Consider the following 115343-nt stretch of genomic DNA (forward strand, 5'->3'; position numbering starts at 1 on the left):
ACTTATCATGAAGAAAGCAAAACTTAAGTCGGCCACCGCTTCCCATTACAAAGAGTAAGGGAGTAAGAGCACAAAAAATGGTGCTCTTACTCCCTTACATATTTCAACAAAAACAGAGGGCTTTAATCAACTGTTAACACCACTTTGCCTCGCGTTTTTCTGGTTTCAACCTGCTTATGCGCCTTTGCCATTTCTTCGAAAGGAAAAACGTGCTCAATATGTGCCTTCAGTTCTCCTGCTTCCATTAAGTCTGCTATTTTTGCCTGATCCTCTCCACTGGAATGTACCAAATAAGTTAGAGCTTTGATGTTACGCTTTTTCGCTTGCTCCTGAACGGCTTCGGTGGCTCCACCAAGTATAGAAACAATTTGGCCTCCGTCTTTCAGCGTAGCTAACGACTTAAGCGTATTTTCTTCACCTAACGAATCTAGCACGATATCTACATCTTTTACTACCTCCTCTACTTTTTGGCTTTTGTAGTCGATGTGTTCATCCACACCAAGTTCTTTTAGGAAATCAGCATTTTCGGCAGATGCAGTACCTATAACATACGCCTGAAAATATTTCGCGATTTGCACAGCATAATGCCCTACTCCTCCAGCCGCAGCATGTACTAACACACGCTGTCCAGGCTGTATATCCGCTTGGTGCACTAATACCTGCCAGGCAGTTAGAGCAGCCAAGGTAGTGGCTGCAGCCTCTTCATAAGTCACATCAGCTGGCTTATGTGCTAAATGCCCTTCTGGTGCCGCCACATATTCTGCGTAAGCTTTTCCATTGCCAGGAAAATTAACCATTCCGAATACCGCGTCTCCTTCTTTAAAGTACTCAACACCTTCGCCTACTGCTGCTACTTCTCCAGCAATGTCCCAACCAACAAGTACATGTTCGCTTTCTTTTATTGAATTGTAGAAGGCTTTTCCATCACGGGTTTTTGTATCAACAGGATTTATGCTGATGGCCTTCACTTTTACAAGCACCTCCCCTTTCTGAGGTGTTGGTTTTTCTATGTCTTTTAGCTGGAAGTTCTCAGCAGGTCCTGGTTCAGGTAATATTATTGCTTTCATATCGAATTTAAATCTTTACATACATTTCTAATACTGTTATAAAACTTAGCTCAGTTTAAAAAGTTATGATAACTTAAGAATATGCAAAACCTACACGCACCACCAGCACACTAAAAGGCTATAGTTTGAGATTAGAAACTAATTGAAAGTTACGTGCAAAAAGTTGCTTCCGCTTAATGTATGGCTAAACGATACATAAATTACCTTGCCTAATCTCTAGAAGGGGCTGGGTTAGAAATACCTGTTGTGCCACTGCTGGATGTGGTTACACCTGTGGTGCCTGTTGTTGTACCTGGGTTTATAGTGCCCGTTGTTGTGCCGATGGTATCGCCTGCCGTAGATTGCATATCGGTACCACCTGTTGTGGTGTCTTCTCTGTCTTCACCTGCATCAGTACTATCTCCGCAGGAGCTAAGCATAAGGCAAGATGCAAGTAAAGCACCCGAAAAAATAAAACCGATGTTCTTTTTCATAGTTCTTGAAAAGTATGTTATCACCTACTTTACGGGCACCTCTCTCTTCTGTTTGAGGTTAACCTTGCGCGGAACCCAAACAGCACTATTTAGAAGTAACGAAGAATTTTTAATCAAAATTTTCGACCTTTACATTTCCATCGCTGATTTATGATATCCATACGCATGACTTTTAAATCTTTGAAAAAACTACTGCTTCTCGGCCTGTTTCTTTACCTCCCTTTTCAGTCTATGGCTTGGGGAATGTTGGGCCACCGCATTGTGGGCGAAATAGCAGAACGACACCTCAGCAAGAAAGCCAAAAAGCGAGTACAGGCTATACTTGGCACAGAATCATTAGCGATTGCGAGTAACTGGGCCGATTTTATTAAATCTGATCCATCTTATGATTACCTTGGCCCGTGGCACTACATTAACTTTGATGCAGGTCTTACTTACGATGCTTTTGGTGCTTACCTGATGCAGGACACTGTAACAGACTCTTACACCAAACTGAACATGATGGCCAACGAGTTGAAAACAGGAAACCTGTCGCAGGACCAGAAACAACTGTACCTGCGCCTGATCGTTCACATTGTGGGGGATATGCACCAGCCGATGCACACGGGTCGCCCAGAAGATTTGGGAGGCAACAGAATCAGGGTGACCTGGTTTAACCAGCCGTCTAACCTACACCGCTTATGGGACGAACAGCTTATAGAGTATCAGCAACTTAGCTATACAGAGTATGCTACCGCTTTAAATTTTGTATCAAAAGACCAAATAAAAGGGTGGCAACAGCAGCCTGTAAGCGATTGGCTGTACGAGTCTTACCAGATTAGCGAGAAGCTTTACAATGAAATAGAAGGAACTGATGCCAAGTTAAGCTACAAGTATAATTTCGATCATGTACAAACGCTAAATGCGCAACTGCTAAAAGGCGGTGTACGTTTAGCAGGATTGCTGAATGAAATTTTGGGGTAGCTAACCTCTCAGAATACACAAGCTTATATCAAGCAGTTTTTCTTCATAGATTCTAAATTCAGAAACTTCGAAAGAAGCAAAAAAGGATAATATTGGTAAAATTGGAGAAAAGAGACTTTGATGCGGTTGTTGTAGGTTCGGGGCCGAATGGTTTGGCGGCTGCCATTGCCATGCAGCAAGTAGGGCTTTCGGTATTGCTTCTGGAGTCTAAAGATACTGTTGGCGGAGGTCTACGATCTGCAGAATTAACGCTACCTGGCTTTATACATGACATTTGCTCCGCTATTCACCCCTTAGCCGCAGATTCTCCATTCTTTAAGACGCTCCCTCTGCATCAGCACGGCTTAGAGTTTCTTGCTCCCAAAGTTGCAGCCGCTCATCCTTTTGACAATGGAACAGCTGCCAAGCTGAGCATATCAATAGAAGAAACAGCCAAGTTACTCGGTGCAGATGAATCTTCTTACAAAAAACTAATTAAGCCGCTGGTGCACCATTGGGAACAGCTAGCACCAGATGCACTAGGGCCTTTAACTATACCCAGCAACCCAATTGCCATGGGCCGTTTTGGTATGAGTGCTTTATTGCCAGCCACCACATTGGCTAACCTGCATTTAAAGTCGACAGAGGCACGAGGATTATGGGCAGGTATGGCGGCACACTCTATCCAGCCTTTGTCTAACATGGCAACTTCTGCCATTGGCCTGGTGCTGATGGCGATGGGCCACATAAACGGATGGCCAGTGCCCAAAGGAGGCTCGCATAGCATAGCAAATGCACTTGCTTCCTATTTTGTTTCTTTAGGCGGAAAAATAGAAACAGGCTTTCACGTCAGCTCACTTAAACAGCTTCCTTCTGCACACGCCGTGCTTTTAGATGTTACACCTAAGCAACTGCTACAGATTGCAGGACACACGTTTTCTCCTTTATATAAATGGCAGCTGGAACGGTACCGTTATGGCATGGGTGTTTTTAAGATCGATTGGGCTTTGGATGGCCCTATCCCTTTTACAGCAGCCGAATGCAGACAAGCAGGCACGGTACATCTCGGTAACACGCTAGAAGAGATAATCCAAAATGAGCTTCTAACTTCGCAGGGTAAACATCCAGAACGGCCATTTGTACTGCTGGCCCAGCAAAGCCTTGTTGATGGTACAAGGGCACCTGAGGGAAAGCACACTGCTTGGGCTTATTGCCATGTACCCAATGGTTCAGAGGTAGACATGACTGCTGCCATAGAAAATCAGGTAGAGCGCTTCGCTCCAGGCTTTCGAGACCTTATTCTGGGCAGGCACACCATGCATACTTCACAAATGGAAGCCTATAATCCTAACTATATTGGTGGCGACATCAATGGTGGCATCATCGATATTGGGCAGCTTTTTACAAGACCAGTTCTACGCCTCTCCCCTTATCGCACCTCTACAAAAGGTATTTACATTTGCTCTTCCTCTACCCCTCCAGGTGGCGGCGTACACGGCATGTGCGGTTATCATGCTGCAAGCCGAGCCTTGAAAGATATCTTCAAGCTGAAGCCACCACCGCTCGCGTAATGTTTTGAAAAAGTTAAAGCTAAGTATAAAAGAGAAGGCCCTGCAAGTGCAGGGCCTTCTCTTTTATACTTAGCTTTTCTCTGGATTCAGAATTTTATCTATTCTTACAATCGCATCATCTATATGATACCTTGTAAGATCGTTGGAGTGACGGCTCCTGGCGCTTCTTAATTGGCGCTGCAGGCTCACCAGTTCTCCTCTTACAATAGATCGGATATCAGACTGGCTCAGATCTACAGGCGTACCGAAACGAGAGGATCTGCTCTGTTCTTCATTTAGCAAGAAACCCATTCTATCAAGGTAGGCTTTCTGTAAGTTTCTGCGGTAGATATCAATTTTAGAACCGCTGTAAACTTCGCTCCACACACCGCGCTGTAGCTGACGCACCATATCCAATGCATTGTACTTCACACCGTTGACCTCATTCTCCATCAGGCGGGCCAATCTATCAGCAGACAGCAGGCTATTGAGGTGGCGTGCTTGTAGGCTACGGATATTATCTACATGGTTAGCGTGATGTATATTTTTGCTGATTTTAGACTGATGCAGCCACTCAGGTGACGACAATGCATTTTTAAGCACCCAATCCAAAGAAGCGGCTTGTTCTTTAGCACTTACGGCTGTATAAATATCGCCTTCCTGATTAGGCTTCAAACGCTCTTCATGAACACCACCTACATTTGTAACTACATGGCCAATGTAGCGGCTCCAAACACCTAACAACTCACCATATAGCTCTTCTAGGTCGTTGTAATCATTTGTTTGAGCTGCGGTCCAATCATAAAGCTGCGGTGCCACCTTTTTCAGGTTTCTCAAACCGAATGTGCTCGACTTGATGACATCGTTACCTATACCCTCCGTCTGACTTTCGGGATCGTAGCCACCGCTACCGCTTCCGAAGCGGAACATGGGGTTACCTGTTTTCTCTTCTATCAATTTATTTAAGGTTGGAACCTCTTCTTCAGGGCTGTCGGCTTCAGGTATGTACCGATAGCCCCAGTTGATGACATAGTGATCGTATGGCCCTAACTGGCGTACAAAGCGGATATCTTTATCGCCTGGCTGCGCCACATAGTTATAGCGGGCATAATCCATGATAGTGGCGGCAATACCGTACTCTTGTGTAAATTTACCAGAACGCAACGAATCTGTTGGGTAAGCAGCACTGGCTTTCATGTTGTGTGGCAATCCAAGCGCATGGCCTACTTCATGCGTAATTACCTCCAGCATCATCTCTCCCAGGTCGTCCATAGGCGTAGTAAGCGTACGGGCACTTGGGTTAGCGGCACCAGTCTCCAGCAAATACCTGTTTCTGTAAGAGCGCAGGTGATTGTGGTACCAAATGATATCACTTTCTATAATTTCTCCTGAACGAGGGTCAGAAACACTTGGCCCAACAGCATTACGGGTAGTGCTGGCTACATAACGGATAACGGAGTAACGAGCATCTTCTGGGCTGAAGTCGGGGTCTTCTTCTGGAGAAGGCGGGTCTTTGGCAATAATAGCATTTTTAAAACCAGCTGTTTCGAAAGCTTTCTGCCACTGCTCAACACCCGCTTTAATGTAAGGGCGCAGCTTGTCTGGTGTAGCAGGGTCAAGGTAGTATACAATTGGTTTTACTGGCTCTACCAGTTCACCTCGCTTATAAGCTTCTACATCTTTAGGCTCTAATCGCCATCTGCGGATGTACGATTTTTCGTCTGCTTTCAAAGCTTCAGAACCGTAGTCAATCTGGTTCACATTAAAATACCCCACACGGTAATCATTCAGGCGGGGCTGCATCGGTTCTTTCGGCAGCAGCACCATCGACTGGTTCATCAGCAAGCTAATAGCACCAGTTGCAGAGTTAGATGGAGGGTTACCAGCATCGTAGGTAAAATCCTGCTTCACCTCAATGTTTAGCGGAAAACTTTTGGCGCTATAGATAAAGCTGCGGCTTTCGTCGAGGCGATTTACCTTGTAAGTCTGGCGCATGCTGGAGCTAAGGCCGCTAAACGTTTTCACATCGCTTTGCAGAAACTTGGTTACATCAATTACATAACCAGCAGAATCTCTGACCATCGCTGCAATGTCGAAAGCATAGATTGTAGGCTGGTAATTATTTACCTGTACCGATAAGTTGATTGGCAGCGATTCGTCTGCTACGGCATCATAAGACTTTGTTTTGAGCAGAATCTTGTTGTCGAATTTCTGCCAAACCACCATCTGCTCGTTCACCGAAGAACCCGCGTTTACATAACCGCCTCCAAGACCAGAAGGCAGGCCAGCAAAACGGCTAATCCATAAGAAGTCACGGTTCAGAAGCGAATCTGGAATCTCGTAAAAATACTTGTCTCCTACTTTATGAATGGTGAAAACACCAGCATCAGAAACAGCATCGCGGGTAATTACTTCGTTATAGCTTTTAATTCCGCCTCTGGCAGCAGGTTTCGGCCTTTCAGCATTCTCTGTTTTGGCTGCTGCTGCTGCTGCTGCTGCTGTAGGAGCGCTTTTTGAGGCTTTTGAAGTTGAACAGGATGTTTGGGTGAGTGCCACGAGCAAAAGCAAACTCATGGCCTTGTAAAGTTTTGGCATTGGCTACTTACTTAAACTTTAAGAGGTTGAAACAAAATTCGTTTGTATGCCAGCAGGCATCACAATCTTAAAGTTAAGCTAATTTCACAAAACTTTGGCTATAAGATTAACTTACATGTTAAAACAAAGACTTAGATTTTGACATTTTGCTAATCAGAACTTTCTAGTTAAAGTTTTGTAACTCTTTGTAACACCACCCAGCAGCAGCACCCAATTGTTGCCTACATCGCTGAATGGTAGCATAAAGGAGGATGTTAAACTTACCTATACTTGTCGTGGCGCTCTAACGTGCTTTCTTATCCTGTACTGTTCGTTATACATAAGTTAATCTGCCCCCTTACAGTGATCTGTTCCGAACTGCACATCTTTAAAAGCAACACAAACTTTAAAGTATATAATTCTAATAAAAATTTAAACGTTTTATATAACAATATCATAATTCACCTAGTATATAGAAATATAGACGCAAAAACACTCCCTTATCAAAATATTTAAATAAAGAGCAGGCCAGTACCAAAAAAAGGAGGTTAGAATGTTGTTTAACTCTATTGAATTTGCTGTATTCTTACCTATAGCTTTTATCATATACTGGTTTGTTATAGGTAAATCATTGCGTGTACAGAATCTGTTTTTGCTCGTCATAAGCTATATATTCTATGGTTGGTGGGACTGGCGGTTTCTAATTCTGATCGTATTTAGTTCTTTTGTTGACTATTTTGTTAGCTTGGCAGTTGCTTCACAACAAGATAAGCTAAAGCGGAAACTGCTTATGTTAATTAGCCTGGTAACCAACCTTGGTCTGCTGGGCTATTTTAAATATTGCAACTTTTTTATTACCTCCTTCATCAATGCTTTTACCCTGTTGGGCCAACCATTACAGGCATCAACCATAAACATCATTCTACCAGTAGGTATAAGCTTTTATACTTTTCAAACACTTAGCTATTCTATAGATGTTTACAACAGAAAACTAGAGCCTACTCCAAACTTAATAGCGTTTCTATCTTTTGTAACTTACTTTCCTCAATTAGTAGCAGGCCCTATAGAAAGAGCCGCTAACTTGCTGCCACAGTTCCACCAAAAGAGAAAGTTTCAATATATCGAAGCTGTAAATGGCTTGCAGCAGATTTTGTGGGGGCTTTTCAAGAAGATTGTCATTGCAGACAACTGTGCCCAATTTGCTAATGATATTTTCACAAATTATGCTAGTTACCATGGTTCTACGCTGCTGCTTGGAGGCGTTTTGTTTGCCTTTCAAATCTATGGAGACTTTTCTGGCTATTCTGATGTGGCAATAGGTACCTCAAGGCTTTTTGGCATAAAGCTTATGCGTAACTTCGCTTTTCCTTACTTCTCCCGCGATATTGCTGAATTTTGGCGACGTTGGCACATTTCCCTCAGCACCTGGTTCAGAGACTATGTGTACATTCCGCTAGGTGGAAGCAAAGGGAATCAATGGTTCAAGGTTCGAAATACTTTTATAATATTTTTACTAAGCGGCTTCTGGCATGGCGCCAACTGGACCTTTCTGGTGTGGGGTTTAATAAATGTCTGCTATTTTCTGCCACTCTTGCTTCTGAAGCAGAACAGGAATAACGTGGATATAATTGCTCAGGGCAAGCTAATTCCAACAGTAAGAGAGTTGGTCCAAGTAAGTGTTACCTTCTTTATGACGGTTATTGCCTGGATTTTTTTTCGGGCTGAGAACATTCAGCATGCTTTTTCTTACTTAAACCACATGTTCTCTTCCTCGCTCTTCAGCATACCCGATGTTTTACCCAAAAAGATTTTATTGCTGCTCATACTATTCTTACTAGTAGAGTGGCTGCAGCGGGACAAAGAACATGCGTTGCAACTATCCCATATTTCCATTCCCAGACCAGTACGGTGGGTTATGTATTATACAATTGCTTTTATGATATTCTGGCTTGGTGGCCTGCAACAACAATTCATTTACTTCCAATTCTAACCTAGTCTACTATGAAAACATTTCTGGTAAAATTCAGCGCCTGCCTGATGAGCTTCTTTTTTATGATATGCCTTGTTTATTACAGCAACCTGTATACTTACTTGCTCCCTAACAGAGGAGTGTACAAGGCTCTTACAGACAGTAAAAAAAAGAATAATAAGGCAAGAGCCTTGATCATTGGTGACAGTGTAGGTGGTCAGTTGTTCGACCCGATGAATAATGACTCCAGTTCAGTGGTGTCATTAGCCTGCAACCAAGCCATTGACTTGGTTGGCCACTATATATTATTAGCAAATTCTCTGCAAGAAAATGAACAGATAGAGAAGGTATACTTTGTTTATAACCCTTTTTCGTTTAGGAACAACCTAGACCATGAGTTCACCTATAACTACTTTTTAAAACCATTCAATATCCCTGAATACAGAAATCTCTTTACTCCAAATACATTAAAGCAAATTGAAAGTGTTCCCTTTCACAAGTTTTCGAACTTACCGCCTGTTGCCATCACTTTCTGGACTCCCGAAATAAAAAAAGAAACAGAAACACAGGTTTTTATGTCTCAGATATCCTCAGAATATCTTCAGAAAATGATTAATCTTACAAGCTCTAAAGGCATTGAGTTCAAAGTAATATCTCCTCCCATCAGAACATCGCGAAAGAAAGAGGTAGAACACCTATATAGGGTTGCGATGGCTGAAAAAACAACAGAAAGATTCTCCCAACTGTTCGATAACTATTTTAAAGACATGTTGTTTTTGCCAGATGCCGAATATATAGATCCGATTCACTTAAACTATCCTCAAAAACATGTTGCTATCATGTTAGAAACATATTTCGATGCAGACAAACAAATAGCTGTCTCTAATTAATTCTTTTCAATTGGAACATTAGAAGTAATCTGGAGCAGCACTTATTCCTGAAGATAGCACAACAGTTCATATTAACTCTTTCTTCCATAACTTTGCAGCACACGCGCCGTCACCAGCAGTTGCCCCACGTGGCGTGTGGTATGTTCGGCGGCATGAGTTAACAAGCCTATTACTGTTGATGGAATTTGCGACCTTCCTACGCCTCGTACTTCTGTTAGAGTGTTTTCATCAGTTGCACTGAGTTGTTCCAGCGCCAGTTCTACCTGCTGGTTAAATTTTTCTACCAGTTGCTCTACTGTTACGCCATCCTGCTTCTTGCCTTCGGCAGCAAGTGCCTGTAGTTGCGACTCGGTAAGCGCCTCTCCCCTGGCGTACGTTAGCAGCCTATCCAGCACGCCTTGCAGGTGCTGCAAGTGGAAAGCCACAGTGGCCACGCCAGCAGGCCTCTCCCAAAGTAACCCATCGGGGAAATCTGCCATATATACATTTATTTCTTCTCGGACCTGCAGCAAGGCATGCGCCACGGGTTGCAGCAAAGGAGGCATATCAGGCAAAGGTCCCCGAAGCCATACTTCTAGTTTCTCTGGTGTAGTCATTGTATTTTTAGTATTTGAACCAACATTTTGTTGCGTCTTACCCTTTACTAGCCCCTAAGGGATTGACAAAATACAACAGAAATAGTGAACTCCTTTTGGGTATACACGAATATAACGGTGAACGTACAATTATTTTATACTTACTTTTGAGGTGTATTTTCTTAGCCAGATGTAACGGCACTGGCGGCAATTATATTTTCTGATGGAAGAACAAAAGAATAACCCTTTACACGGCAAAACACTGGAGCGTATTCTGGTAGAATTAGTGGACTATTACGGTTGGGAGCACTTGGGCTACAAAATTAACATCAACAGTTTTAACAATAACCCTAGTATAAATTCCAGCCTTAAGTTTCTGCGCAAAACGCCCTGGGCACGGCAGAAAGTAGAAGATCTCTACATCCATACTTTTTATAAGAACAAATAAGCAACATGAAAGACTTCAAGAAATACTACATTATACCTGCGGAGCCTGAAGAAGTGTATGTAGCACTTACCAACCCCAATACCTTACAACTTTGGACAGGTGAGGCAGCCGAAATGTCGACAGAGCCAGGCTCTGAGTTCTCGCTTTGGGAAGGCAGCATTGTGGGCAAAAACCTTGAGTTTGAAGAGGGAAAGAAAATAGTACAGCAATGGTATTTCGGCGAGCAGGCAGAAATGTCTGTTGTTACCATTAAACTGCACCCGCACAAGTATGGCACCTCGGCAGAGCTAAGGCATTTAAATATACCTGACGAAGATTATGACGACATAGTGGAAGGCTGGAACGAAGCATACTTCGCTGCTTTGATTGATTTTTATGAGGGAAACTAATGCTAGCCAGCATGGCTAAGGCTTATGGCACAGATACTCACAAGTTAGAAAGATACTGTGAGTATTTGTGCCAAGTTAGTTCTGCAGCAACCTATAAATTAAGAATCAAGCCCTCATCTTAAAGTTCACCTCTGTCGCGCTTGTTTAGGTATTCGAGCACTTCTGCTACAGAGGCCAAGTCGCCTTTAGCATGATATTTTTTGATGCGCTCCATTTCTCCTGCAATCAGTCCTGCTCTGGTGCCCTGAACTTTCCCCTGTGAATGCTTTACCTCTTCACTCCACGACATTGCTTTGCCTGCCAAGCTATAAAGCTGTAGCTGTGGGTATAGTTTCTGGGTTGCCGTTACTGCTGCCATAAAAGCACGTGTCTGTTGGAAAGGTGATGCCACTACAATAAGCTTTCTATAACCTTCAGCTTTGGCAAAACTCACTACCGACTCTGCCTCTATGCGGGTGTGCAGAAGGTCTGTATCTGATGGCACAGGTGGTATGGCAGTTATAGCCGTTTCTTTTAAACCAGCTCCTTTTAAAGCACGTTTCCAGTTCTCGAAGCCAGGGTAGCCGCTCATAGGCTTTGTGCCCAAAAACATAACTTTATCTGTCAGCTTCTGCTCCACCAGCTCCTTTGCCATCTCAAAAACCGCCTCCTGGTTATCAGCGGTCTGGCCGAAAAGGAAAACACCATCTGCCGACGAAGGCAAAGTATCGCATAAGGTGCGGATGATCAGTTCTTCTATCATAGCAGGCTTATACGCTATCCTTTTGCAGGGGATGCTTATCATTAAATTCTACCTCCTAAAATTTTATAACAGACGTAAGTCTTTAAATTTGCGAATCCTTCACTTCTAAAACTTCTGGTTATGAAATTAAAATTGTCTGTTCTTACAGTACTCACGTTGCTGTTCTGCCAAACAGCTTGGGCACAGCTAAAGCCTGTACCAGCAGCAGGCATTGAGGCTCCTGCTGTGCTGCAATTACGAGGCTACAATAACCGCGATATAGAGACTTTTTTAAAAGCTTACAGCGATACTGTTAAAGTATACAACCAGCCAGGGCAGTTCGCGTACCAGGGCAAAAATGAGATGCGAAAAAGATACGCCAGCATGTTCGCCAACACACCAGATTTGCATTGTGAACTGGTGAACAGGATAATTTCAGGCAATGTAGTGATTGACCATGAGCGGGTGCAGTTCAGCAAAAATAACTCTCGTCGCGAAGCCATCGCCATTTACCGCATTAAGGATAACCTGATTTATGAGGTAACTTTTATTTCTCCTCAGTAAAAATAGACACAGGACATAAGACACAAGATGCAGGACTTTCTCTTTTTTATACACTCTTTAGCTGCGCTACAGTGTGTAGTGCTTGAGCTTGAGTAAAACCAGAACTTTACTACGGTTTTTAAAAAGTCTTACATCCTGTGCCTTATGTACTACGTCCTTTAAGAGATACTATGATCCAGGAAGCGGAGCCAGAAGATATTGATGACCTGTTTGAGCTGTGGCAGGAACTAATGCGTTTTCACCAGGGCCACCATACTGTTTTTAAATATAAGCCAACTGCCGAGCAAATTTTAAAAGTAGAACTCCTCAGCCGTCTAAAGGACAAGGACACAAAGTTCCTCGGCTTTGTAAGTGGCAACGAATGGCAGGGCATGATTGTGGTTTTCATGCGGAAGGCATCACCAGGCTTTAAACTCTCCCGAAAAGGCTATATCGGCGAAACCATTGTGAAGAAAAAGTATCGTGGCACAGGCGTAGGTAAGGAGCTTTTTGAGGCGGCAAAAAAATGGCTACAAGACAAAGGTGCCGACCACGTGGAACTACAGGTATCGGTAAAAAATGCGGCTGGTATAAAATTTTGGGAAGCGCTGGGCTTTACGCCTTCTACTTACCATATGGTGCTGGAGCTACCTGAGGAGAAATAAAATAAATAGAGAAGCAGGTACAAGACGCAACTGAACAAGCAGTTTACAAAAAGCTTAATTTGATGTTCAGATCTAAGGCTATGTAAGTGTACTACTCTAGTATACAGGCTGTGCTGCGTGCACAAAAAAAGCACCTGCCAAAAATTTGGCAGGTGCTTCAGATATAGCAGTACTTATACTTCAGTCATTATTCAGCCGTCCAGAGTACGCGCTCCTGATCTGAAAGGATAAGCAGAATACGCGGCGGGTTAGCTACCAGCACCAGGCGCATCTCTACCCCTGGGAAAGAATCAGACTCTACCCACACCCCTTCCAACTCTTCGCTTTGTTCTAAAGCAGCTGGGTCTAGTGTGCTAGCCAGGTAAGCGGTTGGTAGCAGAATGTCTGCGTCAGACTTTATCTTCTCGTGCACATCTTCCAGCACATCCTCTAGTTCATCTCCAAACTCTTCGTTAAAGTCGTCCTCCAAGTCGTGCAACTCCTCTTCCAGGTCGTCATAACGCTCATCGTTATAGTCCATGGCGTTTAGTTGCTGCTTCTTCTCCAGTATGGCAACTATAGAATTGTTCAGGGCATTTACGTTCATAGCGTCTCTAATTTTTTACAAATTTGAAAACATGCCCCAGCAATTGCAAGTAATCCCGTGATAATTTACCTAAAGAACCATACACAGGATAAACAAAGCAGGCAATTATATCATGAGAACCACATACTTAGGCTGGCAAAAAGCTAAGAAGGTTTCGATTCCAAATTTTATAAGGCAGCAGCGGGAGCATGTTAGCAATTTCTTGAACAGTATAGCACGTAAGTAAAAGGCATATTTTACATCTATAAGTACAAAATAAGAAGGGTAGACGCAACCTTTGAGCTCTAAAATAAGTATAGCGGCGTGTGTTTGTTGGTTAAATTAATTTATCTAGTTATTCCTATATTTCACACCAGTTCTTACCTTGCGTCATAGTGCGGCTAGAACTGGTGTGATTTTTTATGCTAAGCTGCCAAGGTAGTATAAACCGCAGAGAGTATGCGTTGAGCAGCTTTAAAAACAATTACACTGTAAGAGAACATTGATACTTGTATCACTAAAACATAACCTTTTTGAACATGATTGAACCCGCTATACAGCAAAAGATTGACCAGTGGCTTTCTGGCAACTACGACGAGGCCACCAAAGCAGAGATTAAAGATTTACAGCAGCGCAACGAAAACGATGCCTTAGCTGATGCTTTCTACAAAGACCTGGAGTTCGGAACGGGTGGTCTGCGTGGCATAATGGGTGTGGGCAGCAACCGCATGAACCGCTACACGCTAGGCATGGCAACACAGGGCCTAAGCAATTACCTGAAGCAGAACTTTCCTGGAGAACAGATAAAGGTGGCCATAGCCCACGACAGCCGCAACAACTCTGATAAGTTTGCCCGCATTATAGCAGACATATTCTCTGCCAACGACATCAAAGTGTACCTGTTCGAGGCACTACGTCCAACGCCAGAACTATCGTTTGCTATCCGTCATCTGCAGTGCCACAGCGGTGTCGTAATTACAGCATCTCACAACCCGAAAGAGTATAACGGCTACAAAGCCTACTGGAACGACGGCGGCCAGGTAGTGGCTCCGCATGACAAGAACATTATAGCAGAGGTAAATAAAATCACTTCTGTAGATGATATCAAGTTTGAAGGCAAGCCTGAGAATATTGAAATGATTGGCGCTGACGTGGATGAGGCTTACATCGAGCGTGTACTAGGCCTTTCTATCTCGCAGGAGGCCATTAAGCGCCAGCACGACTTAAAAATAGTTTATACGCCTATTCACGGCACAGGCATCACCTTGGTACCGACCATACTGGAGCGTTTCGGTTTTACGAACGTGCACGTAGTAGAAGAGCAGGCAGAACCAAACGGCAACGGTAACTTCCCGACAGTTGTTTACCCGAACCCTGAGGAGAAAGAAGCGATGACGTTGGCCATGCAAAAAGCTGCCGAAATAGATGCAGATTTAGTACTGGCTACTGACCCTGACGCTGACCGTGTAGGTATAGCCGTGAAAAACCTAAAAGGTGAATTTGTGCTGCTAAACGGCAACCAAACAGGTTCTTTATTAATCAACTACCTACTGCAGGCTTGGCAAAAAGCGGATAAGCTAGCGGGCAAAGAGTTTGTGGTGAAAACCATTGTTACCACAGACTTAATCAAGAAAATTGCCGACAGCTATAACGTAACCATGTACGAAACCCTGACAGGCTTCAAGTACATTGCCGAAGTTATTCGTGAACTGGAAGGCAAGGAAACCTACATTGGTGGCGGCGAAGAAAGCTACGGCTACCTGGCTGGCGATTTCGTACGCGATAAAGATGCTATCTCTTCCTGCGCCCTTATTGCTGAAATGGCCGCAGTTGCTAAAGATAACGGACAGAGCCTGTTCGAGATGATGGTGGAAATGTATACCAAATACGGCTTCTACAAAGAAGAACTAATTTCCATCACCAAAAAGGGTATGCGCGGTGCCGAAGAGATTCAGCAGATGATGGCCGATATGCGCAACAATCCGCCTCAGACCTTGGCTGGTTCCAAAATAGCAGCAATTAGCGACTATAAACTGGGCACCCGCAAAACAGTGGCAACTGGCGAAGAACAAAAATTGACGTTTGAAAGCTCTAATGTGCTGCAGTACCTGACCGAAGACGGCAGCAAGATCTCTGCCCGTCCGTCTGGTACTGAGCCGAAGATTAAATTTTACTTCAGTGTAAATGAGCCTTTGGCCTCTGCAGCAGATTTCGATGCAACGGAACAGAAATTAAACCAGAAGATTGAGCAGATTCAGAAAGATTTGAAGCTGAAATAGTACAGCTTGCTTCTTAAATAAGAAAGCCTGAAGTGAGATTCTCATTTCAGGCTTTCTTATTTGCTTCAAGTTTGAATTGGAGAGCTAGCCCACTCCTATCTTTTTATCTAACTTCCCGAGTAGGTCCAAGAACTGCTCTGATCTTCTTTCTACCTCTTTCAGCCCATCATGTGCCTGGTCTATCTTTCCGCTGCTGTAGAGCTGATAGAGCTGCTTGGTATATTTATTAAGTTCCTGGTGCAGTGCAGCAAGTGCTATTAGCTCCATTTCAGCAGCATAGCGCACCATCCCCACCGTACTGAACCATACATCTACAGGCCCAGCATCAGAGAAGAAAGTACTATCAAAAGTACCGCCATACAAGAAAGAGCGAACTTTCGATTTGTACAGGATATGCTTTATCCTGAGCTGCTGAAAATCTATTTGGGTTATATCCATCTACCGAGCACAACACGCTGTATGTACTAACTGCTGCTTTTAGAATTTTAAGTTGATTAGGACCTGCTTAGTTCCTGCAGCTTTTTCTTGAACAGCACCTCGTTTGTGATATCATAACCGAAGGCAAGAATGCCTGTAATTTTATCAGCTTCGTAAGTAGGCTGGTAAGAGAAATTAAAATAATGTTCCTCTAACGGGCCTATGCCATCCTTAGGCAGCATTATTAATACTTCCTCGGCAACATAGGTTTCACCAGTGTTGTACACATTGTCAAGCAGCTTTATAAACCCTTGTGCTTTTATGTCGGGTAGCGCCTCGCCCAAAGGCTGGCCAATCAGATTTCGGCCAGGGTAAAGTTGCTGGTATTTATCATTTAGCAACTTAAACCTGTGGTCTGGCCCGCTAAGTACAACAAACATGGCGGGGGCCTTCATCATCAGTATCTCCATGTTTTTACGCTCCGACTCCGCTTTCTCATAAGCCTGCTGCACCTGGTCCGACAGTAGTGCCATCTGCTCATTTGTTTCTAGCAGTTCCTGCACCATTTTGCGGGTATCGTGTATATCAGTAGAGGACCCCACCCACATGGTAATATTTCCGCTTTCGTCCTTCATCGGAAGCGAACGACAGATATGCCAACGGTAATCACCGTCCTTATCTCTTTTGCGCAGTTTTACCTGCATTTCGGTGCCCGAGCTAAATGCCTGCTCCCACTTGGCTTTTGTATTTTCTACATCCTCTGGGTGGACAACTTCGTGCCAGTTGTCTTGTAGCAGTTCTTCTAAAGTTAAGCCAGTATAGTTTTCCCACCTTTTGTTGAAGTAGGTAACTTTTCCAGCTGAATCTGTCGTAAAGATAAGTTGTGGCATAGCATCTGCTATAAACCTGAATTTTTCTTCGCCCTCAGTCACAGCTAATTTTGCTAATTCACGCTCCGTTACATCTATAGCAGTTTGCATCAGGTAATCTACTTCACCTGCCTCGTCTAACACTGGTATACAAGCTATTTCCCAATAGCGCACATCGTAGCCTCTTTCCTCCTGCTCAGGTATGGTAATATCGTAGCGTACAATGCCAAGATTTACTTCTTCCTTTGTTTCTACCGCTTTGTCAAAACCAAGCTTGACGGGGTTTTCTTCGTAAGGAAGAGTTTTATCAGGAAATGCCTCTAGAAGCAGATGTTGTCCCAGTATTTGCTCCCGCTTACGCAAGCTCACTTTCTGATAGGCATCTGTTGCTGCAATAATCTTATAGTCTCGGGAGACAACCACTATTGCCCCAGGAACGCTATTAAAAAGTCTATTTATATCCATTATATGATGAGCCCAGGTGTTGAAGCTAAAGAACGTGTAAAGGTACAGCTTCCAATTGTAGATACACAACGGCACCGTTCACTTTCTGTTTGTGCTGGCATTAGTACAGTTTGCTAAGTCAGAAATAAGCAGGTGTGCTGTTATATACCCCATTGATTTCTATTTTTGCAACTGCATCGGAAATATAAAATCCCCCACACTAAAACCATGAACGAGCAATTCGCAACCATACAAGATATAATTCAGAAAAGAAGAACAGTAAAACCGCCACAGATGAACGGTCAGCGCGTTCCCGACGAGCAAGTGCAACAGCTGTTGGCTCTGGCTGACTGGGCTCCGACACATGCCAACACCGAGCCTTGGCGCTTTAAAGTATACGCAGGCGACAAGGTGCAGGAATTCTGCCTCTCCCACGCTAAACTATACAAGCAGCAAACGGATACTGAAAAGTATTTGGAGTTCAACTACGAAAAGCTACTGCACATGGGCGACAGCGCCTCCCACCTTATTGTTACCTACATGCGCCGTGGCGATTTACCTAAAATACCACCGTTGGAAGAAATTGCTGCTACTTCCTGCGCTATTCAGAATCTACTGTTAGGCGCTACGGCCCTTGGTATCGCTAGTTACTGGGGCTCTGGCGGCATGGCATACCACCCAGCTATGAAAGAAATGCTGCAGCTGCGCGAAGAAGATGTGGTACTCGGGATTTTATACCTGGGTTACACCGATAAAGAAGTTCCTGCAGGAAAAAGAATCGTGCCGCTGGAAGAGAAAGTTGAGTGGCACGCTTAGTTAATTATGAATGAAGAATTATGAATGGGAGAAGGTGAAGTATCATCTTCTCCTTTTTCTTTTAGCTATAAAACAATAATGCCTCTAATAAACCTAACCACAAAAGGGATAAAAAAGAAAAGCCGCTGGCTTTCGGCTCAGCGGCTAATCTACCTTTGGCTTATCTTTAGCCTCAGGGGCATATCTTTTGGTTTCTTGTCTAACGTTTAAAACCTAGTATCTATTGTTTACTTAAAACGGAGGTTCTTCGTCAAAGTTTGATGTTGGGAAACCTCCCCCACCGTTACCGCCATCGTTCATGCGGCTGCCCAAACGTATAGATCCAGGTGTTTCTGCATCAAACGTACTATTCGGCAAAGCATTAAATCCAGCCATACCGTCTCCGCCGAAGTCGTTATCCAGGTTCGTAAATTTAGTGTACTTACCGATAAATTTCAGCTGCACGTTTTCCAGGGAACCGTTACGGTGTTTAGCAATAATTACCTCTCCTACTCCAGCTGTCGGGTTGCCCATTTCATCTTCGGTGATACCATAATATTCTGGGCGGTACAGGAAAAGCACCATATCGGCATCCTGCTCTATGGAACCAGATTCGCGAAGGTCGGAAAGCTGCGGACGCTTATCGCCACCACGTGTTTCCACGGCACGGCTTAGCTGCGACAGCGCAATTACAGGCACGTTCAGTTCCTTCGCCAGCATTTTCATGGCTCTGGAAATAGACGCAATTTCCTGTTCACGGTTACCACCACCCTTGCCATCTGCGTTACCGCTCATTAGCTGCAGGTAGTCAATAATGACCATCTGTATGTCGTACTGCGCCTTTAAACGGCGACACTTTGTACGCAACTCACGAATCGACAGACCTGGCGTATCATCAATAAAAATAGGCGCTTCGGTCAGTTTTGAGATTTTATGGTTTAGCTGTGCCCACTCGTAATCTTCCAAACTACCTTTCTTTATCTTCTCAGAATCTAGTTCAGCTTCCGAAGAAATAAGACGGTTTACCAACTGCAGCGACGACATCTCGAGTGAGAAGATAGCAACTCCTTTTTTAAAATCCACTGCCGCGTTACGCAGGCAGGAAAGTACGAAGGCCGTTTTACCCATCGCAGGACGGGCAGCAAGAATAATTAAGTCGGATGGCTGCCAGCCTGAAGTTACACGGTCTAGCGCCGTCATGCCACTTGGCACACCTGTCAGACCGTCGGTTTGCTTTCGCTTCTCCTCCAGCTCCTTAATAGCCTGGTGCATGAGCGAACGCATGTCGTCGAAGTTCTTACGAATGTTCGATTCCGACACCTCGTATAGTTTGGCCTCGGTGCTATCTAGTAGGTCAAACACGTCGGTGGTATCCTCGAAAGCTCTGGTTAGTACCTCTGAAGAAATAGAGATCAAGTCGCGCTTAATCGAGTTTTCCGTGATGATACGGGCGTGGTACTCGATGTTGGCGGCCGAGTTCACACGGGTAGTCAGCTGTGTTACATAGTAAGCGCCTCCTGCCAGTTCCAGCTCTCCCTGCTCCCGCAGCTCATGCGTTACTGTCAGAATATCAATTGGTTCAGACTTATCGAAGAGGGCCAGTATGGCTTTGAAAATGCGCTGATGCGCCTCCTTGTAAAAGCTTTGTGGCCTTAAAATATCGATCACAGTTGTCAGGGCATCTTTTTCCAACATCAATGCTCCTAGCACAGCTTCCTCCAGATCCAGTGCCTGCGGTGGCTTTTTGCCTAACTCCGAAACAGCGGGAGCTTTTTTGCTCCACCCGTTACGGTTTGTCGCTGGCCGCACGTTCATTTTCATCTCCTCCATAGGTACAAATATAAACTCTAATACATGCGCTTTCCGTATTTTACCCCAAAAGTTTCTAACCCAGCTATCAACAGGCTGTCTTACAGATACAAACAAGTTATCCACATAACAACATAGTTATCCTACAAAGTATCCACATATTAGGGTATAGCTATTTTATTTTAGGGAAGGAATTATAACTTTGCTCGTATTGCAAACAATTGGCCAATGGACAAGAAGGATTTTCAGCACATACATTTAATTGCCGTAGGCGGGAGCATTATGCACAACATGGCCTTGGCACTGCACGATAAAGGCCTGAAAGTAACAGGCTCTGACGACGAGATTTTTGAACCTGCCAAGAGCAGACTCGCCGCCGCAGGCTTACTGCCAGAGCAAGAAGGCTGGTTCCCCAAGAAGCTCGACTCTAAACCTGATGCCGTTATATTGGGTATGCATGCACGTCCTGACAACCCAGAGCTGCAGCGTGCACAGGAGCTGAATATACCGATTTACTCATTCCCTGAGTTTATCTACGAACAAAGCAAAGACAAACAGCGCATCGTAATTGGCGGCAGCCACGGCAAAACCACCATCACGTCTATCATCCTGCACGTGCTCCAGCACCTGGGCCGCAAGTTCGATTATGCCGTTGGTGCACAGCTTGAAGGTTTCGACCGTATGGTAATGCTGACCGATGACGCCCCTGTTATCATCATTGAAGGCGACGAGTACCTCTCCGACCCTATCAAGCGCGTCCCTAAATTCCACCTGTACCACCACCACATCGGGGTAATCAGTGGTATCAACTGGGATCATATCAACGTATTCCCAGACCCGAAGATGTACCGCGACCAGTTCCGCCTTTTTGCTGAAATGACGCCAAAAGCTGGAACGCTTATTTATGATCAAGATGATGAGCAGGTGCAGTTGGTAAGCGTACCACGTAACCCAGCCGACATTGCTTACATCGGTTATTCGGTGCACGAACATTCCATCAAAAACGGCAAAACCATACTGCACACCAAGAAAGACGGTGATGTGGAAATACAATTATTCGGAGAGCACAACCTGCGCAATATAAGCGCAGCAAAAGAAGTATGTAAGAAGATTGGCGTGAAGGCGCACGATTTTTATGAAGCCCTGAGAACGTTTAAAGGCGCAGCCAAGCGGCTCGAGAAACTTGGTGAGAACGGCAACACTTCTCTTTTCCGCGACTTTGCCCATGCCCCATCTAAAGTAAAGGCTACGACAGAAGCCGTGAAAAAGCAGTTTCCGCAGCGACAACTGGTGGCGGTGCTGGAGCTGCATACTTTCAGCAGCCTAAACAAGAGTTTTATACCCCAGTATGCTGGCGCACTTGATTTGGCCGATGAACCGATTGTATACTTCAGCCCTAAAACCATAGAGCACAAGCGCATGGAGATGCTGACAGAAGAGGAACTGAAAGCTGCTTTCAAAAATCCGCACCTGCAAGTCTTCACCGATTCAGAAGCATTGCAACAGCATTTAACCAGCCGCAGCTGGCAAAACAGCAGCCTGCTGCTCATGAGCTCTGGCACTTACAATAACATGAACCTGGAGGCGCTAAAACAGGCGGTTCTTTAACCCATACCCTACTTTTATGAAATTGAACCTAAAACGCCCCATCGTATTTTTCGACTTGGAAACCACAGGCACCGACATCTGCAAAGACCGTGTGGTGGAGATAAGCGTGCTGAAGATAAAACCTGACGGGGAAGAGATTCTAAAAACTCGCCGCATCAATCCTACTATACCTATACCGTTGGAGTCGAGCCTGATTCATAAGATTTATGATGAGGATGTGGTGGATTGCCCTACTTTCCAGCAGATAGCCAAAGACCTGGACCAGTTCCTGAAAGGCTGCGACCTGGGCGGCTACAACTTAGTGAGGTTTGATATTCCTGTACTGGCCGAAGAATTTTTGCGTGCAGGTATAGACTTCGACATCGATAACCGCCACGTGGTGGATGTATGCCGTTTGTTCCATATGATGGAGCAACGTACTTTATCGGCTGCCTATAAATTTTATTGCGATAAAAAACTGGAAAATGCCCACAGCGCTGAGGCAGATACCTTGGCAACCTATCACATACTAATGGCACAGCTAGACCGCTACCAAAGCACACCAGTTGAGATTACGGAAGGTATAGAAGAAATTCCAGTTCAGAACGACATGTCGCTGCTGCACAAATTCACCTTCCAAAAAACCGCAGACCTGGCTGGGCGCATCGCCTACAACAACGCTGGCCAAGAGGTTTTCAACTTCGGCAAGTATAAGAATGTTTCGGTAGAGGAGATTCTTACAAAAGAGCCTTCTTACTACGACTGGATGATGAAGGGAGACTTTCCGCTTTACACGAAAAAAATTCTGACACGCATCAGGCTGCGAAACATGCAAAGCAGCGTTTCTTAAGAAACGACAAAGACTTTTAAACAAGAAAGGCGGGTAAAATTACCCGCCTTTCTTGTTTTATTAACTCAATTTGATTCAGCTATTTCTAATCTTATAATTGACGCAGCCCTAATCCCTCCTGGTATTGCTCAGCTGCACCCCTTTCAGCAGTCCGTTTGTCTGGCTGAACTTGTGCTGGCAATTATACCCAGGGGCTCTAGTAGAACACTCACAGCCAGTTATTTTATTTCCTGAATAGGTAAAGTAACAGAAATCACAGCCTGATGCAGCGTTACAGATATGCTTTGCCGAATTACTGCTCAGAAACAAGCTGTTATCAGACGCAACATCTAGCTCTAAAGCCATGGCTCTGTAAGCGCCGTTTCGTATACCCATGCCCACCAGGTAATAACCAGGCTTATCATCCTTTGTTTCCTGCACCTTTCTTATCATGACCTTATCTACCACAGTGCCATCGCCAAACTCACTTATGAACGGCTGTAGTAGCTCCTGCCTCGGCACTATATAATCCACGCTGTCGAATACTACTTGTGCCAATAATCGGCCAGGGTAAGATTCCTCGCCTGGCATTCTTTCCTCAGAAGCTGGGTTGTAACTCTCTTCTGGTAAAGACTCACGGCGGGTACAGGATGAACTCCAGAGAAGCATCAGCAAAAGCACTAAGCTAACCAAGTAGTTTTTCTGCTGGTTAAAAAGGGTGAATCTGGTCATATAAAGATGTAAGCTTTAGTTATTTGCTCTATAATACTGCATGGCTTCTGGCATCCACTTCTGCAGATTGCTTTGGCGGGTTCCTGCACTAGGGTGCGTTGAAAGAAACTCTGGCGTACCTGCTCCTCCTGCCTGCTCTTCCATTCGCTTCCAAAAAGATACAGCTTCCTGCGGGTTATAGCCAGCCATTGCCATAAAAATAAGCCCTAGCTTATCCGCCTCCGACTCCTGGTTCCGGCCATACTTCAAAAGGCCCAACTGTGAACCTACACCGTAAACAGTCATCATAAGGTTTTGGGCAGTGCCAGGCTGAGAACCTGCCAAGGCTTGCAATGATGCGCCACCAAACTGCTGAGCCAGTTGCTGGCTAGCACGTTCGTTGCTGTGCTTGGCGATAGCATGCGCTATTTCGTGCCCCATCACTACAGCAAGGCCTGTTTCATTTTGAGCAACAGGCAATATACCCGTATAAACAGCTGTTTTACCACCAGCCATTGCCCAAGCGTTTATCTGCTCATCATCTATCAGGTTAAATTCCCAAGCATAGCCCTCTAACTCACTAGAAAGGTTATTTTGAGCCATATACTGTTCCACGGCACGCTGTATGCGCTGCCCTGCCCGTTTTACCATTGCTGTGGCCTGTGCATCTCTCGATATTTTGCTCTCGGCTATTACTTGGTTATAAGCAGCATAACTCTGTTGCTGCATCGCAGCATCAGAAACAAGATTCAACTGGCGCCTTCCCGTAATTGGTACAGTGGTACAGGCTACCATCATTACGACGGCTATTGTAAATGCAATTATCTTCTTGTACATAGTTTGTTAATTTTAAGGGTATGGATTAAGTGGTTCAAATTTTGGACCATTTTTCCAAAAACCCAACATTCATGAAAAAGAATATTAAAAAACACAAATATAAAAACATGGCCAACTGCACCCATATTATCTAAATAAATCGGTACAGCATTACCAAACGTTTGGACTAATTATACGTCAGGAACTCTAAAAAATGTTATAATTAACAACACAACACATTGGCTTGCTGCATTGGGTATAGTAGCAGTTTTATAAATGAGAGGCAAAACTGCCTGTTTAAATTTATTCTGTTAAAAATGCGCACTTTTTAATGTACAAAACGATAGAAAGCCTATTTTTGAAAAACAGAAAGAACAACCTAACCACACATGAAAATATTAGCCATTGGCCGCAACTATGCGGAGCACATTGCAGAGCTTAAAAACGAAGTACCCGATGAACCAGTAATCTTTTTTAAACCAGACACAGCCGTACTTCGCAACAACGAGCCATTCTACTACCCAGAATACAGCCAGGATATTCACCATGAGGTAGAACTTATTTTGCGCATCAGCAGAGAAGGCAAGAATATCGACAAGAAATTTGCCCAAAAATATTACGACTCCATTGGCTTAGGCATAGATTTTACCGCCCGGGACATTCAATCTAAAGCCAAGGCAAAAGGCCTACCTTGGACGCTCGCCAAGGGTTTCAATGGCTCTGCCCCTATTTCAGAGTTTCTGCCGTTAGACCAGTTTCCTGACCTGCACAACATAAATTTTAGGTTGGATGTAAATGGCGAGACCAAGCAAAAAGGCAACTCAAAAATGATGATGAACACCTTTGATGACATCATCGCTTATATATCACGCTTTATAACACTAAAAACAGGAGACATTATTTTTACAGGCACGCCAGAAGGAGTTGGTCCAGTACAGATAGGAGACAGATTAGAAGGGTATGTTGAGGATAAAAAACTTTTGGACTTTGAAGTTAAATAAGAAACTTTCGTTACTAACATTTATATTATTTTATTCCTGGGCGGCAATTGCGCAACACTCAGCCCAACCAGGTTATTTTCTTTTCCCGATAAAGCCTGGCGTAAGGAATTATCTGTCGGGCACAATGGGCGAAATACGTTCAAACCACTTTCATGGTGGCTTGGATATCAAAACCGATCAGCGGGAAGGCTTAGAGGTACACGCTGCTGCAGACGGATACATTTCGCGGATTAAAATGTCGACTTATGGGTACGGCAACATTATTTACATTACTCACCCAAATGGCCTTACCACCACTTATGCGCACCTGCAGTCTTATTACAAGCCACTAGGCGATTATGTGCTACAGCAGCAGTATGCCAAGCAAACTTTTGAGATAGAGCTTTTTCCCCAGCAAGGTCAGTTTCCTGTTAAGAAGGGCGACGTAATCGGGCTTTCAGGAAATACAGGTGGTTCTGGTGGTCCGCACCTGCATTTCGAGATACGCGACGACAAAGACCGTTTATACAACCCGCTGTTGTATAAGTTTTCGGAAGTACTCGATACAACGCCTCCTGAAATTTACAACCTGGGCATTCACACGCTTAACATCTACTCCAGGGTAAACCAGGAGTTTGGTCGAGCCGAATTCAACCCAGTAAAAAAAGGCAACAACTATGTTATAGCTGATACGGTTTATGCACACGGCCTGCTGGGATTAGAACTTCAAACGAATGACCGACTGGATGGTGCTGCTAACAAGAATGGCACACAGGAGGTAACACTCTTTGTAAACAACAAACCTATTTATAACCATTACATAGACCAGGTGCCGTTTGAGTTGTCGAGGCAAGTGTCGCAGCATATTAACTACGACCTTTACAAACGCCACGGCCGCACTTTCCAAAAATCTTTTATAGATTATGGCAACGATCTTCCGCTTTACAAAGCCGATGCCCGACAAGGCAGATTGATGGTGCAGCCAGACTCAGTTTACCAAGTAAAGATTGTAGCCAAAGACTCTTACAACAATTCCTCTACGTTAAGCTTTGTGGTAAAGGGGCAAGCACCAAGCTTTACCAAAACACTTTCTAAACAGGTAAAAAAGCCTAGCGTAGATTATCAGATTGTTGGTAACGTACTAAAGATAAGTGCAACAGACACTTCTAGTACGCCGCTAAACGTAGAGCTATTTATGGGAGACAAACAGTTTATGCTCATCCCGAGCTATACTAAAAACTCTACGTCCGTAAGCCTTTATGATCTGCGTGCTGGTTTACCAGATTCTATACTTTTCTGTGGCATATTGCAGAGCCTGAACCTGCAGCAGGCGGTTCCTCCTCAGCAAGAAGTAACGGTAAAAAATGATTATCTCAAAGTTGAATTTGGAAAGGAATCTTTGTACGACACACTCTATCTGCAAACCCAGAAAGAGGGTGATGTGTATACGATAGGCGACTATTTCACACCTCTACATCAAGCCATCAAAGTAACCATTACCCCTGAGACACCTATAACTGACAAATCAAAAGCTGCGGTTTACTTTTTGGGTTTAGGGCGTGGCAGAGGCTTTACTGGCGGCAAATGGGATGGCAACTCCATTACTTTCTCTACGCGCAATATGGGCAAGTTTAAAGTATTGGAAGATGTGCGCCCACCAAGCATAAAGCTTTTAAGTAAAACTCCTGTGCAGATTAGGTTTAAAATTGCCGACGATCTTTCGGGTATTAACTCCTTTAGAGCGGAGCTGAACGGAGAGTGGCTTCTGATGAAGTATGAGCATAAAACCGCTACCATTTACTCCGAAAAGCTAGATAAAAGCATACCTTTGTCTGGTAAAGTAGTTTTGAAGGTGAAAGATGTTGCTGGAAACGAAGCGACTTTCACCACAACCATTTAACAACTTATGGAACTTAAAACAGGCGACAAGGCTCCACTCTTTGAGGGCAAAGACCAAAACGGAAATACTATTAAGCTAAGCGATTACCAGGGCAAAAAGGTAATTCTTTATTTTTACCCGAAAGACAATACCTCTGGCTGCACTGCCCAAGCTTGCAACCTGCGCGACAATTACAGCCACTTGCAAAAAGAGGGCTATGAAGTAATTGGCGTAAGCACAGACAGCGAAAAATCGCATCAGAACTTTATCAGCAAGTATGAATTGCCATTCACGCTGATAGCGGATACAGATAAACAGATTGTGGAGCAGTACGGTGTTTGGCAAGAAAAATCTATGTATGGCCGCAAGTACATGGGCACCATGCGCTATACTTTCGTAATTGATGAGAACGGAATTATCCAAGACATTATCACGAAAGTAAAAACAAAAGAACACGCAGAACAGTTACTAAAATAGAAAAAAGAAGGGCAACTACTTAGGTAACCGTTACTTTTTTTGCCTATATTTGAAGGAGGCAGCATTTTTTAGTTAAATAATGTCGCCTCACTTTAGATAAATTGTATATTTGACAATTATTCTTGCCTTATTATTTTGAATTTCTAATCTATAACATTTTACGAAGTGAACCCACACAACAAGAGCATCGACGAGTTAAAGCAAGTAGCGGCACAGGTGCGTCGCGACATCGTACGTATGGTGCATGGCGTTAGCTCTGGTCACCCAGGCGGCTCCTTAGGCTGTACAGATTATTTGGTTTCGCTATATTTCAAAGTGATGAACTATAGCACCGATTTCGATATGGATGGAAAAAACGAAGATATGTTCTTCCTATCAAACGGACACATTTCTCCTGTATGGTATAGCACATTGGCTCGCGCAGGATTCTTCGATCCGAAAGAACTTACAACCTTCCGTAAGCTAAACTCAAGACTACAAGGTCACCCTGCCACAGAAGAAGGTTTACCAGGAATACGTATTGCATCTGGCTCTTTAGGCCAAGGTTTGTCAGTAGCTGTTGGCGCTGCTCAAACTAAAAAGCTGAACAACGACCCTAGCCTTGTTTATGTATTGATGGGTGACGGCGAGTTAGAAGAAGGACAGCTATGGGAAGCATCTATGTATGCGCCTCACCATAAAGTAGACAACCTGATTGCCACCGTAGACAGAAACGGACAGCAGATAGACGGATCTACCGAAGAAGTAATGTCTTTAGGAGACCTGCGCGCCAAGTTTGAGGCTTTCGGATGGCATGTACTGGAAGCTAACGGTAATAGCTTTGAAACCTTGCTACCTGCCCTTGACGAAGCTAAGGCCGCTACAGGCAAAGGTAAACCTGTTATGATCTTGATGGATACTGAAATGGGCTTTGGTGTAGACTTTATGATGGGCTCTCATAAGTGGCACGGTGTAGCTCCTAACGATGAGCAATTAGAAATTGCCTTACAGCAGTTAGCCGTAAACGTATCATCAGATTATTAAGCTATTAGCGTAGTAAATTGGCACAAGTAGGTGCAACCCTGGTAAAGCAGCTTGTTAGTCTCGTGCTGCTTTTTGTACTGATAGTAGTAGCAACAAGCGCAAATGTTTACGGGCAGGCTGCAAAGCCTAAACCCAAAACACGCATACTTTTTTTATTGGATGCCTCTGGCAGTATGCTGGCCAAATGGGAAGACAGTGACCGCATGCAGATTGCAAAAAAGATGCTTGCTAACCTGGCTGACTCTTTAAATGGCTATGATAACCTAGAGATTGCTCTCAGGGTGTACGGCCATCAGTTTGGGCGTGAAAGCAACAACTGTAAAGACACCAAACTAGAGGTACCCTTTGCAGCTAAAAATGCAGGTGCCATTAAAAAGAAACTGCAGCAGATAATACCACGGGGAAACACCCCAATTACGTACTCGCTTCAGCAGACGGCTGGCGATTTTCCTGTCGACCCAGATGCACGAAATGTTGTAATGCTTATTACAGACGGGTTGGATTCGTGTGGTGGAGACCCTTGTGAAACATCGTTGGCGCTACAGAAGAAAGGCATTTTTTTGCGGCCGTTTATAATTGGGATTGGTATTGCTAAAGAGTATGAAAACCAACTCAGTTGTATAGGCCAATATTTTGATGCCACCAATGTCGAGACGTTTGAGCATGTGCTGTCGGACATAGTAAATCTGGCACTGGCACCTACAACGGTAAGTGTAGCCTTAGAGAACATGAAAGGGCAAGCCACGGTTAGTAACGTGAACATGACTTTTCTAAACTCCTTGACAGGCAAGGCTGAATATAACTTTGTGCATTACCTTGATGCCCAAGGAAAGCCTGATCAACTGAATATAGATGCACTAGTGAGTTATAACCTGGTTATCAATACGACACCGCCCGTTATAAAAAAGGATGTGACGTTTGAGCCAGGAAAGCATAATGTGATAAGAGTGTTTGCTCCACAAGGCGAGTTATTCTTAAGCCATGGTAGCACCTCCCCTTACGGGCAACTGGCAACGATAGTAAGGTTGGCAGGCTCAGACCAAACACTTTGTGTGCAGCGGTTTGGAGAGAGGCAGAAGTACCTTGTGGGAAAATACGACCTGGAGCTGCTTACGCTGCCCCGCATCGTAATGAAAGGTGTTGACATAATAGACGGCCAGACAAGCACGATTAAATATCCTGCGCCAGGCCAGCTAAATGTTTCATCGCAGTTACAAGGCTATGGTAGTTTATATTTACTGCATGAAGATGGTGCGCAGGAATGGATTTACAACCTGCCTGAACAGAATAGCAGAGTGGTACTTGCCATGCAACCAGGTAAGTATAGAATAGTTTACCGCTTAAAATCGGCTCTTGGAAGTGAGTTTACCGACGTACAGGACTTTACTATTTCCTCGAGCACAACTACAACCGTAAAAATTTTTAACAGATAGATGAAAGAGTACACATATTCAGAGAAAAAAGACACACGTTCTGGCTTTGGCGCTGGTCTACTGGAACTTGGCCGAACTAACCCAAATGTAGTTGCCCTTTGCGCTGATTTGGTTGGCTCACTTAAAATGGGAGATTTCATCAAGGAAAATCCTGAGCGTTTCTACCAAGTAGGTATTGCAGAGGCCAACATGATGAGCTTGGCGGCAGGCATGACAATAGGTGGCAAAATTCCTTTCACAGGTACTTTCGCTAACTTTTCTACTGGCCGTGTGTACGATCAGATTCGCCAGTCTATTGCCTATTCTGGAAAGAACGTAAAAATCTGTGCTTCGCATGCTGGCCTAACACTTGGCGAAGACGGAGCTACACACCAGATACTGGAAGACATCGGTATGATGAAAATGCTGCCACACATGACAGTAATCAACCCTTGCGATTATAACCAGACAAAAGCTGCCACAATAGCCATTGCTGAACACGTCGGCCCAGTTTACCTGCGTTTTGGCCGTCCAGTAATTCCAATTTTCACACCAGCTGATCAAAAGTTTGTGATCGGCAAAGCCGTTATGTTAAATGAAGGTACCGACGTAAGTATCTTCGCAACAGGCCACTTGGTTTGGAAAGCGATATTGGCAGGCAAGATTCTGGAGGAAAAAGGAATCAGCGCAGAAATCATCAATATCCACACCATCAAACCTTTAGATGAAGAGGCTATTCTAGCTTCAGTTGCTAAAACGAAGTGTGTGGTAAGTTGCGAAGAGCATAACCGCCTTGGTGGCCTAGGAGACAGCATTGCCCAGGTATTGGTTAAAAATACGCCGATGCCTATGGAATATGTTGCCGTAAACGATACTTTCGGTGAAAGCGGAACGCCAGACGAGCTAATGGAGAAGTACGGTTTAACCGAAAACGACATTGTTGCTGCAGCTGAACGTGCTATTGCAAGAAAAAACGCCTAATCTATTTCATAGCCTATAGCTACCAAAAGAGGCTGCACTAACTCTAGTGCAGCCTCTTTTTTTATTTAAACTGTCCAAAAAAGCAACTTTTTTGCTTTCATAACTATAGCCATTCCTGAACAAGCCGTTGCTAGTTAAATGTTGTACCACAGATTCTATTATCTATACTTTAATTAGCATATTTGTAGTTAGGCAGTCCGCTTTCCAGAGAAGCAAATGTTAAGTAGATATTCAGCAGTGGTAACTGTTTATAGCATTCTTTATAATCAAGATAAGTAGTTCTAAGTGTGGCAGCAACCATACTGTTTTAAGTCAGCAACAGCAAGTTGCTGTATTACAATATTGAGTCATCTGGGTGAATAATACATACTTGTGCTTCACCTATTTACAACTAGAATTAGGTAGCAACAAATCTTTAATCACATCTAAATCTATGTTACATAATTTTTTAATATGCCGCAGCACAATACACCAGCTTACAATTTGACTACCAGCTGCTATTATACAAAGTGGAAGATAAAGAGCTTTTAGAGAAATTTGCACAACCAGAAAGTCGGAATCTGGCTTTTAACCAACTTGTTCGGAAGTATCAGCAAAAAATTTACTGGCACATCCGCAAGATGGTTATTGACCATGATGACGCCGATGACCTTACGCAGGAAGTTTTTGTTAAGGTTTGGAAAAACCTGGAGAACTTCCGTAAGGATGCGCAGCTCTATACCTGGATCTACCGTATTGCCACCAACGAATGCCTTTCCTTCTTATCAAGTAAAAAAAGAAAATTTTTCTTACCTATAAATGATGTAGCTGCGGAGCTTGCAGAAAAAATTGATACTTCGCCAGACATTTCGGGAGACGAGATACAATTAAAACTACAGAAAGCACTCCTGCGCCTTCCTGATAAACAACGCATCGTATTTAACATGAAATACTACGATGACCTGAAATATGAAGAAATTTCTGAAATTTTAGGCACCTCTGTAGGCGCTTTAAAGGCCTCTTATCACATAGCTGTAAAAAAAATTGAAGAATTTATCAAGCAGGATTAAACTTTATCTTGTAACTTATATCTAACAGGTACGAATATGGCAGATATGAAAAAAGAATTTGAGTTGGAAGGCATGCCTAGGCAAAATGTGTATCAGGTACCTGATGGTTATTTCGACCGTTTGCCGATGCACATTATGGAACGTACTGCTGCTAAACAGGCTCCCGAAAGTGTGTTACAGCCGCACCTATGGAAAATGATGCGCCCATTATTTGCGCCTTTGGTTTTACTGCTGGTTTTTGCTGGGGTCTACTTTTTTAATGTAGCGTCTGAGCCACAACCTCCTGTTGCCAACTTCGCAAGTTTGCACGAAGCTGAAATCATGGACTACCTTGATGATCATGCTAAGTTAGAAACTGCCGACTTCGCTGAACTTACCTCTTTTGCTGGACCAGAATTAGCCGCTGAATTTTTAAATGTGAGCTCAATTGCTGCCGAGGAAGAGTTGGAGTATTATAGGCTAGATGATCTTACTTATTAATTCACCCATGAAACAATTAACATTATTGTTGCTTCTTTTCGCATTTACCTTTGCAGGAAATTCGGCTATGGCCCAGGATTCACGCAGGGAAAATGTGGAGGCAGCGAAAATTGCTTTTCTTACCGATAAAATGGGGTTAACTCCAGACCAATCGCAGAAGTTTTGGCCTATGTACAAAGAGTACGATGCTAAACGAAGAGAATTACACATGGCGTACCGAAAGGGCTACCACCACAATGTAAATGAACTCAGCGACCAGCAAGCCAAAGCTAGAGTGGACGAAATGTTTGCTATGCGCGAAAAAGAACTGAGCCTTGAAAAAGAGTATGCTACTAAATATCAGCGTGTAATCAGCACCAAGCAGTTGATTACTTTGTACCGTGCAGAAAGGGAATTCACAAAACTACTGCTTAAGAGACTGGATGATAGAAGAGGTAGAGCAACCCAGGAGTAATAGCTCTTTGTTCTAATACACGTTAACAAGAAAGGGACTGCTAAAATAAGCAGTCCCTTTCTTGTGTTAGCAGCTTTCGTAAAAGCTACACTGCCTCCATCAGGAAAGCAATATCGTCGCCTGCCTTAAACTCCATCGGCTTTTGCCCCTGCAAAAAGATACGGGCAGAAAGGCTTCCTAATAACGAAATTTTATCTCCCGTAATACGCAGCATACTGCCCTCGCGCAAACCTACTACAGGCTGCCTGTTATGTATATGAAACTCATTAATCCTGGTTTCACGGGTCTCTCCCATATGCGTAGAGTTAGGTTCAGGGTCCTGGTAGTGTGGGTTAATGTTAAACGGGACCAGTTGCAGTGCATCGAAGGTCTTAGGAAACACGATGGGCATATCGTTGGTGGTGCCAATGGTCTTGCCTGCTACATTTGTACCAGCACTGGTACCCATATAAGGCATTCCCTTTTCAACACGCTCCTGCAGCGGCTTAACTAGCTTGTTGGCATACAACTGCCTTAACAGCAGAAAAGTATTTCCTCCACCTATAAACACTGCTTCGGCATCGTTTACGGCTGCAACAGCGTCTTTAGCTTCGTGTACGCCTGTTACAGAAATCCCCCATTTTGCGAAAGCTTCATTTACCTTGGCTGTATAAGCTGCATGCGAAATACCGCTGGGGCGAGCGTATGGTATAAATAAAATACTTGTCTTTCCCTGCAATAGCGCCTGTACCTCCTGCGCTGCATGCTCTAGGTAGCCTGTGCCATGCGTAGTAGAGGTGCTGATTAAAAGTAAATTCCTGCTCATAATTTTATTCTTTCCTCAAAAGTATAGAATAAAGCCGTGAGAGTAAAAATATACTTCAGCTAGTAGAAAATAAGAGAAACTTTGATGAAGGGTAAATAAAACCTGTACCGCTACTTTTCTTTGTTGATAGACAGTTTTAGTTTGATTGTCTCTGCATAAGGGTCTAACCCATTGTAGGAGGTAAGGGCGCGTATGAGGCCAATAGATTTCAAATCGTACAAAAACCAGATCTCTACATAATAGTCGTGGAGCCAGTAGAGGTCAATTTTACACCAGCCCTTGATCCGATGGTGCAGATAATGGCCTTCATTCAAGGCTAGTTCGGCCTGTAGTTTAGGCGGTAAATTATTGAAGTCCTCAGCACTAATCATTCTCATCGGGTACTACGCAAACCAACATATTATAAAAAAGGCTGCCGAAGCAGCCTTTTTAGTTTAACGGAAATACTTTGCTAAAGATTTTAATTCAAGTGTAAAGTATACATTTCGAAACGATGGGAGGCAAAACTCCAATGCGATGACGACGGGTGTATTTCTACACCATCTTCATCCACTATCGTTATGGCAAAACCATCGCCCTGATTAAGTGGTTCGGTAAAATGCTTCACAGGGTATACTCTGCCTTCCTCAATCCATTCTTCTGGGCTGAAGGCTGGCATAGAAGCGTCTATGCACTTTGCATACACAGCCATATAACTTGGGGGTACAAATAAGTTAACCATGCTATTCAACGTTTTTTTAAATATAAAAAATTCCTGACAACGAAAAAACATCCTGAACACTTTTTTGTGTCCAAAAAGAAAAAGTTATAGTTATTTCAGGTGCTACATGGCTAAAAAAGACGCTCCAAAAAAATGCTTTCCTCTTCTCTCCTGCTACTGTTATGGTATTAGGCTTAGCCACACAAGACCTAATTTGCTGCTTTAGAATGTTTTTCACTAATGCCTCAGCCACAATGCCTCGGTGTCCGTAATAAATAATTCAATTAGTTCGAACTCTAACTATAGCAAAAGCTATGGATGCAAGCACAAGTAACACCAAAAACAAACACATTTTTATTGCCGGCCCAGGTGTCTGGGGTATCAAAACCATTTTCGTAAACCTGTTCTTTGTAAGTGAGCCCGACGGATCATGGGTCTTGGTAGACGCAGGTGTGTATGGCTACAAGTCCAGGATTAAAGAGGCTGCGGCCGATTTATTTGGGGAAGACAGCCGACCTAAAGCAATTATTCTTACACATGGCCACTTCGATCATATTGGTTCTGTAAAGGAGCTGGCAAGTGAATGGGATGTCCCTGTATATGCTCACCCATTGGAGCTACCGTACTTAACAGGCAAATCTAGCTATCCGCCACCAGATCCTACTGTAGGAGGAGGCGGTATGTCATACATGGCTTTTATGTACCCAAAGAAGCCAATAGATATTACGAACTATGTAGAACTGCTTCCGCCTGACGGGAGCGTACCTGGTTTGCCAAACTGGCGATGGCTGCATACGCCAGGCCATACAGCAGGGCACGTCTCCCTATTCAGAGAAAGCGACCGCACTTTGATAGCTGGCGATGCTTTTATTACCCGCAAAGGCGAATCTGCCACGGCAGTTCTGTCTCAGAAAAAATCAGTACATGGCCCTCCAAGCTATTTCACAACAGACTGGGCCGCCGCACACCACTCCGTAGAGAACCTGTATAACCTAAACCCACAGATTGCGGCTACAGGGCACGGATTGCCGATGAGTGGGCCTGAACTGAAGGAGCAGTTGGAAGACCTGGTGCATAACTTCTGGAAAGAGGCTGTACCGTCTACTGGCAGGTATATACATGAACCAGCTGTAACTGACGAACAAGGCGTGATTGCGGTACCACCTCCTGTTGAAACTCCTATTCCGAAAGTAATGGCTGTTGTGGGCGTCGCAGCCTTAGCAGGAGCCGCCTTACTGGCTTTGTCTAAGCGCAGCAACCCTAAAGACAAGCTAAGGTACAAGAAAGACTACAGAGGCCCTGGTTACTCTCATAACAGGCCTATGGCAGGCTTTCCGCCAACCGTAGACCCTGACCATGATGACCCGCACACCCACACAAATAATTATCCATGATAAAAAGAGAGAGGGCAGTAACTGACGCTACTGCCCTCTCTCTTTTTTAAACTCTTCTTTTTAATCATTCTTGTAGTTCGATCTGCCAGAGCCGCTTTTATTACCGCCTCCGTCCTGTTTGTTTACGGTGGCCCAAGCTCGCTTTTCTGCTTCTTCGTGGCTAACGCCGCGGTCTTCGTAACTATCTTCTATATGCTGCGCTTTACGCTTTTGCTTATCTGTGTAAGCAGATTTATCTCCTTGTGACATTATATTCTACTTTATAGTTGAACATCTATTCTGAGCTACAACAGCTTTAAGCTCTCTTAATTTTACGATTCAAAGCAGCTTTGTGTACAAGTTTTCTTACTTCTTGCCCTGTCTCATTCTCATAATGCGTTCTACTTAATACTATCCTTGTTACATTTGCCGCATAAGCTCTTGTTCAGTCGTAAAAATGTTAAGCCAATGAAATCTGTCTTTAACTGGAGTGGTGGTAAGGATTCTGCCCTGTGCCTGCACAAGGTATTGCAAGAGGGTACTTATAAAATAGAAACACTTCTCACTACACTTAGCCAAACCCACCACCGCATAACGATGCATGGGGTTAGGCAGGATTTACTCGAGCAACAGGCGAAGAGTATTGGTATTCCCCTCCAAAAACTGTATATGCCTGAGGGAGCCAGTATGGCGGCTTATAACCAGCTGATGCAGGCTGCCTTTGAAATGCATCGTACCCAAGGCGTAACACACGCCATATTCGGAGACATTAACCTGGAGGACCTACGACAGTACCGCGAAAAGGAGTTGCAAAAAGTAAGTATAGAAGCCGTTTTTCCGTTGTGGGGCAAACCTACGCCAGAGCTTGTAAGGGAGTTTATACAGCTTGGCTACAAAGCAGTAGTAGTAGCGGTTAACGCGCGGCTTTTAGATAGCTCTTTTACAGGACGAGAGTTGGATGAGCAGTTTATACTTGACTTACCCGAAAATGTAGATCCGTGCGGAGAAAATGGAGAGTTTCACACATTTGTGTACGACGGGCCGATTTTTAAAGAGCCTATTAAGTTTGAACTGGGCGAACGTGTGCTAAAGACCTATGGCGCCACAGCCAATGAAAACGATAATTGCTTTGATAAAGAAGCAAAGCCAAACTATGACACAGGTTTCTGGTTTTGTGATTTGCTTCCTGCCTAGGCCTTGTTACATAGACTACTTTAGATAAGCTGGCACTTTGAAAGTAATTGTAAAAGTAGATCCTACACCTAATTCACTATCTACCTTTATACTGTCTCCAGAGTTCTCCAAAATTCTTTTAACAAGGTATAAGCCTAGCCCAGAACCTTCTACATGAGAATGAGCACGCTTGAACATACCGAAAATCTTTTGTTTATGCCGTTTCTCTATACCAAGGCCGTTATCGGTTACAGACACAATATAAGTATCGGCTCCTGATTTTTCTGTTTTTATAGAAACAACAGGCCTTCTGTCTGGTGAAGCATATTTGATGGCATTAGAGATCAGGTTTAAGAAAATACTTCGCAGGTTCTTTCTGATATACTTTAAATTATCAAAACCAGAAAAATCGGTTTGCACCACCGCATCTTTACTGGTGATCAGGTTGGCCAAATCACTTTTTATTTCTGCAATTAGCGTTGGCAAGTTTACGTTTTCGGCCTCCAGTATTTCGTTCTGAGTTCTAGATATCTCCGTTAGGTCGGAAATAACGGTACCTAACCTGGAGATGGACGAATCTACTCGTTGCAGAATCTCTGCGTACTTTTGCTGATCCGATCCCATTTCAAACTTGAGCATGTCCACAAGCCCCTCAAGGTTGGCAATAGGCGATTTAAGATCGTGCGAAGCCGTGTAAATGAAGTTGTCAAGATCGGCGTTTATCTTTTGAAGCTCTTTATTTTTTAACGTTAGTTCTTCGTTTCGCCTTCTTTCTGATAAGTCTCTGGTTACTTTCGTAAACCCAACATGTGTGCCATACGAATTAAAAAGCGCTGTAATTACCACATTTGCCCATATGCGCTTCTTATCACTTCTAATTCGCCAACCCTCGTCCTCAAAACGACCATCTTTAACGGCCTTTGCCAATTCATATTGCGGAAACTCCCGTTGAATATCTTCCTCTGGATAAAATATAGAAAAATGCTTACCGATGATCTCCTCCGCTTTATATCCTTTTATATGCTCAGCGCCTTTGTTCCAGGTTTGAATATAACCCTCTGTATCGAGCATGAAGATGGCATAATCTTTTACGCCTTCTATTAATAACTTAAATTTCTCTTCACTTTCAACTAACCTGCCGCTCGCATTGTGGAGTCTATCCTCCAGACTTTTGCGCTCCGTCAGGTCTCGGGTTACTTTTGAGAAACCGATTATATTTTGGAATTCATCATAAATAGCTGTGATGATGACAAAGGCCCAGAAGGCAGAGCCATCTTTCTTGATACGCCAGCCTTCGTCTTCGAACCGCCCGTGTAATTTTGCCTGCTCCAGTTCATAAGCAGGATAATCTATTTTTAGTGCTTCTTCAGGATAGAAAAGAGAAAAGTGCTTTCCTTTTATCTCTTCGGCTGTATATCCTTTCATTCTTTCGGCACCAGCATTCCAGGTTAGCACATAGCCCTCGGGGCTTAGCATAATAATGGCGTAATCCCGCACACCATCTACTAATAACTTATACTGATCTTCAGTTTTAGAAAAATTTTCATTCCCTCCAATCAAATTTTCCTCTATGTTCATCCGAAATAGCTATCTATAAAGAAACCTAAAAATGCTATATGCCCCTAACGTTATAGGAGAATATATGTTATGGCTTATTCACAAAGTTAACCTTTATAATTTAAAGCTATAGGCTTGCTCCTTTCAACGGGGTTAATCCTGCTTAGTTCTGCTCTATTTGCTACCTTTGCAGTATGATTTCGACAAGGCAATTATTTCTGCAGCACCAGGCGCAGACATCAGACTTCCCGCTGATGATAGAAATAGAGAAGGCAGAAGGAGTTTATATGTATGGTAGTGAAGGCCACCGCTATCTCGACCTTATTTCAGGAATAGGTGTTAGCAACGTTGGGCACAGGCACCCACGTGTGGTACGCGCTATACAAGAGCAATTGGATAAATATATGCACCTGATGGTGTACGGAGAGTTTGTGCAGGGGCCACAGGCAAAGCTCGCCCATGCCCTTTGCAGCACTTTGCCAGCTAGGCTGAATAATGTGTATTTGCTAAACTCTGGCACAGAGGCAGTAGAGGGTGCTTTAAAACTGGCTAAACGCTATACAGGCAGGACTGAGCTTATTTCGTGCCGCAACGCTTACCACGGCTCTACACAAGGAGCTCTTTCTGTAAATGGAAGCGAAAGCTTTAAAAATGCTTTCCGCCCGCTGTTGCCTGACACGCGTCTTATCAATCATGGTGTTGTAGAAGATTTGCAGCACATAACTACCCGTACGGCAGCTGTTATAATAGAAACAGTTCAGGGCGAGGCTGGCATACGTGTACCCAATAAAGCCTATATGCAACAGCTACGTGCCCGCTGCACTGAGGTAGGCGCTTTGTTGATGCTAGACGAGATACAGACAGGCTTTGGGCGTACAGGTACTTTCTGGGCTTTCGAACAATTTGGAATAGAGCCAGATGTATTGCTATGTGCCAAAGGTATGGGTGGTGGCATGCCCATAGGTGCTTTTATAGCACCACAAGAGATAATGAGTGTTTTCAAGAACGATCCAATCCTGGGCCACCTCACCACCTTTGGAGGCCATCCTGTTTCTTGTGCCGCATCTTTGGCTACTTTACAAACCATACTAGAAGAAAACCTGTTGGCCGATGTAGAGAAAAAGGCAGAACTGTTTAAACAATTGCTGGTGCACCCGAGCATAAAAAACATTCGCAACTGCGGCCTTATGATGGCAGCCGAGTTTGAGTCTTTTGATGTTTTGAAACTTGTTATCGATAAAGCTATCTTGAATGGCGTACTCACCGACTGGTTCCTTTTCTGTGACAACTCCATGCGCATTGCACCTCCGCTAACCATTACAGAAAATCAGATTCTTGAAGCTTGCGAAATTATATTGCGTTCTATAGATGAGGTATTAGGATAAAAGAATAAAAAATTCAGGTAAAGCACGAACGGGCATTCACCAGGTACGTAAAAGCCGACGTTACCCCTCCAAGAAAAAGGCATAACAAAAACTTTTATGGAAATAGCCCTGGTGCTGTCGCTGCTCGTGATAGCAGTGATTCTTTTTGCCACCGAAAAAATATCCATTGAAATCGTGACGTTGCTGATGCTTATTATCCTGGCATCAGCTCGCATCATCACTCCTGAAGAAGCGTTTGCTGGCTTCAGCAGTGACTTTATCATTATCATCGCTTCTATTTTTATCTTAAGTGCGGCCCTGCAAGAAACGCGCATTTTAGATTTTGTTGTTGTGCGTCTTAGCCAGCTGGCAAGGCACAGCACCAGCCTGATGTTATTTATTGTGATGCTGATAACGGGTATTGCATCGGCCTTTATGAATAACACCACCGTTACAGCTATGTTTGTAACTCCGTTAGTAGGTCTATCTAAACGCATCAACAAAAACCCTTCTAAACTGCTAATGCCTCTGGCTTTTGCTGCTATTTTAGGCGGCACCTGTACCCTTATCGGCACTTCTACAAACGTGGCTGTAAGTGGCTACATTGCCAAGGCTGGTATGGAGCCAATAGGGCTATTCGAAGTATCGGCTTTGGGTTTGATTATTTTCTTTGTCGGGACAGTTTATATGGTAACGGTGGGACAGCATATGCTGCCAAACAGAGAAGACCAGCAGCTAGCCGAGGAGTATAAGTTACAAAGATATCTGACAGAAGTCGTTGTGATGGAAGACTCTCCTCTTGTCGATCAGCTCGTATTCGCTTCCGACCTGACAAGCCTCAACTTCCGTGTACTGAATATTATCAGGGGTAAAGAAAACTTTCTGCCCGATTTCCGCACCCGAATTAAAGCAAATGACATTTTATTGGTAGAAGGAGACTTAGACAACCTGATAAAGGTGAAAGAGACGGGCGGCATAGAGATTATGGCCGATGTTATTCTGGAAAAGGACCTTGTTACAGAAGATATCCGATTGGCTGAACTACTCATTGTGCGACAATCGAACCTGATAAACAGAACTATAAAAGAGGTTAATTTTCTGCAGCGTTATGGCTTAGTTGTAATTGCTGTCTCGCGTTATGGAGAGACTTTACGCACAAAAATAGGAAGTATAACGCTGCAGCTAGGTGATCTGCTTTTGGTACAGGGTGCCTCAGCACGTTTAGAGCAGCTTCGCAACTCCTCTAACGTAGCAGTGTTAGACCAATTTGAAGCTGTCCTGTTTAAGACAAGAAAAGGTGTTTTAACTGTTGGCTGTTTTATTGGTGCTATAGTGCTGGGTACGATTGGTATACTACCTCTGTCTATCGCCTTTCTCTTGGCTGCCATCAGCACGATACTGCTTCGGTGCATCAGCTCCGAAAAAGCCTATGCTGCCATAGATTGGCGCCTGCTCATACTTATTGGAGGTATGACGGCTTTTGGAACAGCTATGGAAAACTCTGGCGCAGCTGATTTCTTGGCAGAAGGCATTGTGGACCTTGTTGGTCCATTTGGCAAACTTGCTGTGTTGGCAGGCTTTGTGGTGTTAACTGTTCTTTTAACCCAACCTATGTCTAATGCTGCAGCTGCACTTGTAGTAGTACCTATTGCCCTACGTAGTGCCATGGACATGAACGCTGATCCTAGATCTTTCGCGATAGCGATCATGGTGGCTGCCTCCGTTTCTTTGATCACTCCCTTCGAGCCTGCCTGTATCTTAGTATACAGCCCTGGCAAATACCGCTTCTGGGACTTTACCAGAATTGGCGCCCCTCTTACGCTCCTACTCGTGTTGGTTATTCTGATAATGGTGCCTGTGTTTTGGCCTTTGTAACTGCATTTGCAAATATCTAGTAAAGAAGCATAAGACTGTTTATCATCAAAATGAAAAAGATCTTACACAAATGCTTTTTGGCTATACTTGTTCTTAGCTTTGGCTGCGGCCCAAAAAACGAAGAAATTCAGGAAGAAAACATTGAAGCACCTTCCACTGCAAGTATAAAAGATTCTATTACCACTGTTAGGCAAGATGCTGTTGAAACCGACGACTACCAGACGCCTCCTGTTGTACTACCACTTCCTCAGCCAGTTTTGGCCATCATTCAGGATAAGTATCCAAATTGGGAACAGCCCAGCTTAACAGAAGAAGCAGAGCGCCGTGCTGAGAACCATGAACAAGGCCCGTTTATAGTACGCGGAGATTTTAACGGCGATGGTTTACAAGATTGTGCTGTTCAGGTTCAGGCTGGTAACGATTTGGTTATCTTAGGTTTTATACAAGAAGAAGGAAACTGGCAAATGCATGAGCTAAGAAGAGACATCTTGTTTAACAGTCGTGGTAACTTGCAAAGCCTCTATTATCTGTATAACGTGGACCCAGGTACTGAACTGTCTGCCCAGAATGAGCAGCAACAGATAGAAACCGAACACGATGCAGTGGCTGTAGGCATCACAGGAAACACGACAGTCTATGCTTATGAAAACGGAAATTTCTCAGCTTATAACTTTGCAGATTAGTGGCTTTAAAAGATTAGTAGGTAAAACCGCATCTAAAATAGCTTCATCGTAAAAAATAAAATGGAGAAGGTAGCCCCCATTACCACACCTAATGCCAAAAGCAACTTGCAAACGCGCAACGAAACAATTTTGTCGTTAAGAGGCAAACCAATGTAGTTGTAGTTAAGGTTGCACAAGAATACACAGAGGGTTAATATAAAGCTCAGAAACCAAAAGAAGGCAAACCTTACCATAAAGGTGTTAGGTAGCTGGCCCTGCAGCCTGTTAAACAAACTTGTGTCTACCATCAGGAACAGGCAAGCCAGCAACACCAAAAAACCAGTGTAGGATAGAATCACAATTCTATTTAACACTCGCACATTCTTCATTTACAGAATTAATAATTAAGAAAAGTTTGTGTTTCTTTTCTGATGTTCTCCCGCGATAGACCGTCTTTAACACCCATCAGAATTTTGCGGACCAGTACGCCTACGATAGACGTATCAAAGCCAAGTTTTGTAGCCATAGTGACACAAAACGCCATCTCGTTCTCGTCCACAATGCCATCTGCCAGCATCATCTCAACCAGGTCATATATTTGGTCGAAACGCTCCATATCATTTGCAGGCATCTGAGGTTCAATCGTTTCTGAATTAGCCAGTAAACTTTGCACATCGGATTTCTTCATTCCATGCTTCTGCCCTATTGCTACAATAAACTCCATCTCCTGCTGGTCTACATGACCATCTACTTTCGCTAGAGCTCCAAGGTTAGTAATGTGGCTCTTCAACCTCTTTGTTTCTTCACTTTCAAAAAAACCAAACATAAGTTGCCTGTATTTATAATTATAATTTAATTCTTATGGTATAACCATTAAATTTGCAGCAATAACGGCATCTTTATATGCTCTTGCGTTCACATAAAGGTACAACAGATTACCCTGAACCTAGGAAGCATATTACGGTGTTTGTACATACGGGTTTTCCTATTTAAGGAGATAATGTTTTATGTTTTTTATTTAATATTTGTTAGAGTAAATGTAACGCAACATCTCATGTTAGGCTCCCAAAGGAAAACCGTAACTTTAGGCTTAATTTACAAAACCACACTATAAATGAAAAGAATTGGTGTATTTACTTCTGGTGGTGACTCCCCAGGCATGAACGCTTGTATCAGAGCGGTTGTTCGCGCCTCTATTTACCATAATGTTGAAATTTTTGGTATCAAGAGAGGTTACAACGGCATGATAAACGGAGAGATCTTCCAGATGGAATCAACCTCAGTTAGCAATATCATCCAGAAGGGCGGAACCATCCTTAAATCGGCCCGCAGCAAAGAATTCTTAACAAAAGAAGGTAGAAAAAAAGCATACGAGCAGCTTCAGAAGCATGGCATAGAAGGTTTGGTAGCTATTGGCGGTAACGGAACGTTTACGGGTGCCAGCATCTTTTACGAAGAGTATGGCATTCCTATTCTTGGCGCACCAGGCACCATTGATAACGACCTTTACGGCACTGACTATACCATTGGCTATGATACAGCCGTAAACACGGCGCTAGATGCCATTGATAAAATTCGTGACACAGCCGACAGCCATGAGCGCCTTTTCTTTGTAGAGGTGATGGGCCGTGACTCTGGCTACATAGCTATACCTTGTGCCATTGGCGGTGGTGCTGAAGTAGCCATGATTCCAGAACAGCTAACTTCTATAGAATCAGTGATAGAAAGTCTTTCTGTTGGGCGTAACCGCTTTAAAACATCGTTTGTAATTGTGATTGCAGAAGGTGAAAAAGAAGGTAACTCCACCATTATAGCACGCAAAGTGGCTGAGGCCTTACCAAACATGGATATGCGCGTTACTATTCTGGGGCACGTACAGCGTGGTGGCTCTCCAACTGCCTCCGACCGTATGCTAGCTAGCCAACTAGGTATTGCTTGTGTTGAAGGCTTGATAAACGGCAGGGCAAACGAAATGGCGGGTATTATTAATTCTGAGCTAACATTCACGCCATTCATAGATACCATCACCAAGAAAAAGGTTATTAACCCGACATACACCCGAATGGTATCTATCCTATCGGTATAAATTGGTCTTAAACTGCTGGTTGTTGAGAGGTTAACTCCCAATAGCCAGCAGTTAATTAACTGCACTGATTTTACCGTTTATAAACTGTACTATCTCCTGCCATTGGTTAGGGTGAAACCAAGTATAATCGGGATATTTGTGAAACCAGGTAAGCTGCCTTTTGGCATAGCGTCGGCTGTTGCGTTTCAGTAGCCGTACAGCTTCCTCCCAATCGTATTTCCCATCCAAGAAATCATAAATCTCTTTGTAACCAACCGTTTGCAGGGCATTTTTATCTCGGTAGGGATAGAGATCTTTGGCCTCCTGTAAAAGCCCTTGGTCCAGCATCTGGTCCATGCGCTTATCAATTCTGTCGTACAGCTCCTGACGATCTCTGTTTAGCCCGATTTTGATTATATCGAACGGCCGCTCCTGCTGCGCACTTTTGCGAAAAGAAGAGTAAGGTTGGCCGCTTGAAAGAGACACTTCCAAAGCCCTGATCACACGCTGTGGATTAGCCTGATCGACCTGTGCATAATAAGCGGGATCTAGTTCTTGAAGTTGTGTGAGCAAGGGAGCTAAACCATCTTTTTCATAACTAGTAACCAAGCTTTCTCTTATGGCAGGATCCGTTTCTGGCATTTCATCCATTCCCTCGCATACAGCTCTAATATACAAACCAGAACCACCCGTCATTATCACTGCATCCTTCTCCTGAAACTGCTGCTCCAGCAGGTTTAGTACATCCTGCTCATAAGCCCCTGCACTGTATTCCTCAGCAATACTATGCGAGTCGACAAAAAAATGCCGTACCCCCTGCTGTTCTTTCAGTGTAGGTTTAGCCGTACCAATTTGCATTTCCTTATAAATCTGCCTCGAATCTGCCGAGATGATTTCGGTACCATAGTGCTTTGCAAACTTTACACACAGTTCTGTTTTACCTACGGCCGTAGGTCCTGCAATCACTATTAAACACTTCCTGTTCTTACTCATTATGTTTTATCACAGGTTTACATTCTTATACTGTAGCTCTATTAATACTACAGCCACAACACTATTTAGACTGTAGCAATGTTATATTAAAAGAAATTAGCCATTGCACTAATTATTTCTTTATTTCTAGTTAAATTTTGATCTTTGTAAAAGAGCCAAAACCTGTTAGTTACAGGTCAATACTCTAATACCTTAGCATAAAATAATATAATGCCGCATATTACTAACGGGCAGATAGACTCTTCTTTGCAACAACAGGCATTGTCTCTTTTGCAACTTCTTTTACAATTATCAGATCCTGAAAGCGGGCTATTAGTTGCCTTGCCAAATGGTCAGGTTCTAGCCTACAGCGAGCAAGTTAATAATTTCTTGCCCACCACAGCAGAAAGTAACACACCGCTCACGCTCGCCTCTATTCTAAAATCAGAGACAAAAGAAGATTATACATGGTTTGTCGAGGAGCTTCAAGACAAAAAGAAGCTTAAAGGTTATATGCCAGCTCCTGCCTCTAAAGGCTTTAGCTATACCTGTAAGCTGCTACAGTACCAGAACGAAACATTTGTTGTAGTTGAGCTAACCCAGGTGCAGCATCATTATGTTGATGAAAGCTACCACAATGTTTTCGAAAACAGCACAGAAGCCTTGTTCATACTCGATCAGGAAGGCAACTTTATAGATGTTAACCATACGGCTTTGGGCTTAATTGAACAGCAAAAGCCAAAGCTGATCGGGAAATCCATTTTCAGGAACTTTGATTTAACGCTGTTCGAACGTGTAGCCCTTAAAGGCCAGTTGCAACAGGCCATGGCAGGCGCTGTACAAAAGTTTGAATGGTGGCTTCATGAAAAGAATCAGGACCTTCTGCCAGTAGAAATCACTTTACAAAAAGGCTTCTTCAATAACACAGAAGTTATTTTCGGCTCAGCCCGAAACCTATACGAAATCATTGGCAACGAGCAGAATGTTCGTTTTAGAAACCATCAGCTAGAGTTTGTTAACAACCTCATCACCAACCTCTCTACAAGCGGAAGCCAGCAGGATATTTTAAAATACACCTTGGATGAACTTCTGGATAAAAGTGACATAGTTGGTGGTAGCGTTTATACCTATACAACCGGTGATGGCAAAGCCTCTTTGGCCTATTCTGCTGGAGAAACTTCTGGCACTTTGCTACCCACAGAAATTGCTATCGCCAGCAATCTAGCCCAACTTTTACTTACAATAGACAGAAGAAGGGCATTGGCAGATATCTGTGACGTTTTTGAAAAAAAGGTTAGTCGCCAACTAACTACCTTACCCATTACTACCGAGCAAGACGTAAAGGCTTTCATTATACTTTGGCCAGAAAGAAAGTCAAAAATATCCCAATCTTTCTTATCGCTGCTTGATTTTATAGGTAACGCGCTGGGCAACTACATTGCGCGGCACGAGTTGCTACTACAGTTATCTACCACTCAAGATAAGTACAAGCTTTTGTTCGAAGCTTCTTACGATGCCATTCTGCTCTTTAAAGATGGTGTCGTGGTGGAATGTAATGAAAAAGCTCTGCAGTTTTTCCGCTGCAAAAGAGAAGATTTGATTGGACACTCCCCTACAGATTTCTCTCCTGAGTTTCAGCCAGACGGTATGCGTTCTGATGTAAAAACTGCCCAACTCGTGGAAAGAGTTTTGGAAACAGGTGAATCATTTACATTTGAGTGGCGAAATAGGCGCAAAGACGGAACCTTGTTTGACTCTGAGATAAATATAAACCGCCTGCTGATAGACGGAAAGTATCATATACAGGCTTTCAAGCGCGACGTTACGCAGCGCAAGCTGATACAATCTGCCAAGCGCAGAGAAGAGGTAGTACAAGAGTCTATGGAGCAGTTCCGCAACTTCATGGATAAGGTAAATCTGATTTACTATAGCCTTGACACTAAGGGAAGAGTAGTTTATTGCAACAATTATTTTTTAAAGTATATTGAGTATAGCCAGGAGGAAGTTCTAGGCAAGAATTACTTTGACCTACTTGTACCATCACAGGATAGAGAACAACGCCGCCAAGATTTTATCAGGTTACTGGAATCCAAGCACGTTAACAGCCATTACGAACGTGATATATTGACCAAGACTGGCCAAACACGGACCTTGCGCTGGAACACGATGTTTGACTATGGTCCTTTAGGAGAACTGAAAGGCATAACGAATGTCGGTAAGGACATGACCGATAAGCGAATTGCAATGGAAGCGCTTAAGGATAACAAAATACGCCTGCAGGACCTCTTCGATAATGGGCACGACCTTATCATGAATATCTCTGTTGACAACAAATTCATTTTTGTCAACAGAGCCTGGAAAGAACGTCTCGGCTATACCGATGAAGATATTGAGTCGCTTACGCTAAACGATATTGTGCACCCCTACTACAAGGCAAAGCTCATTTACCAGCTTCGCAACTTGTACAAAGGTGAGAATGTAAACAAAATTGAGACGGTGTTTCTTACCAAAGCTGGTAAGCCTGTACACCTAATCGGTAGTATAAACTGCAGTTGGCAAGACGGACAACCAGTGGCCACCCGTGTTATTCTGCACGATATAACAGACCGTATAAAAGCGGAGCGCCTTCAAAAGGTATATTATAGTATTGCCAACCTTGCCATCAGCAGTAAAGACTTAAACTCGCTTTACAGTGCCATACATCGTGAGCTAAGCAAGATAATCGAGACGCGAAACATATATATTGCGCTGTGCGACCGGGAACACAACTTCCTGCATTTTGTGTATCTGGTAGATCAGTTCATTGACAAAACTTCCCGAACTCAAATAAGAAGGCAATTCTCAGCAGGTCTTTCAGAGTATATTATAAAAACAGGCAAGCCTCTTTACATGCAGAAGAGAGAGCTTAAAGAGCTTGCCAAAAGTGAAAACTTTGTTATTAATGGTGCCATACCAGAGGTTATACTTTGTTCACCGCTGGCCATTGGCGATCGGATAATTGGGGTTATTACGCTCCAGGATTACCAAAACCCAGATGCCTATGTACATACAGATATCGAGATTCTGCACTTTATATCGAATCAGGTAGCCTTAGCCATAGAGCGTAAGCTAAATGAGGAGCAGATAAACAATCAAAATGCTAGGTTAAACGCCATATTCGAAAGTGGTACGCACCACATGTGGTCTATAAACCGCAACTACGAGCTAACATCGTTTAACAGGAATTTCTCCAATACCTTTGTCCGAAGAACAGGCCAGCCACTTGAAATTTATAACAAACTGGATGACACCAGCCTGATTTCGGCACATGAGTTTTCGTTTGATTTTTGGAAGGAGAAATACGAGAAAGCCTTTGCTGGTAATCCGCAGCATTTCGAAGTACATTTCGAAGGAACAGACGGTTGGCGTGAGGTATACCTAAACCCGATTTACTTAGAAGACGGCTCCTTTGAGGAAATTTCAGGTATTGCTTTAGACATTACGGATAAGAAAAAATCTCAGTTGGACCTGGCAGAAAGCGAAGAAAAATTCCGACACATTTTCGAATCGTTTCAGGATGTATACTACCGCTCTTCTGTAAAGGGAGTAGTGGAATTAGCCAGCCCATCTGTATATAACTTATTAGGTTATACCGAAGAAGAAATTACTGGCTTGCAAACAAGCAAACTTTATGTAAGCCCCGAAGACAGGGAACACCTCGTCAACAAAGTTTTTGAAGAAGGCAGCATCCGTGACTACGAATTAAAGATGGTCTGCAAAGACGGAAGCCATAAAACCGTTATTATTGACTCACAGATTGTAAATGATACTGAGGGCACTCCTGTAGCCTTGGAAGGGGTGATAAGAGATGTTTCGGAGTTAAAACGTACCCAAAAAGCTTTACTTCAGGCCAAAGAAGAAGCTGAGAACCTGCTGAAGGTGAAAACACAGTTCCTAGCCAACATGAGCCATGAGCTTCGTACGCCAATGAATGGCATTATAGGTATGATCGATTTGCTAAGCCAGATAAACACCGATGAGGAGCAGCGAGAATATATTGACACGCTTCGTAAATCGTCGGACGCTTTGCTTGCAATACTAAACGACATACTTGATTTGTCTAAAATGCAGGCTGGTAAACTTGCCATAAACGAAGGTGGCATAGATTTACACGACACTCTTGGCAAGATTCACTCTTTATTCGCTAATCGGGCGCAGCAAAAGGATTTGACATTTACCTACACCATTACGCCTGATACGCCGCGCTACATTTCAACAGATGAAACGCGCTTGCTACAAGTGCTTTCTAACTTAACTTCTAACGCCATCAAGTTTACAAATGCAGGTGAAGTGAGTATTTGGGTACACGGAGAGCAGCTAAAAAATACTGAAGAATATCTTTTACATGTTCGCGTAAAAGATTCTGGTATTGGTATAACGCCAGAAGACCAGCAACTACTGTTCAACGATTTTACGCAGCTTGACAACTCCTCTACCAAAACATTTGGAGGCACTGGCTTGGGTCTGGCTATCTCAAAACAGCTTACTAGTTTGCTTGGTGGCGATATAGGTGTTGAATCTAACTCTGGTTCTGGCAGTACCTTCTGGTTCAACATTAGAGTAAAACAAGCCGATGCTCGAAAAGTGGAGGAACAGCTACAGCGTGAAAACTTGCAGAAAACTGAAATTGAGGTGTTGGAGGGCAACCCGTATGTATTGCTTGTTGATGATAACCAGATAAACCAGAAAGTAGCTCAAAAGCAGTTAGAGCGCCTCGGCTGCCGTATAGATATTGCTTCAAATGGCCTAGAGGCAATTGACTATGCCGTGTCGCATAACTACAGCATCATCTTTATGGACATACAGATGCCTGAGATGGATGGTGTTACAGCAACAAAGCATATCAAAGAAAAACTGCAGCAGAAGTGTCCTCCTATAGTGGCCATGACGGCCTACTCTATGCGCGAAGATGCCGACAGATTTATAAGCCAAGGCATGGATGATTACGTATCGAAACCTATAAAAGGCATTGACTTACATACTGTTATTACTAAGTGGCAACTTGAACGAGGCATAGCAGAAGTGGTATTAGAGGAACAAGAAGCAGAAGCAACAGCGGATATTGAGATTATAGATACAAATGTAGTGGAACAACTGAAGCAGATAGGTGGCGACGACTTTACAAAGCAACTTTACGAGGAGTTTGAGCAGGAAGCAGCAGAGCTCTTAGAAGAGGCCAAAAAAGAGTTGGAGGCACAACATTACAAAAGTATTTTGAGTACATTGCATCAACTAAAGGGTACTGGCTTTACATTAGGCATTAACATAATGGCTGAGCTTGCCAAAACACTTGAGCATGATATTAAAAGCGATAAGCTGGAAAATATAGACAAAACTTTTTCAAAGCTTCTCGATGAATATGAACATTACAGAAAAGCTTACAAAGAAATAATTATCTAATTATTAATTCTTATGGCAGATAAAACCATCCTGATTGCAGAAGATAGTTCTGTGATACTTAACCTGACGAAAAAGATACTGGAGCTACAGCGCTACAAAATTCTTACCGCTAAAAATGGCAACGAGGTAATCAAGCAAGTTGGAAACAACAAGATTGATGCTATCCTGATGGACCTCAACATTCCTGGAAAAGATGGAATGCAGTGCACGCGTGAAATTCGTGCGAATGAGAACAAAGAAATTTCCAGCATTCCTATTATTGCGGTTACAGGTAATGCAAACAACTATACTATGGAAGATTTCAAGGACGCTGGCATTAATGCATACCTACCAAAGCCGTTAGATTTCGATATGTTGGTTCAAACAGTAAAGCAGTATACAGCAGAGTAAATGGAGTTAAAGTATACGCGGCCATTCTTAAACAAGCTGGAGGATATTTTTGCAGAGTCGGACTTTGTGCTGCGCTACGAAAAGGGGAATTTTAAGGCAGGCTACTGTTTGCTTAAAGACATGAAAGTGGCCGTAGTAAACAAGTATTATAGTCTGGAAGGTAAAATTAATTGCCTTTATGATATTCTGCGCACCATTTCAGTAGACGAAACCCGCCTCAGCGAAAAAAACAGGCAACTCTATCTTGACATTTGTAATCAGGAAAAAGCTAATTGAAAATAACGTTTTTAGGCACGGGAACCTCGCAGGGCGTACCAGTTATCGGATGCACCTGCGAGGTTTGCCGTTCAGTAGACTATCGGGATAAAAGACTGCGTGTATCGGTGCACCTGCAGGTAAACGGTAAGAGCATTATCATAGACTCTGGACCTGATTTCAGGCAGCAGGTGCTGCGCGAGCGCATAAAGTCTTTGGATGCCTTGGTGTTTACACACGAGCATAAAGACCATACGGCTGGCCTGGACGATATCCGTGCCTATAACTTTCTTCAGAAAAAAGACATGCCGCTGTATGGCGAAGAGCGGGTGCTAAACCAATTAAAGAAAGAGTTTTCTTACATTTTTGCTGATTTTAAATACCCAGGTATTCCACAGGTAGAGCTCTGCCCGATTACAAATGAGCCGTTCGAGGTAGAGGGTGTGCCGTTTATACCTATTAGGGTAAAGCACTATAAATTGCCTGTTTTCGGCTTCCGCATTGGCGACTTTACTTATATAACTGATGCCAATTTTATAGCCGAAGAAGAGAAAGAAAAAATAAAAGGCTCTAAAGTCATTGTGATGGATGCGCTTAGAAGAGAGCCGCATATTTCCCACTTTTCTTTGCAAGAAGCCCTGGATTTGCTGCAAGAGTTTGAGCCAGAAGTAGCTTATCTCACACACATTAGCCACCTGATGGGATTGCACCGTGAAGTTGAGCAGGAGTTGCCACCCAATGTGCATCTTGCCTACGACGGCCTTCAAATTGAGGTATAAATTATTCAGTTCTTAGTCTGAGTAAAAGCATACTAAGGTCAAGATTCTCTTTACTGTTGCTTATGGCGAAAATTCGTAATTCGTAATTCGTAATTCGTAATTCGTAATTCGTAATTCTAAAAAAGTGCACCAGAACTACTACTTTTTACGCCAGCTAACCAAAGCACTGGAGCAAAGGCTACAGGGCATGCAGGTGCATACTGCTTTTAGCCAAAACAAAGACGAATTGGTAATTGGCTTTGCCGCTGCCGATTCAGAGCTATACTTACGGGCACTGCTTACCTCCCACTTCTCCTCCCTCTCCTTCCCGGCAGAATTCCGACGAGCGCGTGCCAACAGTGTAGAACTGATGGAGCCGATGCTGGGGCAGACAGTGCAACAAGTAATTCAGCATGAGAATGAACGTAGCTTTTACCTGCGGTTGAGTAACAATATGCTCCTGCTGTTTAAGCTTTTTGGCAACCGTTCTAACCTTATACTTTACCAGGACGAGGCACCGCTGGAGCTGTTCCACAACAAGTTCGGCAACGACTTAGAACTGGAGCCGCTGCACATGCACAGGCAGTTGGAGCAGAACAAAGCAGCTTTTGAAGCGGCAAATGGAAACCTACGCAAACTATATCCCACCTTCGGCGACATTCCTGCTTTATACCTGGAAGAGCGCGGCTATAGTTCGGCATCTCTCGACCAGAAGTGGGAACTGGTACAGGACATGCTCGATACTTTAGAATCGCCAGAAGCATACTACCTCATTCGCCTAGACGGGAGGTTGCGGTTGTCGCTGCTGCCGATTGGGGAGATAGTGCAAACTATTACCGATCCGCTGGAAGCCAGCAACACCTACACCCGCACCTACCTCTCCGAAACGGGTTTTGAGCGACAATATGAGCAGGCAAAGCAGCAACTGACGAAGAAACTCAACGGTACCCAAACTGTATTGGCACAGGCCGAAGCCAAGCTAAACGAACTCCGCCACGACCGCTCCTACTCCCAGACAGCCGATGTGATCATGGCCAACCTGACCAATATTCCGCCCCGCGCCACGGAGGTAGAACTATACGACTTCTACACTGACCAGAACCGCACCTACAAGCTAAAGCAAGACGAAACGCCGCAAAAGTTTGCCGAGCGCCTTTACCGCAAAGCAAAAAACCAACATGTAGAAGTGCAGCAACTGGAGGAAAAAACGGAGCGGAAACTGGAAGAGGCCATTATTTTGGAAGATGCTTTACAGGCTTTGGAGGAGGTGAAAGACTATAAGCAACTGAAAAGTTTTCTGAAGGAATACGCCCACCTACTCACCAGCAAACAACAACAGCAGCAGGAAAGCCCTTTTAGGGTTTTTGAGACAGAAGGTTATAAAATATTGGTTGGGAAAAGTGCCCATAACAACGACCTGCTCACCCAGCGCCACACCTTTAAGGATGACCTGTGGCTACACGCAAAGGATGTATCAGGCTCTCATGTGGTCATAAAACAGCAGGCAGGCAAAACCATACCCAATACCGTACTAGAAAAAGCTGCACAGCTAGCAGCTTACTACAGCAAACGCAAAAGCGACTCTCTTTGCCCCGTACTTTACACACCAAAAAAATGGGTGCGCAAACCAAAAGGCGCAGCGCCTGGAGCCGTGGTAGTAGAGCGCGAGAAAGTACTGCTGGTAAAGCCAGAAAACCCTTTTGAGCGAAAGATTTAGGAAAAGGACACTAGTATCAAGACGTAAGACGAAGGACTTTTGTGTTTCTATAACAGACACTGCTACCTTGAAAGACTTCCTGTGCACCATTAAAAAAATAGGCTTTACAGAACATCAAACCTTTGCCAAGTGCACAATTTGGCGCTCCACTGTTTGAGCCTTCAGCGAGTGGGGACAGGGCCCCACGATTTGGAGCGTCTTGATTTTTTTGGACTTCCCTCCTTTTTTCAAGGAGGGGTGCCGCAGGCGGGGTGGTTACTTGTATCAAGACAAAAAGAACAGAGACTTAAACTATAAAACATGCTCATTTGCAATCAAACACATAATTTGATATGCGAACTTAAACATCCACACCAGTAGCGCGTACTTAACCTCCCTTCAAACAAAACCCCTACGGGATAACAGTCAAGGCTAAACATTATTGATAAAGAAACAGGCAAATGTTTATTGTAATGAAGCTAGTCTTTATACTTTACAACCTACCAAAACTAAAGCTATCACTTTGTAATAACCTTTTTTATGCCTACTTTAATAAGCCCATAAGCAGAAGCTACTAATGCTAAAACGGTTTACAAAGAATTATTATTTATAAATTTAGTTTGATTATCCTTTCCGCCTACATAAAATGAAGAGACCGCTTTTATTCACGCTAGCCTTAGCAGTACCTTTCCTGGCTTTGTCGCAGAAAGGTGCTCAACAGGATCTGGTACAGTATGTCAACCCGATGATCGGTACTGCCAAAATGGGCCACACCTACCCTGGTGCCACCGTACCCTTCGGCATGGTGCAGCTGAGTCCTGATACGGATACCATTCCTTATGCCACCAATGGCAAGTATAACAAAGACGTGTACAAGTACTGTGCAGGATATCAGCACGACGATAACACCATTGTAGGTTTCAGCCACACGCACTTCAGCGGCACAGGCCACTCCGACCTTGGCGACTTCCTTATTGCGCCTACCACAGGTGAACTTCAGCTGAACCCTGGTACCGAAGACAGACCACAAAGCGGCTACCGTTCTGCCTTCTCACACGACAATGAAGTAGCGGAAGCAGCCTACTATAAAGTAAAACTCGACGACCATAACATCACAGCTGAACTCACGGCAACTAACCGTGTGGGCATGCACCAGTATACTTTCCCGAAATCCGATAGCGCGCACATCATCCTCGACCTGATGGCTGGGATTTATAACTACGATGAGAAAAACGTGTGGACTTTTGTACGGGTGGAGAGCGATACGCTGGTAACGGGCTATCGCCAGACGAACGGCTGGGCCAGAACCCGCACAGTATACTTTGCCATGTCGTTCAGCAAACCAATTAAAACTTATGGCAGCAAAAATTACCAGAAAACAGTGTACAACGGCTTTTGGAGAAAGTTTGATCAGGAACATAACTTCCCCGAGATAGCTGGCGAGAAAATTAAAATGCACTTTGATTTTGACACGCAGGAAGGGGAGAAAATTAAGATCAAGTTTGCGCTGTCACCTGTGAGTACTGAAGGTGCGTTGGCCAACATGCGAGCCGAAGTGCCGCATTGGGATTTTGAACATGTGAAGCGTGAAAGCCAGGCGGCCTGGAACAAGGAACTGAACAAAGTAGTGGTAGACGCTGGCACCAAAGGCGATATGGTGAATTTCTATACCGCTATGTACCACGCCTTCCTCGGCCCGACTACTTATATGGATGTGGACGGATCTTACCGTGGCCTCGACATGAACGTACACCAGGCAAAGGATTTCACGAACTACACCAGCTTCTCTTTGTGGGATACGTACCGCACGCTGCACCCACTCTTTAATATTGTGCAGCCTGAGCGAAACGCCAACATGGTAAAATCGATGCTGGCACATTACGACCAGAGCGTACATAAGATGCTGCCTGTTTGGTCGCACCACGCAAACGAGAACTGGTGCATGATCGGTTACCACAGTGTACCTGTTATTGCGGATGCTGTTATAAAAGGCAATGCCAATTTCGATGTAAACAGAGCATTGGATGCCTGCGTAACCACCGCCCGCAACAACTACTACGACGGCCTGAACTACTACATGGAAATGGGTTATGTGCCCGAAGACAAAAACGGTTCATCTGTCTCTAAAACGCTGGAGTATGCCTACGATGATTGGTGCATTGCCCAAATGGCGAAGAAGCTGAACCGCATGGATATCTACAACGAGTTCATCAAGCGCAGCGAGAACTATAAAAATGTGTTCGATGCCAATTCTGGCTACATGCGTCCAAAGCTGAGCGACGGTACCTTCAAAAAAGAGTTCGACCCGCTGGATACGCACGGGCAAGGCTTTATTGAGGGTAACTCCTGGAACTATAGCCTCTACGTACCCCACGACCCGGCGCAGATGATCAGCATGATGGGCGGCAAAACACGCTTCGCCACGCACCTGGATTCGTTGTTTACCATGGACCTGCCAGACAAGTATTTTGAGAACACAGAAGATATCTCTCGTGATGGCATCATCGGCAACTATGTGCACGGCAACGAGCCTTCGCACCACGTGGCTTACCTCTACAACTGGACCGACCAGCCCTGGAAAACCCAAGACAAGATCCGCATGGTACTGAAGGCAATGTATAAGCCAACGGTAGACGGCCTTGGTGGCAACGATGATTTCGGCCAGATGAGCGCCTGGTATATTTTCAGCTCACTTGGCTTCTACCCAGTAGCGCCTGCCTCTGACCAGTATGCCATCGGTAGCCCTGCCATTAAATCAGCAACTTTAAACCTTGATAATGGGAAGACTTTTGTGGTGGATGTTAAAAATCAGAAGGATAAGAACGTTTATGTGCAGAAGATTGAGCTGAACGGCCAAACTATAAACCGCAGCTACATCACCCATGCCGAAATTATGAACGGCGGAAAGATTACTTTCCTCATGGGCTCTAAGCCTAACAAAAAGCAGGTATCAATCGCCCAGAAATAACCTTTTATAAAAGCTGGAGAAAAGCCTTTCTCCAGCTTTTTGCATTTAGTACAGTTTTGATCTTATCGCAGCAATTCCTGAATAAAAGCGCTAACTATTGTACCCTTAAACAAAATGAACAGAAGATCTTTTATACAAAGCTCCGCCCTTTTGGGTGCCGGTGTTTACCTCAGCCCTCTCAGTAGCCTGGCCTCCCCTGCCGATTTTCCCACGGTGCGTGTGCCTGCTGCCAAACGTAATTTCCAGAGCAAAGCCGTAGAGAAAGCCATCGCAGCGTTTAAAAAGAATGTAAAAGACAAGGAGCTGACCTGGCTATTCGAAAACTGTTTCCCCAATACACTTGATACCACCGTTACCCACACCACCAAAAATGGCAAGCCTGACACCTATGTTATTACAGGAGACATCGATGCCATGTGGCTGCGCGATAGTTCAGCTCAAGTATAGCCCTATCTCAAGTTTATAAAGAAAGACGAGCCGCTTCGCCAGATTGTTGCAGGAGTTATTAATCGCCAAAGCTATTGCATTCTGCGCGACCCATACGCCAACGCATTCTACGACCATGACACTAAAGTAGGGCATTGGAAAGACGACATTACGGACATGAAGCCTGGCATACACGAGCGTAAGTGGGAAATAGATTCACTGTGCTACCCTATCCGTTTGGCGCATGCTTACTGGAAAGAAACAGGCGATACCAAACCGTTTGATGCGCAGTGGCTTTGGCTGGTGCCTTTTTAGGGGCGGGCTTTGCAGCAACGGTTGTTTTTGCCGTAGACTTTGCCGCAGTAGGTTTCGGACTAGCTTTAGCAACAGTAGCCTTAGGTGCTGTAGCAGAATTCGTTGAACTTAACTCGTTTATCGAAAGCTTCTGCCCTGTTGGAATGTTGTTCAAAGTATAGTAGGCCGTAGGATGTATCAACGAGTAGGAATTGTCCTCTGAGCGTACACCGTTTAAGGTAATGTTGTGTATATAGTATCTGCGCAGGTTGTCTACCACAATGCGTGCTTTCATACCGTCAGCCGATACTTTCACACCTTTAATTGGGTTCTCCTCTGTATTAACAGGCGGGCTGCCATATACTGGATGGTACTTGTAAATAAAGCTGGAAACGGAGTAAGAGGCGATATCCTCGGCAGACTTTTTATCTACGGGTTGTGTAAACTCTATTTCAAAACCATCTGGCATGGCTCGCACAGCACGCATTTCGAAGGGCACTACATTGTTCCAAACCAAGCGCTGTAACCCTTGATTTTCGTCACCTGCAGATCCCCAGCCACGGTTTGTCTCTCCCACGAATAAAGAGCCATCAGGCGCCCAGGCCATACGCAAGACACCCGACTGGAAACCAGTCCTGAAAAGGAAGGACGCCCCTTGGTACTCACCGTTCACCTGTTCGAGAAAAACACGGGAAATAAGGCTCATGCCTTGATCACCCACTAGTACCTGCCCACCAAAAGGGCCAAAGTTTCCCTCTGGTATTTTTATAGGCTCTGAGTTTGAAATGCCTAAAATACCATGCGGCAGCCACACGGCAGGCAACTTAAGTTCAGGAATCTTCTCTTTCGCTTCGAATAGCGTTACAAAATTCTCATCTACAACATTCTCTGGTTTGATGTAGCGTCCTTCCGCGTTCTTTATCTCACGACCATCAACCACCGCATTCTGCTGGTCTTTAGTTAGCTTCAGCGGCGAGTTAGGCATGCCCGTCCATCGCAATCCTGCGGGATGGCCAATAAAAGCTCCCTTAGTTACGTGCCACAGCCCTCCTGACCCGATCCAGTCTCCTTGGTTATCGGTGTAGAAAAGCTGACCGTCTATAACGCCCAAACCAGCAGGAGAGCGAACACCTGTAGCCCAAGGCTGCATCTTTCCGTTCTCGCTGATATTCATAATCCAACCCCTCCATGGTACCCGGCTCTCTCCGCGGTACCACTGCTCATCGCCAAAGGCCACGTTACCCGAAACGAAGAAAGTACCGTCTGGCGCTATTTTAGGGCCAAAGCTATACTCGTGGTAGTGCCCGGAAAGAGGCCAGTTATATACCGTCTCGTAAGTATCAGCCTTCCCATCCATATTTTTGTCCACCAATTTTGTCAGTTCGCCCCGCTGCGCAGCATATAATGCACCGTCTTTGTAGGCTAAGCCCAGTATCTCGTGCAAGCCCGATGCAAACCTTCTGAAATATGGTCGTGCACTTGTTGGATTTTCCACAATAAACACCTCACCGCGCCGGGTAGAAATACCAAGGTCTCCGTTCGGAAGCACAGTTAGCCCTCCTACCTCCAGTAGCACATCTTCTGGGGTACTTATACCTGTAATCCTGAAAAAGTCTTCTTCTTTAGGTGATTCCTGCGCTTGTGCCGTGGTACCCAACACGGTTACCGCAGTAGCAGAGAGGAACAGGCGAAGCGCAAAGTTTCTAAATTTTCTTTTACTCGTATATTTCATGGTATAGAAAAGTCTAGGTTAGAAAAGAACAGAGTAGCTCAGTTTTCCTTTTACAGGGACAAGCAGCTCTTTACGTCCGTTGGAGTCTCGTAAAATAGGCTTAGCACCGCCAGCATCATCCAGGCGCAGATAATAAGACTTGCCATCAACCAAGTAAGTATCTTTTGAAATAGCCTCTATAGAACTTCCGTGCGCCATCCTTGCATACAGGTTGGCTGTCGGGTTCTGAACCGTAAGCTGGCGGTTTATACCTTCTCCGTTTGGAAGAACCGTGATCTGGTCCTGTACAGTAGAGCCATACGTCTGGTAAATAAAAGTTGGCCTGTCCTGCTCGTCCAGCACATAGCCCTTAGGCCTGAAACTAGTGCCAGCTGAGTCAGCTACCCAAGCTGTTTGTTCAGAGGCTAGTTTTGCTACACTAAACGCTGGATCACCAAAATACTGTACCGCACCAACTGGTCTGGAAGAACCGTTACCCCTGCTGTACCACATAGGAGTAGCATCCAGGAAACCACCACGCCATACTTGCACAATATTCCCGTTATCCATGTCGTAAGTATAGTGCACCTGGTCGGCGCTGCCTACGTTCACAGAATGCACAACCCTGGTGCCACGGCCTTCGCCATTCTGAGAAGGTATATCCATAAAGCTGCGCAGAATAGTATTTGTTGGGGCTTCGACCAGAATCGGACCTGCTGGCTGGTTGTTACGAACATCAGTAGAAGCCGCAGGATCGCCTAAAAGGCATTCTCTTATTCCAGGGCCTGCCACAGCGATACCCACTGCAGGTTTGCTCCAGTCTACCACTTTTGTATATAGAAGTTCGAAAGGCACACTGCCAGCTGGTAAGCTCATGCTTGCCCGCTGGTTTCTTTCGTTACCAGCTATCAGTACTTTATTGTTTATACGCATTAACCCTCTTCCACCTGCAGTGTTCAAACTGAAGGAATAATTGCCAGCCTCTTTTACATCCAGATTACCCGTATAGCGGATTAGAAAGTTTTTAGGCAATGGGTTTATGTCTGAAGTAAGCAAAACAGAAGTGCCTTCTGCCTCTGGTGGAAGGTTATTAAGATCAGGCTCTTTATCAAATTTACCCTTATAAATGGTGTATTTCAGATTTTTAAGCTCTGGCTTTGGCTTGCTATAATCTGTTACCTTTATGTTTTTTAAAGCAATTGCTCCATGATCGCCTTGGATACGAAGAGGACCTGTGGCAACCTCGTTATTTCCCATGGCACCACGGGTTGGGCCGAACAGTTCCAGGTTCTCGTGCAAGGTTACACCGTTAAGCTCCATGCGTAAAATCTTCGCATTCTCTATTTTGCGTCCATTGGCATCAAAGCACGGAGCTTGAAAAGATATCTTCAGGCGCTGCCACAGACCTGGAGCACGGCTCACGTTTTGCCTGGGTGCATGCCCCTCGAACCCTTTTCGGCCTTTCTCGTCCCAGCGCTCATATATACCGCCGTTATCTGACGATGTCGCTGTTTTTGTGCCCCAGCTATCATTCAGTTGCACCTCGTACCTACCCTGCAGGTAAATACCCGAGTTAGACTCTTTTGCCAGCATATAATCCAGCTCCAGGTCCAGATCTCCATGTTCGAAGTTCGTTAACAGGTCAGCGCCTTTATTTCTTTTACTCGGCAGGTTTACAAGTATACCTGTTCCGTTACTAAGCACCAGCGCATTCGCCTTCTTTAGATTGGCCGTAACATCACCCGCTATTTCCCAACTCTTGCCAGGGCTTTGGAAGGATGACAGATCGTTAAGAGGAAGTGTTGTAGTTAAGTTGGTCGCTGACTGTGCCAATACAGAACCAGTACAGCTCAATAGCGCTAAGCTCGCCACAATCAAGTTTCTTGACGATTTAAAAAGTTCGGTCATAAGTTATGAATAGAATGAAAGGTAATTTTCCTGATACTTTATATAAAGACAAAACATCCAAAGCAATCTCATCAATTACTTAATTATTCTTTCTTACAAACAGGCAAGATGTGCTTATCAGACTTTGCTTATAGCTTAGGGTTCTTTGTGTAATCCTGCCACAATTCATCTACTGTTTTACCAGTAAGTTTCACCCACGTTTCAGGGGTGTAAGCCTTACTGCGCAGAGCAGCATCTAAGCTATCTACAATCTTAGCATTTACATTATTCTCTAACCATGCTAAAAAACGGCCTGTAATCCTGTAGCTGTTGGTGTAGCTGTGTTCTGGTTTCAGATCAGGTAAACTCCAGTTTCCTGCTGCGTTGGCTACGCCATACTTGTAACGGACATAGTCTGTTATACCTTCTGTTAGCCAACCTGGCCCTGCTCCGCCTTCATAAGCCTGCACAATATGAAAAGCTTCGTGTGTCACTACATCTATGTCGTTGGGGTTCCTAAGCATCCAAAGCGGGCTATAACGGATGATGCCATTACTAGCAGCTGCTACCCCATTGTAGTTGGGGTCTATAATGAAAGTAACCTTTCTAGCTGTGTTTGGATTGAATCTCTTTGCTTCCTGTGGGTATACCGTAAAGAAAGCAAGAAGTGAGGCTATTATTACCCGATTCATCCTTATAATCTTTTAAGTTTATTTAATAAGGTAAAAGTCATTTCTGCTCCTTTTACAAGCTTTAAATCTAGGCTTAACAGTTAGAAAAGCATCTCCTTAGGAGGGAAATGCTTTAATTTAAAGCAAACTAATCTTACTCATGTCAATTTAAAACTTTACTTAATCTTTAGTAAGGGGAAGCTTATTTATTGCACAGCCTACAGCATGTTTGAACACTCAATTACCACAGAATCAGTTAGTAATACATATATTTACACAATTAACTAAAAGCATTTAGCAAAGTAATTCATCAAACAAAAAATTCAGATTCTACTCCTCCAGAAAAATATCAGGTTACAGGAGCATAATTCAAATGTTTGTCATATCCCACTTCTTAAGCTACCTGAACCTGATTATGATTTCAAAGCTAAAACCTTCAAAATTTCGGCTTTAGGCCTTCCTTCTACAGAAATAGGTAAGAGCAAACAGCTAAAGGTATAACCCGATCAATCTTAACCCGACTACTCCCGACAACATCAAACCAGGCAAAACAAAGCAGGCTTTTATTTAAATTGTCACATTGCTTTCACTCCAGCAACTTACTGCCCCTATCAGAGCGGCCTCCTCCCCTAACTCTGCTAATTTAATTGTGACTTGTACTGCAGAACTATCAAGGTAATTGATTAAGCTAGGAAGAAACAAAGGATGTGACTTGGCAATGTTTCCACCCAATATGACTGCCTCTGGTTTATCCAATTGAATGAAATAAGCCAAAAACTGACCTAAGTTTTCGCCAAACTCTTCAAAAATACTTTTTGCTACAGGAAGTTTTTCCACTAAATCGACAAGTTCTTTAACTCCTTCAACCATACGGCCATATAAATCATAGCAGCGATTAACAAACCAACGTGTCGACAAGTAGTCTTCCGCTATTCCATCTTTAAAAGGAGTGTTCCACAGGTCAGCATCTTGCGCTACTCCATTCATGTATCTTGAGGAACCCAAGCCTGTTCCAAGCGTTAGGCCAATGGCACTACTGTAAGTTCTAGCTGCACCGCAAAACGCCTCCCCTTGTAAGAAGCATCCAGCATCATTCATAAACCGGATGTTTTCGTTTTTTATCAGGAGCTCTTTTCCAAGCAGCTCTCTTATGTTAAGCTTGTATAGCAGATCAAACTTATTCTGGTTCTTAATCAAAGAAATACCATCTTCATAATTGAAAGGCCCAGGCATAGCAATACCTAACCTTAAAGATGAATCGGAACAATCTTTTACCACATCCTTAACAACCTGGCTCCACTCTGCGATTATTTCCTCTGCTGTTCCGCTTGAGTTTACCTCTTTACGTGTGTAGCTATTAGGAAGAAGCATTCTGTCTTCTAGGTTAACTAATGCAGCAGCTATATGAGAACCTCCAATATCAATCCCCACTACTATATTATCATTCATATTATTCCACTCTAAAATTTAATTTGGCTCGAATGGATTTCTTACATCCATTGAACTTCACCTCCTTTTACTTTTCCTCATTTGACATTGAATAAGGAAAGCTTTCCTCCTGCGTTCCTCGCTGTTTGTTTGGAGTAGAAGACATATCAAAACCAATCTTTGCTCCTTTAATTAACTCGCTGTGGCTAAACCAGTTTTTATTATACTTCTTACCATTCAGCTTTATACTATCTACATATTTGTTTTCTGAGCTGTTATTAGGTGCATTTATCACTATTTTGTTCCCATTCTGCAGGTTAAGTGTTACTTTTTTAAATAAAGGAGTACCTATTACATACTGGTCTATACCTGGTGTAACAGGATAAAATCCTAAAGCCGAAAAAACATACCAGGCAGACGTCTGGCCGTTATCTTCATCTCCAATATAACCATCGGGTGTAGGCTTATACATGCGGTCCATAGTTTCGCGTATCCAGTACTGTGCTTTCCAAGGCTCACCAGCATAGTTGTACAGGTAAATCATGTGCTGTATAGGTTGGTTACCATGCGCATACTGCCCCATATTGGCGATCTGCATTTCTCTGATTTCATGTATAACACCACCGTAGTAGCTATCGTCAAAAACAGGCGGCATCGAAAAAACAGAATCAAGTTTGGCCACAAAGTTTTTTCTACCCCCCATTAGCTCAACCAAACCTTGCACATCATGAAAAACAGACCACGTGTAGTGCCAGCTGTTTCCTTCTGTAAAAGCATCTCCCCACTTAAACGGGTTGAAGGGAGACTGAAACGTACCGTCCTGGTTTTTACCGCGCATCAGGCCAGTTGAAGGATCAAAGAGGTTGCGGTAGTTCTGGCTACGCTTCTTATACAACTCAATCTCACTTTGAGGCCTATTCAGCGCCTTTGCTAATTGGTAAATTGCAAAGTCATCGTAGGCATATTCCAGTGTGCGTGCGGCATTTTCATTAATTTTAACATCGTATGGCACGTACCCCAATTTGTTATAGTACTCCACACCAGCACGACCAACAGCGGTTATAGGACCTGCATTGTTTGCTCCGTGCACAAGCGCCTCGTATAGGGTGTTAATGTCATAGCCTCTAAGTCCTTTCATGTAGGCATCCGAAACAACAGAAGCTGAATTGTTACCAACCATGATGTTGGCATAACCTGGGCTAGACCATTCTGGTAACCAGCCTCCTTCTTTGTAGTCGTTTATCAAGCCCTCCTGCATTTCTTTATTTATAGAAGGATATGCAAGGTTCAAGAACGGGTACAAAGCTCTAAAAGTATCCCAGAAGCCTGTGCCAGCAAACATGTAGCCAGGCAACGTTTCTCCAGTGTATGGGCTGTAGTGCACAATGTTACCGCTTGCATTTATCTCATACATCTTATGCGGGAAGAACAGAGTGCGGTAAAGGCACGAGTAAAAAGTCTTCATCTGCTCGGCAGTAGCACCCTCTACCTCTATTGCATTCAGTGTTTTGTTCCAGATGTCTTTGGCCTTTTGCTTCGTTACATCAAAGCTGTCATTCGCCAACTCACTTTTTAAATTTAGTTCCGCCTGATCAAAGCTAATGAAAGAAGAAGCTACCCTAAGATTTACCTGTTTCCCTTTTTTCGTTTTAAAACCCACTACAGCACCCGAGTGGTTCGACTTCATCTCTAAGGCATCTTTCACAAATTTGTTATCGCGCGCTGTAAAGGATACCGTAAAAGGTTTATCTATGTATATAACAAAGTAGTTTTTAAAATTCTTAGGGTTACTGCGGGCATACTTGGTGCTGTAACCGATAATCTTGTTCTGTTCTGGAATAACTTTTATGTAAGACCCTTTATCCAGGGCATCCACTACAATAAAGGAGCTATCGTTCTGAGGGAAAGTGAAGCGAAATTGTGCTGCACGCTCAGTTGGTGTTATTTCTGCTGTAACATCGGTATCGGCAAGATATACACTATAATAATAAGGCTTTACAACCTCCGATTTATGAGAGAACCAACTAGCTCTTTCATCTTCATGAAACTTTGCTTTACCTGTTACAGGCATAATGGCAAACTGCCCGTAATCATTCATCCAGGGCGATGGTTGGTGGGTCTGCTTAAAGCCTCTTATTTTATCTGCAGCATAAGTATAAGCCCATCCGTTTCCCATATTTCCAGTCTGAGGTGTCCAAAAATTCATGCCCCAGGGCACAGCAATAGTTGGGTACGTATTACCGTTCGAGAGACTAGGCTTGGAGTCAGTTCCCATTAGTGGGTTTATCCACTCTACAGGATCTGTCACCTTTTCTACCATTACATCTTGGGCGGATACAGAGAAAGATACTAGCGATAGAATATAAATTAATGTTCTTTTCATGCTTGATAATAAGGATCTAAACAAACTTTAACTTGTACCACAATTGCAGAGGCACATCAACTGCCAACTAAAACTTAAATAACCACTTAATGCACTTCCAACGGTTAACCTTTAAGTAAAAATACAAACTTATAGCCACAGAACAAGATGCTAAACGGTTTTAATAAAAGACCAATAGAGTATTTTACTTAACCTCTTTGGTAGCATAATGCTACACAATTAGACACAGTTTATTCCAGAAAATTTATTTGTGAAAGCAATATGCTATTGCTTTAAAAGACTTTGCTTCGGAAGGAAAGGAGAAGGCTTGCACCTGAAGATAAGAACGGGCCTTAGGTATAATGTAAATTTTATGACCAAGCCACTAAACTAAAGCGCTGGAAAGGTGATAAGAAATCAGCACAGTAATCTTCAAGTAAAAATGGAAGTTTACATTGTTGCATGCCACTAGCCATAAAAGACTAATATAAAAAGGCAGCTGATTTATACTGGGTACGTTACGACACCAACAGCTTCACCTCCACTTATTTCTTTGGAACAGAAGATTTACGCACAATTAAATTTGTGGGTAGAACAAACTGTTTTTTGGCGGTATCGGTGCTTGTTCCATCTAAACCATCCAGCATAATCTGAATAACCTGCTTTGATATTTCTTCGATGGGCTGGGCAATGGCGGTAATGGAAGGGTTGTAAAGCTGGAAAGTATCGTGGTCATCGAATGCAACAACACCAAGGTCGGTAGGTATGGTTAAGCCTAACCTGTTAATAGCTTCTAGTCCTCTAATGGCAAAATAGTTGGTGGAAAAAAACACTGCATCCAATTCCTTATTCTTTTTCAGAAAAGACGCTATTTGCATTATAATCTTTTCATTTGACTTATCAAATGATATCTTTTTTATGCAAGGTGTTAGCCCATGCTCTGCCAATGCGCCCTCATATCCCATACGCCTATCTATCATCTGAGACATGCTCGAGTCAAGAGTCACAAAACCAATGTTTTTATAACCCTGTTCTATTAGGTGGGTCACGCCCTTATAAGTACTGTCGTAATTATCAATTACGACATAGCTAGCATCTATCGCAGGCATGTATCTATCAAATAAAACAACAGGGCGATCTTCATTTATAAGCGACTGAATTTCTTCTTCTATACCTTCTGTTGGCGTAATGATAGAACCATCTATTTGCCAATCCTTAAACATGCTTATTAATTCGCGTGCTTTATCAGCTTTGCCTTCTGTACTACAGTATAAAATTTTGTACCCTCTCTCATAGGCATTACCTTCTATCAGGCGCGCAACACTGGCGAAGAAAGGGTTAGAGATATCCTCCACCATTAGCCCAATAATCTTCGACTTACCGGTTCTAAGACTCTGCGCAATCTGGTTTGGTTTGTAATTTACCTCCTCTACCAGTTTCAGCACCTTGTTAGTTAGCTCATCACTTATACGCTTTTCTTTTGCTTTCCCATTCATTATAAAGGAAACAGTTGTGATAGAGATGTCCAGTTGTTTTGCTATGTCTCGGATTGAGAGCTTTTTCTTCATTCTTATTTTTCTAAGTTGTGCTATAGCATGTTGGTACCCCTACATGCACTATGTTTAAGCTTAAGCCTTATAAAGAGGCTTTCCTGCTTAGACAAGGATCGAAGTACACCAATTGAATTGTGTCAATCGAATAAGTAAATACAGATTAGGTGCTTTATAGCTTTAAATACACCTAGCTGCTTTGCCCGATGTACAATAAAGTTAATGTTTTAAATTTTATTGTATGCTTTATCCAGTTATATCTGAGCAGCCTAATTCAACCTCTAAAACTTGTAAAAGCAATTTTAAACTTAAAGCTAAAATATTCTGAAGAAAGAGAAACAATCTTCAAGGCGCAAGAAGAGAAAGCAACGCTGCTTAGAACATGTTTAGATAACTTACGCTAAAGGCAACAAAAAAAGCCTTGTCGAGGGACAAGGCTTTGAAGTGCGCGCGGGGAGATTCGAACTCCCACACCCGAAGGCACCACCCCCTCAAGATGGCGTGTCTACCAATTTCACCACGTGCGCAGGTGTAAAGTGTGGCAAAAGTAAGGAGCCAAATCGACATAAACAACACACACCTGCCCCTTCTTTTAAAGAAAAAATATCAAGTTTACTATTCCAGAATGTCCATACCGTTTTTTGTATTGCGACTTAAACTCTACAAAACAATTCCATCCAAGTTACACGAAAATAAAAAGTATAAATATTCCTAACTACATCAGAAACCTTATTTGCTCCGCATGATGTTGTATTAGCAGATCGAAAATAAAAAGGTGCTAAATCAAGCAAAGATTGCATCCAATAATGCTCTTTTGGCTAGGACTTTGTTAGGCTAATGTATAAATTTATACTTGTGCAGCCTCAAATTTGGTTAGCGGCACGTTTCAATAAAAAGTGTACAATTCATTTATATGAGTATAGAGATTAGCGGATTATCGAAGGCTTATGGAAAGAAGCCAGTGCTGCAGGAGCTTAATCTAACCATAGAACAAGGTCAATGCTATTGCCTGTTGGGGAAAAATGGTGTTGGCAAAAGTACATTCCTAAATTGTATCTTGGATTTTATACAACCTGATACAGGATCTGTGTCGCTTTTTGGCAAAGATTACAAACAGCATAGTATAGAGATAAAGCAAAATTTAGGTGCCCTATGCGAGGACAATCCGCTTATTGAGGAGTTTACAGGTATAGAATACTTAAACTTTGTGGCTAGGCTGTACAATCTCTCCCCTACTGAAACAGAAGAGCGCATTACCAGCCTAACCAATTACTTTTTCAACGATAGAGAATCGCTGCATAAGAACATAGCAGGCTATTCTACTGGCATGAAAAAGAAAATAGGTATTGCCGCCGCTATTTTGCACAAGCCAAGCATTTTGCTATTGGATGAGCCTTTTACTGGCCTTGACCCAATTGCAGCCCAACTGTTGGTACAATTAATACGAAGCTACAGAAACCCAAACCGTGTTGTGTTAATCTCTTCTCATGACCTAAACTACGTGGAACGGGTGGCTACTCACATTGGTGTACTGAATGATGGGCAGTTGATGTACAATGGCTCCGTAGAAGAATTCACCAAGAATGGAAATCACCTCATCGACCAGGCGCTTTTCCAGCTGTTGCTGCCGCACCATAACCCAGACACCAATATAGATTGGATGCTAAATTAGCCTATCTATGAATTTAATCTTATTTTCTTGTAAAGCCAGGCTCAACAGTTACTTCCGACAGAAAAAGGCCTTGCGCCTATTCCTGTTGGCTATAGGCGTTGTTTTGTCGGCTATGTACAGTTGGATTTTTGCAGAGCTACTTCAAAAAACAGCACAAGGTGCCTTAGAACTTACCGTCGAAAAGACTATAAGTTATACCAATCTGCTCCTGTTGGCGGTCATTATACTTCGTGGCTTTTTTCCAGCTTACATTCCCAGGGCTGAGTTCATTAGCAGGCTTTACCCCATAAAACCGATCAAGCGCTTTTGGCTAGAGCTGGTGGTGGAGTTGGCTTCGCCTTTTTACTTTATCCTGTTCAACTTCCTGATGATGCTGTTCCTGCTATCACCTATTTATGGCTTCGCATTTTTTATGCAAAGCATTATGGTTATGGTGGCAGCTCATGTTACACGCCGTTCGTTGCAGCTATTTGTAGAACGCAGAATGCGCTGGGGCCACAGCACCTTTATAAGTGCTGCTGTGATGGGTGCGGCATTTTTGGCGCTGCAGGCAAAAGCCCCTATGTTTGAACCCAATGACTCTCTACCAATGCTATTGGTGCACATTGCCTCTCTAGCGTCTTTTGTTGTTTCTAACTTTTTGCTTGAGCAAGCCGCAGTAGAGCCTCGTTTAAAAGTTGTGAGCCATACCAGCAACTCCAGGCGAAGTTTAGGATGGCGTTTGTTTAAAAACAACAAAACAGCAAAACAACTCCTTTTCTTCGCGATTGGGTTCAAGTTGCTTATGCTAGCTGTAGATGCTACTGTTTTTACGAACAAAGGATTTCATGTATTCGACAAGAACATGTCTATGTGGCTTTTTGTGGGTCCGTTAGTGCTGTATTCTTATGTGTTTAATAACCTGTGGGGCTTTTACAAGAACATGTGGTTAACCATAGAGCGAACTACAGGCAACTACAAAGATTTTTTGAAAACATGCCTGCTGGCCCTTCGCATTCCTTTGATGATAGATGCAGGATTGATGATTGCCTATGTAGCCATCTTCAACCATGAGCATGCCATGTTTATACTACTCATGTACGCCACTGCTATTTTGGTTCTTACGCCAATTAGTATTGTAGCTTCTATTGTGAGCCCAGTAGTTGTAAAGGGTGGCGCCATGAGCTTCAGTGCAAAAACATCTTACCTGTTTAACTTCATTTCTATACTCTTGATGGGAATGCTTTTTCTGCCACTCATCCACCCATTGCTGTACCTGATTTACCCCTTGCTAATTGGTATAGCCTTCTTTGCGTTGGTAGCAGTACTGAAGGAATATAAAAGTTATAAATACAAGCTGTTCGAAACGTTTTTCAAGGCTTAATAGAGCGAGTAAACTTCCAAATAAAAAGCGCCCTGAACCAGCTGGTTCAGGGCGCTTTTTATTTGGAAAAGAATTAAATCTGGAAATTACTTCTTTGCTACCTCACCGTTGTTAACAGAAAACTTATAGGTAGTGGTTGTGCTATAAGTATCGCCTGGCTTCAAAGTAGTAGACGGGAAAGAAGGCTGATTAGGTGAATCTGGAAAGTGCTGTGTTTCCAGGCATAGCGCCGTACGGAATTCATCTTTACCGCCTTTCACAGTGTTTTGCCCAGCCATAAAGTTCCCGCTGTAAAACTGCAGACCTGGCTCCTCCGTGTAAACATCCATTTTAATACCAGTTTCAGTACCTACTACAGTTGCAGCATGAGTCATTTCACCACCTTGGTTTGTTTTAAGCACATAGTTGTGGTCATAACCTTTGCCATACTTTAGCTGTGTATCATCGGCTTCTATTCTTTCACCTACAGGTGTTGGCTTACGGAAATCGAATGGAGTACCTTCCACAGAAGCGAGCTCACCAGTTGGAATAAGCGTAGAGTCTACTGGCGTATACTTATCAGCATTAATCTGCAGAATGTGGTCTGCAATTGAGCCGCTGCCAACACCATTCATGTTAAAGAAGGCATGGTTGGTTAAGTTTACCACCGTTTTCTTATCGGTAGTAGCTTCATAATCAATTTTCAGTTCGTTATCGTTTGTAAGGGTGTAGGTAACTTTAACGTTTAGGTTGCCTGGGTATCCTTCTTCGCCGTCTTTAGACAAGTAAGTTAACTCCAACGTCTGGTCATTTACCTGGTTCGCATCCCAAACCACACGCGAAAAACCTTTGTCGCCACCATGCAAGTGGTTTGGATTGTTGTTGGTGGCCAAAGTATACTCCTGTCCGTCTAATTTGAATTTACCATTGGCGATACGGTTGCCATAACGTCCGATAGTAGCTCCGAAGAAAGTATCAGAACCTTCAGTAAAAGAAGCTACATCGTCAAAGCCAACAATAACGTCTGTCATGTTACCGTCCTTGTCTGGCACCAACATACTTATTACACGACCGCCGTAGTTTGTAATAGCAGCTTGTACATTGTTGCTGTTCTTCAGTATAAACAGATCGGTTTCTTTTCCATCTATCGTTTGTTGAAAATCCGACCTTTGCGGCAATTGCGCCTGCACTGCGTTTGCAGTTGTGCTAGTGGTTTCTTCGGTGTTAGACGTTTGATTGCAGGCTCCTAAGGTAACCATACAAGCACAGGTAATGAGTGCTAATTTTGAGCGAATGTTCATGTTTAGTTTATCGTGTCTGTTAAATAATCAAGTGAATAAATTATGTTTTAAGGGTTCCTACTGAAGCGATGCCACCACAGGCCATCCGTCTTTCGTCCAGCTCAATGGCTCTATTCTCAACTTCGATTTTCCTTCATCTTTAGCATCATAGCCATGGAAAATAAGATAGTCCTTACCGTCAAAAGTTTCCACTGCGTTATGTCCTACACCGTGCCAGTTCTCATCTCCTGCCAGTATAATGGTTCCTCCTGCGCTATCTAATCGGTTTCCTTCTTTATCTAAGTATGGTCCTTTTAGATCTTTCGATCTTCCCACAATCATTTTATAAGTGCTGTTTACGCCCTTACAGCAATAATCTATAGAAGCGAAAAGATAATAATATTTTCCCTTCTTAAAGATAAACGGCGCCTCAATTGCATTTCCGCCTGCGTCTTTAGGGTTATCATCTACTGAAGGAGGATTAGGTGCCGATAAATTTCTTTTACGGCTGGCGATAATCTGTAAATTGTCAGGGCTCTCAGCAATTTTAGTTCTGTCTTTCGTAAGCTTTACAATTGGTAAGCCATTCCAGAAGGAGCCGAAGGCAAGGTATGCGTTTCCTTTCTTATCAGTGATAAGATTTGGGTCAATAGCATTCCAGTTGGTTTTGCCAGGATAAGACTGGATTACTTTGCCGTGGTCAGTCCACTTATAGTTCGGATCGGCTGTATCGAGTGTAGGAGTGGTGGCCACACCTATAGCAGAAGTATTTTTCCCGAATGCAGAAACAGAATAGTAGATATAATATTTGCCATCGTAATAACAAATGTCTGGAGCCCAGATGTGTCCTTTAAAACCAGGAACAGCCTCAACAGCCCATTGCGGAGGAGCATCGAAAACAGGTTTCTCACGCTTCCAGTTTTCCATGTCTTTAGATGACCACATAGATATCCCAAAGCCCGTGCTAAATAAATAATAGTTATCGCCCTGCTTAATCATTACAGGATCGTGCACGCTAATGTTTTTGCGCAGCTCCTGCGCTTGCGCACTTACCACCAGGCAAAGAAGGAAGCACGCTATAAGAAAAATACTTTGCTTAATCTGTTTCATATAATTAAATAATAGTTAGTTGCTATGGCAAGTCAGAGAGACTTTATTTCTGATTTCTATCCTTTTAATAGAGAGAGCTTTACTCCCCTCTTTGTACCCGTTATGAGCTTATCTAAATTAAAACACCATTACAAAACCACCGTTCGGCTTCATAACCAGCTGCTGCGTCTGTCCTTGTGCTAAATTTAGCTGCTTTTTCGAAAAAGAATTCCATTCCGTTCCATCGGTTATCAGCTCGCCGCTCTTCTGCCCGATAAACGACAGATCGACTTGTACTGTCTTCTCCTGGTTTTCTCCATTTATACCTGCCACATACCAGCGGTTGCCTGTTCTGCGGGCTATTATAGCCAACTTTCCTGGGTAGCCATCAATAAATATTGTTTCGTCCCAGGCTGCAGGAACCTGGCGAAGGTAGTCTTTTACATAGGTTGGCACATGTGCCATGCCTCTGGGCGTTTCGGCAAAATGCTGTACACCAGATAGAAAGATAACAGGTAGTGCCACTTCGTAGCCTGTGGTGGTTCTTCTCTTGATATTGGGAATCTCGTGTAGGCTCAAGGGAGTGAAATCCATTGGGTCGAAAGCATTGCGGGTATAAGGCAGCATGGCCATGTGTGCAGGCGCCACATCTGCTACATTCTGTTCAAAGGTAATCATCTCAAAACCTTTCACGGCCTCCACCGTCATCAGATGCGGATACGTTCTCTGCCAGCCTCTAGGTAAAGTTGCGCCATGGAAGTTTACCAGTAGTTGGTAATCGGCTGCATCTTTCAGAATATCCAAGTAGTATTGTATAACGGATTGTCCGTCGCCGCCAAAGAAGTCAATCTTCACGCCTTTGATCCCCATGTCCCGGAGCCTGCTGAACTCCTTTACACGAACCTCATGTGTGAGCAAAGCACTTTTTGGAGAGTATTCAGTGCTGTTCCAGCTACCTGAAGAATTGTACCAAAGCAGTAGTCCTACGTTCTTCTTTTTCCCATAGTCAGCAAGTTCCTTTATTTTATCATAGCCTATTTTTCTGTCCCAGTTCACGTCAACTAAGCAGTAGCTCCAGTTCATATCTGCAGCATAGTCTATAAAGCGCTTTTGAACATTATATACAATAGAGTCATCTTTTAGAAGCGCCCAACTCCAAGTTGCATTTCCTGGTTTTATAAAAGATTTATCTATGTTGATAGCTGGCTTGGCAACATCCGTACCTAATGTAGATTCTACTATCGTTTTTAAACTACCTACCGTTACCACACGCCAAGGCGAGTACCACGGAAAAGTAGACTCAGGCTTTAGTGCACCACCTGGCATAACCTCCTGCTCCTGCGGAAAAGCCACCGCGTATTCACCACCAGAAGACTGCGGATGCAATCGTGTAGCACAATAGCTTCCGTCTAAGGCAGCTTCTGTCACTAGTACCCAGCTGTTGCCACTCTTGAACAAGGCAGGATATACCCAGCCTGCTTTTATAGGTGAAGGTGTTCCGACAGCGGATTCCTGTATATAAGGCTCCTCGTAAGATGGATTCGTTTCGCTCCAACCTGACTTGGCGTCCGACATTGGCTGTAGCCAAGCTTTAGCCGATTCAGGAAAATTGTAAGAAGTCAGTTCCTGTGTAATCTGCTTCCTTCCTCCTGCCTCACCAGGGAAGTAATAACGGAAAGCAACACCATCATCAGACACGTTGAAGATCACATCCATAGGAGTGCCTTTTGGGTTCTTCAAATGGAATACCTGCTGCTTCGCGTTGTAGGTAACTTTACTGCGCTTCCCATGCACAAGTTCGTAAGAGTCCTGCACCGTTTCTACCTCAGAAACCGATTCCAGTGTTAAACTAGTCGAAAAATCTTCATCTGCCATCACCACTCCTAACTTTGATTCCTCTAGCACCAGTTCACCACCTTTATTTATAGCATAAACAGGCTTTGAGTTCTTAAGCTCAAACGCAACGGTTATACTTTTATCGGGACTAGCAAGAGTGTACTCCTTTTGTGAAAGTGCTTGCTGACTAGACTCTGTGGCTCTGGGCGAACAACTATAAGCAAAGGTTAGAGATAAGGCTATATGTGCAGTAAACACCCTGCGCACAAGAGAGTTAGAGAGGTTTTTCATAGAAAAATAGTTAGTGACTACATGTAAATCAAAAGCTTTAAACCTAAGATTAGATGCAGTTGGGGTAGTAAGACTTATTTTAAATGTATATATTACGCATATAAATATAAAATTAAATAAGTGTTAATAAAAGCTTTCCTATATTTTCTTTTATGCTGCTTTTAGGCAGCTACAGAAATAAGCATATGGAACGCACTTACCCTTCACTCAACAAAAGTTAATTAATAACATTAGTCATGACAAAGACAGCTTTAGGCCTTAAATCAGGCAAAACTTTACGGAGAGCCGCCTCCCTTATTCTATCGAGTATGTTGCTTGCCTCTTGTGCAACCACTACTCAAAACACTACAGTAGCCACAACTGAGAACGCTGTTGGCAACCCGATCATTACGCACAAATATACTGCTGACCCTGCCGCTCTTGTTTACGATGATAAAGTTTACCTGTATGCGGGCCATGACGAAGCGCCTCCCCGCCACGAAGGCTACGTAATGAACGAATGGTTAGTGTTTTCTTCTCCTGATATGAAGAACTGGACGGAGCATGCCGTACCACTGGATGTTAAAGAATTTAAGTGGGCGAAATCTGATGCCTGGGCTTCGCATGTGGTAGAACGTAACGGCAAGTTTTACTGGTATTCTACTGTAGAGCACGCCACCATTCCTGGCAAATCTATTGGTGTAGCTGTATCCGACAGTCCTATAGGTCCTTTCAAAGATGCTATAGGTTCAGCCCTCATAACCAACGACATGACGAAGCATACCCAAATTTTCTGGGACGATATTGATCCTGCCGTTTTTATAGACGACAACGGACAGGCTTATATTTTCTGGGGTAACACCGTGTGCCATTACGCAAAGCTGAAGGACAACATGATTGAACTGGATGGGCCTATCAAAACTATTCAGCTTCCAAACTTCACAGAAGCACCGTGGGTACATAAGAACAAAGATTGGTACTATTTGTCTTACGCCTACCAGTTTCCAGAGAAGACAGCCTATGCTATGAGCCGCAACATCGAAGGACCATGGGAATATAAAGGTATCTTGAACGAGGTAGCTGGTAACTCGAACACCAATCACCAAGCCATCATAGATTTTAAGGGACAATCATACTTCATTTACCATAACGGCAGCATTCCTACAGATGGAGGTAGCTTCCGTCGTTCTGTCTGTATAGATTATTTATACTACAATGAAGATGGCACGATGAAACGTGTGGTTATGACAACAGAAGGGATCAACCCTGTCGCTGTAAAGGCACAATAAGCACGTCAAATTTAAAGCCAAACTGGAAGAAGTTTCTTCTTTTCAGTTTGGCTTTGTTTATATCCTTACATCATTATTAATCCATACCTACACATTTATTAACCCGTGTAGCTTCACTAAACGTGTTTTGTCCCTCTCTCGAGTGAGCTGAGGGTAAGGTAAAGCTAGAATGTAGCAATGGGCAAATCTAGTGTCGATAACTAAATAAGCTAAACTTTAACAAAAAAAGAGAGGCCACCAAAGTGACCTCTCTTTTTTGTTTAACGTTTAGCTTATATACTAAGATATTTTAACTCTGATCACGTTTACAGAATACGGCTGCAGTTTTAACTGCACTTTGTTGTTCTTTACCTGAATCTGCTTCTGAACTGGGCTAACTGCTTTCGGATTTTCAAAAGAGTTTTCCTGGTTTAGGTTATCGCTTCTCAATTCAGTATGTGTTCCTCTGTTCTGCAATTTCTTCACACCATCAATCACGAACTCATTGTTCATTTCTTTATCTGATGTGTTCACTACTTTCAAAATAACTTCGTTCGTCTTTTTATCGATAGAAGCAGAGGCAAATGTATTGTTCTGACCAGTTACTGCTATACCATCTAAAAGAACAGGTACTACTTGGGTTCCGCTGTTCGTAGAGAATAACTTCTGCACCTGATAGTTTGGAGTTCCGAAAGAGCGAAGGTTATCTACCCAAATCATATCTGGAGTCCACTGCCAGCCCTCTACGTGAGCAAACAAAGGAGCATAAGAAGCCATTACTACCACATCAGCATTACGCTCCAAGCCAGTCATAAAGGCTGCTTCAGATAGCGCTGCATTCCAGTTGTTCCTGTTATCTGGGCTTGCTATGGCTACGGTTTGTGAGGCATACTCTCCTGCGAAAATCTTAGGTCCTTTACGGTCGTAGCTGTCGTAGCGTGTTGCGTTTTCTTTAAACCACTCTGGTGCACGGTAATAATGCTCGTCAATAATATCTACACGAGTATCTTTCATGCCTCTAAGCGTGGTATTCAGGTAATCAAACTCTTCACCGTCAGGAAATGGACCTGTCGTCGTGATAAGCTTGATTTCTGGGTGCTTCTCAGAAAGTACTTTAGCGAATATTTTATAGCGCTCAATGTACTGCTCTCCCCACTGCTCGTTACCTACACCTAAGAACTTCATATTGAAAGGCTCAGGATGCCCCATATCAGCACGTTTTTTACCCCAGGTAGTATTTACACCGCCATTTGCAAACTCGATCAGGTCAAGTGCATCCTGGATGTATGTGTCTAGTTGATCCAAAGGCACAACCTCTCCTGTGTTAAACTGGCAAGCCATACCACAGTTCAGAATAGGAAGCGGTTCTGCTCCTATGTCTTCTGACAACTGGAAGTACTCAAAAAAGCCAAGTCCGAAAGACTGATAATAGTCAGGTGTAAGGCGGTGGCCAAATTCTGTGTTCCAACGGTTTACAGTTAGCTCTCTGTTTTCAATTGGCCCAATCGTTTTTTTCCACTCAAAGCGCTCGTCCAGTGTACGGCCTTCTACTATACAACCACCAGGGAACCTGAAGAAGCCAGGCTTCATGTCTGCCAGCAACTGCACCATATCGGCACGTAAACCATTCGGACGCTGCTTCCAGGTATCCTGCGGGAACAGCGAAATCATGTCCATGTCTACCGTGCCCTTACCTTTTGCCCACACGTTCAAATAAGCTTTCGGTTCGGTTTCAGTAGCAGTAAAGCTCACGTTATACTTCTTCCACTGTTTGCCCTGCGGTGTTACAGTGGCTGATCCAATAGACTTACCATCTGGGTTTACAAGTTCCACCACAACGGCTACATTATCGCCCTGAGGCTGTCGTGCTAGTACAGAAAAGTTGTATTGGTTCCCTTTTTTAATGCCCATGCCACGGAAGCCTTCGTTAGACAAGCCAAAACCTTCGTCAGAACCAGATTCTACTCTGATAAAACGACGGTTCGAAGGGTTGATAGCTTCCTGATTATGCACTAATGCTTTACCAGTAGTTCCGTTTTTCTTCTGCTCTTTCCACCCCATCATAGGAGTAGCAAACTCAAAAGAACGGTTTTTTACCAGCTCCGCATAAATACCGCCATCAGCACCAAGGTTAATGTCTTCGAAAAAGATTCCCCACATAGTAGGTTGAATCTCAGCCGTAGGTTGGTTTGCTTTTACGACAAAAGAAGTAGCTTTCTGTGCTGCCACGTTAGCCGACATCATACAGGCCACAGCAAGCGCACCAAGCGAAAAATATTTATTTTTCATGTTCGTCATTTAAATTTACAGATAAGGCGAAGCACCTACATCACTTGTTATTCTTGACAAGAAACAGATTACTTCAACTCAAGAACAACTACAGAGAAAGGAGGCAATTCTACATTCAGGTTATTACCTCTCAGTTTTGCTCCTTTAAAGTTTGCTGGCTTAATCTTGTTCGGGTTGTCGAAGCTGTTGTAATCCTGGATGCTTTTGGAAGCAAGTATGCGTCCAGAAACAGACTTAAACTTTGAACCCTGTACATCTATGCTGATTTGGTTAGACTTCTTAGGGTCGATGTTTGTAAGTGTAATATGTGTTACACCTTGCTGATCGCGTGAAGCAGATCCTGATACAGCTGGAAGTTTTTCGTTCCCGAAAGTAAAGTCAGCACTTTTCAACTCAAGCGGAAGGAAAGTAGCATCTTGGTGCACGTTATACATTTCCATTACATGGTATGTAGGCGTCAACAGCATTTTCTCATCCTCTGTTAAAATTACAGCTTGCAGCACGTTTATGGCCTGTGCTAGGTTAGCCATTTTCACGCGGTCGCAGTGATTATTGAAAATATTCAAAGTTGCTCCAGCAATCATCGCATCACGCATCGTGTTCTGCTGATATAGGAAACCAGGGTTAGTTCCTGGCTCTACATCATACCATCCACCCCACTCATCTACTACAAGCGCAACTTTGTGCTGCGGATCATATTTTTCCATGATGGCAGTGTGTTTGTTTATCAACTCCTCCATAAACAAGGCACTCTTCATTGTCTTGAAATACTGCTCCTCCGAGAATCCTCTTGTTGGTCCTTTTTTGTTCCAGTCAATTACAGAGTAATGGTGCAGTGCAACACCTTCTATAAGGTTCTTAGGGATGTTTTTCATCAACACTTCAGTCCAGTTGTAGTCTGCAGAGTTAGCACCAGAGGCAATACGGAAAAGGCCACCAGAGTTATCCCAGTCGGCTACGAAGGTAGCATACTTGCGGTATTCATTAGCATAGTAGTCAGGTGCCATGTTACCACCACAACCCCAAGCTTCGTTACCTATACCCCAGAACTTCACATTCCAAGGCTTATCTCTACCGTTTTCACGACGAAGCTTTGACATAGGGCTATCGCCTGCGAAGTTAACATACTGTACCCAATCAGACAGTTCCTGCACAAGGCCTGTTGCCATGTTACCTGCCAAGTAAGGTTCGGCACCTAACAGCTCGCACATGTTCAGGAAGTCGTGTGTACCAAAACTATTGTTTTCAGTAACACCTCCCCACCAGCTGTTTACAATTGTTGGTCGCTGATCTTTTGGCCCGATACCATCTTTCCAATGGTAAGTATCGGCAAAACATCCACCTGGCCAACGCAGGTTAGGAACCTTCAGCGTTTTTAAAGCCTCTACAACATCGTTTCTTACACCGTTCGTGTTCGGGATTTTTGTATTGTCCTCACCTACATAAAAGCCACCATAAATACTGCGGCCCAAATGCTCAGCAAAATGGCCATATATATGTCTGCTGATTTTAAGGTTAGGATCACTGGGTGCATTTAATTTGCCTGTATTCTGTGCATAGCCTGTAAGGCTACAAAAAAGCACCATTAAGCTTAAAAGTTTCTTTTTCATTCCTTTGATTTATTGTTTTAAAGAAGTGGTATTTATAAATGTAAAATTAACGCTTATAAATATAGCGGATTAATAAGCTTAAAAACAAGTAAAATTTGATTGTTCATTTACTAACTTCAACTTAATCGTTGGTTATGAGTGATTAATACCTTACCAACTATCTGTAGCTTTTATTCTTTAAGCTTTCACAGCAATCTATTTTTCGTACTTCTACCTTAGATTTGGAGCTTATAGCTCACATATTAATAGTTATCTGAAAAGGTTGTTTGTACCTAGATAACTAATGATCACTGCACTTTCTTCCCCCAAACAGGTAAACCACCTGAGGTTAGACCCGAAAAAGTAAGCGTAACTTTTCTTGGGGAAGCTTCCCAATCCCAAGCATTTGTAACTAAGTAATCTTTTCCATTTATCATCAGTACACCTCTGTTACTATCGAATGCCCATGTTCCTGATGCAGACCCACTTACTCTTTTATCAGCTGAAAGTGTTATTTTAGATGATTTTTGTATTGTTCTGTACTGATACTGCATTGTAATCTGCTCCCACGTACCTACTAAAGCTTCTTCAGTTATACTTGTTTCTGGTACTCCAGCATATCTTTCAGGCATAACTACTGGCCAGCCATCGCTTGTCCATTTAAGTTGCCTCACCTGCCCCATCATAACGGCATTAGACACATTGATACCAGCTAAACCTTCAGGTAAACGACCTTGAGAAGAGAAATACCACTCACCCGTGGAAGGATCTTGGAAAACAGCACAATGAGAAATACCTACCCAGCCTGGATGTCCATTAAAAGCATATGGGTGTGTTAACATAGGCCATGACTCTGCGCCATTTGTTACATTTCCGCCGTCTATACCAATGTATGGTCCCGCTATGTTTCTGGAACGTGCTACACGTGTGTTGTAGGCAACAGAAAGCTCATCGTAAGCCAAAAACAGATAATAATATCCTGTAACCTCATTATAAACAATTTCAGGAGCTTCTAATCCTTGCCAGCGATTGGTATTGACATTGCCACGTCCAGCAATACGAACACCATGATCGTCGATGGTTTCGAGTTTATCTGGTTTACCTGTTATTGGGTTAAGTTTTAATGCAGCAATACCACTATGCCAGGAGCCATAAATCAACCAATGCTCTCCTTCTGGTGTCTCAATAAAACTTGGATCAATAGCATTGAATTTATAGTATCCGTTCCAGTCATTCCCTCCACCTCTGTGATAATCTACAACACCATCAGGTTCTGAGCTTACAACCATACCTTTATCAGTCCAGACATTACTGGCCAAATCATCTGTTTCTGCAAGACCAATGAAAGCACGCTCTGACCAAGATGTATTAGGATCTGAACCTACAATGGGATTATCGACTACTATACTGTAGTACAACCTAAATTTATTACCGACTTTCCGTATGTTGGGTGCCCAGAACCCATAGTTAGGATTAGCTATTGGAGGGAGATTGATACGTGCTCTTTTATTATTCAGGCTATCTTTTACCCATGCAGGAGGGCTAGAAAAAGCCATTCCCATGAACTCCCAGTTCACTAAATCTTTTGAACGCCTATATGGGTAGTGTCCTTTTCCAGCATGTGCATTCCCATAAGACGCATCAGTTTGATACATGTAGTAGTACTCCCCGCTTTTGGCGACAGTTGGGTCATGTACATTCGCTAAATTCCACTGAGAACGATTAGCCCATGATGCAATTGGTGTGTAATTATCTGGATAAGTAGGTCCGTCAAACTCTTCAACCTCAGGTTTTGGTACATCTGGTTCTGTAGAGCTTTTTTCGCAGCCCATAATGCTAAACAACAGGCATGCGGCAATTATAGTTGTTAGACTTTTCATTCGCTAGTATTCTTTCCCTCAATCTTTATTGAAACCCGTTTTAAGCAGACCAATTAAAACTCCAACCTTACAACTGTTGCCACTATGTAAATCAGAGCCTACCTATTGAACCCGTTTTACGCCCACTTTCTATATTAGATAGACATAGGAGAACTTCTAGCAAAGTAGTCTATTATGGTCATCATTTAGATATAAATGGGCAAAAAAAAATTCGGCTGCCAAGTTTGTAGAATTTACAGTTTGGCAGCCGAATAGAATTTAAATTTAGTTTAACTCAACCCTATGAACAGGTGTATAGAGCATTTCCTCAATGCCTGCTATTTTCAAACCTACTCGGGCAAACACATAACCCTTGCTCACAAGATTTGCAGGAACAGTTAAACTCATCGTCTTGGTCTCTTCAAGTGTAGCTGGGTCTGGCCACCAAATATCTGTAACAGCCGCCCAGTTTTGTGCATCTACAATTGTAGTACCGCTTAAATAATAAGTTATTCTTTCCAGTTCTCTTCCAGCGGTTACTTGGTTCACATCAACTGTAGTTGTGATCACATTTCCGCTTAGTTGGAACGTCTCATTCTGGATGTTAAAATAAGGCTGAACTGGCACATCAATTGTTGTCGAGCCATTTACCTGAACATTAAGGCTATCTGTGTTGTTAACCCAAGGTCCATTTCCAGGAAGTAAAACCAGTTTATAATTCCCATCAAACAAAGTAGCCGAGTATGTTCCGTCTTGGGCTACATATACTGGTATCTTTTCAAAATTTTGATATCCTCTCTGCCACAGTTCTAATTGCACTCCATTACTTCTTAGGTTTACAGGCTCTCCATTATAAACAACACGGCCTGTTAGTGTTGATGTAGGTGGCTCATAATTATCTTTCTCACAACCTGTCAACACCACGACTAAGGCTGCTATTAAGTACGATATTGCTCTAATTTTCATATCTACTATTAATGAAATGGATTTCTAACAATTTTAGGATTATTATTAATTACTACTTGATCGATAGATGAGTAGTAATTACCAAGTCGGAAAAGATGCGGAGAAACAAACCTCGGAGCCACCATCTTCATAAATATGTATTTATTGTGTTGCGGCGTACCAGGGCGTATTACACGATAAGGGTACAAAGCATACACACTCGCATCAGGGTTACTGGCACTACCGTCCCAGATTTCATGCGCAATTCTCCAGCGCTTAACATCCCACACACGATGATCTTCAAAAGCAAGTTCTACTCTACGCTCGTTTCTTAGCCTCTCTATAGTTAATGAGGAAAGACTATTTGCACCAAATCCTGCTCTTTCCCTAACTTGGTTTACATAGCCTACTGCCTCATCTTCCAATTCCAGTTCAAGGGCCGCCTCAGCTGCGTTTAATAACACCTCAGCGTAACGGAACCTTACCCACCACATAGTACTCAACTGGCTTCTAGATCCAGCACCAGCCTGTGCATCCAAATATTTTCTTAGATAGAATCCTGTGTTGGTAGTTTCTAGTTGAGAGCGTCGTGGGCCATCGGCACCTGTAAGCAATCCGCCATCGGTATAAGTAGACCCTAGTGGGCCTTCAACTACTTCATAGCTACTACCGTTCCATACCACTACACCTGCTTGTATCTCAGCTTCTATACCTCTAAAAGAGCTTCCTGGATAAATAACAGTTCCATACAAGCGTGCATCTTTATTTGCAAAGATATCTTCAGGATTTTCGTAATAAATATAATCACTGTTATCAGCTGTTCTGGTTTGCAGTGTCCCCTCAGACCCATCTAAATACTCATAGCTTTCTACTAAATTTAGTGAAGGAGTAATAGCACTTGGGCTAAGGTTATCCTCTCTTGCAGAGAAGAAGATGTTGTCGAAAGTAAAGAAGTGTGTTTTACCTACTGCAAAATCCTGTGCCCAGATTACTTCAGGATTAGCTGACTTTTTAGCTATAGCCTCATAGAAGTTTTCGCCTAGATCTGGATTACCTTGATATAAACTATAGGCACCAGAGTTAATAATTTCTTTTGATGCTTCCAGCGATTCTTGAAAATAACCTTCTGCTCTAGCTGCTGGAATTCCAACCTCACCACCAGGGGTAGTTATGGGAGCCGCCAACTGATTATTATACTTAGCAAGCGAACCTGCATAAAGCATAGCTCTTGATTTGAGCGCCAAAGCCGTGAACTTATTGGCTCTTGTATTACTGCCAGTATTTCCAAGTTGGTCTTTTATCGCCTCAACTTCGCTTGAAATAAAGTCATAAACCTCTTCCTCTTTGCTTCTTGGAATTTGTAATGGAGTAGGATCACCACTGAAATCATATATAAGCTGAGTAGTAACCAAGGGTACTCCACCCATTCTTTTTACCAATTCAAAATAATTGTAGGCTCTTAAGAACCGTAACTCTGCCACAAACTCACTTTTTTGAGTTTCTGTAAGAGATGTGGAAGCAGTGATGTTTTCAATTGCCAAATTTATGTCTCTGATAAGGCCGTAATCCCATAGCCTCCATCTGTCATAACCATAGTTTGGCAAATTGTTTCTCCACTCATCAACACCAAAACCAGACCACAAGGCATCATCATATTCTGCAAAAGCCTGCCAGCCTACAGTTAGAGATTGGTGTGCTGGTAACCTGTTGTAGAAGTTAGCCAGCACAGCTGTAATTATTTGAGGGTCATTCCAGGTCTGCTCATCTGTTATGATTGTTTGTGGTTCTCGATCCAACCAGTCCTCTTCACAAGAAGTAGCAGAAAACAAGGTAGCGCCCAAAAGAATGCACTTAAATATATTTTTCATCTGAAAATCAATTAAAAGGATAAATTAAAGCCAAAATTATAAACCCTCTGTTGTGGGTAAACCAGGCCATTGCCTGAAGAAACCTCTGGGTCTATACCAAACTCTTTTGTATTGTCTAATGAAAAGAGGTTTGAGCCATTGGCATAAACTCTTAGAGCAGACATTCCAAATTTGCTAATCAATGCTTCTGGAAAGTTGTAGCCAAGCTCTAAATTACGAAGTCGGAGGTATCTCACATTCGTTAACCAAAACGTGCTGTGGCGGTAGTTAGAATGGTTATTAAAATCTTTTCTTAAGGCAGGATATGTACCTGGAACCCAAGCGCTTGTATTGTCAAACGGATCTTCACGGTGCCAGCGGTCTTCCAGCATATAATCTGGTGAGTTACCGTTATTCTGGAACGGATATCTTAGTTCCCACTCACGCAGATAGCTTTGCATACCAGCTCCAGTTAAGTCAAACTGCAAGGTAAAATTCTTATATGAGACGCTTCCGTTAATACCGTAGGCAAAGTATGGAAGAGCCCCTTGAGCATAACCAATAGGTCTTTCATCCATCCCGTTAATTATGCCATCATCATTAACATCCTTGTAAATTAAATCGCCTGGCAAAAGCGTTCTGTTACCCTGACCATCGATATTCACAGGATAGTTATCGATCTCTTCCTGCGACTGGAACTGACCTATGTGCTCATACCCCCAGTTAATACTTGCCCATCTGTCTTCAATTGAAGAACGATATTCGTTCCAAGAGTTTCCAAATCTAGGCTTATAAGTATTTAAGTGGAATAATCTAGCCAAAGTGGCATTCACGCCTATAGAATATCCAACTTGGCCAATTGAGTTTCTATGAATAATAGCACCCTCTATACCTCTATGCGCATCAGAGTTCAGGTTCTCATTTGGCAAACCATATCCTACCTCGCTAGGTAGCAATACATCATACCTTGGCGCAGGCCAACCAGAACGCTTACGTTCAAACACATCAAACTGCGCTGTAATTTTGTTAGAAAGTAAACCGATATCAAAACCAACGTTTTTAGAGATACTAGTTACCCAAGACAAGTTAGTAACTGGCAAGCCCCTTGGCTGCACACCTGATATAAGATTACCATTGAACACAGCACTTCCCACACCAAATGTAGTACCACTTAAATAATCAAATGCATTTATACCCTGCTCTAAACCAGTCTCTCCGTAAGAAGCTCTTAACTTTAAGTCAGTAAGCCAGTTTCCTGCAATTTCCTGCATAAATGGCTCTTCAGCAATACGCCAGCCTAAAGAAACCCCAGGAAAAAAGCCCCAGCGCTTATCTGTCGCATATAAAGAAGATCCATCATAGCGACCTAACACTTCAACCAGATACTTTTCTTTATAGTTGTAATTAACACGCCCAATATAACCAGCTCTCGCTACTACTCCCCAAGTATCTTCAAGTCCTATTTGATCATTGAAGGATATTTGGGGGATGTAGTTGTTCGGGGGATTGCTAGCTATCTGCAAAAATGTGTCTTCTCTATCTTGAATTTCATAACCTAAAAGGCCCGCAATATTGTGGTCTCCTATTGTTTTCTTATAGTTCAACTGGATCTGACCAACGTTCTCTGTAATAGTCGATCTCCTTTTCTGTCTCCATGGGTTAGGATTTCCACCCCATACTTCATAAGAATCAGTCTGAGGCACATACCTGTATGCATCATAAGTATATTCAAAGCCTTCGAAGTTACCAAGGGTATAAGTATAAGAATAAGTTGCTCTGGCTGTTAATCCAAACCCGAAATCATACTCACCAAAGAAATTACCTCTGAACGCACGCCAAGTCTCATCTACATATCCTGCTATATTCTCGTCATAGGTAGCGGGGTTTACATTTACATTATGCACTTCGCCATTTATATAATTAGGATTGTCGTTGGCATAAGGCCGCTCAGTTGGCCACATTGTAAATATGCTGAGGAAAGGGTTAAAATAGTCATCCATACCTGGTACACCAGTTTGGTGACGATCCTCTATTCTTCCGCTTATTTGAGCACCTACTTTCAAGCCTTTGCCTAAACCAGCTTCTATGTTTGCCTGAATGTTAGTTCTGTTAAAGTTAAAATCTTCAATCATTGCCTCCTGGTTCAGGTGACCAACAGATAAGTAATACCTAATATTTTCAGAACCTCCAGACGCATTTGCGTTTATGTAAGACTGCGGCACATTAGGCTTTATCACAAAATCATAGTAATCAAAGCTCTGGTAGCCTGGCTCTGTACCTACTCTCCAACTTTCTAATTGTTCTGGAGTCCATCCTGTAGCGAAACCTCTGTTCTGATCCGATTCAATAAGACCACGCACATATTGGTAAGCATTAGCTGGTTTTGGATAGCGGGTAAAGTTTTGCAATCCGTAATAACCTGACAGATTAATACGTGTCTTCTCTCCTGCTTTACCTTTTTTAGTTGTAACCAAAACAACCCCGTTCGACGCTCTTAAACCATAAATAGAGGCAGATGCATCTTTCAACAGGGAAATACTTTCAATATCGTTTATACCTAAGTTGTTAAAGCTTCCTTCATCAGATGGGATACCATCAATAACATATAAAGGAGTACCCATGTTACGAATCTGAAGGGCAGTACTTGCTCCAGGTCTTGCATCCGCCTGACGAGCTGTAATACCTGGCACTTTACCTACCAAGGCACCTGAGGTTGTAACGGCAGTAGTTCTTGTTATGTCTTCAGACTGGATGTCACTAACGGCACCCGTCACAGTTTGCCTTTTCTGCGTACCGTAACCTACCACTACTACTTCCTCCAAAGCTTTTGAATCAGGCTTGAGAGAAACTGTCAGTGTTGCTCGTCCGTTAATCGGCACTTCCTGTGGCTGATAGCCAACAAAAGAAAATACTAATGTACCATCTTCAGGTGCTACTATAGTAAAGTTACCATCTACATCTGTAGACATCCCTTTAGTGGTACCTTTTACTACGACAGTTACACCTGGCAACCCTACGCCGTTTTCATCAGTCACTTTACCTGACACAGTAATGTCCGCAAATAATTTGCCAGACAGTCCTGATACAGCAGAAACTGAAAATTCTGGATGTGCGGGGTTTGCATAAACCCCTATACCACTCTTCTTAGATCCATGGCCGAACAAAGGCTCACCCTTTACAGCCGTAGCATTGGCACCTATTACCGAAAATAACACGAAGCATGCGGTAAGGGCCAAACTACATTTACTAATGGTAAAGTTATTTCTCATATGTGAAATGTTTATTGTAATAACTTTTATTTTAGACGTTTATCAAAAACCTGAACTATACATTGTCATTTATACACTTTTTGAAAGGAGCAAAAAAATACACCCTCTTAACTTGAATCACCTTGTACCTTTAAAAGGACTAAAACGAAAAGATGCAATAACATATAACCTCATTGTAAAAATTCAACCAAAACTATAAAGAGGGGACTCTACTAAGTAATCACTTAAATTAAAATTGCAATTATCACTAAGACGCATCCATAAATTTGTAGCCACTGCTCTTCTTCTGCCCTCGGATATGACCTCTTCTAGTAATAAAATGTAATATTGACACAATTATAAAATTAACTTCAGAGAAAAACAAATAATTACAAATATAAAAGTAAGTAATCGCTCATTATAACCCGTACAGATCCGAACTTATTTTCCCTTGAATTAAAACTTGATAAGTAATCTTAAAATAACGGCTGTAAACACCAATACACAGGAAAAGAATGCTAGCCTGTACGTAAAGCATCAATAAAAGTGTTGCTTTAACATTTATTTTCCTAGTGAGTATACACTTGAAAATAAAAAGTATATATTTGCTCAATACTTCCTAAATTTTGCTATGAAATATTCTGGACAGATAAGGACGCTGGTAGCCGTTGACTGTATAATACTAGGTTTTGACGGAGAAGAGTATAAACTCCTACTGATCCAGAGGGGTTTTGCTCCTGAAAAGAAAAAATGGAGTTTGATGGGCGGTTTTATCCAGCCTACCGAAACGCTAGAGGAAGCCGCAATCAGAATTCTGAAGCAGTTGACGGGGCTAGAAAATGTTTACATGGAGCAACTCCACACATTTAGCGACCCCAACCGTGACCCAGTGGAGAGAACAATAGCTGTAGCCTATTTTGCCTTAGTTGATATTCAGAAGTATGAAAAGCAGATTAGCAAGGAATTTCATGCTGAGTGGTTTTCATTGAAGGATACCCCCGAGTTAATCTTTGACCACAACCAAATGATAGAAATGGCTAAGAATAGATTACGCTATAAAGCAGCCTTTCATCCTATCCTGTTTGAGCTTTTACCAGACAAATTCACCCTTCCGCAATTACAAGCCTTATACGAAGGCTTATATGACACCCTTTTCGACCGTAGGAATTTCAGCAGAAAGCTTCTTTCCACAGGACTTTTTATCAAACAGAAAGAAAAAGAAAAAGAAACGTCAAAGAAAGGGGCCTTTTATTACAAGCTCGACCAAGACAGATATCTAAGTGATTTTCAAGCTTTTCTAAAGTTTATCCCTAACCCAGATAAACTCATGTATCAAGAAGCTTAGGCATTTCGTCAAGTCTACCCTTTAAAGGTTGTAACCTTTTCTACCTGATAGTGAGTAATCAGTAGCTGCGATATTGCTACATTAGTACAATTCCGCTTTCTGTTTACAAACTTCCAAGTCATCCAGAAAGAAACCAACATTAAAATCGGCTTTTTAAAATAATAAGTGTTATTTTGACACCAACTTTATAAAAACTCTAAAATCGTGATACAAGATTCATATGTTATTGGCGTAGACTACGGCTCTGACTCTGTCCGCTCAGTATTAGTTAATGCCCAAAATGGCCAGGAAATAGCTAACTCTGTTTACTATTATCCGCGTTGGCAAAAAGGCCTCTTCTGTGTACCGGCTGCAAACCAGTTTCGCCAGCACCCATTAGACTATGTGGAAGGACTAGAATATACGATCAAAGAGTGCCTTAGTCAGGCAGGTGACCCAGCCATAGCTAAAGCCGTAAAGGGTATAGCTGTGGACACAACGGGTTCTACACCTGTAGCGGTAGACAAAACAGGTACTCCCCTAGCACTTCTTCCAGAGTTCGAAAACAACCCTAACGCTATGTTTGTCCTCTGGAAAGACCATACTGGTGTGGGAGAAGCAGCTGAAATAAATGCTCATGCCGAGAAATTCGACACCAACTACTTAAAATATGTAGGCGGTATTTACTCTTCTGAGTGGTTCTGGGCAAAGTTACTGCACGTACTTCGCACTGATGAGGAAGTGAAAAATGCCTGCTACTCTTGGGTAGAGCACTGCGACTGGATTCCGTTTTTATTAACAGGTGGAAATGACGTAACACAAATGAAGCGTGGCGTATGCTCAGCTGGACATAAGTCTCTGTGGGCAGAAGAATTTGGCGGCCTACCTCCACAGGATTTCTTCACTTCCCTAGACCCTGTTTTGTCAGGATTCACCGAAAGACTGTTTACTGAAACATATACATCTGACCAAGCAGCTGGCAACCTTAGCACCGAGTGGGCTGAACGCTTAGGTTTGACTACAGATGTGGTTGTTGGTGTTGGTGCTTTTGATGCACATATGGGCGCTGTAGGCGGCCAAATTGAACCGTACCACCTGAGTAAAGTAATGGGTACCTCTACCTGCGATATGCTAGTAGCTCCTATCGAGGAAGTTGAAGATAAACTGGTAAAAGGAATTTGTGGCCAAGTACCTGGCTCTATTATACCTGGCATGATGGGCTTAGAAGCAGGTCAGTCTGCGTTTGGCGATACCTATGCCTGGTTTAAGAGAATCCTGATGTGGCCAATGCAAAACCTGCTTTCTCAGTCGAAGACAGTTTCTCCAGAAACAGCAGAGGCTCTAATCAATGAAATATCTGATAACATCATACCTGAACTAAGCAAGCAGGCCGATGCACTTCCATTGTCTGAGAGCGATGAATTTGCTATCGACTGGTTTAACGGCCGTCGTACGCCAGATGCTAACCAAATGCTGAAAGGCGCCATTCTTGGATTAGGTTTAGGTAGCGATGCACCGCGTGTATTTAAAGCGTTGGTAGAAGCAACCTGCTTCGGTGCTAAAATGATTGTGGACAGATTTAATGAGCAAGGCGTTCCAGTTAAAGGACTGATTGGATTAGGCGGCGTGGCTAAAAAGTCTCCTTTCATTATGCAGATGATGGCCGACGTGATGGATATGCCAATCCGTATTCATAAGTCAGAACAAACTTGTGCGATTGGCGCTGCCATGTTTGCGGCTACAGCTGCTGGCATATATTCTAAAGTAGAAGATGCTATGGCTGCAATGGGACAAGGTTTTGATGCAGAATATCATCCGAACCAAGACCGTGTGGCAGTTTATGCCACACGCTATGCTAAGTATAAAGCGCAAGGCCAAAGCATCGAAGAGCTAACTTCATCGGCTAATGCACCAGTTACTGACATCCAAGAAAAAGTTGTAAGATAGATTTATACATGAGTAAGTATCAACACATAAAACAAAGTGCCTACGAGGCAAATATGCAGCTACCTAAGCTGGGCTTAGTGCTTTTCACTTTCGGAAACGTTAGCGCCGCAGACCGTGAATTGGGCGTTTTTGCCATCAAACCAAGCGGTGTTCCTTACGAAGACCTCTCTGCAGACAAAATGGTGATAGTAGATTTCGACGGAAACACCGTAGAAGGTGACTTAAGACCGTCTTCTGATACCAAAACCCACGCAGTGCTTTATAAGCATTGGGAAAACATTGGTGGTATTGTTCACACTCACTCCACTTATGCTACGTCATGGGCACAAGCGCAGCGCGATATTCCGATTTACGGTACCACGCACGCCGACCATAATACAGTAGACATCCCTTGTGCTCCACCAATGAATGATGAGATGATTCAGGGGAATTATGAATACGAGACAGGGTTCCAGATTATGAACTACCTGCAAGAAAAAGGGATGAGTTATGAGGAGGTAGAGATGGTGCTAGTGGGTAACCATGCTCCTTTTACCTGGGGTAAAACACCAGCGAAAGCAGTTTACAACAGCGCAGTGCTGGAAGAGGTAGCACGCATGGCTTACCTGACAGAACAGATCAGAAATGATGCTCCCCGCCTGCAGGATTCTCTCATTAAGAAGCATTTTGAGAGAAAACATGGCCCAGATTCATATTATGGACAATAATATTAGATTTGTATATATTTGTTAGTATATTAACCTTTTATAGTCTAATCAATCATAACTAAACGTCCTTTTCATGACATCTGGATTTTCAACGCTAGACTATGCCGTCTTTATTGTTTATGCCATTATAATCCTCTTTCTTGGGCTATGGGTATCAAGAAGTAAGACAGGTGTAGAAAAAACATCGCAAGAATATTTCCTTGCTGACAAATCCCTTACCTGGTGGGCTGTAGGAGCCTCCCTAATTGCAGCAAACATTTCAGCCGAGCACTTTATCGGTACTTCAGGCTCAGGCTTTGCCATTGGTTTGGCCATTTCGGCTTATGAGTGGATGGCAGCTGTGGCACTTATTATAGTTGCTAAATACTTCTTGCCAGTTTTCATAGACAAAGGCATTTACACAATGCCTCAGTTCCTGAGCCAACGCTTTAACAAAGGCGTTAGTACAGCATTTGCTGTTTTCTGGTTGCTAGTATACGTGTTTGTAAACCTTACATCAGTAAGCTACCTCGGCGCCCTGGCTATGGAGAATATCATGGGCATTCCGTTACAGTATGGCATTATCGGATTACTGGCTTTCTCTGCCATTTACTCTATCTATGGTGGTCTGGAAGCAGTAGCCTGGACAGACGTTGTACAGGTAATATTCCTGGTAGGCGGTGGTTTGGTAACTACTTACTTGGCCCTAGATGCAGTTGGTGCTGGCGAAGGTGTTGTTACTGGTTTGGTTAACCTTTACGACAGAGCGAGAGAGCACTTCACCATGGTTTTACCAGAAGGCCATCTCATGATTCCAGATGGCTCAGGTGGCCAGAAAGATGCTTTTATCGATTTACCAGGTATAGCTGTTATTGCGGGTGCTATGTGGGCAACTAACCTTGGATACTGGGGCTTTAACCAGTACATCATCCAAAAAGGTCTGGCTGCCAAGAGCATCAACGAAGCAAAACGTGGCCTTCTTTTCGCAGGTTACCTGAAGATCTTAATGCCAATTATCGTGGTTATACCTGGTATTGCGGCTTATGTATTGCTTAACGCGCACACTCCTGAAGAACTTGCAACAATTTTAGGTAAGTCTTTAAGCGAAATGGGTACTATCGAAAAATCTGACCAGGCTTACCCATGGCTTTTAAAGAACTTTGTACCAACAGGTGTTAGAGGCCTTGCTTTTGCAGCGCTTACGGCGGCTATTGTTTCTTCTCTTGCTTCTATGGTGAACAGTACTTCTACTATCTTCACGATGGATATTTACAACCCTTACTTCAAGCCAAATGCATCAAGCAGAGAGTTGGTACGTGTGGGTAGAATTGTAGCAGTAGTAGCTCTGGCTATAGCGGCACTTGTGGCACCTCAATTAAGCTCTCTGGACCAGGTGTTCCAGTACATTCAGGAGTATACAGGTTATATTTATCCTGGTGTGGTGGCTGTGTTTGGTATGGGTCTTTTCTGGAGACAGATTACTGGCAACGCAGCTCTTTGGACTGCAATCGCTACAATTCCAGCAGGTATCATCTTCAAGATAGTTTATCCTGATATGCCATTCCTGTTGCGTATGGGCTATGTGTTTATCGTGCTGTGTGTAATAGCTTCAGTTATCAGCTTTGCAGAAAAAGGAGTTAAAGTAAATGCACCAGTTCCAGCACCAGCAAGACAAAAGAAACTAGTAACATTCTCTTATGTGTTCTTTGCACTTGGCGCTGTCGCCCTTATTTCAGCAATTGTATTCACACCTGAGTACAGTTATATGGGTATAGAGGCACTTTATTTCTTAGCATCTTTCTTAATTATGGTGGGTATCATACTTTACACCAATGCTAAAATGACGATTGCTGATCCGAAGGCCATTGTATCTGATCCAGTATTATTCAATACAGGTACTCCATTTAATATTGGAGCGGCAGGTATCATACTCATTATAGGTTTGATATACTATTTCTTCTGGTATTAACACATATATCTTAGAGAGTGCAGCTGAGAAATGCTGCACTTTTTTTACTTAAATTAATTCGTGTACAACATACATTTTATTTTCAATGATAGATCTTAAACAATACGAAGTGTGGTTTGTGACAGGCAGCCAGCACTTATACGGAGAAGAAACACTTAGACAAGTTGCAGAACATTCTCAAAAAATAGCTCAGGGCTTAGACCAATCTGCAAACGTACCTGTGCGGGTAGTGTTTAAACCAGTGGTTAAAACAACTGAAGAAATTTACCGCATCTGCCAGGATGCCAACGTAGCCGAAAACTGCGTAGGTGTAGTTGCCTGGATGCACACATTCTCTCCTGCCAAAATGTGGATTGGCGGCCTTAAAATACTTAAGAAGCCACTTTTGCACTTGCACACACAGTTTAACCGTGATATTCCGTGGAGTTCCATCGATATGGACTTCATGAACCTGAACCAGAGTGCGCATGGCGACCGTGAATTCGGATTCATAGTTTCAAGAATGCGCATTAACCGCAAGGTAGTTGTTGGGCATTGGGAAGAGGAATCTGTGCAGAAGCAGATCGGCGACTGGAGCCGTGTAGCCTGCGGCTGGCACGACTGGCAAGGTGCAAAGTATGCCCGTATTGGTGACAACATGCGCTTTGTAGCCGTAACAGAAGGTGATAAAGTAGAAGCAGAAATGCAGCTTGGCTTCTCTGTGAATACTTATGGCGTAGGTGACCTGGTTAAAGTTATCAACGCGATCAGCGACAGTGCTGTGGATGAACTGACCAAAGAATACGAAGAACGATATGCCGTTGTGGAATCTCTTCGTAAAGGTGGTGCTCAGTACAACTCGCTAAGAGAGGCTGCTAAGATAGAAATTGGTCTACGTACTTTCTTGGAAGAAGGCAACTTTAAAGGGTTTTCTGACACGTTCGAAGACCTGCATGGCATGGTACAGTTACCAGGTATAGCAGCTCAGCGTTTAATGGGCCAAGGCTATGGCTTTGCTGGCGAAGGTGACTGGAAAACAGCTGCCTTGGTTAGAGCCATGAAAGTAATGGGTAGTGGCCTGAAAGGTGGCAACGCCTTTATGGAAGACTATACTTACCACTTCGATCCTAACAATGCACTTGTACTAGGTTCGCACATGCTGGAGATCGACGAATCTATTGCAAACGGCAAACCTTCTTGTGAAATTCATCCGCTAGGTATTGGTGGCAAAGAAGATCCTGTTCGTTTAGTGTTTAACGTAGTAGGTGGTCCTGCGCTAAACGCATCTATCATAGACATGGGTAACCGCTTCAGGTTATTAGTGAACGAGGTAGAGGCCGTAGAGCCGCAGCACGACCTGCCAAACCTGCCAGTTGCACGCGTACTTTGGAAGCCATACCCAGATATGAAAACTGGATGCGCTGCCTGGATATTAGCTGGAGGTGCACACCACACCTGCTACAGCCAAAACCTAAGCTCAGAGCAACTGCAGGATTTTGCCAACATAGCTGGTATAGAGTGCGTGGTAATCGACAAAGAAACACGCCTTCGCCAGTTGCAGAACGAACTGCGCTGGAGCGAAGCTTATTACCAGATCAACCGCACTTTCTAGTGTAACAAAAGTTTTAAACTTTTATATAAACCAAAAGAGCAGGCATATTGCCTGCTCTTTTGGTTTATAATTACGTGTGCCTTCTGAACTGAAACCTCTTTCGCCTTAATCTTACTTGTTCCCAAATTACAAGTTTATTGGAATAGAAAGATTTCTCACTTCAATAAAAAACATGCTGGCTGTAGAAGATTAAGCTATTACTACTTAAAGAAGTTCGTGATGTAAGGGTCGTTATAATCTTCTATAAAAGCGACGACATTTTTATATTGGCTAAAATCTTCCTTCGGATGCGCAGTTAAAATAACGATACAATCCATACCAGCATTCTCAGCAGCCTCTACCCCTTTTGGCGCATCTTCCAGCACCACACACTCTGATGGGGCAAAATTCAGCTTTTCGGCCGCTTTCAGAAAAGTTTCTGGGTCAGGCTTGCTATGGTGTACATCATCGGCACTTACAATGGCATCAAAATAACGCCGTACGTCCAGGTTATCCAGCACAAAATCGATGTTATCAGTGATGGCAGCCGAAGCAATGGCCATTTTAATATTATGTTCAGTGGCATCCTCTAAAAACTTTTCCAATCCGTTAATCAGCTTCAGGTTCGGCTTGTATTCGCTTTGGTAGCGCTTTTCCTTTTTAATAGAAAGCTCTTCCGCCTCTTCATCAGAGAATTTATCCTCTCCAAAAATACGGTTCAATACTTCCCTATTCTTACCGTACATCTGTTTTTGTACCTCCTCCCACGTCAGGTCAGCTCCTAAATCCTCATTTAGTACACCATACCAGGCTTTGCCATGATAGTGCATATCATCAATCACAGTACCATTTAAATCGAAAAGAAGCGCTTTATAGTTATTACCCATTTTAGTTTTATCCTTTTATTCTCGCTGCTGTTATACTTTATCAGATGTTTAAAGTTGTAACAACACGCGATGCAGTTCTGTAAAATCAATTTAGTGAAAAGGCAAACGGAGATCTTCATGCCCATTTCAGGAAAAAAATTCATGCATACAGTTACTAAGTAGCTGTGTGTTTACAGAAGCCAAAAGCTTCTACTTCGTTGGCATCAGGCTGATCAGTTCGGAAATATTCACTTCAAGGTTAGCTTGTGCTTCAAGTATAAGCGTTACCTTCTCTGGCTGCGGCAAAACATCCTGCACCAGAACACCCTCTACTGCACCTGTAAGTTTAAGCCCTTTCAGCTCAAGCCCTTTTTCCAGCATCGTGTTGGCTTTCTTCAACTCTGTTGCAAGGATTTCCTTTATATTTAACCTGCTTTTTTGTATAATCTGATTGTAGGCTACTTTATTAACCAGCACTTCTAAGGCCGTGTTGTAAAAGCCGCTGGTTGTTTTGGCCTCCATATTAAACCGCTGAACAAATAGCTGTTGTGCCGTATTATCATAAGTTAATTTAGCCTGCACATACAGCTCCACCTGGTCCCGCTTAAGCACCGTTCGTAGCACTCGAATTTTCACTCTTAATATGATGTTGTAGGTGCCTGAACTACTGCCTACCACCCCTACATCCAGAATTTGAGCGTAAGGAGAGGCCTTCACTCCTTCCTCTAGTTTGGGAATGTATTCGCCAACCATTTTCTTTTTGAGTACCTCCTCCAGGGCAGGATAAGTTACTCCTATCGGCAAATGCACTTTTATTTGATTTTCCATAGAATAAACTCCAGTAAAGAGAAAGTATGAGCTACACTCCTCCACTGCCTGCCTAACGCAGGCAAAAAAACTGGTTTACCAAAAATAGAAAAAAAATACCTCAAACGTATGCTTGAGGTATTGGAAGTGTCCTAGCCAGAACTCATCGTGAATCAACTATGCACCCACTCTAGTTTAAATATTTATGAAGTAACTACTTTATAAGTGCTTTTTTTAGCCTCAATCTTTTAACAAATTAACTGTTGCCTTCAGTAACTCATTGCAGTTTCTCAAACTCAGCCTTTGTTACTTTAAAGATAGAGCCATGCCGCATACCTTTCGGAAATGATATCTTATCAGAGATATCGGTCCAGTTCTGCATATCTTCTGACTGCACAGCTCCCATACTATGCTCAGTATACTTATCGAAGTAGACAAGCCATTTATCTCCGAGCTTTAGTGTTGTCGGCCCTTCTGCCCAGTAGTTGCCCGTAATGGGCGGCCCAGCTTCACTATAAGGTCCTGTTAAACTTTCACTATAGGCCATTCTAATATTCTTCTTAGCTGGCTCCCTCGTTTCGTCTTTCAGAAACATCACGTATCGGTTATCGTCTTTTATAATCGTAGCATCTATAACGTTAAAGCCTGGGTCGTATAGCAGCTTTGTTTCGCTAAAATTCTTAAAATCCTTGGTGGTGACGTAATACATGCGGTGGTTATACGCATCATCCTTCTCAGACTGAGTCTCAGGGTAAAGGCCTGTGATCGTAGTGGCCCAGTAGATCATGTATTCCTTCTTCTCCTCATTATACGTCAGCTCAGGTGCCCATGTGTTACGAGCTTTAGGCTCATGCGCCATAACAGGTACAAACTGCTGCTCCGACCAATGTAGCAAATCATCTGAACTAGCGTAGCCAAGGCCTTTCTCATTCCAGCTTACCGTCCATACCATATGAAACCTACCGTCTGCGCCGCGGATAATGCAGGGGTCGCGCATCAGTTTATCGTTGCCTGCAGTTGGTTTCAGAAAAATAGAATCGTTCTTTAGCGCCTGCCAATTATAGCCATCCAGGCTGTAAGCTAGGTGCAGCCCATCTCCATTGCCTTTAAAATAGGAAAACAAATACACCTCCTCTGCCTGCGCAGGCTGTTTCTTGGTAGAAGCACAGGAGCAAAAGATAAATAAGATTAAAAAGAAGAACGGCAATTGCCTCATGTTGCTACTAGTTAAGATAAATTCAAAAACTAATTTACTTCATCCTTATAATTTCTGTACCAGCAAGCAGGAAACAACCAAGGCCATAGTCTTCGAAATCTGGTTTGCTGGTGTACGAAACTGGCTGCCCGTCTTTAGGCTCTTTGCCCGTACCCTGCACATAGCCCAGAAAGCCATTCGGATGCACAGCCTCCTTCTCCATCGCGTTCCATGCTTTTGCAATAGCTGGCTTATACATCTTTGGGTCAAGTAAACCATTATTAACCCCCCAAGCCATACCATAAGTAAATAAAGCAGTGCCAGTCGTTTCTTTTCCACCGAAGTGGTTAGGGTCGTGCAGACTTACATTCCAGAAGCCATCCTCTCTTTGCAGCGGCATCAGTGCCTCCATCATTTCCAGGTAAGTTTTCTCATACTCCTCGCGGTGCGGCGCATCTTTTGGCAGTGTATCTAACACTCTTACAAGCGCACCTACCACCCAGCCATTGCCTCTGGACCAGTAGCAGTCTTCACCGTTTGGCGCTTTGTAAGGCGGCACAAAATCAGCATCGCGCCACCAAAGGCCGTCTTCTGGGTTATACAAACCTCCGCCTATTTCCGTTTTAGAAGTGCTGTATAAGTCATACATTTTTGCATGATAAGCAGCGGCATCCTGTGGGTAAATCTCGCCTAACTGCGCATACAGTGGCATTGCCATCATCAGAGCGTCAATCCAGGTCCAGTCATCCGATTTGCTACTGTTCACCATGTTATCCACAGATGCTTTTATTGATTCAATTCTTTCTGGCTTCTGATCAATTTTATAAAGCTCTATATAAGTCTGCCCGCAGGTCTGGTAGTCGGCGTGACGCACATGGTCACCTCCTGTTAGGCCCCAATTATGCTTCTGCCCCCACTCTACAGCATAGTCGTAGTATTTCTGTTTTGGGTCTACTTCGTAGAGTTCCATTAACCCGATGTAGTAGATGCCACGGGTCCAGATATTGCTGGGGCGAGTTTTATTTGTAACAATCTCCTTACCTGGGTCTGGCCATTTCTGCATAAAATAATCATTGGCAAGGGTAAGAGTTTCGAGTATCTTACTCTTCTTCGGTAGTTTTTCAGTACCTACATCCTGCGTTTTACAGGCAAAGGCAAACAAACACAAAAAGAAGCTAATCCGAACAAATGTTTTACTGGTGGTCATGTGATTATTTATAATATACTGCTCTATAGTTAATATTGCCTCGTTAGCTGAACTTTGGAAACTATAAAGCTTTCATGGTTCCTTAAGATACAGCTAAAAGCTAACAAAGCACTTCTACTAAGCTAAAAGTAATTTACTTGTATTAGCCTTCTATCCTGCTCTATCCTGCAAACCACATGCGCGAACACAAGAGCTACATAATTAACTGTAGAGTTGTCAATGTCCTTCATACTATAGCAGCATATATTCTGCAGCTTCCAAGCTGGACAGTACAGGACAGCCAACATTCATTTTCTTACTATTTTGGATGATTGCCTTCTAGTGCAGTTAGAAGCAGAAACCTATTTGATGGAAAGCAATCGATGAGGTTCAAAAGAACCAGCACTAAACTAAAACACCAGCAGCATGAAAGCAGAAGCAACAGATTTTATTTCTGTTAAAGAAAAGCACAATTACTTAAACTATAACTTCAGGAAGGTCTTGCTTTCCCTTGCCTTCGTAGCAAATTGGCAAACGGCACAAGCACAGACAAAACCCATCAAAATTTCAGACACAAATACACCGCTGCACGCCATGCAGCCCGACTACCCTACACCATATGGCAACACGACAGTAGAAGATATCACAAAGGTACTCACAAGGGTACACACTTATTTAGACGCCGCCACACCTGCTCGTATGGTTGACAAAAAAACAGGAAAGCCAGTTACAGACTTAAAAAAACTGAACAGCGATGTTATTATAGAGCAAGGCGACTTTCGATTAACCAGCTATGAGTGGGGAGTAACATACGCAGGGATGTTGTTAGCTGGAGAAGCTACTGGAGATGCTCGTTTCACAAACTATACAGCAAAGCGCCTGAAATTCCTGGCTGATCTGGCTCCTTACTACCAGAACGAGCTTAAGAAAAACCCAAAAGCTGAAACGCCACTGCGCCAGGTGCTGTCACCCCATGCCTTGGATGACGCAGGCGCAATGTGCGCCGCCATGATAAAGGCTGGCCGTTACGGTGTCACAACAGCTGATCTACGCCCTTTGATTGATAACTACATAGACTATATCAGCAACAAGGAGTTTCGCCTGGCCGACGGTACATTAGCACGAAACCGTCCGCTGCCGAATACCATTTGGCTGGATGACCTGTTTATGAGTGTGCCAGCGTTGGCGCAGATGGGAAAGCTAACGGGAGAGCGGCGCTACTATGATGATGCTGTAAAACAGGTGGTCCAGTTTTCTGATCGCATGTTCAACAAAGAGAAAGGCTTGTATATGCATGGTTGGGTGCAGGGTATGGAGCCGCACCCGCAGTTCCACTGGGCACGCGCCAATGGCTGGGCAGTAATGACGTTAGTAGAACTGCTCGAGGTGCTACCCCAGGACCACCCTGGTTACCCGAAAGTTATGGCTCAACTGAGAGCGCATATACAAGGACTCGCGTCTTACCAGGCAGGTGAAGGATTCTGGCATCAACTCATCGATCGCAACAATTCATACTTGGAAACCTCTGCCACCGCAATTTATACTTATGCCATTGCCCGCGCCATCAACAAAGGCTGGATCGACAAGCAAGCTTACGGACCTATGGTGCTGCTGGCCTGGAACGCTGTAGCGACTAAGGTAAACGAAAAGGGGCAGGTAGAAGGAACCTGCGTGGGCACAGGTATGGCCTTCGATCCAGCCTTTTACTATTACCGCCCCATTAACGTGTATGCTGCACACAGTTATGGTCCTGTTTTACTCGCAGGTGCTGAAGTTATCAACCTGTTAAAAGGAAACAAACACGAAATAAATGATAGTGCAGTTCAATTCTCAGCCAAATAAAGTAAAAACTGTATATAAATTTAGTGGGTATTTGTGACTCATCTGGTGTTATGCTTTCATAAATAGCTTAGGTCTTTTACTCCCTTACTTTGACCTGATCAACTATAAACTCAAAACACCACCAGTTACTAACACTGCATTGGCAGTTCTAAAACCGACTTCAGCTCTTGAGAAGCACAGGATGGAGCAGGATAGAAAATCTAACACTAATGACGAACTTAGAGAGAACAGTAACCCTGTGCTTAAACAGAATTCATGAGATACTTTAAAAAGAAAACACAGCCTTTTGCTTTCCTTCTTGTTTTGTGCCTATTGGCTTCGGCTTGTACGGCTTTTAAAACTAATCCTGCTAATGACGATTTACCTAAACTAGCTTGGTTAAAAGAGGTGGGAGCTAAGAAAATGCCTTCCAGAAAAAAAGTATATGATGCAACAAAGTACGGTGCCGTAAACGACGGTAAAACACTTAACACTAAAGCGATTCAGGCAGCCATTGATGCTTGTGCAGCCAAAGGCGGAGGCATCATCACTTTTGAACCTGGCGACTACCTTTCTGGCTCTATCTATCTTAAAAAAGGCGTTCACCTGCGGCTAGACGAGGGAGTTCAGCTGTTAGGAAGCCAGAACCTGGCAGACTATCCTGAAATAGAAACACGTGTGGCTGGCATCGAGATGAAATGGCCTTCGGCGCTGATCAATGTGCTGGATCAGGAGAATGTGGCCATCTCGGGTAAAGGCGTGGTACATGCGCAGGGTAAGCCGTTCTGGGACTTGTACTGGAACATGCGCAAAGAGTATGAGCCTAAGGGGTTGCGCTGGATTGTGGATTATGATGCTAAACGTCCGCGCACACTACTGGTTTCTAAATCTTCTGATGTTACTATCAAGGATATCACCATGAAGCAGGCAGGCTTCTGGACAGTACACATTCTTTATTCAGATCATGTTACCGTTGATGGCGTTGTCATACAGAATAACATTGACGGCCACGGTCCCAGTACCGATGGCATTGACATTGACTCTTCCTCCTATATACTGGTGCAGAACTGCGACATTGACTGCAACGACGACAACTTCTGCCTTAAATCTGGCCGTGATTGGGATGGCCTAAGGGTAAACCGTCCAACAGAATACGTCCTGATCCGTGACTGTATTTCACGCGCGGGAGGCGGCTTAATAACTTTTGGCAGCGAAACATCGGGAGGCATCCGACATGTGCTGGCGCATAACTTGAAAGCTAAAGGAACAGGTGTCGGTATTCGCTTCAAATCGGCTACTACCAGAGGAGGAACAGTAGAAGAGATTTATATGCAGCAAATAGAGATGGATGGTGTAAAGGTTCCAATCGAAGTTTCTATGAACTGGAACCCGAGCTATAGCTATTCAACTTTACCCGAAGGTTACACTTTCGAAACGATTCCGCAGCACTGGAAAACGATGCTAAAAAAAGTAGAGCCAGAAGAAAAGGGCATCCCTAAGTTCAGAAATGTGTACATCTCCGACATCTATGTAAAAGATGCCACCAAGGCACTTTCTGCTGCTGGCATTCCGCAGTCATCTATCGAGAGTTTCCATCTTAGTGATATCAACATAAAAGCTAAAACAGCGGGAGAAATCACTTACGCCAAAAACTGGAAGTTTAATGATGTCGATATCGACACAGAAGATAACAGCAAAATTGAAGTGCAGAACAGCACAAACATCAATTTATAATATTCTTACTGTAGAATTTGCGATGCTAGTAACATTTCAAAAGATAGTGAAAAAGGCGTGGCAAATGCCTGCTGTACTAGCCTTCTGCCTGCTGCCACTCTCAGTACATCTTACGCTACACAAGGTGCAGGCACAAACTACTCCTGCTGTAGCAGCCTTGCCTGCCATCGATTTTTCGCATGCTGGCTACGAAGGCGGTGAAGGCGGTGGGGTTCAGATTCCTGATGTGCCAGCCGTACTTACTGTAAAACCGACTGGCAGCGACGACACCCGCTTATTACAAGCTGCCCTCGATCATATAGCTAATTTGCCTATGCAAGAGAATGGTTACAGAGGTGCGTTACAACTGGCAGAGGGAAAATTTCTGGTTGGTGGTCAGCTTCGTTTAACAGCAGGAGGTGTAGTTTTAAGAGGAAGCGGTGAAAGGAAAACAACTATAGTTGCCACGGGTAAAAACAGACGCAGCTTAATTGAAGCAGGAAATAACCAAGCGCCTAAACTCGATACAGCTATTAAAGTAACAGACGATGTAGTTCCTGTCGGAGGCCACACGCTTAGCCTGGAAAACGTTGAGGGGCTAAAGGTTGGAGATCAAATTGTGATAACGCGCCCCAGCACAAAAGAATGGATATCAGATTTGGGCATGGACACTTTGAAAGGCGTTTTTCCTGACCTGCGTTTCCATTGGACACCAGGCTCCAGAAACCTCATGTGGGACCGCACAATCACGGCTGTTAACGCTGCTGCAAAGAAGATAACCATAGATGCTCCCCTCACCACAGCACTCGCACATAAGTACGGCGTAGGTACAGTAGCAAAAGTAGCGGCAGAGGCACCTCTGCTGCACATTGGCCTAGAGAACCTGGTACTGGAGAGTGATTTTGACAGGAACAATAACAAAGACGAAGAACATGCCTGGTTTGCTATTGCCTTAGACAATGTACAGGATGCGTGGGTACGCTCTGTCACCGCACGTCATTTTGTTTCCTCGTCAGTACGTGTCGGGCCGCGGGCACGCAGGGTAACGGTTGTAGATTGCCAGAATGAACAGCCTATATCAGAAATAGGCGGCTACCGCAGGCACAGCTTTTTGGTAGAGGGGCAGCAGGTGCTGGTGCAGAATTGTACAGCCGATTCAGGAGTAAACGATTTTGCCATAGGCTTTACCGCTGCTGGCCCCAACGTGTTTCTCAACTGCACAGCCACCAACGCTCTTGGCGCCAGCGGCTCCTATGAAAGTTGGGCTTCTGGCGTTCTGTATGAAAACGTGCAAGTAGAAGGGGCTGATTTAAGATTGACTTATGACCTAGATCGGGTGCAGGCAGGCGGCTGGACGGCTGCCAACAGTGTGATCTGGAATTGCGAAGCGAAAGAGATTGTAGCAATAGGACCACCACAGGCACCTGTTGTTATCATCACCTCTTCTGCACCGCTTTATCGAAACCAACTTCAGAAAAGACTTGGCAAACAAGCGTTCGCAGAGATCATTATTCAGTCTGCTAAAGATGCTGGTACGGTAGCAGCAACAGCACAGGAGTTCGTACCAAAAGACATTCCTCCTGCCCCACCTGTAGCATCTAAAAAGAAACTCGCTCTACAACTAATAAACGGCCGTTTTGTAATAGGCGATAAAGCACTTTGGGGAGGTGCCGTAAACGATGCCTGGTGGCTGGGGCAAACATCTCCTAACAACGCACTGGATGCAGGTAGAAGTATAGTCCGCTTTGTTCCAGGGCGCGTTGGGCCAGGGCTGACCGAAAACCTGCCTGCACTCGCTGCCAGCGTAGCGGCACAAGGTACTCCTTTTTACCAAAGCGGTCCCGCCATCTGGTACGATCGCCGCCGCGACGACCACTCTATTATAGAACGTCCAGATGGCAATGTGTGGGCTGCATTTTACGAACTGCCCTGGGCACGCAGTGGTAAAGGAAAAGCTTGGGATGGTTTAAGCAAGTACGATGTTTCCACCTATAACTCCTGGTATTTCGAACGTATGCAGGAGTTTGCCCGCCTCTGTGATAAGCAGGGTATTGTGCTGTATCACCACTTGTACAATAACCACAACCTGCTCGAAACCGCCTCCCACTGGATTGATTTCCCCTGGCGGCCAGCTAACAACATTAATAACACAGATCTGCCAGAACCTCCTCCGCTGGAGCCTCGAGATCGTGTACACGTTGCTAATCAGTTTTATGATGCCTCCAATCCCAAGCTTCGTGCTTTACACAAGGCTTACATCTCCCATGTGCTAGATGAGTTAGGAAAGTATGACAACATCATTTTCGGGTTAAGCTTTCAATATTCTGGCCCTGTAGCGTTTCAGAAGTTCTTTCAGCAGACGGTAGCGGAGTGGGAGCAAAAGAATAACAGGAAGGTAAAGCTCGTGCTGGATACGAGCAAAAATGTAACTGATGCCATTCTCTCCGACCCTGAGCTGGCAAAGCAGGTGGCGGTAATAGATATGCGGTACTGGCATTACTTACCTGATGGCTCTTTATGGGCACCAGAAGGAGGACGAAATCTTGCTTTTAGAGAAATGCATCCGAAAGAATTTGGAGACCCAACAACGCCTGAGCAGGTATACCGACAAGTTCGGGAATACCACAACAAATATCCAGACAAAGCCATTGTGGCCTGGCACAGCGGAGCAGGTCCTATACCTACTCTAATGGCTGGAGGAGCCCAGGTGCTGATGCGCAACCCAACTGCCGGGCATGGCCAGGGCAGAACTGTAGATTCCCATCCGCTGGATAAGTTTGTGCAGCAGCATTTAGCAGATAAGTTAATGTATATGCAACCGCAGGACGGTATACTAGCCAACGCTGAAAAAAACTGGGTTTTGGCTGATGAAGCACAGAATACTATACTTCTATCCTCCTTACCTGGACAAGAAATGACACTCAGCCAGAAGCTCCCGAAGAAGAATTTCACAGGCTTGTGGTTTAATCCAGAAACAGGAAATACCCATTCTGCTGAACTACCTAAATCCTTGAAAAAAGGAACTACCATACAGAAACCAACAGCGGAACATTGGCTCCTGTTAATCAAAAAACAAGAAGAGCAGCTTTAAGCTTTTCTTGTCATAAGAGACTACACATCCAATGCTGTTGCTGATTGATAAATGATGTAGCTTAATAGTCACCTTAGCCTTATACCTCTAAAAGAGGAGCATCAAGCACAGATTAGGGTTCTTCATGATTACTTTTTAGGTTAATAACCTGTCGCAAGGATATTAAACAACCGCATCAGAATCGCTCTTCAAAACTTGTTGGTGCATAATCGATTTTTCGATGCCCATTTCAAGCCCGCGCAGTTCTACCAGACCGTGCAACTGACCAAGGCAGAATAGCCTGGGTTGGTAACTTTGTGCAGATCATCTGGTGTTCATGGTCGGGCGCATTCGTATATTTATGCCCCTTTCCTGCATCAGGAGCCCGAACTCCTTCATTACAGCATACATATCCACGTCCTCCTCCAGGTGATTGGCTTTATAGAAATTGCGGCCCCTGTAATTTCTATAAACTTTTCCACACAGGGAAAACTATTCTAACCCGTTCACATAACCGAATGCTTTAATTTCCGTCTGGTTTTTCTAAGCTTGCCGCAGGGCTTGGTGGCCAGTTAAAAGTTTCAAAAGCATCAGGACGAGTAGGATCGAAAGCAGGTGTATCTACAAGATAGTCTGCTAAACCGAGCTTATTAGCCTTGATGCCCTCCACCACTATTTTTGCAATCTCGTAAGCTCCGTAAGGATTAAAATGCGTGTTATCATTCAGATTCTTCTCTGGGTATATCACAAAAGCATTTTTAGAACCTTCTACTCCAAGAGCTTCATACAAGGCTGTTGTTTGGGCCGTAAGATCTATCAGCGGCACATTTTCTTCTGCTGCTACTTTTTTGGCAGCGTCTGGATACTCCCCGTGGGTGTTGTTCAGCCTCCCTTCTTCATTAAATGATCTTCGGGCGGTTGGCGTCAGGATAACCAAGTTTCCCCCTTTCTTTTTTACCTCTCTGGCAAACAGGCGCAGGCGCTCGCTGTACGATTTATAAGGACCGTCATTGGGTCCTTTCTCCTTTTCGTCATTATGCCCGAACTCTACAAACACATAGTCGCCAGGCTTTATCACGCTCAAAATCTTATCTAGCCTGTTGCTACTAATAAAGCTTCCTAAGGATAATCCAGACTCCGCATGGTTGGCGATAGCCACCCCTGATTTAAAAAATCGCGTAACCATCTGGCCCCAAGAAGCCCACGGTTCCTGTTCCTGATTTACCACGGTGGAGTTTCCTGCCAGAAAAACAGTTATTTGATCATCGGCTTTTTCAATCTCGATAGCATTAACAGCTGCTTTCAAGTCAAACTCAAAGGTGAGTTTGTTGTCCCAATCGAGCTTGGTCAGTTCCCTTGTCTTGAGCTTTACCTGATTTTCGTTATCAATCTTTCTGTCTTTGATGTGGACGATAAAGGTTTTTGTCTCAAACTGCCCGCGTTCCGTCTGCAGATCCTCTAGCATCAGGCGTCGGGATTCAGCTTTAACCGTTGTTCTCGTATCCCCCTTTCTATCGCCAAGCGTAAGGGTAACTTTGTAATTCCCCTCGGGCACCTTCACCGAAAAATAGAAGGGCTCGGTACTAGTAACAAAATCTCTTTTAAGGGGATCTTTCCCGCCACGATCCACATCCTGCACTTTCGTTCCGTTGTCAAACCCATACCCGATCTCATCTGTGTAGACATCCTGTGAGGAGATTTTAGTAAAGCCTTTAGCTACTTTCCCAGCACCAAAATCAAATTTGTAAGAGGTACTCTGCGCAAAGCCTACGCTGGTAAGTCCTAGTGCCAGTGCCAGCGTACCCAAAATGGTAACTGTTTTCATTCTTAAATTCTTATAGTTGATAAAGAACTAACATCACAGTAGTCATGACTGCATTCGTGTGTGTATCTAAATATGAAAAAGATTCTGTTGGTGAAGATCAAGCGAAAGTCATGGCTTCAGCACCAGCAAAATCTCCTACCTGCACTTTCCACTCAGTAATGAAGTTATACTTTTGCCTATGTCCTGTAGCAGGCTTCGGAGCCGCCACAGCAAAAAGCAGAGTCCCACACTAAACATGTAAATAGAAACAATTTTGCATCTATAAAAATACTCATTTGTAAACGGGTTTAAGAGTTTACATATAGAAGCATCTTCTGGAAAGCTTAACTTTAACTAACACTGATTACTTAAGCGTAACTTTTTCATGCGTCTGATGCAATGTCTCTGGAACAGTAGTATAAGCTTGTTTCAGCCCTCCCAGGTCGATGGTTATATTATCTAGCACCACTCCAGGATCCATCATATAAACTTTCAGGGTATGCTTTCCCTGGCTTAGATGCGGATATTTTATCTGCCGTTTCGCCTTGTTTGCAAGCACGTTTTGCTTCCACTCTTCGCTTCTGCCGAAAGTCTGAAAATCTACGACCTCTACAGGACCGTCATCAATAGAGACAGCATAACGCATGCTGTGCTCGCTAGTAACCGGATGCATGGGCAGTGTGGAAACCGTAATGGTAGGTGAAGCCGCTGTTAGAGTATAAAAATCATACGCCACAAAAGGTGCATTTTCTTTTAGCTCTCTCGTATCTGTTACTGGTTTTGCCTGCAACGGAACCGCCATCAACGATTGTCCCGTATGTCCCAGGCCTTCAACCAGCGTCCATTCTCTATTCTGCTGAACTTTCTTGTCGGTATAGTGCTCTGCATTAATAGAGACATAGCCATTGCTTTCAATAAACCCTTTATAAGTAGCAAGCGCAGGATCAGATGGATTGAACGCACTCACCTTTATCTTAAATGTTTTACCTGCCCCTTTCAAGGTAATGTATCCAGTAGGCTCCGCTCGTACAGGAACTTTACTCCAGTCGATACTTACCCAGATACGCTGCTGTTTCTGCCCAAAATCAGAACTTAGCTTTCCCTTCTTTTCTGAAAGCTTTATCCATTTATCAGAAGCTGTAGCCTTCCATGAAACTGAATTGCTGCCAGTCAGGAAAAGATCAACAAAGTAATCTTGGCTGCCCCACTCATAATATGTTGGCAGTGCAAGTTGGCTCGATGATGTAAGCGAAGAGTCTGCCATCACAAATCCTTCTGGCGCAACGCTCCATGTTCCAGAGCCACCGCTGTTTAGTTCAGGCAACACTGGCTCTTTGTAAACAGGCAGGTTGCGTGGCTTCATCGACATCATGCCATTCCACTTGCCATTAGCCAGTTGTTTGTTATAGTAATTTGTTTCCTCCACAATACCATCATAAGCTTGGCGGGAAAGTTCTGCGTAATCGCTGGAACTTGTCCGATTTTGTTTAGCATACAGGAGGCTTTTGTCGCGATACAGGAACTTCTTATTCATAAGGGATGCAGCCACTACAGGGTAGTATACCAACTGGTAAAAGGCATCTTTATCTGCCATCATGCTGCGGAGCGATTTTACCTCTTTCTCCAGTGCCTCATAGCGCTCCAAGCGTTTTTGTGCTTCATCGCCAAAGTAAAAATGGTTGTATTCCGTCAGAGTAGTTTGGGTTGTTGGCTCTGTTCTGCTCCAGCCCATAAATTCAGGTCGTCTTTCAAAAGCCAGATCGTAATATGCCCACAAGCTATTGCTTATAGCAGTTGCATGGATTTCTCCGAATGTCTCTTTTACCCAATTATGCAGGTGCTTTTTCACAAAGCTGCTTTCCTGAAAAGGCTCCGCATTATAGGCCATATCCATAAACAGGCTGATGCTGTACTCTAGCGGCTTTATGTCTCCCACATTCAGCACCCACAACTGGCGCGCCTGCATATGGTAGGCCTTCATCATTTCTTCCCATATCAGGGAGGGATGGGTAGAACTGAGCCAGAGGTAGTCGTGGGGTCGCCCCCAATACGAAGCATGATAATACACTCCCGACCCACCTGCTCGCAGCTGCTCCTGTGGGTTGCTCAGCCGGTGAATATAGCCGTAGTTGTCGTCAGGCCATACGATGGTGATATCTTCAGGAAGCTTCAGGCCCTGGTCATAAATATCCAGCACCTCTTTATAAGCCGTAAAAGCCTGCGGAACACTAGTTACATCTATGTTCACGTACTTTTTAAGCAGGTCGCGCTGGTTAGAGATGATTTGATCAACCATTTTGGCTGCCTCTTTTATGTTTTTAGCGCCTTTCATGCCGCTATCGTGTTCGCCTCGCATACCTAGGGTATATATGGCATCCTGCTTGGCAGCCTTTTGCACCCGCTTCTCCCAATAAGCATGAACAGATTCCTGATTGTTGAAGTAGTCAAAAGGCCCCATGGATTTAGAGTCCCATTCGTCCACGTTGTTACGCAACATAGGCTCAGCATGTGAGGTACCCACCACAATGCTATAAGCTTCGGCGACTGCTGTGTTACCAGGGTAATAAAAGAAGGCTTTGGTGCTGGGGTGCATAGCTGGCCAGATAAGATTGGCCTTCAGGCGAAGCAACAGTTCAAAGATGCGGGCATAAGTGTTAGGACCAACGTCTTTGATGTCTTTGTCCATATTCAGAGCGGCCCATGGCTGTAGTCCCCAGTCTTCGTCGTTCAGGAAAATACCGCGGTACTTTACTGATGGCGGCCCCTGCACCAGCTTGCCATTTGTTATATATAAGTTCTCCTGTTGCCTGGGCTGCACATCTGCCCACCAATACCAGGGCGATACGCCTAACCGCCGCGAGAGCTCGAACACGCCATAGGCAGTTCCACGTTTATCGCTTCCAGCAATTGCCAGAGCCTGCTTTATATTACCAGAAGGCTGATTTACCACTGCTATGCTGTAGCTTTCCCACTTTCCTCTAATGTCATCTATGTTTAGTTTATTGGCATCGATCAGTTTGTCCACCAGCTCAGACTGGCCGATGGTGCCGATAATAACTGGATAGCCTGAGATATCTTGTAAGCTGTTGCTACTCTCAACTACTGCCTTTCTGCTTGTTATACTTCGGATATCCTCGCTTAAAGCCTCTGCCGCAATACGAACGACTTCCGCATCATCTGCATCTATAAAAACAGGCGCAGCTTTAGCTTTATGAACAAGAGGAAAAGCATTACGCGTGGCTTCGACAGAAACCTTAAGGTCATTCTTAGAAAGGTCCTTCGACTGAAGGCTAAAACCTGTCAGAACATAAACTAAAATAAAAGGGATGCTTATTCTCTTCAAAACCTGTTGCTTATGTGTAGTAGGATGGCTTTACAACTTACCTTAGCGACTTCTTAGTTTTAGCGATAAATGAGTAGCAGAGGTTACTTTTGAGAAGCCTCTCCTATTTACACTTTAGAATTTATTTTACCCTTGATTTTGTTCCAAAGCAGCCCCTCTGTTACATTCGATTATTTGCACAAGATAGGCTGCCCCTACTGACTTACCGATAGCTAGATTCGTATTTGTTCATCACTATCAAAACAGAACATCATATCGTTATCGGTCTTTCTAAAACATGAGGAAGCTCTGAGAACTACTCCCCCTAATGTAAGCTCATGCCACCCTTACAACCTACAGTTTACCTATTCAGAAATATTAAGCTAATTGCTATTTGCCGCCTTCTCAGGTGTAAATTTATAACCCCAGTCAAACCCTAACGCTTCCAACAGCGCGACACGCTCTGGTTCAAGATGCGCTTTATCAACTCGTATCCTACTGGTCCACTTTCCTAGCTTAGGGTCCTCCTTCCATTTTACAGGAACCCGCGTGTGGCCGTGCTCCTTTTTGAACGCCACCAAACGGTCATACATAACCTCCCATGGCAATACGGTTCTTTTGCTCAGGTTCCAGTCAAAACCAATCTCATTCAGCAGCTCTGTTTGTGAAGAAGCCAATGTTATTTTGTTCGATTTTACTCTGTAAACCCACGCAGCCAGTTGCGGATTTGGTTTCCACAGGAAGGGAACACGTGTATAGCCAAACTGCTTTTTGAAGTCAATCAGGGCATCGTACATCTGCATCCAATATCCTTCCTGTACACTCCATGGAAACCTGATATCATGAAGTCTTTCAATACGGTCTTGCGACAGTTTGCCTTTGTAGAAAAGTTTTCGCTGCAAGCTGGTCCAGCGCTGAAGCGCAGGATCTATTTTAAGAGAAACCTGAAAAGTGCCGTGCACCTGCATATAAGCCTTTAGCTTTTCAAACTTACTTTCCCACTGGGTATTATGAGCAGATTTCAACTGTTGTTGCGTGTTTCTGCTCCACACAAAATCCAGGTTTTCAAGCTTCTTCTTTTTAACTGATCCGAGTTTGCCTTTTGCTTCCAAGGCTCTTTGCGAAGCAACCCATGTACCTAACTGTTTGTTCTCGCTAAAACTAACTGGGACGAAGCTATGGCCGTGTTGTTGGTGGTAGGCTTGCAGTTGTTCGTATTTCTCATCCCATTTTCTCTTTTTGATCCCTTCGCAGCTCCATATAAACCCAATCTCATCCAGCCTCTTTTCACGTCCGACTGATAACAACTTATTCTTTTTGGCGAGTCTTTGCCTTTCGATCCAGCTTACAAGCTTTTTATGTTTACATGGTACTCTGCAGTGGCCATACGTTTTGTGAAAGGAGGCCACCTTTTGGAAGTATAGCTCCCACTGAGACTCATATACGTCTTTTATGCTCCAGACAAAGTTAAGCGCACTTAGTTTCAGCTTCCGATCTTCCCTTATTTTGTCTTTAGCATACATCTTTCGCTGCATCATTACCCAATGCGCAAGCTGTTTATCTTTTGCCCAATTTTGAGGCACCATACTAAGCCCAAATGTGGTGTAAAAGTCTTTTAGCTTCCAGTACATTTGCTCCCACCGATGATCCCTGCTGATGGGCATATCCCAGTAAACGCCCAGGCTGTCCAGCTTCTGAAACTGGTCTTCAGAGAGGTACCTTCTGCCAAGAACTTGCCTCACCAACCAATCTTTTAAATCTTCATGCTTCTGGTCTGTGGGCAGGCACGAGTGTCCGTGCGTTTGCACAAACTCTGCAAGCTGCCTATACATGGTGATCCAGGAGAAATCCTTTTCTTCAAAACTAAAACGAAGCGCTGCTAACTCCACTTTGAGTTCATTCGGCAGCATGTGGCTGATGCGTCGTTGAATACTAACCCACTGCGCCAACTGGTCATCAAGACTAGCATCAATAGGTTTACCCTGCTTGCAAAGCGCTTCCAACTTCTGATAATTATGACTCCATACATTCAGAAAGTTTTCGTCAAACAACTTCTTCTCTACACTTGCCATATAGTTTGTTTCTCCAGTTTTTATATTGCAGAAGATCTGGCTTCTTTATTAGCTGGCATAGTTTGGTTTATAGGATTCCTACTAAAACAGCTCATCTTTAACTGGCCTGTTGAACTGCTGCGGAGAAGTATCTCCTGTTTCAGGAAGGCCGAAGTAGAAGTATAATGTTCTCTTAACAGGGCCGCTCACCTTATTCATTTCTCCCGCTGGTCCCAAGTTCTTTGTGTTAGCACTGATGTTTAAAGCTAACTTTGTTCCCAGCGGCGGTATGTTGTCCAGGAAAGAGATGTTGCCCACAGGAAGGCTAGGATGCGGTTTAACGCCTGACAAGCCGTAGAAGTCTAGGCGGCGCACAAACAGATCGTCTTCTTTGCTTGCTACCAAAAATTTACCTTCGGCTGTACTGAACTCCATCCAGGTTACATCTGCAAAGTATCCTTTAAACTCAGGATAAATCCAGGGAGCGCTACCTGTATGTGTGTCGTTGTAGGCATTCTCCCACACATTAAGCGCCACGCCCTGCTGTCTGTTTTTCCAAACACGGTATGGCCCTCTGCCCAGCCATTTGGCGCTGATCATAAAGTTCTCAGGGTAGGTAAAACTGATGCCCGTAAAAGGATAATTGCCGTTCAGACTGTACTCATACTCTAGGCTCAACCAGCCGCTACCGTGCATTTTCCACTTCGCATACTTCATATCGCCTGAATAGTTTACTTCCACCACGTGGCCATCTCCTTCTTCATAGTTCTTCACGCTGGCCACTGCTGCATTTCCAGCTACCATTACAGGGCCGTTGCCGAAAGTCAGGCTCTTACTTTTATCGTTTGCAAGCCCTACAATAGTGCCGTCCTTCTTACTTAAGGTTACGGCAATTTCACCGCCTTTTAGGGTAATGGAGGATTCTGTTTCCGTAACTTCTACTTTCCAATCTGCACCATTTTTGTTTTTTTGCTTCTGGGCAGTAGTATCAGCTTTTGCAACAGCTGCGGCTTGTTCTCTTGTCAGTATCACAATATCCTCCAACAGCGTTTCATTACACTTCACGTTCCAAGTCCAGGTATAAAGCAGCTCTTTATGCGAATCATAAGCTGAGAGCAGCAGCATATCGTAGACTTTCCAGTCGGATGGTAGGTTGAGTTTTAGGTTTCCTTTGGCAACAGGCGCAATAGAAGGTCCTGCGCCTGTTCCTTTTTTCCTGGTGATGTAGCCCGCAAAAACATCGCCTGGCTTTCTATAGTCAGCCAGTTCCCACTGAAACATACACTGGTTAAGATTTGTGAAATGGTACCTATTCTCTACAGGAATTTCACCGTTGAAATTCACAGGCAGTTCTTCTAGTTTTATATGAACGGGCGAATAAATTTCTTTGATCGCAAAGAAGCTTCCCTCCTTTTCTCTATGCGGTCCCATCAAACCGTCGGGTGCATTTACCCTGTTCACATCTATAATGCCGTTCTGATCGGTGCGCACAATGCCTTCGTCTGTCAAATCCCATAGAAAACCTCCTGCCCCAAGCTTGCTGTTCCAATGTAGTTCCCAAAAATCCGCCAACGATGTGCCGCCACCCCCATCGTCCTGAGCGTGCAGAAATTCTGTTGGCATGTAAATATTCGGGCCTTCCAGTATCTTCTTGGTGCTGTAGTAGTCTTCGTAGTGGTTGCAGTCTATGCCGTTAAAAACATTTCCTGGGCGGTGGTGTGCATGTATAACAGGTCGCTTAGAATGGTCATACTTTCCGTAATCATCATCCAGTTCAAAGTTATGACCACCTTCATTGCCGTTGCTCCAGAAAATAACAGAAGGGTGGTTTACATCCCGTATCACCATTTCTTTTACCAGAGGCTCCCCCGCTTCTGTGCTATAGGCATTCTGCCAGCCAGCCAGTTCATCCAGCACATACAGGCCAAGTGAATCGCAAATCTGCAGAAAGCTTTTGTTTGGCGGATAATGTGAGCAGCGCACCGCATTCATGTTCATCTCCTTCATTAGCTTCACATCCATTAAGTCGATGGCAGCACTTACAGCACGGCCAGTTTCAGGCCACCACACATGGCGGTTCACGCCTTTCATTTTAATTTTAGTGCCATTCAGGTAAATCCCATCCCCTTCTCTTATCTCAATCGTTCGGAATCCGAACTTATCTGTAGCCTGGAAAATTTCTTTTCTTCCTGATTTAATGGAGGTTTGAACTGTATAGAGATTAGGCGTTTCGGCCGTCCATTGCAGCGGGTTATTTACTTTCGTTTTGATGTTTACAACCGTGTCGCCAGGTGAGAATGAAGCTGCAGCCGTACCAACTACCTTTCCGTTTGCATCTAAAATTCGTGCAGCCACTTCATGCTTTTCCCCAGAATTTCGGAGGTGCACATTCATAGAAAAAGCACCGTCTGCCTTTGCATCGATAGCGGTATAGG

General features: G+C 43.6%; 87 protein-coding genes, 1 tRNA gene and 1 pseudogene (2 of these 89 cut by a window edge). 46 read left to right on the forward strand and 43 right to left on the reverse strand.

The window, feature by feature from the left end; genetic code table 11:
* Positions 1–58, forward strand: partial view of a DUF4184 family protein gene (locus tag LN893_RS02555; protein WP_229967984.1) — the 3' end only. Its footprint begins 704 nt before the window's first position; 58 of the gene's 762 nt are visible here — the last part of the coding sequence; the start codon falls outside the window, past its left edge; its stop codon occupies positions 56–58.
* A 64-nt stretch (positions 59–122) separates the two neighbouring features.
* Here the strand turns inward: LN893_RS02555 and LN893_RS02560 are convergent, their stop codons facing one another.
* Together LN893_RS02560 and LN893_RS02565 are read right to left on the reverse strand one after the other, a co-directional pair.
* Positions 123–1067: an NADP-dependent oxidoreductase gene (locus tag LN893_RS02560; RefSeq protein WP_229967987.1), complete on the reverse strand. Its 945-nt coding sequence runs from the start codon at positions 1065–1067 to the stop codon at positions 123–125.
* 209 nt (positions 1068–1276) lie between these two features.
* On the reverse strand, positions 1277–1540 hold the full coding sequence (locus LN893_RS02565) for a hypothetical protein (protein WP_229967989.1): 264 nt from the start codon (positions 1538–1540) through the stop codon (positions 1277–1279).
* Between the two features lie 180 nt (positions 1541–1720).
* Here LN893_RS02565 and LN893_RS02570 point away from each other — a divergent pair, with 180 nt between their 5' ends.
* Positions 1721–2503 carry a S1/P1 nuclease gene (locus LN893_RS02570; RefSeq protein WP_229967991.1) on the forward strand — a complete coding sequence of 261 codons (783 nt, stop codon included), beginning with the start codon at positions 1721–1723 and terminating at the stop codon, positions 2501–2503.
* Positions 2504–2604: 101 nt separating this feature from the next.
* Entirely contained in the window at positions 2605–4053 is a 1449-nt protein-coding gene (locus LN893_RS02575) for a phytoene desaturase family protein (protein ID WP_229967993.1), read from the forward strand.
* Positions 4054–4122: 69 nt separating this feature from the next.
* On the opposite strand, the gene LN893_RS02580 is transcribed toward LN893_RS02575, so the two are convergent.
* On the reverse strand, positions 4123–6627 hold the full coding sequence (locus tag LN893_RS02580; protein ID WP_229967995.1) for a zinc-dependent metalloprotease: 2505 nt from the start codon (positions 6625–6627) through the stop codon (positions 4123–4125).
* Positions 6628–7159: 532 nt separating this feature from the next.
* Between LN893_RS02580 and LN893_RS02585 the strand changes: the two genes are divergently transcribed.
* On the forward strand, positions 7160–8596 hold the full coding sequence (locus LN893_RS02585; protein ID WP_229967997.1) for an MBOAT family O-acyltransferase: 1437 nt from the start codon (positions 7160–7162) through the stop codon (positions 8594–8596).
* Between the two features lie 11 nt (positions 8597–8607).
* Positions 8608–9465: a hypothetical protein gene (locus LN893_RS02590; RefSeq protein WP_229967999.1), complete on the forward strand. Its 858-nt coding sequence runs from the start codon at positions 8608–8610 to the stop codon at positions 9463–9465.
* Between the two features lie 71 nt (positions 9466–9536).
* Here the strand turns inward: LN893_RS02590 and LN893_RS02595 are convergent, their stop codons facing one another.
* Entirely contained in the window at positions 9537–10061 is a 525-nt protein-coding gene (locus LN893_RS02595) for a DinB family protein (protein ID WP_229968002.1), read from the reverse strand.
* 202 nt (positions 10062–10263) lie between these two features.
* On the opposite strand from LN893_RS02595, the gene LN893_RS02600 reads away from it, so the two are divergent.
* Both LN893_RS02600 and LN893_RS02605 read left to right on the forward strand, forming a co-directional pair.
* Positions 10264–10488: a VF530 family protein gene (locus LN893_RS02600; protein ID WP_229968004.1), complete on the forward strand. Its 225-nt coding sequence runs from the start codon at positions 10264–10266 to the stop codon at positions 10486–10488.
* 5 nt (positions 10489–10493) lie between these two features.
* Entirely contained in the window at positions 10494–10877 is a 384-nt protein-coding gene (locus LN893_RS02605) for an SRPBCC domain-containing protein (RefSeq protein ID WP_229968006.1), read from the forward strand.
* Positions 10878–10995: 118 nt separating this feature from the next.
* Here LN893_RS02605 and LN893_RS02610 read toward each other — a convergent pair whose 3' ends face one another.
* Positions 10996–11619: a YdcF family protein gene (locus LN893_RS02610; protein ID WP_229968008.1), complete on the reverse strand. Its 624-nt coding sequence runs from the start codon at positions 11617–11619 to the stop codon at positions 10996–10998.
* Between the two features lie 120 nt (positions 11620–11739).
* On the opposite strand from LN893_RS02610, the gene LN893_RS02615 reads away from it, so the two are divergent.
* Both LN893_RS02615 and LN893_RS02620 read left to right on the forward strand, forming a co-directional pair.
* Entirely contained in the window at positions 11740–12162 is a 423-nt protein-coding gene (locus LN893_RS02615) for a nuclear transport factor 2 family protein (protein ID WP_229968009.1), read from the forward strand.
* A 170-nt stretch (positions 12163–12332) separates the two neighbouring features.
* Positions 12333–12806: a GNAT family N-acetyltransferase gene (locus LN893_RS02620; protein ID WP_229968010.1), complete on the forward strand. Its 474-nt coding sequence runs from the start codon at positions 12333–12335 to the stop codon at positions 12804–12806.
* Between the two features lie 187 nt (positions 12807–12993).
* Here the strand turns inward: LN893_RS02620 and LN893_RS02625 are convergent, their stop codons facing one another.
* Positions 12994–13392, reverse strand: coding sequence for a hypothetical protein (locus tag LN893_RS02625; protein WP_229968011.1), 399 nt, complete (start codon positions 13390–13392; stop codon positions 12994–12996).
* Between the two features lie 518 nt (positions 13393–13910).
* Between LN893_RS02625 and LN893_RS02630 the strand changes: the two genes are divergently transcribed.
* Positions 13911–15650, forward strand: a complete 1740-nt coding sequence (locus LN893_RS02630; RefSeq protein ID WP_229968013.1) for a phospho-sugar mutase — start codon at positions 13911–13913, stop codon at positions 15648–15650.
* An 84-nt stretch (positions 15651–15734) separates the two neighbouring features.
* On the opposite strand, the gene LN893_RS02635 is transcribed toward LN893_RS02630, so the two are convergent.
* Both LN893_RS02635 and LN893_RS02640 read right to left on the reverse strand, forming a co-directional pair.
* Positions 15735–16088, reverse strand: coding sequence for a histidine kinase (locus LN893_RS02635; protein ID WP_229968014.1), 354 nt, complete (start codon positions 16086–16088; stop codon positions 15735–15737).
* A 56-nt stretch (positions 16089–16144) separates the two neighbouring features.
* Complete coding sequence (locus tag LN893_RS02640; RefSeq protein ID WP_229968016.1) at positions 16145–17401, reverse strand: PAS domain-containing protein; 1257 nt, start codon at positions 17399–17401, stop codon at positions 16145–16147.
* Positions 17402–17608: 207 nt separating this feature from the next.
* On the opposite strand from LN893_RS02640, the gene LN893_RS02645 reads away from it, so the two are divergent.
* Entirely contained in the window at positions 17609–18196 is a 588-nt protein-coding gene (locus tag LN893_RS02645; RefSeq protein ID WP_229968018.1) for a nitroreductase family protein, read from the forward strand.
* A 231-nt stretch (positions 18197–18427) separates the two neighbouring features.
* Here the strand turns inward: LN893_RS02645 and dnaB are convergent, their stop codons facing one another.
* Positions 18428–20005 carry a replicative DNA helicase gene (gene dnaB / locus LN893_RS02650; protein WP_229968020.1) on the reverse strand — a complete coding sequence of 526 codons (1578 nt, stop codon included), beginning with the start codon at positions 20003–20005 and terminating at the stop codon, positions 18428–18430.
* Between the two features lie 207 nt (positions 20006–20212).
* On the opposite strand from dnaB, the gene LN893_RS02655 reads away from it, so the two are divergent.
* Complete coding sequence (locus LN893_RS02655; protein WP_229968022.1) at positions 20213–21592, forward strand: UDP-N-acetylmuramate--L-alanine ligase; 1380 nt, start codon at positions 20213–20215, stop codon at positions 21590–21592.
* A gap of 16 nt (positions 21593–21608) precedes the next feature.
* Positions 21609–22421, forward strand: a complete 813-nt coding sequence (locus LN893_RS02660) for a 3'-5' exonuclease (RefSeq protein ID WP_229968024.1) — start codon at positions 21609–21611, stop codon at positions 22419–22421.
* A gap of 108 nt (positions 22422–22529) precedes the next feature.
* Here the strand turns inward: LN893_RS02660 and LN893_RS02665 are convergent, their stop codons facing one another.
* Together LN893_RS02665 and LN893_RS02670 are read right to left on the reverse strand one after the other, a co-directional pair.
* Positions 22530–23132, reverse strand: a complete 603-nt coding sequence (locus LN893_RS02665; RefSeq protein WP_229968026.1) for a hypothetical protein — start codon at positions 23130–23132, stop codon at positions 22530–22532.
* A 15-nt stretch (positions 23133–23147) separates the two neighbouring features.
* Positions 23148–23948: a M48 family metallopeptidase gene (locus LN893_RS02670; RefSeq protein ID WP_229968028.1), complete on the reverse strand. Its 801-nt coding sequence runs from the start codon at positions 23946–23948 to the stop codon at positions 23148–23150.
* Positions 23949–24316: 368 nt separating this feature from the next.
* Here LN893_RS02670 and LN893_RS02675 point away from each other — a divergent pair, with 368 nt between their 5' ends.
* From LN893_RS02675 to LN893_RS02715, 9 genes are all read left to right on the forward strand, one after another.
* Positions 24317–24928, forward strand: coding sequence for a fumarylacetoacetate hydrolase family protein (locus tag LN893_RS02675; protein ID WP_229968030.1), 612 nt, complete (start codon positions 24317–24319; stop codon positions 24926–24928).
* Positions 24915–26807 carry a M23 family metallopeptidase gene (locus LN893_RS02680; RefSeq protein ID WP_229968032.1) on the forward strand — a complete coding sequence of 631 codons (1893 nt, stop codon included), beginning with the start codon at positions 24915–24917 and terminating at the stop codon, positions 26805–26807. The genes LN893_RS02675 and LN893_RS02680 overlap by 14 nt, the downstream gene beginning before the upstream one ends.
* Before the next feature lie 6 nt (positions 26808–26813).
* Positions 26814–27263: a thioredoxin-dependent thiol peroxidase gene (gene bcp / locus LN893_RS02685; protein ID WP_229968035.1), complete on the forward strand. Its 450-nt coding sequence runs from the start codon at positions 26814–26816 to the stop codon at positions 27261–27263.
* 165 nt (positions 27264–27428) lie between these two features.
* Complete coding sequence (locus LN893_RS02690; protein ID WP_229968037.1) at positions 27429–28286, forward strand: transketolase; 858 nt, start codon at positions 27429–27431, stop codon at positions 28284–28286.
* Positions 28287–28303: 17 nt separating this feature from the next.
* Positions 28304–29719: a vWA domain-containing protein gene (locus LN893_RS02695; protein ID WP_229968039.1), complete on the forward strand. Its 1416-nt coding sequence runs from the start codon at positions 28304–28306 to the stop codon at positions 29717–29719.
* Positions 29720–30679: a transketolase family protein gene (locus LN893_RS02700; RefSeq protein ID WP_229968041.1), complete on the forward strand. Its 960-nt coding sequence runs from the start codon at positions 29720–29722 to the stop codon at positions 30677–30679.
* A gap of 509 nt (positions 30680–31188) precedes the next feature.
* Entirely contained in the window at positions 31189–31728 is a 540-nt protein-coding gene (locus tag LN893_RS02705) for an RNA polymerase sigma factor (RefSeq protein ID WP_229968043.1), read from the forward strand.
* A 36-nt stretch (positions 31729–31764) separates the two neighbouring features.
* On the forward strand, positions 31765–32208 hold the full coding sequence (locus tag LN893_RS02710; protein ID WP_229968044.1) for a hypothetical protein: 444 nt from the start codon (positions 31765–31767) through the stop codon (positions 32206–32208).
* A gap of 7 nt (positions 32209–32215) precedes the next feature.
* Complete coding sequence (locus LN893_RS02715) at positions 32216–32662, forward strand: hypothetical protein (protein ID WP_229968047.1); 447 nt, start codon at positions 32216–32218, stop codon at positions 32660–32662.
* 85 nt (positions 32663–32747) lie between these two features.
* On the opposite strand, the gene pepE is transcribed toward LN893_RS02715, so the two are convergent.
* From pepE to LN893_RS02730, 3 genes are all read right to left on the reverse strand, one after another.
* On the reverse strand, positions 32748–33467 hold the full coding sequence (gene pepE, locus LN893_RS02720) for a dipeptidase PepE (RefSeq protein WP_229968049.1): 720 nt from the start codon (positions 33465–33467) through the stop codon (positions 32748–32750).
* A gap of 110 nt (positions 33468–33577) precedes the next feature.
* Positions 33578–33838 carry a hypothetical protein gene (locus LN893_RS02725; protein WP_229968051.1) on the reverse strand — a complete coding sequence of 87 codons (261 nt, stop codon included), beginning with the start codon at positions 33836–33838 and terminating at the stop codon, positions 33578–33580.
* An 89-nt stretch (positions 33839–33927) separates the two neighbouring features.
* Positions 33928–34188, reverse strand: a complete 261-nt coding sequence (locus LN893_RS02730) for a hypothetical protein (RefSeq protein WP_229968053.1) — start codon at positions 34186–34188, stop codon at positions 33928–33930.
* A 293-nt stretch (positions 34189–34481) separates the two neighbouring features.
* Here LN893_RS02730 and LN893_RS02735 point away from each other — a divergent pair, with 293 nt between their 5' ends.
* Positions 34482–35561, forward strand: coding sequence for an MBL fold metallo-hydrolase (locus LN893_RS02735; RefSeq protein ID WP_229968055.1), 1080 nt, complete (start codon positions 34482–34484; stop codon positions 35559–35561).
* A gap of 60 nt (positions 35562–35621) precedes the next feature.
* On the opposite strand, the gene LN893_RS02740 is transcribed toward LN893_RS02735, so the two are convergent.
* Complete coding sequence (locus LN893_RS02740) at positions 35622–35810, reverse strand: hypothetical protein (RefSeq protein WP_229968057.1); 189 nt, start codon at positions 35808–35810, stop codon at positions 35622–35624.
* 198 nt (positions 35811–36008) lie between these two features.
* On the opposite strand from LN893_RS02740, the gene LN893_RS02745 reads away from it, so the two are divergent.
* Complete coding sequence (locus LN893_RS02745; protein ID WP_229968059.1) at positions 36009–36734, forward strand: Dph6-related ATP pyrophosphatase; 726 nt, start codon at positions 36009–36011, stop codon at positions 36732–36734.
* A gap of 15 nt (positions 36735–36749) precedes the next feature.
* Here the strand turns inward: LN893_RS02745 and LN893_RS02750 are convergent, their stop codons facing one another.
* On the reverse strand, positions 36750–38291 hold the full coding sequence (locus tag LN893_RS02750) for a PAS domain-containing sensor histidine kinase (RefSeq protein WP_229968061.1): 1542 nt from the start codon (positions 38289–38291) through the stop codon (positions 36750–36752).
* A 176-nt stretch (positions 38292–38467) separates the two neighbouring features.
* On the opposite strand from LN893_RS02750, the gene LN893_RS02755 reads away from it, so the two are divergent.
* From LN893_RS02755 to LN893_RS02765, 3 genes are all read left to right on the forward strand, one after another.
* Positions 38468–39655, forward strand: coding sequence for an aspartate aminotransferase family protein (locus LN893_RS02755; RefSeq protein ID WP_229968170.1), 1188 nt, complete (start codon positions 38468–38470; stop codon positions 39653–39655).
* Between the two features lie 96 nt (positions 39656–39751).
* Positions 39752–41509, forward strand: a complete 1758-nt coding sequence (locus LN893_RS02760; RefSeq protein ID WP_229968063.1) for an SLC13 family permease — start codon at positions 39752–39754, stop codon at positions 41507–41509.
* A gap of 50 nt (positions 41510–41559) precedes the next feature.
* On the forward strand, positions 41560–42192 hold the full coding sequence (locus LN893_RS02765; RefSeq protein WP_229968065.1) for a hypothetical protein: 633 nt from the start codon (positions 41560–41562) through the stop codon (positions 42190–42192).
* Positions 42193–42224: 32 nt separating this feature from the next.
* Here LN893_RS02765 and LN893_RS02770 read toward each other — a convergent pair whose 3' ends face one another.
* Both LN893_RS02770 and LN893_RS02775 read right to left on the reverse strand, forming a co-directional pair.
* On the reverse strand, positions 42225–42545 hold the full coding sequence (locus tag LN893_RS02770) for a hypothetical protein (RefSeq protein ID WP_229968067.1): 321 nt from the start codon (positions 42543–42545) through the stop codon (positions 42225–42227).
* Positions 42546–42568: 23 nt separating this feature from the next.
* The gene (locus LN893_RS02775; protein ID WP_229968069.1) at positions 42569–42997 is read right to left on the reverse strand and encodes a TerB family tellurite resistance protein; all 429 of its coding nucleotides are present in this window, start codon (positions 42995–42997) and stop codon (positions 42569–42571) included.
* A 288-nt stretch (positions 42998–43285) separates the two neighbouring features.
* On the opposite strand from LN893_RS02775, the gene pfkA reads away from it, so the two are divergent.
* Complete coding sequence (gene pfkA / locus LN893_RS02780) at positions 43286–44257, forward strand: 6-phosphofructokinase (RefSeq protein ID WP_229968071.1); 972 nt, start codon at positions 43286–43288, stop codon at positions 44255–44257.
* A gap of 51 nt (positions 44258–44308) precedes the next feature.
* Here the strand turns inward: pfkA and miaA are convergent, their stop codons facing one another.
* Positions 44309–45229: a tRNA (adenosine(37)-N6)-dimethylallyltransferase MiaA gene (gene miaA, locus LN893_RS02785; RefSeq protein WP_229968074.1), complete on the reverse strand. Its 921-nt coding sequence runs from the start codon at positions 45227–45229 to the stop codon at positions 44309–44311.
* Positions 45230–45439: 210 nt separating this feature from the next.
* Here miaA and LN893_RS02790 point away from each other — a divergent pair, with 210 nt between their 5' ends.
* The 7 genes and pseudogenes from LN893_RS02790 to LN893_RS02820 all read left to right on the forward strand — a co-directional run bounded on the left by LN893_RS02790 (position 45440) and on the right by LN893_RS02820 (position 57455).
* Complete coding sequence (locus tag LN893_RS02790) at positions 45440–50647, forward strand: PAS domain S-box protein (protein ID WP_229968076.1); 5208 nt, start codon at positions 45440–45442, stop codon at positions 50645–50647.
* A gap of 12 nt (positions 50648–50659) precedes the next feature.
* The gene (locus LN893_RS02795; protein ID WP_229968078.1) at positions 50660–51037 is read left to right on the forward strand and encodes a response regulator; all 378 of its coding nucleotides are present in this window, start codon (positions 50660–50662) and stop codon (positions 51035–51037) included.
* Positions 51038–51313: a hypothetical protein gene (locus LN893_RS02800; RefSeq protein WP_229968080.1), complete on the forward strand. Its 276-nt coding sequence runs from the start codon at positions 51038–51040 to the stop codon at positions 51311–51313.
* Entirely contained in the window at positions 51310–52071 is a 762-nt protein-coding gene (locus tag LN893_RS02805) for an MBL fold metallo-hydrolase (RefSeq protein WP_229968082.1), read from the forward strand. The genes LN893_RS02800 and LN893_RS02805 overlap by 4 nt, the downstream gene beginning before the upstream one ends.
* A gap of 124 nt (positions 52072–52195) precedes the next feature.
* Positions 52196–53767, forward strand: coding sequence for an NFACT RNA binding domain-containing protein (locus LN893_RS02810; RefSeq protein ID WP_229968083.1), 1572 nt, complete (start codon positions 52196–52198; stop codon positions 53765–53767).
* Between the two features lie 625 nt (positions 53768–54392).
* Positions 54393–56714: a GH92 family glycosyl hydrolase gene (locus LN893_RS02815; protein WP_229968085.1), complete on the forward strand. Its 2322-nt coding sequence runs from the start codon at positions 54393–54395 to the stop codon at positions 56712–56714.
* Positions 56715–56828: 114 nt separating this feature from the next.
* Positions 56829–57455 (forward strand): annotated as a pseudogene (locus tag LN893_RS02820) (glycoside hydrolase family 125 protein).
* Here LN893_RS02820 and LN893_RS02825 read toward each other — a convergent pair.
* The 7 genes from LN893_RS02825 to LN893_RS02855 all read right to left on the reverse strand — a co-directional run bounded on the left by LN893_RS02825 (position 57370) and on the right by LN893_RS02855 (position 67570).
* Positions 57370–59166: a PQQ-dependent sugar dehydrogenase family protein gene (locus tag LN893_RS02825; RefSeq protein ID WP_229968087.1), complete on the reverse strand. Its 1797-nt coding sequence runs from the start codon at positions 59164–59166 to the stop codon at positions 57370–57372. The pseudogene LN893_RS02820 and the gene LN893_RS02825 overlap by 86 nt on opposite strands.
* 18 nt (positions 59167–59184) lie before the next feature.
* Complete coding sequence (locus LN893_RS02830) at positions 59185–61053, reverse strand: 3-keto-disaccharide hydrolase (RefSeq protein ID WP_229968089.1); 1869 nt, start codon at positions 61051–61053, stop codon at positions 59185–59187.
* Positions 61054–61181: 128 nt separating this feature from the next.
* Positions 61182–61724, reverse strand: coding sequence for a basic secretory protein-like protein (locus tag LN893_RS02835; protein WP_229968091.1), 543 nt, complete (start codon positions 61722–61724; stop codon positions 61182–61184).
* 546 nt (positions 61725–62270) lie between these two features.
* Positions 62271–63152, reverse strand: a complete 882-nt coding sequence (locus LN893_RS02840; protein WP_229968093.1) for an ROK family protein — start codon at positions 63150–63152, stop codon at positions 62271–62273.
* 67 nt (positions 63153–63219) lie between these two features.
* Positions 63220–65514, reverse strand: a complete 2295-nt coding sequence (locus LN893_RS02845) for a GH92 family glycosyl hydrolase (RefSeq protein WP_229968095.1) — start codon at positions 65512–65514, stop codon at positions 63220–63222.
* 524 nt (positions 65515–66038) lie between these two features.
* Positions 66039–67085 carry a LacI family DNA-binding transcriptional regulator gene (locus tag LN893_RS02850; RefSeq protein ID WP_369427651.1) on the reverse strand — a complete coding sequence of 349 codons (1047 nt, stop codon included), beginning with the start codon at positions 67083–67085 and terminating at the stop codon, positions 66039–66041.
* Positions 67086–67488: 403 nt separating this feature from the next.
* Positions 67489–67570 (reverse strand) — tRNA-Leu (locus tag LN893_RS02855).
* Positions 67571–67956: 386 nt separating this feature from the next.
* Between LN893_RS02855 and LN893_RS02860 the strand changes: the two genes are divergently transcribed.
* Both LN893_RS02860 and LN893_RS02865 read left to right on the forward strand, forming a co-directional pair.
* A complete protein-coding gene (locus LN893_RS02860; protein WP_229968099.1) occupies positions 67957–68715 on the forward strand; it encodes an ABC transporter ATP-binding protein in 759 nt (252 codons plus the stop codon).
* 7 nt (positions 68716–68722) lie between these two features.
* Positions 68723–70078 carry a hypothetical protein gene (locus LN893_RS02865; protein WP_229968101.1) on the forward strand — a complete coding sequence of 452 codons (1356 nt, stop codon included), beginning with the start codon at positions 68723–68725 and terminating at the stop codon, positions 70076–70078.
* An 86-nt stretch (positions 70079–70164) separates the two neighbouring features.
* On the opposite strand, the gene LN893_RS02870 is transcribed toward LN893_RS02865, so the two are convergent.
* From LN893_RS02870 to LN893_RS02880, 3 genes are all read right to left on the reverse strand, one after another.
* Entirely contained in the window at positions 70165–71358 is a 1194-nt protein-coding gene (locus LN893_RS02870) for an aldose epimerase family protein (RefSeq protein ID WP_229968103.1), read from the reverse strand.
* A 57-nt stretch (positions 71359–71415) separates the two neighbouring features.
* Positions 71416–72447, reverse strand: a complete 1032-nt coding sequence (locus tag LN893_RS02875) for a family 43 glycosylhydrolase (RefSeq protein WP_229968105.1) — start codon at positions 72445–72447, stop codon at positions 71416–71418.
* 117 nt (positions 72448–72564) lie between these two features.
* Positions 72565–74553, reverse strand: coding sequence for a glycoside hydrolase family 97 protein (locus LN893_RS02880; RefSeq protein WP_229968107.1), 1989 nt, complete (start codon positions 74551–74553; stop codon positions 72565–72567).
* Positions 74554–74789: 236 nt separating this feature from the next.
* On the opposite strand from LN893_RS02880, the gene LN893_RS02885 reads away from it, so the two are divergent.
* Entirely contained in the window at positions 74790–75821 is a 1032-nt protein-coding gene (locus tag LN893_RS02885) for a glycoside hydrolase family 43 protein (RefSeq protein ID WP_229968109.1), read from the forward strand.
* Positions 75822–76100: 279 nt separating this feature from the next.
* Here the strand turns inward: LN893_RS02885 and LN893_RS02890 are convergent, their stop codons facing one another.
* The 6 genes from LN893_RS02890 to LN893_RS02915 form a co-directional block, all read right to left on the reverse strand.
* A complete protein-coding gene (locus tag LN893_RS02890) occupies positions 76101–78089 on the reverse strand; it encodes an alpha-L-arabinofuranosidase family protein (RefSeq protein WP_229968111.1) in 1989 nt (662 codons plus the stop codon).
* 68 nt (positions 78090–78157) lie between these two features.
* Entirely contained in the window at positions 78158–79699 is a 1542-nt protein-coding gene (locus LN893_RS02895; protein ID WP_229968113.1) for an alpha-N-arabinofuranosidase, read from the reverse strand.
* A gap of 287 nt (positions 79700–79986) precedes the next feature.
* Complete coding sequence (locus LN893_RS02900; RefSeq protein WP_229968115.1) at positions 79987–81558, reverse strand: arabinan endo-1,5-alpha-L-arabinosidase; 1572 nt, start codon at positions 81556–81558, stop codon at positions 79987–79989.
* A gap of 264 nt (positions 81559–81822) precedes the next feature.
* Complete coding sequence (locus LN893_RS02905) at positions 81823–82503, reverse strand: DUF3823 domain-containing protein (RefSeq protein ID WP_229968117.1); 681 nt, start codon at positions 82501–82503, stop codon at positions 81823–81825.
* Positions 82504–82511: 8 nt separating this feature from the next.
* On the reverse strand, positions 82512–84350 hold the full coding sequence (locus LN893_RS02910; protein WP_229968119.1) for a RagB/SusD family nutrient uptake outer membrane protein: 1839 nt from the start codon (positions 84348–84350) through the stop codon (positions 82512–82514).
* 11 nt (positions 84351–84361) lie between these two features.
* Positions 84362–87598, reverse strand: coding sequence for a SusC/RagA family TonB-linked outer membrane protein (locus LN893_RS02915; protein ID WP_229968121.1), 3237 nt, complete (start codon positions 87596–87598; stop codon positions 84362–84364).
* A gap of 610 nt (positions 87599–88208) precedes the next feature.
* Between LN893_RS02915 and LN893_RS02920 the strand changes: the two genes are divergently transcribed.
* From LN893_RS02920 to araA, 5 genes are all read left to right on the forward strand, one after another.
* Positions 88209–88922: an NUDIX hydrolase gene (locus tag LN893_RS02920; RefSeq protein ID WP_229968123.1), complete on the forward strand. Its 714-nt coding sequence runs from the start codon at positions 88209–88211 to the stop codon at positions 88920–88922.
* Positions 88923–89126: 204 nt separating this feature from the next.
* Positions 89127–90848 (forward strand): ribulokinase, encoded by a 1722-nt coding sequence (locus LN893_RS02925; protein WP_369427649.1) that lies wholly within the window; start codon positions 89127–89129, stop codon positions 90846–90848.
* Between the two features lie 8 nt (positions 90849–90856).
* Positions 90857–91555, forward strand: coding sequence for an L-ribulose-5-phosphate 4-epimerase (locus tag LN893_RS02930; protein WP_229968125.1), 699 nt, complete (start codon positions 90857–90859; stop codon positions 91553–91555).
* Between the two features lie 73 nt (positions 91556–91628).
* Positions 91629–93503 (forward strand): sodium/sugar symporter, encoded by a 1875-nt coding sequence (locus LN893_RS02935; protein ID WP_229968127.1) that lies wholly within the window; start codon positions 91629–91631, stop codon positions 93501–93503.
* Between the two features lie 85 nt (positions 93504–93588).
* A complete protein-coding gene (araA, locus tag LN893_RS02940) occupies positions 93589–95094 on the forward strand; it encodes an L-arabinose isomerase (protein WP_229968129.1) in 1506 nt (501 codons plus the stop codon).
* 200 nt (positions 95095–95294) lie between these two features.
* Here the strand turns inward: araA and LN893_RS02945 are convergent, their stop codons facing one another.
* From LN893_RS02945 to LN893_RS02960, 4 genes are all read right to left on the reverse strand, one after another.
* On the reverse strand, positions 95295–95960 hold the full coding sequence (locus LN893_RS02945; protein WP_229968131.1) for an HAD family hydrolase: 666 nt from the start codon (positions 95958–95960) through the stop codon (positions 95295–95297).
* 189 nt (positions 95961–96149) lie between these two features.
* Positions 96150–96767, reverse strand: a complete 618-nt coding sequence (locus tag LN893_RS02950) for a DUF4403 family protein (RefSeq protein ID WP_229968134.1) — start codon at positions 96765–96767, stop codon at positions 96150–96152.
* 256 nt (positions 96768–97023) lie between these two features.
* Entirely contained in the window at positions 97024–97962 is a 939-nt protein-coding gene (locus tag LN893_RS02955) for a glycoside hydrolase family 43 protein (protein WP_229968136.1), read from the reverse strand.
* Positions 97963–97996: 34 nt separating this feature from the next.
* Positions 97997–99148 (reverse strand): glycoside hydrolase family 88/105 protein, encoded by a 1152-nt coding sequence (locus tag LN893_RS02960; protein ID WP_229968138.1) that lies wholly within the window; start codon positions 99146–99148, stop codon positions 97997–97999.
* Between the two features lie 405 nt (positions 99149–99553).
* On the opposite strand from LN893_RS02960, the gene LN893_RS02965 reads away from it, so the two are divergent.
* The 3 genes from LN893_RS02965 to LN893_RS02975 all read left to right on the forward strand — a co-directional run bounded on the left by LN893_RS02965 (position 99554) and on the right by LN893_RS02975 (position 105752).
* Positions 99554–100969, forward strand: a complete 1416-nt coding sequence (locus LN893_RS02965) for a glycoside hydrolase family 88/105 protein (RefSeq protein ID WP_229968140.1) — start codon at positions 99554–99556, stop codon at positions 100967–100969.
* A gap of 255 nt (positions 100970–101224) precedes the next feature.
* Complete coding sequence (locus LN893_RS02970) at positions 101225–102682, forward strand: glycoside hydrolase family 28 protein (RefSeq protein ID WP_229968142.1); 1458 nt, start codon at positions 101225–101227, stop codon at positions 102680–102682.
* Between the two features lie 46 nt (positions 102683–102728).
* The gene (locus LN893_RS02975; protein ID WP_229968144.1) at positions 102729–105752 is read left to right on the forward strand and encodes a DUF6298 domain-containing protein; all 3024 of its coding nucleotides are present in this window, start codon (positions 102729–102731) and stop codon (positions 105750–105752) included.
* A gap of 502 nt (positions 105753–106254) precedes the next feature.
* Here the strand turns inward: LN893_RS02975 and LN893_RS02980 are convergent.
* The 4 genes from LN893_RS02980 to LN893_RS02995 all read right to left on the reverse strand — a co-directional run.
* Positions 106255–107556: a GDSL-type esterase/lipase family protein gene (locus tag LN893_RS02980; RefSeq protein WP_229968146.1), complete on the reverse strand. Its 1302-nt coding sequence runs from the start codon at positions 107554–107556 to the stop codon at positions 106255–106257.
* A gap of 343 nt (positions 107557–107899) precedes the next feature.
* Positions 107900–110878: a glycosyl hydrolase 115 family protein gene (locus tag LN893_RS02985; RefSeq protein ID WP_229968148.1), complete on the reverse strand. Its 2979-nt coding sequence runs from the start codon at positions 110876–110878 to the stop codon at positions 107900–107902.
* 362 nt (positions 110879–111240) lie between these two features.
* The gene (locus LN893_RS02990; RefSeq protein WP_229968150.1) at positions 111241–112929 is read right to left on the reverse strand and encodes a helicase associated domain-containing protein; all 1689 of its coding nucleotides are present in this window, start codon (positions 112927–112929) and stop codon (positions 111241–111243) included.
* An 81-nt stretch (positions 112930–113010) separates the two neighbouring features.
* Positions 113011–115343, reverse strand: the 3' portion of a protein-coding gene (locus LN893_RS02995; RefSeq protein ID WP_229968152.1) for a glycoside hydrolase family 2 TIM barrel-domain containing protein. It continues 598 nt past the right edge of the window; 2333 of the gene's 2931 nt are visible here — the last part of the coding sequence; the start codon falls outside the window, past its right edge; the stop codon is at positions 113011–113013.

This window comes from Pontibacter harenae (genome assembly GCF_020907245.1).
GTDB lineage: Bacteria > Bacteroidota > Bacteroidia > Cytophagales > Hymenobacteraceae > Pontibacter > Pontibacter harenae.

Excerpts from the sequence above, each read along its gene's own strand:
- LN893_RS02560 (WP_229967987.1), bottom strand. The coding sequence starts at position 1,067 with ATGAAAGCAATAATATTACCTGAACCAGGACCTGCTGAGAACTTCCAG.
- LN893_RS02565 (WP_229967989.1), bottom strand. The coding sequence starts at position 1,540 with ATGAAAAAGAACATCGGTTTTATTTTTTCGGGTGCTTTACTTGCATCT.
- LN893_RS02580 (WP_229967995.1), bottom strand. The coding sequence starts at position 6,627 with ATGCCAAAACTTTACAAGGCCATGAGTTTGCTTTTGCTCGTGGCACTC.
- LN893_RS02585 (WP_229967997.1), top strand. The coding sequence starts at position 7,160 with ATGTTGTTTAACTCTATTGAATTTGCTGTATTCTTACCTATAGCTTTT.
- LN893_RS02590 (WP_229967999.1), top strand. The coding sequence starts at position 8,608 with ATGAAAACATTTCTGGTAAAATTCAGCGCCTGCCTGATGAGCTTCTTT.
- LN893_RS02595 (WP_229968002.1), bottom strand. The coding sequence starts at position 10,061 with ATGACTACACCAGAGAAACTAGAAGTATGGCTTCGGGGACCTTTGCCT.
- LN893_RS02600 (WP_229968004.1), top strand. The coding sequence starts at position 10,264 with ATGGAAGAACAAAAGAATAACCCTTTACACGGCAAAACACTGGAGCGT.
- LN893_RS02605 (WP_229968006.1), top strand. The coding sequence starts at position 10,494 with ATGAAAGACTTCAAGAAATACTACATTATACCTGCGGAGCCTGAAGAA.
- LN893_RS02610 (WP_229968008.1), bottom strand. The coding sequence starts at position 11,619 with ATGATAGAAGAACTGATCATCCGCACCTTATGCGATACTTTGCCTTCG.
- LN893_RS02615 (WP_229968009.1), top strand. The coding sequence starts at position 11,740 with ATGAAATTAAAATTGTCTGTTCTTACAGTACTCACGTTGCTGTTCTGC.
- LN893_RS02620 (WP_229968010.1), top strand. The coding sequence starts at position 12,333 with ATGATCCAGGAAGCGGAGCCAGAAGATATTGATGACCTGTTTGAGCTG.
- LN893_RS02625 (WP_229968011.1), bottom strand. The coding sequence starts at position 13,392 with ATGAACGTAAATGCCCTGAACAATTCTATAGTTGCCATACTGGAGAAG.
- LN893_RS02630 (WP_229968013.1), top strand. The coding sequence starts at position 13,911 with ATGATTGAACCCGCTATACAGCAAAAGATTGACCAGTGGCTTTCTGGC.
- LN893_RS02635 (WP_229968014.1), bottom strand. The coding sequence starts at position 16,088 with ATGGATATAACCCAAATAGATTTTCAGCAGCTCAGGATAAAGCATATC.
- LN893_RS02640 (WP_229968016.1), bottom strand. The coding sequence starts at position 17,401 with ATGGATATAAATAGACTTTTTAATAGCGTTCCTGGGGCAATAGTGGTT.
- LN893_RS02645 (WP_229968018.1), top strand. The coding sequence starts at position 17,609 with ATGAACGAGCAATTCGCAACCATACAAGATATAATTCAGAAAAGAAGA.
- dnaB (WP_229968020.1), bottom strand. The coding sequence starts at position 20,005 with ATGGAGGAGATGAAAATGAACGTGCGGCCAGCGACAAACCGTAACGGG.
- LN893_RS02655 (WP_229968022.1), top strand. The coding sequence starts at position 20,213 with ATGGACAAGAAGGATTTTCAGCACATACATTTAATTGCCGTAGGCGGG.
- LN893_RS02660 (WP_229968024.1), top strand. The coding sequence starts at position 21,609 with ATGAAATTGAACCTAAAACGCCCCATCGTATTTTTCGACTTGGAAACC.
- LN893_RS02665 (WP_229968026.1), bottom strand. The coding sequence starts at position 23,132 with ATGACCAGATTCACCCTTTTTAACCAGCAGAAAAACTACTTGGTTAGC.
- LN893_RS02670 (WP_229968028.1), bottom strand. The coding sequence starts at position 23,948 with ATGTACAAGAAGATAATTGCATTTACAATAGCCGTCGTAATGATGGTA.
- LN893_RS02675 (WP_229968030.1), top strand. The coding sequence starts at position 24,317 with ATGAAAATATTAGCCATTGGCCGCAACTATGCGGAGCACATTGCAGAG.
- bcp (WP_229968035.1), top strand. The coding sequence starts at position 26,814 with ATGGAACTTAAAACAGGCGACAAGGCTCCACTCTTTGAGGGCAAAGAC.
- LN893_RS02700 (WP_229968041.1), top strand. The coding sequence starts at position 29,720 with ATGAAAGAGTACACATATTCAGAGAAAAAAGACACACGTTCTGGCTTT.
- LN893_RS02710 (WP_229968044.1), top strand. The coding sequence starts at position 31,765 with ATGGCAGATATGAAAAAAGAATTTGAGTTGGAAGGCATGCCTAGGCAA.
- LN893_RS02715 (WP_229968047.1), top strand. The coding sequence starts at position 32,216 with ATGAAACAATTAACATTATTGTTGCTTCTTTTCGCATTTACCTTTGCA.
- pepE (WP_229968049.1), bottom strand. The coding sequence starts at position 33,467 with ATGAGCAGGAATTTACTTTTAATCAGCACCTCTACTACGCATGGCACA.
- LN893_RS02725 (WP_229968051.1), bottom strand. The coding sequence starts at position 33,838 with ATGATTAGTGCTGAGGACTTCAATAATTTACCGCCTAAACTACAGGCC.
- LN893_RS02730 (WP_229968053.1), bottom strand. The coding sequence starts at position 34,188 with ATGGTTAACTTATTTGTACCCCCAAGTTATATGGCTGTGTATGCAAAG.
- LN893_RS02735 (WP_229968055.1), top strand. The coding sequence starts at position 34,482 with ATGGATGCAAGCACAAGTAACACCAAAAACAAACACATTTTTATTGCC.
- LN893_RS02740 (WP_229968057.1), bottom strand. The coding sequence starts at position 35,810 with ATGTCACAAGGAGATAAATCTGCTTACACAGATAAGCAAAAGCGTAAA.
- LN893_RS02745 (WP_229968059.1), top strand. The coding sequence starts at position 36,009 with ATGAAATCTGTCTTTAACTGGAGTGGTGGTAAGGATTCTGCCCTGTGC.
- LN893_RS02750 (WP_229968061.1), bottom strand. The coding sequence starts at position 38,291 with ATGAACATAGAGGAAAATTTGATTGGAGGGAATGAAAATTTTTCTAAA.
- LN893_RS02760 (WP_229968063.1), top strand. The coding sequence starts at position 39,752 with ATGGAAATAGCCCTGGTGCTGTCGCTGCTCGTGATAGCAGTGATTCTT.
- LN893_RS02765 (WP_229968065.1), top strand. The coding sequence starts at position 41,560 with ATGAAAAAGATCTTACACAAATGCTTTTTGGCTATACTTGTTCTTAGC.
- LN893_RS02775 (WP_229968069.1), bottom strand. The coding sequence starts at position 42,997 with ATGTTTGGTTTTTTTGAAAGTGAAGAAACAAAGAGGTTGAAGAGCCAC.
- pfkA (WP_229968071.1), top strand. The coding sequence starts at position 43,286 with ATGAAAAGAATTGGTGTATTTACTTCTGGTGGTGACTCCCCAGGCATG.
- miaA (WP_229968074.1), bottom strand. The coding sequence starts at position 45,229 with ATGAGTAAGAACAGGAAGTGTTTAATAGTGATTGCAGGACCTACGGCC.
- LN893_RS02790 (WP_229968076.1), top strand. The coding sequence starts at position 45,440 with ATGCCGCATATTACTAACGGGCAGATAGACTCTTCTTTGCAACAACAG.
- LN893_RS02795 (WP_229968078.1), top strand. The coding sequence starts at position 50,660 with ATGGCAGATAAAACCATCCTGATTGCAGAAGATAGTTCTGTGATACTT.
- LN893_RS02800 (WP_229968080.1), top strand. The coding sequence starts at position 51,038 with ATGGAGTTAAAGTATACGCGGCCATTCTTAAACAAGCTGGAGGATATT.
- LN893_RS02815 (WP_229968085.1), top strand. The coding sequence starts at position 54,393 with ATGAAGAGACCGCTTTTATTCACGCTAGCCTTAGCAGTACCTTTCCTG.
- LN893_RS02825 (WP_229968087.1), bottom strand. The coding sequence starts at position 59,166 with ATGAAATATACGAGTAAAAGAAAATTTAGAAACTTTGCGCTTCGCCTG.
- LN893_RS02830 (WP_229968089.1), bottom strand. The coding sequence starts at position 61,053 with ATGACCGAACTTTTTAAATCGTCAAGAAACTTGATTGTGGCGAGCTTA.
- LN893_RS02835 (WP_229968091.1), bottom strand. The coding sequence starts at position 61,724 with ATGAATCGGGTAATAATAGCCTCACTTCTTGCTTTCTTTACGGTATAC.
- LN893_RS02840 (WP_229968093.1), bottom strand. The coding sequence starts at position 63,152 with ATGAATGATAATATAGTAGTGGGGATTGATATTGGAGGTTCTCATATA.
- LN893_RS02845 (WP_229968095.1), bottom strand. The coding sequence starts at position 65,514 with ATGAAAAGAACATTAATTTATATTCTATCGCTAGTATCTTTCTCTGTA.
- LN893_RS02860 (WP_229968099.1), top strand. The coding sequence starts at position 67,957 with ATGAGTATAGAGATTAGCGGATTATCGAAGGCTTATGGAAAGAAGCCA.
- LN893_RS02865 (WP_229968101.1), top strand. The coding sequence starts at position 68,723 with ATGAATTTAATCTTATTTTCTTGTAAAGCCAGGCTCAACAGTTACTTC.
- LN893_RS02870 (WP_229968103.1), bottom strand. The coding sequence starts at position 71,358 with ATGAACATTCGCTCAAAATTAGCACTCATTACCTGTGCTTGTATGGTT.
- LN893_RS02875 (WP_229968105.1), bottom strand. The coding sequence starts at position 72,447 with ATGAAACAGATTAAGCAAAGTATTTTTCTTATAGCGTGCTTCCTTCTT.
- LN893_RS02880 (WP_229968107.1), bottom strand. The coding sequence starts at position 74,553 with ATGAAAAACCTCTCTAACTCTCTTGTGCGCAGGGTGTTTACTGCACAT.
- LN893_RS02885 (WP_229968109.1), top strand. The coding sequence starts at position 74,790 with ATGACAAAGACAGCTTTAGGCCTTAAATCAGGCAAAACTTTACGGAGA.
- LN893_RS02890 (WP_229968111.1), bottom strand. The coding sequence starts at position 78,089 with ATGAAAAATAAATATTTTTCGCTTGGTGCGCTTGCTGTGGCCTGTATG.
- LN893_RS02895 (WP_229968113.1), bottom strand. The coding sequence starts at position 79,699 with ATGAAAAAGAAACTTTTAAGCTTAATGGTGCTTTTTTGTAGCCTTACA.
- LN893_RS02900 (WP_229968115.1), bottom strand. The coding sequence starts at position 81,558 with ATGAAAAGTCTAACAACTATAATTGCCGCATGCCTGTTGTTTAGCATT.
- LN893_RS02905 (WP_229968117.1), bottom strand. The coding sequence starts at position 82,503 with ATGAAAATTAGAGCAATATCGTACTTAATAGCAGCCTTAGTCGTGGTG.
- LN893_RS02910 (WP_229968119.1), bottom strand. The coding sequence starts at position 84,350 with ATGAAAAATATATTTAAGTGCATTCTTTTGGGCGCTACCTTGTTTTCT.
- LN893_RS02915 (WP_229968121.1), bottom strand. The coding sequence starts at position 87,598 with ATGAGAAATAACTTTACCATTAGTAAATGTAGTTTGGCCCTTACCGCA.
- LN893_RS02920 (WP_229968123.1), top strand. The coding sequence starts at position 88,209 with ATGAAATATTCTGGACAGATAAGGACGCTGGTAGCCGTTGACTGTATA.
- LN893_RS02930 (WP_229968125.1), top strand. The coding sequence starts at position 90,857 with ATGAGTAAGTATCAACACATAAAACAAAGTGCCTACGAGGCAAATATG.
- LN893_RS02935 (WP_229968127.1), top strand. The coding sequence starts at position 91,629 with ATGACATCTGGATTTTCAACGCTAGACTATGCCGTCTTTATTGTTTAT.
- araA (WP_229968129.1), top strand. The coding sequence starts at position 93,589 with ATGATAGATCTTAAACAATACGAAGTGTGGTTTGTGACAGGCAGCCAG.
- LN893_RS02945 (WP_229968131.1), bottom strand. The coding sequence starts at position 95,960 with ATGGGTAATAACTATAAAGCGCTTCTTTTCGATTTAAATGGTACTGTG.
- LN893_RS02950 (WP_229968134.1), bottom strand. The coding sequence starts at position 96,767 with ATGGAAAATCAAATAAAAGTGCATTTGCCGATAGGAGTAACTTATCCT.
- LN893_RS02955 (WP_229968136.1), bottom strand. The coding sequence starts at position 97,962 with ATGAGGCAATTGCCGTTCTTCTTTTTAATCTTATTTATCTTTTGCTCC.
- LN893_RS02960 (WP_229968138.1), bottom strand. The coding sequence starts at position 99,148 with ATGACCACCAGTAAAACATTTGTTCGGATTAGCTTCTTTTTGTGTTTG.
- LN893_RS02965 (WP_229968140.1), top strand. The coding sequence starts at position 99,554 with ATGAAAGCAGAAGCAACAGATTTTATTTCTGTTAAAGAAAAGCACAAT.
- LN893_RS02970 (WP_229968142.1), top strand. The coding sequence starts at position 101,225 with ATGAGATACTTTAAAAAGAAAACACAGCCTTTTGCTTTCCTTCTTGTT.
- LN893_RS02980 (WP_229968146.1), bottom strand. The coding sequence starts at position 107,556 with ATGAAAACAGTTACCATTTTGGGTACGCTGGCACTGGCACTAGGACTT.
- LN893_RS02990 (WP_229968150.1), bottom strand. The coding sequence starts at position 112,929 with ATGGCAAGTGTAGAGAAGAAGTTGTTTGACGAAAACTTTCTGAATGTA.